Raw genomic sequence first — 111,982 nt, forward strand, 5'->3', positions numbered from 1 at the left:
AGGGTGGGTCAAGATTCGATGGAAATGGTGGGTCAGCTTTGCGTGGAAATCAACAGTCAGGATAACGCCCCGCGTGCCTCCATCACAGCAGGCAAATTGGCCTCAATCCAGTCCGTCAGCCCCTTCACATGAGCGCAGACCTCCCGCCCTATCGGTGTCAACGAATACTCCACATGGGGCGGAACGACGGGCATAGACACCCGGAGCACGAAGCCGTCCCGCTCTAGCGCCTGCAGTGTCTGCGCCAGCATCTTTTCGCTCACGCCACCGATCTTTCTTCGAATCTGGCTGTACCGAAGCGTCCCCTCGCTCAATGAGATCAGCACCAGAACGCCCCAGCGGCTGGTTACGTTGGTCAACACACTTCGTGAAGGACAGGCCTCGGCGAACACGTCCGCCCGCGGGAACTCAACCGACATGACTTCCTGCTCGCACAGGGATGGAGTCAGAACAGCATTCATCACTTACCTTTTAGTACGTACTTGCGAATAGTTAGTTTAAGTGAAAACATTGGCCATCCGCCACCGAACAGGCCCATCGAGTGTCCAACCGCGCAGATCAGATCCGGAAATTTCGACCAGCGCTGGCAATCGCTTGAAGGCCTGTTTTCCTCTACCCGTTTCCTTCCCAAAACCATGAAACGCTTTCAATTTCTTTCCATAGCGATCGCACTGCCGACCCTGCTGGGCTACGCCCACGCACAAGAAGTAGTCACACCATCACCGAACGCAGAAGCGCTTTTCTCCAGCCCCGATCCCCAGTTGCACGCCAACAAGCAGGTCGCCTACCAAATCATCCGGGAGTTGCTGGAGGCCGGCCGGTGGGATCGGGCAGATAGGTATCTGACCGAGCGCTACATCCAGCACAACCCCAATGCGCAGTCAGGGCGAGACGCGGTAGTGCAGTACTTCACCGGTGTTCTGAAGATCAAACCCCGTGCGATTCCTGAGCGAATTAGCACGCCCATCGTGGCCGTAACGGCCGAGGCAGACCTAGTCACAGTGCTCTACCCCAGAACCGTCAATGGCCCGGACGGCCGGTATACGACCACATGGTTCGACACCTGGAGAATTCGCGATGGCAAGGCAGACGAGCATTGGGACCCGGCGCTGAAAGGCGAGTCACCTGATCTGTCCCGTTGAGGCACAGCCACAACTTCACTTCTATGAGCCATTGCTTGCTCTCCCACCTCTAGCTTCGCCATCATGACTCTGAAATATGCCGTTCTTTTCGCTCACCTTATTGCCATGGCCGTGGCCGTGGGAAAGATCTTGGAATTCGACATTCGATTTCTCCTGCACTGCCGGGCACCGATGACGCTCGAAGGTATTGCTTCACTGAAGTTCACCAAGGCCGTTGTAAGTGCTTCACTGGTCGTGCTGTGGGCCACAGGGGCTGGGCTAATCCTGCTAGGCATGCTGGAATCACCGAACTATTTGGACAACGAGAAGCTGTGGGTCAAAGTGGTTATCGTCACCTGCCTCACCATCAACGGCTGGGTGATGCATCGCTGGGCATTTCCGGTGCTGCAAGGTGACACCGCTTTCCTCTTTCTGCCGAAGTGGCAGATGCTGGGTCTGGCGGCTCTGGCCACAACTTCATCGGTGTCGTGGATGTACGCCAGCTTCCTGGGGATTGCGCGGCCATGGAACCATAGCGTCTCCTATTCCTACCCAACTGCAGTTTATGCCAGCCTTCTCCTGGGCGGCTGGGCTGGTGCGAGCGCAGTGCTGCTGTGGCTACGCCGCTCCAGCACACTGCCCACCAAGCAGCGGAAAAGCAATCCATGCCTGCAAGGATGATGGAGGTGGGACCAACTCGACCGCTATTTAGTGCCAACCGTGCAGAAACTGCGCGAAGCGTTTGTGGGCTTGATACGCGGCGCGCAACACCAAAATCCGATACGCGACTGCGCCGTCCATGTCGGTACCCGCGCTCACATGTTCAGCGGGAGTTCAGGTTTACCTGGAAATCTACTTTTGAAACATCGCGTCACGTACGAGCGTTGCGCATTGAGACGTAGTTCGAACTATGAATGCTCGCTTTCATCAGCGCCTACTAGCACTGACTGAAACTTGAAAATATCAACACAACTCGCTGATCTTGAAGATTCCCAATCAGAAATTCCGAAAAAACTTGACCCGACTCTAAGGAAATCCTGCAAAACCTCGCGAGCAGCCTGATAGACACAGCTCAGTCGTGACATCCTAGCAGGCCATGAAGCAAAGCAGCTTTGATTTGAATCTGAGCACCAAGAAGACCCGCAAGCAAGAGCTGCTGGCCCTGATGGATCGGGTGGTTCCTTGGGCCGCCTTGGTCGGACTCATTGCGCCCTATTACCCCGAAGGCAAGAACGGCCGCCCACCCTTTGCACTGGAGGCCATGCTGCGCATTCACTGTATGCATGTTGACCCGACGCCTTTGGCAAGTCCCTCTCGTTTGATGATCAACGGTCTGCACACATGTATTCGGCTTGCTTGATGGGCAATGCTTTCGCTTGCCCGCAGCCTTGATGAGATCCGCGCGTTCCGTCCTTCGCAGCAGTTCGGCCTGATCGCTCGGCCCACATGAAGTACAGGATCACGGAACGCTGGTCTAACCGATTGCGTCATCACATTTGAGAAGCGTCGCAAAAACCACGGCTGGGTGTTGGTCGACTCTTGCCGGCCAGGAATCAGGTTCCAGAGCGATCTGCTATGCCGCCACCATCGACGGGCGGTAGCTCTCAGGACCACTCAGGACGGATTGAATGATCCGCGCATTTTTGTTTGCAAGCGCTACGGTCGCGCGGTTGTATCCACGCCTGGAGATCAGTTCCTGCAGCCACACGCTGCGTGCATCCTTGCGGCACGCAACTCTGACTAAGACAGAGCGCGCCCCGTGGATCAACAGCGTTCGCAAATATGTATCTCCCCGCTTGCTGATGCCGAGCAGGCGAAACTTTCCGCCCGATGAATTTTGTTGGGGAACGAGTCCGATCCAAGCAGCTAGGTGGCGGCCGTTTTTGAATGCCTTAGCATCGCCAATAGCGACCACTATTGCAGTTGCGGTCATCACCCCTATGCCTGGGATGGCTGCGATCTTCTGGCACACCGCGGACTGTTTCATGACTGCTTCAAGCCATTCTTCCGTTTCAGCAATCTGAGCTTCGATTTCGCGGAACCCATCGAGCGCCATGCGCAGCAACGTCTGGCAGCGAATGGTCAGCTCGCCTTGTGTCTACTCGAGGATTTCAGGGACAGACTTCTTGAAAGCTGCTGGAGATCGGTTTACGGTGATGCCTCTTTCGGCGAGCAGACCCCGCACTTGATTGGTGGGTGCGGTGCGCTGCTGCACCAGCAGCTCGCGCGTTCGGTGAATGGCCTGAATGTCTTGCTGCTCAACGGACTTCACCTGCACGAAGTTCATGCTCGGGCGGCAGGCTGCCTCGACGATCGCCTCTGCATCGTTGCGATCGTTCGTATGCGCGCGGTGAACCCATCTTGAGATAGCTCCTTCGAGCAGGCATGGTGTGCACGATGGAGATCATGCACACTATGTCGAGCGAGGCGATCGGCCCCAATCCCAAGCGGCGCTTTTACAGTCCAGAACTCAAGGCCCAGGTCGTGATGCAGTGCCGGGCAAACGGAGCGTCGATCGCGGCTGTGGCCCTGGCCCATGGCATCAACGCCAACATCGTCCATCGCTGGCTGCACGAGCACGCTGCGGCAACCGCTCCCAAACCCATCAATCCGTTCATCCCTCTGAACCTCTCTGCGCCCGAGGTTGAGGACGCTGCACCTGTTCACGCGGCGGGAAGTCCCACTTCGGATATTCGCGTCGAGATCCGGCGCGGCTCATGCGTGATCACGGTGAGCTGGCCCATCGAGGCATCGTCATCCTGCGTGGAATGGCTGAGGGATTGCCTTCGGTGATCCGCATCGACGCCGCCTGGCTGGCAGCCACACCGCAGGACATGCGCGCTGGCACCGATACGACACTCGCCCGGGTCATTGCCGTCTTCGGCGCCGCCCATCCCCACCATGCCTACCTATTCGCGAACAAACGCGCCAATCGCATCAAGATCCTGGTGCACGACGGCATCGGTATCTGGCTGGCAGCGCGTCGGCTGCACCAGGGGAAGTTCATCTGGCCCCTGGCCGGTGGTTCCAACCTGGCGTTGCAGCGCCAGCAGCTCGATGCGCTGGTCATGGGCCTGCCCTGGCAACGCCTGGCCGACGGTGGCGTCATCACCGTGGTCTGACTCTCCGGCAGCGGTGGGCACTTGCCAATTGGTGCATGCGCTGATGGCGCGCGCACGTCGGTATTGGCACAGTGAGGGCCATGGTGGTGGAGCCGCAATCCCTGGAAGGTCTGAGCGCCGATCAGCTGCGCGAGATGGCTGCCCGCCTGATGACTCAGTTGCGCCACCAGGGCGCCTTGCTGGAGAAGCTCACCCACGAAAACGCGCTGCTCAAGCGCATGAAGTTCGCCGCCCAGTCCGAGCGATTCAATACCGAGCAGAAAAGCCTGCTCGAAGACGAGATCGAAGCCGATCTGGCGGCCGTGGCCAGCAAGATCGACGCGCTGCAGCAGGAGGCCGCAGCGACGACCCCGCAGGAGAAGAAGCAACCCAAGCGGCTGCGCCTGCCTGCGAACCTGCCCCGGCGCGAGATCCGCCACGAACCCGAGTCCAGCACCTGCCGCTGCGGTTGTCAGATGAAGCACATCGGCGAAGACGTGGCCGAGAAGCTGGATTACGTACCCGGGGTGTTCAGCGTGGAGCGCCATGTACGTGGCAAATGGGCCTGTGCCCAGTGCGAAACCATCGTTCAGGCACCGGTGGCCGCTCACGTCATCGACAAGGGCGTCCCCACCACCAGGCTGCTGGCCCAGGTGCTGGTGGCTAAGTACGCCGACCACCAGCCGCAGCATCGCCAGGAGGCGATCTTCGGGCGTGCCGGCCTGGCGATCCCGCGCTCGACCCTGGCACAGTGGGTGGGCACATGCGGGGTTCGGCTACAGCCGCTGGTGGATGCGCTCAAAGCTCAAATGCTCCAGCACCGCGTGCTGCATGCCGACAAGACGCCGGTGCAGATGCTCAAGCCCGGCAACGGCAAGACGCACCGGGCCTACCTCTGGGCCTACGCTCCGGGGGCGTTCGAAGATATGAAGGCCGTGGCCTACGACTTCTGCGAATCGCGCGCGGGTGAGCATGCTCGGGCATTCCTGGGCGGCTGGCGGGGCAGTCTGACCTGCGACGACTTCAGCGGCTACAAGGCGCTGATCGCCAGTGGCGTGACCGAGGTGGGCTGCCTGGCGCATGCCCGGCGCAAGTTCTTCGACCTGCATGCGGCCAACAAGAGCCAGATTGCCGAATTCGCGCTGGCGCAGTTTGCCAAGGTCTATGCCGTCGAACGTGAGGCTAAAGAGATCAGCGCCGACGAGCGCAAGGCGATTCGCCAGCACCAAACCCCGCCGACGCTCGATGCGCTGCACGAGTGGATGCTGCTGCAGCGCCAGAAGGTGCCCGAGGGTTCGGCGACGGCCAAGGCGCTGGACTACAGCCTGCGCCGCTGGGTGGCGCTTACCCGGTTCGTCGATGACGGGCGGCTGCCGATTGACAACAACTGGATCGAGAATCAGATCCGGCCCATTGCTCTCGGAAGATCGAACTGGCCTTTTGCCGGGAGCCTGCGCGCTGGTCAGCGGGCGGCAGCTGTCATGAGCCTGTTCCAGTCAGCGCACATGAACGGGCATGATCCGTACGCCTACCTCAGGGACGTCCTCACACGGCTGCCCACGCACAAGGCCAGTCAGATCGAGGAACTGCTGCCGCATCACTGGACAGCGCCTACGATCAGTTGGACTCCTTGCGGCACAGGCAGTAGATGAACTTCTGAACGGTTCCGAAGGGCGTTTGATGCTCTTCGCGCTCCTGCTGCAGGAGCGTGAACGGAGTCCCGAACTCTGCATGTAGGCCATCGCCGCTATAGCGCATGACGGGCAACCCGCTGCACTTCTCCGGTCCATCCTCGGCGAACGTTGCCACAATCACGTGGCCTCCCGGCTTGACTGCACGCAGGACCGCATTGACGTAGGCTTCGCGCTCCTCGCGAGTCGTGAGGAAGTGAAAGACGGCGCGGTCGTGCCAGACATCGTAGGCATGGCGTGCAAGCTCGACCTTCGTGATGTCACCGGCGAGCCAAGATACGCCAGATGCTCGATCGCCGAGCCGAGCCCGTGATGCCGCCAGAGCAGCCTCCGACAGGTCCAGGACAGAGACCCGCTGGTAACCGTTGGCGAGGAGATCGTCAACCAACGTCGAGGCGCCACCGCCAACGTCGATGATGCTCGCCCCCTTGGACACACCTGTGCGCGCAATGAGATCAACCGATTGACGTGCATGCTCCTGGAACCAACTGACATCGTTCTCGGACTTTGTCGTGTAGACCTGTTCCCAATGTTCTTTGGATTGCATCGAAGCCTCCTGAAGTCGATGTGCCGCGAGTCGGCGAGTCGCCTCACTGTAGCGTCGAAATCGATTCGGCGCAGTCAAGAAGGGATGGCCGGACGCTTACGATCGTTCTTGTTTGTCTTGACGAAGGGCTCAACGTAATGTGGGCTGATCAGCTTGACTTCGGTGCCAAGGGCTTGGAACTGTCTTGCCCAGTGATGAGCGGAACTGCAGGCCTCCATCGCGATGGTGTGCGGCTGTAGCTGCCGGACCGCCTCCATCAATTCAGATCGACTGACCTTGGCGCGGTGCAGTGCACGACCGCGACGATCAGTTCCGTGTAGTTGAAACACGCGCTTGGTCAAGTCGATACCCAGAAGGTCAACGTTCATGATGAACTTCCGGTAGCGGCAAGTTGTGAAGGACGACCAGTTTGCGACGAAGATGGCGTCGGGTCCATCTCAGTAGCAGTGTTTCACCTTTTGGGATTTGGCCATGGAAGAAGCCTTCTTTGACACGCCGATCTACCGAGAGTTTGCAGGCCTTGATGCTCACGGTAGGGTGCGCGATCTGAAAACTGCGGCCTTATAGCACTCACGAATTCGAGTTGTTCAGGACATCCCTAAAGTCGAAGGGGCTATGATCATTACCTTAGTTAAGGAAGCATCACAAGCATGCCAAGAGGTAAAAGTCCCGAGACGGCTGTGCTCAAGCGGCGTGGCAAGCGCACTACAACTCCAGAGCTCTCGGCGTTTGACTTTCAGCACGACTCGCTGGGGTACAAGTTGCGCCTAGCGCAAGTGCGAGCGTATGAAATGTTCTACCAGACTCTGACGCCGTTGGATCTCTCCCCCGCCCGGGTCACTGCACTTTCACTGATCGCAATGAATCCGGGGATCAACCAGTCTGCACTAGCCAAGGCGCTGGATGTGGCGGGGCCTAGCGTGTTGAAGGTGGTAGATACACTGGAGCAATCCGGCTGGGTGCAAAGGGTGGATGTGGAGGGTGACAGGCGGCGCTACTCATTAGAGATTACGGCGCAAGGCCATGAATATCTAGAGCAGTTGCGAGAAAAGCTGACTCTCTATGAGAAAAAGCTGTCCCAAAACCTGACAGCGATCGAGCGACGCCAGTTGATTGACATGCTGGAGCGTATTGCGACCTGAGCACCCGTATCTTCTGGCGCACAATCAATTCAGCGGGGCCCCATGCGCAGGGCACCGTCGAGGCGAATCACCTCGCCGTTGAGGTGACCGTTCTGGGCGATGTGCAAGGCCAGTGCCGCGAACTCCTGCGGATCTCCCAGTCGCTTGGGAAACGGAATGGACTGTGCCAGCGACTGCTGCACGGCCTCTGGCAATTCCTTAAGTAGCGGTGTGGCAAAAATTCCAGGAGCGATGGTGCAAACCCTGATTCCCCACTGAGCCAAGTCCCGCGCGAGGGGCAGCGTCATACCAACGATGCCCGCTTTCGACGCGGCATATGCTTCTTGACCCACTTGTCCATCGAAAGCAGCCACCGATGCGGTGTTGACGATAGCGCCCCGCTCGCCATCTACCAAAGGCTCCAGCACAGCCAGGCGAGCCGCCACAAGACGCACCATGTTGTAGGTTCCCAGAAGATTGATGCGCAGGGTGCGTTCGAAATCCGCAAGGGGCGCGGGTGTGCCATCGCGCTGGATGATGCGCTTGGCGCCCCCCACCCCAGCGATGTTCATCAGAATACGCGCCGGACCATGTGCAGTGGTGGCGGCATCCAGAGCCGCCATGGCGGATTCGGCATCGCTGATATCGCAAGGGACGGCCAGCGCCTGACCGTTTTGGCGACGAATGTCACCGGCCACTGCTTCTGCGGCCGTCGCATTGATGTCCAGCAAGGCAACGCGTGCACCGGCACTGGCCAATGCCCTGGCAACGGCTTCGCCCAATCCGGACCCAGCGCCCGTGACGATGGCTGACTGGTTGTTGATGTTCATGGTACGTGTTCCAACTCGTTGAGAAAGTAGGTAATGGAGTGCGGCCGGGCGGGGCTGCGCCACGATGCCCCAGCAAGCCGCGCAAGCAGCGAATGCCGAGCGTCAGGCCATGCCTGTTGGCTGGTTTTCCAGAATCAGGTGGCCCACGGCAGTGTTTGACGCCGGCACGTGGTAGAACCTCTGAACGACCCGGGGGGTGGGGCCACCAGCTGCATCGGCCATGGCACCGCGGGCAACCAGCCACATCACCAACTCGATGCCTTCTGACCCCGCCTCGCGCAGATACTCGATGTGGGGCATATCCGCCAATGCTGCGGGTTCGTGGATGAGTCGATCAAGGAATCGGAGATCCCACTGGCTATTGATCAGCCCTGCACGCGGCCCTTGCAATTGATGGCTCATGCCCCCTGTACCCCAGACCTGTACCTTCAAGTCATCATCGAAACATGCCACGGCGCGTTGGATGGCTCGCCCCAGCTCAAAGCATCTCCTCCCAGACGGAACCGGGTACTGGACCACATTGACCGCGATGGGAATGACCCGGACGGGCCATGCCTTCGTTTGGGGATTCAAACGTCCAAACATGAGTGACAAGGGAACCGACAGGCCGTGATCCACCGGCATCCGATTGACGACCGTCATATCAAAGTCATCTTGAATAAGGCAATGCGCCATATGCGCAGCCAACTCTGGATGCCCAAGGACTGGGGGAACGGGGCGCGGACCGAAGCCTTCGTCAGCAATCTGGTAGTGCGCTGCGGTACCGATGGCGAAGGTGGGAATCATCTCCAGGCTGAAGGCCGTAGCGTGGTCGTTGTAAACCAACACCACGACATCGGGCTGCTGCTCTTGAATCCATTGCTGGCCGTACTCGTACCCCTTGAATACGGGCTGCCAATAGGGTTCTGACTCTTTTCCGAGGTCTAGGGCAACACCGATAGCCGGAACATGCGAGGTGTAGACAGACGCAGTGATGGATGCCATGGCGATCAACCCCCTGCACGCACTGCCGCGCCTTGTGGCTTCCGATGGGGCTGCGCATCACCGTCCTCGCCCAGGAACCGGTTGCCTTCGGGCGAGCGTCCGCCGTTGATCATCATGCTGCGGTACTCCTCGTCGGTCATGCCCGTCATGCTGCCTGCCATTTGCTGAAAGCTGATGCCATCCGTCGATCCAATTTTGGCGAGGAAGTAAATATTCCCCCCCAAGCGGATGCATGCATTCAGGTCGCGTGCAAGGACTGCCGCCTTTTGTGCTTCGCTCATGGGCCATTCGTCCAGATAGGCGAGCTCTCCTGCCTTGAATCGCATGCGATTCTCTGAACTCATCAATGACATGCAGAACTGGTTCAACCAGTAGCCCTGGCGCGACATGTCCATGTCAAAGACTGTGGTGCCGGGAATGCTGAGGTAAGGCTTATCAATTGCCATCAATGGATTCCTTGGATAGAAGCCCGATTAATCATCTGTATAACGCGTACGAGCTTCATTGCTTGTGGGTGGTGCAGAGTCGTGATGGCGCAGACAACAGCGCCATCGCATCAAACAGCGGCCTGCGTTGTTGGGGCACGATCGGCACGCGGTTCCTGGATTTTCGAAGTCGGCTTCAGCAGGTAGCGGGCAAGCGCAGGCAACAAAACGAGCGCACCGACCATGTTCCACAGGAACATGAAAGCCAACAACACACCCATGTCCGCCTGGAACTTGATAGGACTGAAGAACCAGGTGCTAACGGCCAAGGCCAGGGTCAACCCGGTCAGCATGACGACCCGCCCAGTGAACTGCAACGCCGCTCGGTACGCCTGATCTACGGTGTCACCACGCTTGAGGCGCTGCAACATGACGGCCAGCACATAAAGCGCGTAGTCCACACCGATACCAACCCCCAGCGCAATGACGGGCAACGTTGCCACCTTGACGCCCATGCCCAACACAACCATCAATGCCTCGCACAGCATGGAAGTCAACACCAGAGGGAGCACGGCGACCAGCGTGGCACGCCAGGACCTGAAAGTGATCCAGCACAACACAACTACCGCTCCGTATACCCAGAAAAGCATTTCTCGCATGGCCTGGCGAACCACCTGGTTGGTGGCTGCGTCAATGCCTGCCGAGCCACCAGCGAGCAAGAAGCGCAGCTCAGAACGAGGCTGCTCGGCAATGAAGCGCTCAACCTCTGCCACGACACCATCCAGCGTGCGGGCCTTGTGATCTTTGAGAAAGACATGGAGGCTCAGAAAGGAACAAGCCTTGTTGATCAACTCCCGAGGAGCGATGGCTTGGACTCCGCCCAATGCCTGGTCGTTGGCGATGAGCTCGTACCACTTGAAGTTGCCCTCATTGAAGCCCACCATGGCCACCTTCGAAAGGCCCGCTATCGACTGAGTGCCTTCCACGCCTGGTACCTGCTGCAGACGCCAAGCCAGTTCATCGACCTTGCTCAAGGTGGCGTATCGCGTGCATTGGTCATCGGGAGACGTCACCATCACGGTCAGGATGTCTGTGCTGGCAGCATAGTTCTGAACCACGAACGCGACATCGCGGTTGTATCGCGAGTCCGCGCGCAGCTCGGGTGCGCCGGGGTCCAGATCACCCACCTCGATCCGCATCGACAGCGAAACAGCCACCACCAACAAAACCGAGGAGGCAGCTATCGCCCACAAGGCTGGTTTGCGTTGCGTGAACGTGGCGATCCACGCCCAGCCCCACCCCAACTCACCAGACTGCTCCTGGCGCAGGCTGCGCTGCGCTGCGTTCGGGCTCACACCCATGTACGACAACAGCACGGGTAACAACACCAAATTGGTCACTACCAGCACCGCCACACCAATGCTGGCATTGGCCGCGAGCTCCTGGATAACGCGGATGTCAATCAGTACCAGGACGGCAAAACCCACCGCATCACACAACAGGGCGGTCAGGCCCGCCATGAAAAGGCGGCGAAAGGTATAGCGGGCTGCAATCACCCGGTGCGTTCCACGCCCGACATCCTGCAAGATGCCATTCATTTTTTGAGCGCCGTGGCTCATGCCAATGGCGAATACAAGGAAGGGCACCAGCACGGAATACGGGTCCAGCGAGTAGCCCGCAAGCCGCAGTATCCCCAGTTGCCAGAGCACCGCGACCAGGGAGCAGGACACAACGATGAAGGTCGATCGCAGGCAGCGGGTGTATGAGAAGAGGACGCCAGCGCAGATGATGATCGCCAGGACGAAAAACACCGCCACCTGGCGAACACCATCAATGAGATCTCCCATCACCTTCGCAAAGCCGATGATGTGTACATCGATGGTGTCGCTGGAATACTTGGTGCGCAAGGCATCCAGTTGCTGATCCAGTGCCGCGTAGTCCAGGGCTTTGCCCGTCCTCGTATCTTTGTCCAACAGCGGAACATAGACGATGGAACTCTTGAAATCGGCAGCCACGAGTTGGCCGATCTCACCCGACCGCTCGACATTGGCCCGCAACTCCGCCATAGCCGCAGGGCTGCCGTCGTAGCTGTCGGTGATGACGGTATTGCCATCCAGCCCTTCTTCTGTGACAGCCACCCAGCGGGTGTTGCTGGTCCACAGCGACTTCAGGAAGGGTCTGTCCACCCCAGGCATCAGAAACAGCGCGTCACTGATCTCGCGCAGGGTCTCCAGGTATTCCTTGTCAAAGATGGTGCCGTTCTTGGAAGCCACCGCAATGCGCAGCGCATTGCCACTTCCTCCCAGCTGCTCGCGCTGCTCCAGGAAGTTGACGATGTACGGATGTCGAGTGGGGATTGTCTTTTCAAAGCTGGCAGCCAGCTGAATATTCAAGGCTTGCCATCCGAACACCAAGGTTGCAAGCAGACTGATGAGAAGTACCCAGAAGCGGTGATTGAAAATCAGCCGTTCGGCAACAGTGCCGCTGGACGTGTCGAAGTTCTCCAGCCGGCTGATCACCGGCTGGGCAGTATCGTCAGAGACATGGCTCACGGTGCTATTCCATCGTCAGGGGGTAAGGATTGATGCCAGAGTCTGGCGCTTGAGACCGCGCAGGCCTCCGAAGACCAAGTGGTTTCCGTCCGCCGCAGCCACCAAGGCGGCGGCGGGGAAGGGCTCGGTGGCCGGCGTGTGCGCAAAGGTCAGCCCCTCGTCCCGGCTGATCAGGAGATCGCCGTTTTGAGCAAGCAACACCAAGCCGCCATCGTTCAGTCGGGTGGCGGAGCTCAAGTTCACGGGCAAAGGGCTCGGTATCTTTTTCCAGCTCTCGCCATGGTCGGTGGAGCGCCAGATATTGCCTCGCAGCCCGTATGCCAACACCGTGCTGTCGCCCAGCAATTCGAGTCCGAAGAAGCTGCCTTTGTAGGGCGACGGCAATGGTTCAAAACGGTCTGCCCCATCGGTGGATCGCAGCAGCAAGCCTTGCTCGCCTGCGATATAGGCGTGACGACCTCGCGCGCGCACTGCGTACAGGTGCAGCTGCCTGGGGTTGGGCAGCTTGCTGCCGATGGCTTCGAACGATCCATCACCAGCACGGCGATGCAAGGCCATCCCGTAGGCCCCCACGGCCAGCAGCCCTCCTTCGGACAAAGCAATGTCGAAAAGTGGCTTGTCTGCGCCTTGCTCTACCTGGCGCTGCGCTGCCTGCCGCTGAGCATCGGTGGTGGCACTGCGCTGCAGCAGTTGTGCAGCCTGTATCCCATCCATGGCAAACGTCCAGGACTGTCCTCCATCCTGCGTGCGCAGCAACACGCCGAAATGCCCGGCAGCCCAGCCTTCGCGCGCATTGCCAAAAGCCAGCGCAGTGATGCTCATCTGCCCAGGCACACGAGCCTGGGTCCATTGTTCGCCATGATCGTCACTCCACAAAACGGTACCGCGCTCGCCTGCCACCAACAGGCGGCTGTCCGTGCGCGTGGCAGTCAAGAGCGCCGAGTTGCGGGCCAGCCTGGATGCCGTGGCCGCCCGACCAAGCGCCTCAGGCAGAGCCGCCGGTGCGGGCGCCGCACTGCCATGGGCTCCGAACATCGAGGCTCCCAAGCCCATGCCCAAAATCAAGGTTCTGCGCTTCACCGCGTGCCCTCGTTGGCAAGCTCTTCGGGGCTGAAAAAGCTGCGCTGCAGTGTCGGCAGTGTCTTGACCTGCACAGGCAACTCGTTGGTTGCCATGTTCAGATAGTAGGCACCGGTTTGCAGGTCATAGCCGCCCCAGAACACATTGCCCAGGACTGCTGGAATATCAGGGGCCGTCAGCATGAGCGAGAAGTTGGTGCGCCAGAGCTCGCCCTTGGCATCCCAGCCATCAAACAGCACGATCTGCCAGCTGTCCTCGTCCAAGTAGTACTTGCGCTTGGCGGCGACATGGCGCTTGCCAGCGGTAAGGGTGGCCTCCACCTCCCAGACACGATGGAGCTCCCAGCGTACCTGCGACGGATTCAGGGTTGCCGGGGTCACCAAATCGGCGACCTTGGCCAAAGCAGCACGGTTGTTGTTATAGGGGATGTACACCTCCTTCTTGCCCACCAGTTTGAGCTCGTGCTTGTCAATCGGTCCGAACAGATTGAAGGCTTCATCGAACAGGCCAATGCCCGAGGTGACGGCGTCCGGTGTGTCATAGCCCACGGAGGGGGCTTTGCGAACACGGCGCTGCCCCACCAGGTACTGCCACAGACCGCGTGGTGCGGATGCGTTCAATCCGTCGTGCGCCAGGATCGCTTCACCGGCTTTGGAGCCTGGCTCAGTAGCCGAGAACTTGCCCATCTGGTAGTAGCCGTCGAACTTCTCAGCCGTCAAATCAGGATCATAGTAGGCACGACGGAACGTCTGGTTTCCACCCGAGGCCATGCTGCGTCGACCATCGGCTGTCATCACCCACACCCGCAAGGGCGTTTGGGTGTTCACGCCGATCCATGCAAGCCGGTGGTTCCAGATCGCCTCGTAGCCGTCTTTCGGAATCGGAAACGGGACCCCCCCAAACGCGCCCTCCACCCCCTGGCCGTTGTCGGTCAGCTTGGCGCGGGAGGCATTCTTGAAGGTGTTGTCATAGACATACTGCGGTGCGGCAGCGCTGCGGCGCGTGGGATACACGTCGATCCTGAAGTCGGGATACTTCTTCATCAGCGCCTTGACGCCATCGCTCAGCTTGTCCGCGTGCTGATCCATGTTCTTGGCGTTGATTTGCAAGCGGGGCTTGTCTGCAGGATAGGGATCAGGGCGCGGATCGCCATTGCGATATCCCGAGAGGGCCTTCAAGCCACCATCCCATGCCGGGATGGTGCCGTCCTTGTTGCCCGCCCGCTCTGCGCCAAGCGGTGTCAGGGTCGTCTTGAGCTGAGCGGCCTCGTCCGCAGAGACGGCTGCCAATGCCTGGGCAGGCAACAAGGGGAGCAACGAGGCCAAAGCGACGGCGCTCCAGAGGGGGTTCAAGATTTTCATGATGATGGTTCCTGGAATGTCAGCAAATTCAGAAGGTACGGGTCAGGCTGAGTGCCACGTAGTCACGGTCACGCAAACTCTGGCCAAAGCTCAGTTGACGCGGCGAGCCCGTTCCGGCGGTCAAGGTCTCGGTAAAAGTCTTGGGGGTACCGAAATAGCCGGTGTAGGTAAGAGCGAACTTCCAGACGTTTTGATACGTTCCCTTCACGCCGATAGTCCAGTCGCCAGCATTCGATGTGCCGCCCGCAAAGTTACCGATCGCCGAAGAGCGGCCACCAAAGTTGTAGCCCACCCCAATAGGCACCGACACATCCAGCCCTGGAGCAACCTGGAAATAGGTGGGCTCGAAAAGAACCCGCATCGCGAATGCGCCCTTGGTCGTGTTGGGATCCAGCCCGCCCACACCCACCCATGAACCGTTGGGCCCGATGGTGAAGATGTCGCGCGTCACCTTGAGCCGGTGGTTGTAGGCAATCTCGCCCAGCAAAGCACCGCCTTGCCACAGCGCTGACGGCTGCAGCACGTAAATCCCTGACAGTTGCAGATGCGCTGTGCGCCCAACTGGGTAGCACGGCGTTGCGTTGCTGGTATCGCAGCCAACGACGGGGCTAGGCCCCCCCAACACGGCTGGGTCCCCATTGAGCGGCGCATTGCTGCGCAGCGACCCTTCCAAAGCCCAATTCAGCTGTCCGATAGACGATGTGACACTGGCCCCGATGGTGCGAATATTGCTCGCATATGCAACGTGGGTATTGCCGCGCGCAAAGTCAAAGACGAGCGCGCTGGGCGTCTTGTCGTGATACTGCGCAGCATAGAAACCGAACTCGTATTCGCCGCCTTGCGGGCTCCAGCGCAGCTGGATACCGCCCTGGCCGCTGTCCTTGGGGCGCCTGTCGGCCGATTGCAGCACTGGCAATTCAATGGGGGATCCATCGGGGGCGTTGCCAAAGTTGACGCGCCCGCCTCCCACATAGTCCTGGTTTGAAAAGTAGCTGCCAACTCCGGGCAGCTTGCTGGGGCGCCATTTCAGTTGGTAGTAGGCGCCCAGTTGCAAGCCCTCGGCAATGCGTAAAGTACCCGAGATTTGCTCGACCGGAAGCAGGACTTCCTTGAATTGCCATCCAGGAACCGAGGCGATTTTTGCGATGTCCACAGGCCCCTGTGCATTGGCAATGCCGTTCTGTCCAAAGAAAAGGCTCTCCCCCCATTGCAAGCTGTGCTTGCCAACGCGCAAGGTGGCGGGCATGCCGCCGACCTCGCCCTTGACGTAGGCAAAGGCATCGAGGATCTCGCTGTCTCTTCCATGCTGACGACGGGTAGACGGCAAAAAAGCGTTGGGCGCCTGACCCGACAGGTTGCTCGCAGTAGAGACTACAGGCCCCAGAGGCATGCCTCCTGCATACAGCGGACTGCCCTGGTAATCACTGCGGCGGTTGTATGCGTCATCGTACAGAGTGGTGCCACTGAGTCTCAGGCCGAAGTTGCGCCCCGTGACATCCAACTCTGTCAGCAGATCCACCCGCTTTGAAATGACACCCCGCCTGAAGTTGTTGTTTCCATCGTCTTCGTTGACGATTCCAGGATCGCTCGACACATCAAATCGCGAAAGCGCTGGAGACGGGTTTTTCACGCGGTAGGCCGTGCTGACCTTGGGAGTAAAGTCGAGGCGAACCTTCAGGTCAGGATCGGGTGTCTCAATCTCAAAGGCCTGAACGCCAGGAACGCCCATGACGGCCAGTGCTGCGGCCGCAAGAGCGATGGGATGTAAGCGCATTTTTTTTGTCTCCTTATAGTGGTGCAAACTTGGGATGGCTGCCGGCAAAGCAGTCACAGGTAGGTGGCTGCAAACCCGCCATCGACCGGCAGGTTCACTCCGTTAATCCAACGGGCGTCTTCGCTGCACAGAAATGCCAACGCGGGTGCCACCTCGTCGGCAAAAGCAGGCCGCTTCATGCGCAGGGCATCGGCCTGCACTCTCTCGGCCCCCAACTGGGTGACAAAGTCCCCCAGAATCGGCGTGAACACGGGTCCAGGTGCGACGCAATTCATGCGGATATCCCGTTCGCGAAACAGGCTGTACGACCGCTGCATCGTCCATACGATGAGGGCCTCCTTGAAGTATTCGTAGCAGTCCTTGTGCTGTGGCGGGTTGCGCGCAATCCAGGCCAATCCGGCGTCGAAATCGGCCTGCTCAGCCAGCGCCTTGTGAACGTCCAGCCGACCGCCATAGAAGTAGCCCAATATGGAAGTCACTTGAACGATGCTGCCGCCAGCTGGCATACGCTGGGCGACGCGCTCCGTCAAATGCCTCTGCCCCAGGTAATTCACTCGCGCGACCAAATCCAGTGCTGCAGTGCCAGGCACGCCTGCCGCGTTGCAAAGGCCGTGGATGCACTCAGGCAACTGCTGCACGGCTGCATCAATCGCATCCTTGTCGGAAAGGTCAGCCTTGATGAATCCGTCCAGCGTGATCTGTGGATCATTGCGATCCACCCCAATCACCCGTGCCCCCCTGTGGCGCATGAGCCGTGCCGTCTCGGCACCAATTCCAGACGACGCACCTGTGATAACGATGGTTTTTCCTGCGAGATCCATGGAAACGATCCTTTGTGTAGTGGGCTAGCAAGCCCTGCGTTCAACCGTGCCCGACGCCGCTCGGGCAAACTGGCACCCCACACCTCCCGCGCAAGGGCCTGCTTTGCCTTCACGCCAGAGAGGCACACCATCAACCCTTGCTTTACGCACGACTGCGTCAGGGAGCGCATCGACACAGCGCCATGGCAACGGGGATGTACAAAATGGCGATCAGGTGGATGTATCGCCCGTGGAGTTCAGAACGGATACACGGGGGCTGCGTCCTTGACTGTCAGCCATCGCCATGTGGTGAAGGTCTCCCAATCCGCAGGACCGCCGTGCACGCTGCCATTGCCAGCCACGCCGGGACCACCAAACGGATTGGTTGCCTCGTCGTTAATGGTTTGATCGTTTACATGCACCATGCCCGCGCGCAATTGCTGGGCCAGCGCCATTCCACGCTGCAAAGAACGCGTGATCACTCCGGCAGCCAGGCCGCCTGCGTGGGCGTTGGCAAGGGCGACAGCTTCCTCATCGGTCTTGAAGGTGATGAGGTTCAACACGGGACCGAACACCTCTTCGTCATGAACCCTCATGCCCGCGCGCACTCCGCTGAGCACAGTCGGGCGGTAGAACAGACCGTCGTAATTGCCCCCTGCATGCAGCGTTGCGCCTGCAACCAAAGCCTCCTGCACGACGGCGTGCACGCGGTCGCGCTGACAGGCATCGATCAGTGGTCCCAGTGCGACCTGCCCCGTGGCCCCGTTACCCACCGGAAGCCGGTTCGCTTTTTCAACCAGGCGCTGAATCAGCGCTGGGGCGATGGACTCGTGCACCACAATTCGGTTGGATGCCATGCAGATTTGCCCCTGATGGAGCCAGGCACCCCATGCAGCGTTGCTGGCTGCTACATCCAGGTCCGCATCATCCAGAATGATCAATGAGTTGGTGCCACCCAACTCCAGAGAAACCTTCTTCAGGTGCCTGGCAGCCAACTCGCCAACGCGCCGCCCCGCCCCCACCGAGCCCGTGAACGAAACCATGGACACATTGGGTTCTGTGACCAGCGCCTCACCCACATCCGCGCCCCCAGGAAGCACTGCCAGCACCCCCGGAGGCAAGCCAGCTTCTTCCAACAAGCGCGCAATCATCTGACCACCACTCACTGACGTGCGTGGGTCCGGCTTGATCAGCACTGCATTACCGACAGCCAGCGCTGGGGCCACCACCCGCAGCGTCAGAATCAGGGGAAAGTTGAACGGCGAGATGACACCAACCACCCCGTGTGGAACGCGCCGTGCCAGGCTCAGATTGCCGGGCACGCTGGGCAGCACCTGGCCCTGCGGATGCATAGGCATGGAGGCAGCGACCTGGCAGAACGTGATGGCTTCACGCACCTCATGCTCACCCTTGGCCAACGTGCCACCTGTCTCGCGGGTAATCCACAAGGCCAGTTCAACAAAATGCTGTTGCAACAATGCAGCCATCCGATGAAAGACGGCAGCGCGCTCTCGCGGGGGCAATCCAAACCAGGCGGTCTGGCTGTCGCGCGCCAATCGCGCTGCCTCTGAGACATGGGCTACTTCGGCACAACCACTGTGACCCAGAACATCGCCCGTTGCCGGCTCATAAATAGGCATGTTGCGTTGCACGGGCGTCCAGCCCCCCACATAGATGCAACCATCCCAACGTTCCGATTGAAGCCAACCTTTTTCGACTTGCATGCTTTGTCTCCATATCTATAACAAGTAATATGAGTAAATGTTAGCATGGCTAATTAAAACAGTTGACCTGATGATTACCCTAGGTACCTGATGCCTGGATGACATGAAAACCGGCACTTTTCTCTCGCCAGCACTAGGCGCATCACAGCCAACAATGACCGTGCCGAAGCGTCAAGCAACGTACTGCACACCGGTCTCGGAGCCTTCTGCCTGAAGACCTCCGCCCTTTGACTGTGATCTTGTGCCGACACAAAAGCCATGGTCATTGAAGGCAACAGCTGGAGCAGCTGCACCCACGCAGCGATGGCAGCAACCCAGTGGACTAGGGTTTGCACGTAGTCTGAAAAATGGCGCGCGTGATAGCATTTTATTAATTAGCCTAGCTAACAAACAACAAAGATAAGCATCTATCATCAAACACGGCAGGTCACTGCCATTCCTCCAATATGACCAGCAAAATCACCACCCTTGTCAGCGTGAGCATCCACGACACTGTGGCCTGCCTGACCCTGAACCGCCCACACAAACGCAACGCATTGAGCCTTCAGGTCATTGCGGCATTGCGTGCGGCTTTTGAATCACTGCCTACAACCGTGCGTGCGGTGGTTCTTGATGGCGCGGGAGACCACTTCTGCGCCGGGCTGGATCTCAGCGAACTTTCTGAAACTTCGCCCGCGGAAGGTTTGATGCATTCGCGTGTGTGGTATGAAGCCTTTGATCGCATTCAATTCGGACGCTGCCCCGTGGTGTGCGTGATGCATGGAGCCGTAGTGGGCGGGGGGTTGGAGCTGGCATCGGTTGCCCATGTACGAGTGGCAGAGCAAAGCGCTTACTTTGGCCTTCCAGAGGGACAGCGCGGGATCTTCTTGGGCGGTGGCGGCTCAGTGCGGGTTTCCAAGCTGATCGGCGCCTCACGCGTGGCGGAGATGATGCTCACAGGGCGGGTCTATTCCGCACAAGAAGGTCTGCAGGCGGGGCTGACACACTATGTCGTGAACCCGGGGGAAGGCCGCGCCAAGGGGCTCGAGCTTGCACGAAAGATCGCGAGCAATGCGCCTTTATCCAACTTCGCCATCATGCAGGCATTGCCTCTGATCGCCGAGCAGACCATGGCGCATGGACTGATGACAGAAGGCCTCATGGCAACTGTCACTCAGTCCGACGGCGAGGCCAAGGCACGCATGCGCGACTTTCTGGAAAAGCGGGCGGCCAAGGTGGTTTCTAGTGCCAACGCGGCGGTGGGAGCGCAATGATGGCAAGCATTCAGACACAAGATTCCATGAAGGCATTGGTGGCACCGCGCTCTGTGGCGGTGGTCGGACTGTCCACCAAGCCAGGCTCTGCGGGTCTGGTGGTTCTTCGCAACCTGCTGGATGCCGGGTATGACGGCGACATCTACTTGGTAGGGCGCAGCGGCGGCGAGGTGGGTGGGCGCACGGTGCTCACCAGTGTTGAGCAACTGCCCATGGCGGTGGATCTGGCCATCCTGCTGGTGCCCTCCGATGCAGTGCTGGAGACGGTGCAATCCTGCGTGGCCAGGGGCGCCCGTTCAGCCATCTGCTTTGCATCAGGTTTTGCCGAGATGGGCGAAGAGGGACGCCAAAAGCAGCAGGAAATTGCAGACACCGCAGCGCGGGGTGGCATGCGGCTGCTGGGCCCCAACACCATCGGCTTCTTCAACAATGTCGACAACTTCCACGTCTCGATGGTGGAGTTGGACTTGCCTCCACGCCTGAAACCAGAGGATGGACCAGCTGTGGCCGTCGTCGCCCAAAGTGGCGGAATTGGCGTGCATGTAGCTGCGTCGCTACGTGCACGCGCCGTGCCCGTGTCTTATGTGCTCACCACAGGCAATGAGGCGCAACTGGGCCTGGCGGATGTGCTGGATTTCCTGGCGCAGGACCCTCACACATCGACGTTGGTTGTGTACGCCGAGCAAATCCGCCATGCATCCCACGTACTGACGGCACTGCATCAGCTGCGAACCCGCGGCAAGCACGTGGTGTTGCTGCACCCCGGAAAAAGCGAGTCTGCCCAGGAGGCAACGCGCTCACACACGGGGGCACTGGCCGGAAACCACTCGGCGATGCGCTTGGCCATGGAACGCGCTGGCGTGCTGGTGGTCGATAGCCTGGAAGAAGTGATTGATTTGGGGCAACTGTGCCTGCGGTTCCCCCAGGCGCCGCAGGGCGGTCTGGGGCTGATCACCGCATCGGGAGCACTGTGCGGTATTGCGCTGGACTATCTTGAACCTCTGGGCCTGGAGATGCCACCGATGTCCCCGGTGCAGACCGCGGCGTTGCGCGAACATCTGCCCGTGTACACGCCACCGCGCAATCCGCTGGATCTGGGTACTTTGATAGGCCCCAAACCGGAACTCATCGGACGTGGCGTGCAGGCACTGCAACAAGACCCAGGCATCGGCAGCCTGCTGGTGTCCCTACCCATGCCATCGCCTGGCATTGCCCCAGTGTGGCTCAGTTCATTTTTGGAGGGCATGCAGGGTGCTCAGAAGCCCGCCATCTTCGTCATGCAAAACGAAGACATGCCACTGCCCGCAGCGCTACTGGAGAAGGCTGCACGCGCTGGCACCGTCGTAATGCGCTCGCCCGAGCGCGCGCTGCGCGCCCTGGCTACCTTCACCCGCTACGGTCGCACACGCGCAAACTGGGAAAGTGCAGGCAACACCAGCGTACCGGCCGCGCCATCACCACTGGCGTTGGAGGCAGGGATGCTGCCTGAGTGGCGCGGCAAGCAACTGCTGCAGGCCGCAGGCCTGCAGACTCCCCCCGGTGATCTGGCCACGACCGTGCAAGAGGCTGTCGCCGTGGCTGCACGCATTGGCTATCCCGTGGTCCTCAAGGCCCAAGCTGCCAAGCTGGCGCACAAGACCGAAGCCGGTGGCGTGATGCTGGGAATTCAGGACGAAACGCAGTTGCGGGCAGCCTGGCAAAAGTTGCAGGAAAACATCCACCGGCATGACGCCACATTGGTGCTGGATGGGGTGCTGGTGGAATCCATGGGCGCGCGCGGCCTGGAACTTGTGGTCGGTGCCGTGCGGGATGCCCAGTGGGGCCCTGTGTTGATGGTGGGCCTCGGGGGCATCTGGGTCGAAGCTTTGGGCGATGTGCAGCTGCTGGGCCCTGACTTTCCCCATTCTGGGATCGTGGCACGCCTGCAGGCACTTAAAGGTGCACGGCTGTTGCAAGGCTTCCGCGGAGCGCCCGCCGTGGACCTGGACGCGGTGGCCCGCGCGGTTGCTACCGTGGGGGCCCTCATGCTGGCGCGGCCAGACATCGCGGAAATCGATATCAACCCCCTGGTGGCCTACGGCACGGACCGTGGCGTGCTGGCCCTAGATGCTTTGGTGGTGGTGCAATGAGCGCTTTTCTCGACTCCCTGGTTGCGATCGACATGCATACCCATGCCACCAAGTCGACCCGCAATCCTCCCGACGAAGTGGCTATCGCCATGGACGCTGCGATGGATGCCTATTTCAAGCAGCCCTTGCCGCGCCCTACCATTGATGCCACGGCAGCCTACTACCGTGAGCGCAACATGCTGGCGGTGATCTTCCCGGTGGATACCGAGCGCGAAACCGGACAGCTGCGCGTCAGCAACGAGGAAGTGGCCGAAGACGCTGCGCGGCATCCGGATGCACTGATTGCGTTTGCCAGCGTCGACCCGATGCGCGGCAAGATGGGCGCGCGCGAGGTACGCCGCCTGATCAACAGCCACGGGGTCAAGGGCTTCAAGTTCCACCCGTCAGCACAGGGTTTCTACCCCAATGACCGCGATGCCTACACCGTGTACGAGGCCATTTCCGAAGCGGGCGTGCCCGCCATCTTTCACAGTGGACAGACCGGAGTGGGTGCAGGGCTGCGCGGCGGAGGCGGCATCCGCCTGAAGTACTCAGACCCGATGTTTCTGGATGATGTGGCCGTGGACTTCCCATCCATGTCCATCATCATCGCGCACCCCTCCTTTCCTTGGCAGGACAACGCGCTGGCAGTGGCCACACACAAACCGAACGTCTACATCGATTTGTCGGGCTGGTCGCCGCGCTACTTCCCGCCCCAGCTCGTGAAGTATGCAAACACCCTGCTCAAGCACAAGGTGTTGTTTGGGTCAGACTACCCCGTCATCACACCAGAGCGCTGGATCAAGGATTTCGACACGTTGGACATCAAGCCGGAGGTGCGCCCGTTGATCCTCAAGCAGAACGCGATTCAACTGCTCGGGCTGGACAAAGACCCGGTCTTCGGGCGCTATCAGCGGCTGAAACCGCCTGCCGCTGGCGATTGCTGCACGGCGGAGGTGCCTGAATGACCCCCGCTTCCACGATCGTCCTTCTACCCGGCCTGTTGTGCGACGAGGATGTATGGGCTGCCCAGGAAGCGGCGCTGTCCGGTGAGTTCAATGTGGTGGTGGGCAGTTACGGCGTGATTGATCGAATCGAAGAGATGGCAGCGCATGTATTGCGCACAGTCTCTGTGCCTTGCTTCGCCATGGCGGGACACTCCATGGGAGGCAGGGTCGCGCTCGAATTGCTACGCCAGGCCCCAGATCGCGTTCTGGGCTTGGCGTTGCTCGACACTGGTACCGCGGCCCTCGTGCCAGGCCCAACGGGTGATGATGAGCGCAAAGGTCGCAATCAGTTGTTGGACATGGCACGCCGCCAAGGCATGGAAGCGATGGCCAGACAATGGCTGGCCTCCATGGTGCATGCCGACGTGCAGGGAACCCCATTGTTTGAGCGCATGGTAGACATGGTAGGTAGAAGCGATCCAGAGCGATTTGCAGCCCAGATCAACGCGCTGCTACACCGGCCAGACGCTCTGCCTGTGCTCCATGGGCTGAAGGTTCCTCTGCTGCTGGTGTGCGGCCAACAAGACCAGTGGAGCCCCCCTTCCAGACACCAAGCCATGCATGCGCTGGTGCCAGGCTCACAGCTGCAATTGATCGAAAACTGCGGGCACATGAGCCCCATGGAGCAGCCCGGCGCCGTTTCGGCAGCCCTTGTCGAGTGGCTTCGCAGGTGCTTGCATGACCACCATTGAGAGCACGACCAGCATGCTGCATAAGCTCTACGCGGAGCAATGCTGCCGAGAACTGGTGCTGCGGTCAGCAGCGCTGGTGGACGCTGGAGACGCCCAAGGCCTGGCCGACCTCTTCAGTGCGGATGCAGAACTGGTACGCCCGACCGGAGAAGTGCTACGGGGCCGGGACGCCATCGAAGGCGCGTACCGCTCACGATCTGCAGCGCGTATGACCGCCCATTTCGTCGCGGGTACGTTCTTCGAAGAAATGGGGCGCGAATCTGCACGAGCCCAAACACGAGTTCTGCTATGGGCCGGGCAATCAAACTTCGAAGCGGGCACATACAGGCGGGTCGCAGACCCGATACAGATCATGGGCCGCTTCGAAGACCGTTTTGTCAAAACTTCGCAAGGTTGGCGCATTGCACGCCGCCGCTCGGTTTTTGATCTACATCTTGCATAAGCCTGTTGAAGGAGGGTTTTTTGCGCACACCCGGCTACACGTACTGGTAGTCTCAGCGCACGAGCGAACCCAACGTGCGAAAGAACCGCTACAAGACCAGCAAGCAACCATCCCCCGGCAAAAGCTGAATCGCCGTAGGTTTCGCGGAAGCTCAACACTCTGAGAGGATTGACCATGAAGAAGACAAACAAGTTCTCGCCCGAGGTGCGCGAGCGTGCAGTGAGGATGGTGCAGTGCAGTGCAGCGCGGGGAGTACCCATCAGCGAGCGTCAGTGAAGTGGATCTGCTCATTACCTGCAGCTAAAAATGGTTAAAGACCGCTGGTACAACGAGAAGCGGATCAAGATCTCCCTGGGGGCCCTCAGCCCGATTGAATACCGGGTGGGCCTTGGACTAGCGGCATATAACTAGTCCAAGTCTATATCCGCACCCCTGTGGGTCAGGTTTGCATGGAAATTTAGATTCGTTTCCCTTTGAGCCATGTTCACAATTGCGCAGCCACATCTGCAACGTTGCGGAGTGCCCCGCCAACGCCCGAACCATCATTGAAAGGCTGAACTGCAAGACAGTCCTACCGAGTAGAGTGGCGGCTCTTCGAGGCTCAAGTATTCCAAGATTGAGCCATCCCTCATCGGACGGGTATGGTCTGCCCAAGGAGATAGAAGATGCAGCTGTCCAGCAAGCCTTGCGCCGGTTGGCTTCGAGACGCCAAATGGATGCAACTACTTTCGGCCGAAGTCCAAGAGAGAGTGATCGCAGATGCATATGAGGAAACGCATCCTGCGAGATCGTTTGTAGCCCACAAAGGTCATCCTGCTACCTCATGGATTGGCGTCGCCGAAGGCTTGCTCAAAGCGAGCGACAACTTTCGCAGTGGAAAGTCATTTATCTATAGCGGCGTACCCGCCGACAGCTGGATCGGCGAAGGCTCACTTCTCAAGGATGAACCTCGGCACTACGACATCGTCGCCATCAAACCAAGCCGTACGGTTCATATCCCCAGAACGACGTTCCGCTGGTTACTCGCCACAAGCCTCAACTTTAACCACTTCCTCTTGATTCATCTCAATGAGCGGCTGGGCCAGTTCATGGGCATGGTGGAAACAGATCGGATTGATGATCCTCCAGTGAAGTTATCGCGTGCACTCTTGAGCTTGTTCAATCCGGTCCTGTATCCGGGGATGGGCTCTGCACTCTCAATCTCCCAAGAAGAACTCGGTGAGTTGGCAGGCCTGTCACGTCAGCGCGCAAACGCCGCAATCAGAGTTCTTGAGGCTGCTGGACTGGTCCGAGCGAACTATGGAAACCTTCAGATCGTAGACCTGCAATCCCTGCGAGAGTATGCGCAGTCAGGTTACTAGGCAGGCGCATGAACAGCCTTCATTGGAGCGATAGCTGATGCGGCAGCAGATAGCGTTGCTTGCAAGAGTGCAACTAACCGTCTCCCGAGAATAACGGCATTGCCGCCATCCAGCTCATCTACTCGGAAAAAACAGCCCGATGGCGATTGCCAGGCTTTGCAACATTCCCCATACTCGCGTAATCCCTTATCGCAAATGTACGCAGCAGGACGGTCTTTATAAGCGCGTGGGAATCAAATCCCCTTCTTCGCTCCATCAAAGAAGGGAAATCATGAACTCAACAACTCCCCGCGCTTTTCGCGCGCAACACGTGCTGGCAGCCACATCGTTGTTGTGGCTGGCTGGATGCGGTGGCGGCAACGATGCAGGCACCGCGATGCAAGCGTCCACCGCAGCTCAAGCGTGTTCAACGCTGTCCGGAAAGACGGTTGGTGGAGCAACGCTTACCACCGTAGTGGTCCCTGCCAACGGCGCCGCTCCTACCTATTGCAAGGTCAACGGCACGGTCGCTCCGAAGCTCAACTTCGAGATCAGGTTGCCCAACGCATGGAACGGCAAGCTGCACTATGCGGGCGGTGGCGGCTACAACGGCTCCATTCCAGATGTTGCATTTTCAATCAATGCCCTACGGCAGGGGTATGCAACAGCATCGAGCGACTCTGGCCACCAGGGCAATATGTTAGACGCGTCCTTCGCACTAGACGACGCCAACGCGGCCAGACTCTTCGGGCACCTCTCGGTGCCGACGGTAATGTCAACCTCAATCGAGACAGTAAAGGCAGCCTACGGCCAATTGCCTACCAAGTCCTACTACGAAGGTTGTTCCAACGGGGGGCGTGAGGGACTGATGGCTGTGCAGCGCAACCCGACGCTCTTTGATGGCGTGATTGCGCGTGCTCCTGCCTACAACTGGGTTGGGTTCATGGGAGCATTCAATCGGAATGCAAAAGCGCTCGCAGCACCAGGCGGGGCGCTCAGCCCCGCAAAAACGGCGCTTTTGGCCAAATCGGTTCGGGATGCATGCGATGGACTTGACGGCATCGTTGATGGACTCGTCTCTAACCAGGCGGCATGCACGCCCGCAGCTTTCAATCCAGCAAGTCTGCGCTGCGCTGGGGGAGCCGACCTCGGCGACAGTTGCCTCTCCGACGCACAATTGAACTTTGTATCGGCTTGGACGAGCGATGCTGCTTTCGATGGCAGCGCTACTTATCGCAACGCTGGCTGGAGTCTCACGGGGAATGAGGACAGCCCCACCGGACTTGCACTATGGGTGACGGGGGCAGGGACGGTTACCAACAGCTTGCAGTTCCTTTTCCAGGACACAACGGTCAAGAACTACCTGGCTCGAAACCCTCGCGCTGACTCACTGGCTTACACCCCCTGGGATCAGAATGTTCAAGCGCTCAACAATATGGCGGTATTGAACGACGCCACCAATGCAGACATTCGTTCGTTCGCTAACCGTGGTGCAAAGCTGATTCTTTGGCACGGGAGCAATGATGCGGCGCTGAGCAAAAACAGCACTGTTGAGTACTACAACAAGGTGGTCACTACCTTGGGAGGGCAGGCTGCGGCAGAGGCATTTATGCGCTTTTATGTAGCACCTGGTGTTGATCACTGCGCTGGTGGGCCTGGTGCGGACACGGCAGATCTTCTGACCGCGCTTGATAACTGGGTAATGCGGGAAGCACCACCCGGAAATCTGACAGCTCAAAAGCTGGATTCGACCACCGGCGCAGTTCAGTTCGAGCGACCACTGTGTCAACATCCGAAATATCCACATTACACGGGACCAGCCAACGATAGTCAGGCCGCCAAACTGGCCGTCAACTACGCGTGTCGTTGACAATTCCGCCGCCTAGATCCAGCAGGCTCTCGCGTGGTGATTTACAAGTCCAACGCAGACCGTGCTGCTGAGATAGCCCCTGATTCCCCGGTCCCGTCCCGTCGCTTACGTGGACCTGGTGAACGAGGGCACTGAACGCCCATTCGCCATCTGGAAGACAGTGCATTGAGCGATCGCCCCATCAATCACTGACGCCAGAAAATATCTTGCACCCATCCCACACTACTGACTCCACAGTGTCAGTAGTGGGCGCATAGCCTTGCTCATGTCATCCTCGACATATCAACCAGAATTTAGCTAAACCATGAAACTCAAGACACTTGCAGACATTCCTAAATTTAGCGGCATGGAATTTTCGGCGTTCAAGCTCACAGCTGGCGTTTCGGAGGTTGATCTGTTTGCTGCTGTAGACGAGATGGTCGAGGGCCTGTATGCGACGGAAGAGGGGTTTCTCGGCCATGCGTTGCTCAAGGACGCAGACGGTGGCTATGTCGATGTTGTTTTTGCGACCAGCCAGACTCGCGCGGCTGAGTTGTGCGCCAAATGGGGCGCAGGGCCATTTGCGTCGGCTTGCCTTTCTTACCTTGAGAAAATCGAACCAGGTTCTGTCAAACTGGCTTTTTTTCAGCCCGTCAAGTAACGCGGCTGTTGTGGCGTTTGATGGAAGCTCTCTCATGGAACTTCAACTTCATTCAACCGCTTTGATGGGCTTGGTGGCTGGTACCCTGGCTTGGGGCTATGCGCGCGCGGTTCACGCTGATCGGAGACACCTTGTACGTTGGGCCTTCACCGCCGCCGTCAGTTGCTTTCTCTTGGGCGTGCTGTTTTCGGTGGTCGTGGAGCGCCCCTTGGTCCAAGAGCTTCTTGCTCGCAAGAGCTTGCTGGGGCTGGCGCTGTTTCTCATGGCCGGAGCCAGCATCGCAGGGCTTTTGAATGTTCTTTGTCGATGGTTCGGCGCTGACGATGCCTGACGTGATGAATGGGCACAACCAAGACGCTGCATAGTTCAACATAGCACGCTCCATCCAGTCAACATGGAGTTCAGACTATTTTGGGCCTTATCAATATCGTCAGAAGTCTAGCTCGTGCCCGCCCGCGCCGAGGACCGAAACTGGCTCGGATTGGCACCCGTAGCCTTTAGGACCAAGCGCCTTAGGGCCGTGGCATCCTCGTAGCCGACCTCTGCAGCGATCTGCTCCATGGTCATCCTGCTGCTCTCGATCAGCATTCGCGCCCGATTCAACCGCACGCCCTGCACCAGCGCCAAAGGGCTTTGACCGGTGGCTGTCCGCACATGGCGAGCCAGTGTGCGTGATGACATGCCGAACTCGTTCGCCAGTGCCTCCATGCTCGGAGGGGAAGGTAGAGCTGACTCTATATGCTGCATGAGGCGGCCGACCAATGCGTCGCCGTCGGCCAGCATCGATGGCACGACGTAGGGCGACTGTGCTTGGCGGCCATCCACGAGAAGCACCTTGCCCACCGCGTTGGCCAGTGCAGGGCCAAATCGCTTCTTCAAGATGCACAGCATCAGGTCCGTCTGCCCGAAAGCAGCGCCGGCTGTGATGACTCGTCCATCAGCGTTGGTGACGACCATGCGATCTGAGTCGACGACGCACCCGGGTTCGATCCGTCGTAGCTCTGCGGCCAGCCACCATGAGGTAGTGGCTCGACGTCCCGACAGCAGTCCCGCGGCTTGCAGCAAAAAGACGGCGGAGCACGACGCTGCGACGCTGCCGCCCGAGGCCACATGGCGCTTCAATGCGGTGATGGCGCGCATTGAGGCGTCATCGCCAAGGCGGTGAGACACCTCCGACGTACTTGTCACGCCAAGACCCGGAACGACCCACATCGATGCATCGGCTCTGGGATGGGTTCGCATTCGTTGCGCTTCGATTTGCAAACCACCGCTGAGCGGCGTTGGTCCTCCATCCGGAGACACCACCCGCCAAGTAGGTCGGGGCAGCTTCAAACGTGGCGCTAGAGCCTGTGTGGCCAGCAGCATGTCTATGCTGGCCGCGACGCTTGCGGCGTATGCACCTGGGAGGACAAGAATCGTGAAATCGGGCATGGCAAAAAAAGCATAAAACATGTCTAAACAGACGCTCGAAGTCTAGTCGGAAAAAGGTTGCAATAGAGCCATCAGCAACATACAGGTACTGCCATGCCCAACATCCTTGTTCACATCCCACAGGGTTCGTTCCCTGGAGACGCTCGCGCTGCTCTCGTTCGCCGCATCAACGACGCCGCGGCGAAGGCCGAGCAGATTCCACCCGACCCCCGCAAACGCGCGCTGTGCTGGGTGCTTATCGAAGAGGTTGGCGCAGGGGCCTGGACTTGCGGCGGCGTTGATATGACTGTGCAGATGCTGCCCTGTGTGGCGAGGGTCTATCTGCCCGCTGGCGTACTCGACGACGGATCGCGCGCCGAGTACGTGCAGGCGATGCATGAGGCGTTCACGCAGTCCCTGCCGGCCGACGATAAACGCCCACTCGCCACGTCGATCGTGTTGCACGAGGTGTCAGACGGAAACTGGGGCGCCAATGGCGCGATCTGGCGGTTGCCGCAATTTGCCAAAGCTGCCGGCTTTGCCCATTTGCAGCACTTGGTGGCTGCATGACTTCGGTGCAGGGCTGGTGCGTCGTCGGAGCCGGGCCGTCCGGACTGGCTACCTCGCGTGCGTTGGCGCGCCTGGGCGTGGAGCACGTCGTGTACGAAAAGCACAGTGACGTCGGAGGTATCTGGGACATCGAGAACGAAGGTACGCCACTGTACGACTCGGCGCATTTCATCTCGTCAAAGTGGACCTCGGGATTTGAGGGCTTCCCAATGCGCGACTCGCTCGCCGACTATCCGCACCACAGCCAGATCCTGCGCTACCTGCGCGAGTTTGCCGATACCTATGGACTGCGGCGTCACATCCGTTTTGGCAAGAGGGTCGAGCACGCTGAGCCGAAAGACGGCGGTTGGGAGGTCCGATTCTCCGACGGTAGTCGCTCGTTACATCGCGGCGTGATCTGTGCGAACGGGGTCACTTGGCTACCATCGATGCCGAGCTGGCCGGGACACTTCGATGGCGATTTGCGTCATTCGGCCACCTATCGCAATCCTCGCGAGTTCGAAGGCAGACGTGTTCTGATCGTCGGGCTCGGCAACTCCGGCGCCGACATCGCCTGTGATGCAGCACGCCATGCCGAGTCTGCGACACTCAGTGTTAGGCGCGGGTATCACTTCCTTCCGAAGCATGTCTATGGGTGGCCGATCGATGTGCACTTCCGTCGACCGGACCTGCTTGCGCCCGATGTGAAGGCGATGGACCTGCGTGCGGGCGTGTTTGCCGTCACGGGCGACGTGACCAGGCTAGGGTTGCCAAAGCCCGACCACGACTTCGGTCAGGCGCACCCATTGCTCAACACGCAGTTGTTGCATCACCTTGCACATGGCGATGTTGAAGTGCGGCCCGATATCCAGCGACTCGACGGCAGCACGGTCCATTTCATTGACGGGACGATGTGTGACGTTGACCTGATCCTCTCCGCTACGGGATACCGTGTCACCGCACCGTACCTCGACGAGTCGGTCTTCGAGATGCGCGGGCAGCGAGTGGTGCACTATCTGAATGTTTTCAATAGGCACCACCACAACTTGATAACGGTGGGATTTGCCGAGGTCGCCGCCGGCATCTACCCACTGATCGACCGCATGGCACATATGGTCGCGCACCATCTTCACGATCGCGAGCACCGACCCAGTGTGGCGCGCGCATTCGAGGCGCTGAAAACCTCCGACGATTTCGACGTCCGTGGCGGTAAACGCTTTTTGTCCAGCGATCGACACGCCAACTACGTCGACTTGGTGAGTTATGCGACCCATGTCGACGAGTTGTGCCGCCAGTTCGGCTGGCCGCTGATTACTGAGCTGGATCCGGGCCAGAGCCTGACATCCGCGAACGCTGCGTCGCGCTATGAATAAGGTCAAATAGCGTCTGAACTTGTTTCAGATTTTTCGTTCAGAGATACATGAAAAAGAAAGCGTAAGAAAGCAAACACTGGAACATGGCCGCACTCTTTCGCTTCATCCCGATCACTGTGCTGTGCATGCTGCTGGCCGCGTGCTACGAGACATTTCCGCCGGTCTCGTCGGCCGTCGTGACCCATTGGCAGGCCGGAAAACCACAAGATGCAGCTCAGCAACTCTCGCCGGAGCAGATCGATTCGGTGTCCGCATGGCTGCAGGATCATCGCTGGGGTTGGCATCCCGTCACAGCAACCTATAGTCCTGGAACTCTGATTGTGGCGATGCATGCCGACGGCACGTCTTCCCGCATGAACCTCATGCAGAAGGTGCTGATCGTGGGACAGCATCAGCGCAACCTCTCCGAGGAAGAAAGTCGGGCGTTGCATTCGATGATCGGTACGAAAAATGCTCGATAGAGCCTGCAAGACAAGCTCAGACCAACCCGATGGCGCGCTGAAGCTTCCATTGCCGTTGTTCGCGGTGTTTGCGGTCTTGCCGATGTTGACCGCTTGTGGCGGGTCTGCGGTGTCCGACCACATCGGGCAGCAGGCACGCAGCACGGGGGTGGTGGACATGAGCAAAGCGGCGGACTTCGCCTGGACACAGGTGCGCGTCTACACGCCCTACACCACGGAGAAAGCCGTGTGCACGGACCTGGGAGAACTGGCGCCGGACTGCAGGGAGAGGGTCACAACGGTTGTGCCCGAAAGCGAATATCTCCTGGTATTCATCGACGAAGGCAAGAAGAGCGCGCAGTATGTGCCGCATGCCCGTCGCAACGGTCACTTCCTGGCCAGCACGGGGGTGCAGAGCCTGCCGCGAGACGCGGCCGTGCTGGAGGTCCGCCCCGCTTCACCAGCCCAAGGCAACGCCATCTACCTGCAACCCCGCGCCCAAGTTCAACCCTGACGTCACACAGGAGCAGGAAGTGGCATGGCTCGTCCGCTTCAACGGCGCCATCTTCGCTGCCTCGAAGATGGCGCCGTTCTGATGCTGCTATTGGCCTTCGACACCGGGCGTGGCCACTGCCGCGCCCAGAAATAGTGAATCGGAATTAGCAGGTGCGGGCGCGACTGCGTCGATGTGGTTGCTTTCGCCATGCCGCACAAGCGCGTCCAAGCTGTGGGATTCGTTGTACGCACTGTTCCATCTAGTCATAGGATGCGTCGTTGACCAGTGGTGTTCTTTTTTCACGGGGGTACTCGAGGAGCGGGGCTGCCAGCGCGGTTCGCGCATGGCACGCACACGCACCGCGCGGAATGCCCTCCGTGGGAGGGCATGGGTGCGCAATCAGTCGGCCGTCTCGCCCGAGTCCTTGATGATCTTCCCCCAGCGATTCATCTCAGTTTCCACGTACTTTTTATGCTCTGCGGGCTCAAGACGCGAGTCGGTGACCATGCGTAGCCCCAGGGCCTCCTGACGCTTGACGAGTTCGGGGTCCTTGAGTGCGGCGCGGATGGCCGCATTCAACCTGGTCAGTACCGCTGGCGGTGTACCCTTCGGCGCGTATACGCCGTGCCACACCGACATCTCGAAGCCGGCGAGTCCAGCCTCGGCCAGGGTGGGGGTTTGCGCCAACGCCGGCAGTGCCATGCGCTGTTTGCTGGTCACGCCAAAGACCTTGACCTTCTTCGCTTCGATCTGGGGAACGGCGTTGGTTGCCTGCTCGCACATCAGGTCCACTTGTCCGCCCATCAGATCGGTCATGGCGGGCGCCGTTCCCTTGTAGGGAACGAAGGCCATTTTCGATTGCAGGGTGGCCTGCAGCACCAGTCCGCAGAGGTGGGATGCCGAGCCCACGCCCGCATTCGCGAGGTTGACTTTGCCGTCGTTGGAAATGATCCATTTGCGAAGGTCGGCAAAGTTGTTGGCCGCCAGGTCTGACTTGCCGATCAGGGTGGAAGGCGCTTCGTTGATGAGTCCGAGGAACTCGAAATCCTCCAGCGTTTTGTAGGGCAACTTCTTGTAGAGCGCGGGTGCGGTCGATATGCCAATGTGGTGCACCAGCAGGGTGTATCCATCTGGCGCGGCGCGCGCGACGCGTGCTGCGCCAATCGTGCCACCCGCTCCAGCCGTGTTGTCCACGATCACTGTCTGGTTCAAAGGCTTGCGCAGGGCTTCTGCCAGATCACGGGCAATTTTGTCGCTGGGGCCGCCAGCGGAAAAGGGGACGACCAAGGTAATTGGCTTGTCCGGAAATTCCGCCCATGCGGTAGTGCTGCTGCTGATCGCAATCAGTCCGATGGCTGCAGCTGCAGCCCCTTGCTTCAAAATGCTCATGACTTGTCTCCTTCAGGTTGTGTTTTTGTGGGGTGCTCAGGCGGACAGCGCCTGCATTTGCGCGTACAGGTCGGCCTTGCCTTCAAAGCCAATGCCAGGCAGGTCGGGCAGCGTGACGTGGCCGTCGATCACCTTCACGCCATCCGGGAAGCCGCCAAAGGGCTGGAACAGGTCGGGGTAGGACTCGTTGCCGCCCAGGCCCAGGCCAGCGGCGATGTTCAGCGACATCTGGTGGCCGCCGTGCGGGATGCAGCGGCTGGCTGACCAGCCGTGTTCCTTTAGCATGTCCAGTGTGCGCAGGTACTCGACCAGCCCGTAGCTCAGCGCGCAGTCAAACTGCAGCCAGTCGCGATCAGGGCGCATGCCGCCATAGCGGATCAGGTTGCGCGCGTCCTGCATGGAGAACAGGTCTTCACCCGTGGCCATGGGGTTCTTGTAGTAGTTGCGCAGCGCGGCTTGCAGCTCGAAGTCGAGTGGGTCACCTGGCTCCTCGTACCAGAACAGGTCGTACTGCGACAGCGCCTTGGCATACTGAATCGCCGTGTCCAGATCGAAGCGACCGTTGGCGTCAACGCAGAGCTTTTGGCCGTCTTGCAGCACGCTCAGGATGGAGTCGATGCGGCGCAGGTCTTCGTCCAGCGACGCGCCACCGATCTTCTTCTTGACGACGGTGTAGCCACGGTCGATGTAGCTGCGCATTTCGTCCTTGAGCTTGTTGTGGTCCTGACCTGGGTAGTAGTACCCGCCAGCGGCGTAGACGAAGATCTTGCGGTTGGGTGTGCCGTTGCCATAGCGGTCGGCCAACAGCTGGAACAGTGGCTTGCCTTCAATCTTGGCCACCGCGTCCCACACGGCCATGTCGATGGTGCCGATAGCGACCGAGCGCTCGCCATGGCCGCCAGGCTTTTCGTTGGTGAACATAGCGTTCCAGATCTTGTGCGGATCAAGGTTCTCGCCGCTGTCATCGATCAGGGAATCAGGGTTGGCTTCGAGCACACGGGGGATGAAGCGCTCGCGCATCAGCTTGCCTTGGCCATAGCGACCGTTGGAGTTGAAGCCGTAGCCCACCACCGGCTTGCCATCGCGGATCACGTCGGTTACTACCGCCACCAAGCTCAGCGTCATCTTGCTGAAGTCGATGTAGGCATTGCGAATGGGGGAACTGATGGGTATGGTCTTCTCTCTGATCTCAACGATTTTCATGCGGTGCTCCGGGTATCAAAACGGGTGTCGGGATGGGTATGATCCGCAACCGAGCAGCGTTTGACCAATGCCATTTTTCTTCTCTTCAATGCTTTCAAGGCACCGGCTATGCACATCTCCTGGCTCGAGGACTTTCTGGTTTTGGCAGCGGTAGGCAATTTCTCGCGCGCGGCAGAAGATCGTCACATGACCCAGCCCGCCTTCGGCCGCCGCGTGCGGGCGCTGGAGGAGTGGCTAGGGACCGAACTGTTCGACAGAAGCACGCAGCCAGTCAGGCTCACGGAGGCAGGCCAGTGGTTTCAGGGCGTTGCGCCCGAGTTGCTCGCCGAAGTGGCGCGCCTGCCCGGCACGGCTCGAGCGGTGGCCGAGGCGAATTCAAAGAGCCTGCGCTTTGCTGCAACCCATGCCTTGTCGCTGACCTTCATGCCGGGGTGGCTGCGCAGCTTTGGCGCGCATACCATGGCAGGCACCCTGCAGCTGGAATCCGACATGCTGTACCGATGCGAAGCACTTCTCGCCCAAAGAAAAGTTCAGTTTGTGCTGTGCCACGCTCATGAACAGGCGCCGACGCAGTTGCAAATGCAAGGCTATCCGTCCATTTGCGTGGGTACTGACGTTTTGCGCCCTGTGTGTGCGGCCGGCCTGGATGGGCTTGCGACGCATTCCCTGCACCGCCGCGCAAGTCCCGCTTTCTTGCTTAACTACAGTTCCGAATCCGGGTTGGGAACGATTCTGGGTAAGACCATTGAAGGCCTCCTCGCGGAAATACCCACACAAACGGTCTTCACGGCGCATCTGGCTTCCGTTCTGCGCACGATGGCACTTGAAGGGCGTGGTATCGCATGGTTGCCGCAGAGCCTCATCACGGATGACCTTAGCGAAAGGAAACTTGTGCCCGCTGGCTCAGAAGAATGGGACGTGAAGCTTGAGATCCGGGTGTACAGATCTCATTCTCCGCTGGGAAATGCTGCCGAATCTCTGTGGGAAGCCGTAGTCCAATCTGTCCAGGTTACACCTGATCAACAGACCTGAGGGCCCAACCCGTAGGCTTGGCCTCTCTGTGACCCACACTGTTGCATCCGCCGCGCGCACGCATGGGTATGCGTCGCGACGACAAACATTCAACACCAAGCCGGTGTTGTGGCTCCATCCCTGCGGGAAATAGCTGCCCAGGCCGCTATTGCAGAAACTTCTCACCAACCCAGCGGCGGTTATCGTGGTGCGATAAGCACCCTTTTCGAAGTCTCAGTCTGGAGCCTTCCAAGCGGCAAGCATTCCCAAGGCATTGTCGTAATTGCCAGTCGCTTGGGCTGTGCGGAAGAACTTTGCTCGTTCCACGATGATTTCCTTAGCCGCCGGGTCCCCATGCAAGAGGGCAAGCGTCTCATCAAGAAAGTCTTCCAGGGGCATGGCGTGTTCATCGCTGCTTTGACCGAACAACGTGGTGCGCACGCCAGGGGGCGCCATCTCAATCACGCGCACGGAAGTCTCAGCGAGTTGAATGCGCAAGGCTTCCGTGAACGCATGAATGGCCGCCTTGGTGGCGCTATAGGTCATCGCGATGGGGAATGGAACAAACGCCAATGAGGAGCTTACATTGATGAGGACACTATCGTTTTTCCGAACAAGTTGCGGCAAGAACGCATAGGTCATACGAATGGTACCCAGTAGGTTGATCGCTACGGACTCTTCCGCACCCTTCAGCGCCCCAGGCTCCAAAACACTTTCGCTCAACATGATGCCAGCGTTGTTGATGACGACATTCAAGTCGGGGTAGCGCTTGGCCGCCAACTCGCTCGCTTGGACGATGGACTTGGCGTCGGCCACGTCAAGTTCGATGGCCTCAATACCCGGATGATCGGTTGTGATTTGCTCAAGCAGCGCCTTGCGTCGGCCAGCGACGATGACCTTGTTGCCCGCCTTGTGAAACCGCAGCGCCAGACCAAGGCCTATGCCAGAGGTAGAACCAGTGATGAGAATCGTATTGCCAGAGGTCTTCATGGGTTTCTCCTAAGGGATAAAGAGGTTAAAATTCAAAACGGACAATCATCCGCTTTCATGAAGGTTATCGGACAATTGTCCGTTTGTCAATTTGCTTCGATGAAAAGGAGAAGGTGTGGATAGCCCAAAGCGCGCTGACGCATTGCAGAACCGCGAACGCATCCTGACCGTGGCACTCGATGAGTTGATCCGCTCCGCAGATGTCCCGCTGAGCGCCATTGCCAAGAAGGCCGGTGTTGGACAGGGAACCTTCTATCGGCACTTCCCGACACGGGAGGCGTTGGTCATGGAGGTATATCGCTTCGAGATGCTGCAAGTCGCAGAGTTTGCCGAGCATCTGCTTGAGACTCGCACTCCCGACCAAGCGTTGCGGGAGTGGATGAATCGACTTGCCGAGTACTCCATGACAAAGGCTGGCTTGGCCAACGCAATCCGCGAGGTTTCGTTCATGCGGGACTGTCAGGCGAAGACGGGTTATGCCCCTGTGGTCGCGGCGGCCCAGTTGTTGCTCGATGCAAACCAGAAAGCTGGAACCATCCATGCCAGCGTCACCACAGATGATTTCTTCCTGGCAACTGCTGGTATTTGGCAGATCGATTTCGATAAAGAATGGCAGCCGCGACTTGCTTGGCTCATAGACTTCGTTATGGCGGGGCTGGGCGCGGGTTGTTGCCCGATAGGCCGCCAATAGCCGAGCGCATTCTCGGCGCTTAGCTACCTACCGCACGAGCGACCTGCACTCGGCCCGTGCATGTGGGCCATGCGTGGTTCTGCGCGAATGGCTCTTGGTCAGCAGCGCGGACAGCAGCACACCTTTCCTTTCATAGTCTTTGGTGCGTGCAGCAGGCGTACCCACTTGCGCCCTCCGCCATGCCATGAAATATTCGTTGAAAGTAACCGTGCAGTCACGGCCCCCAAATGAACACCCTTTTGAAAGGAATAGCGGTATGAACATAGGAATTATTGGATCGGGCAATATTGGTAGCACACTCGCCCGGAAGCTACAAGCACTGGGCCATAAGGTGCTGATCGCCAATTCACGCGGGCCTTCGACGCTTGTTGAGTTCGCTGCTGAAACCGGTGTCGTGGCAGCGACAGCCGAACAGGCGGCCCAGGCAAAGGACCTGATCATCCTCGCCATTCCGCAACTGGCCGTTGCCGACCTGCCGCTTAAAGTGCTCCGGGCGAACTCGGCAGTAGTGGTCGATGCCGGAAACTACTATCCCACGCGCGATGGCGTTGTGACGCAGGTTGCGTCAGGAGCTACCGATAGCGAGTGGATTGCGTCAGTGCTCGGCAGGCCGGTCATCAAAGCCTTCAACAACATCCTCGCCGCGAGCCTTGCGAAGGTCGGGACCGCTGATGTGACTAGAGAACGCATTGCTCTTTCGGTTGCAGGCGATGATGCTGCGGCGAAGCAACTTGTTCAAAGCGTGGTTCAAGAGCTGGGGTTCGATGCCATCGATGGTGGAACCCTTTCAGAATCGTGGAGGCAACAGCCTGGAACCCCAGCCTACTGCAAAGACTTGAGCGCCACACAACTCAAGGCGGCTTTGGCTAGTGCTGACAAAGCGGAGATCGTGCGCTACAGAAAGGAAGCCGACGAAGTTGCTGCTCCATACCTCACACCGTACAAGGAGTGAGTCGATTTAGGCAGCGCAACGGGCCCTTGAACGTCACCTACAGGGACATCCGCAATGGCGATGAGCGCAAACCTGCTTCGTGTCGTCAGGCGCATGCATTGCCCCCTTCATGGTGCTGGTTCACGGTATCGGTCCGGTCGTTGTCTAGTACCAATTCACGCATCAGCCCCCCCCTTCTCTAGCATTCGCAGAATACCCGCCATCCCGATGGCCTTTGCCCATTCTTGAGCTGCCAGAATCGTGGTTTCGCCCTGGGTGGCTGGGCGGGCGGGCTTGACTTCTACATCAAGCGTCTCGTCCGTCTTGTTCGTTGCAACCTTGACGCTTGCACCAAGAAGCGGGGTGTCGATGGCCGAACGCGGGCCCTCAGCACCATCGACATCGATGCGCAAAACACAACCGGGTAAGAGGTCGTAGCTCCACTGGCGTTCGGGGTGGGATTCTTCGCCAATCGCGTTCATGGAGGCAAGGCGCTGGTCTTGGGTCAAGTCCAGCGGGTCCATGGCAGGTATGTCGTGCTGCGGGCGGAACAATCTACGGATCTGAGAAGGTCATTGATTTCTCTACGCAAACACCACACCGGTTTTGGCCCGGGTCTTGGGTGCGACGTGCACCGTCCGACCAACGATCCGCCATCGGGAGTGATGGCTTGAGCCGCTGAGGTATTGTGCGGCTTTGCTGGCCAGTAGCCGCACCACCGGAGCTATGCCTTCCTCAGGCGTTCCACAGCCCGCACGCGCGTTGTCTGGGCGGGCACGTCGGCTGTCCTAGCCACAGGTTTCGGCGAGGAACAAAACAGGGCAGTCAACGTACCACGCGCGTGATCAATAACGTGCGCGTGTTAGTCTCAACTTCGGGCGCAAGGTACATCTGGCTCACCAAAGACCTCTCTTGTTCACTTGGGCGAGTACGGTGGACAGGGCTGCCAACCTTTGTGCCTCTGCCAGAGCGTCGGTCGCAGCGAGCGCTGGCGGCATCGGAAACCCTGCGACTTCATGGTTAGCCGCAGCGTCATCCTGCCGGGGATGGTCATCGTCGGCCAAGTCATACCTGGGCGGAACGCTCTCGACGTCACGAAACAGTCGGGGAAAGCGTCCGATCTCGCTGGCCTTGTCCTGCTCGCCTCGCGCGACAATAAGGTCGTAGGTATCCTGAATCCTGAATAGCGAGAATCTGCTGAGGTTGGTACGCCGACGCCCCGAGAACTCGCACGGCCGTGGTATTGGGTTAGCACGACGTATTTGATTGACTTATCCGTCACATCGCGGATGCGGCGGATCACATCCTCTGCCATTGCCGGGGTAGCCTGGGCGTCGGCGACCAATACGGCGTCGTCGCCAATGACGATGCCGGTGTTCGGGTCGCCCTCCGCCGTGTAGACCCAGGTGTGCTCTGACTGTTGAGTGAAGCTAACCTGCCTCTCTTCGACGTCGGCGTGCGATGCGAACTTCTTGGGGGTCATGACGTCGCCCTTTAGCTTGCGGAACAGGTGTAGCTGTCCGCGCTCTTGACGTCGCCCGTGCCCTTGTATTTCGGGAACTGGGGATGGATGCAAAGCGGCCGAGTGAACAGGGTCGTGCCGGTGCTGTCGACCTTCGACGCGACGGGAACGTCAGGCGCCTTTCCCTCTTCCACCCACGCGACCAACGGCGTCAGGAGGTCGAAGCGGTCCGCACCCGGACCTCCACCGCAATGGTTCACGCCAGATGCAACATAGAGCCGGGAATTCGCTTGGGCAACGGCGTCGCCAGTAACGTCGGTCACCTGCTTCCAGGTTCGGATGGTGTCCTTGTGCGAAAGCAGCGCGTCGTCAGAGCCGTGCCAGACCATGACCTTCTTTCCTGCCTTCAGGAACTGCGACAGACCGCTCACTGAAGCGCTGAACTGGTAGGTACCGTCGATGACATTCGAGATGGTCGGGAAGAACGTATTGACATCGAAGGACGCGGGTGACCAAGCCGCATCGTTCAGGACGATGTTGCGCATGTGTCCGACTCCCAGGGCGCCGTACCGGCCACCCCAGTTCGACATGTCGCCAACACCGAAGCCGGAGTAGGCGATCGTGCCGTCGACAAGCTGAACGTCGGTCATGAGCGTCTTGACGGCAGTTGCTTCATCCGCAGTGAGTCCGACCGTTGCCGGCACGTCAGTCGTTGGATCGAAGGTGCACGCCCCCCAGTTCGAGACGATCCCGTCGGTGGCGCCATCAAGCGCGTCGCACTTGGCCACAGCCGCCGCTGCAATGCCTTGCAACTTGGCCGACGACGGAAGTGTCAGTGCAGCCGCGCGGGTCCATTGTTCGATCTGGCCGACGAGGTTACGGGTGGGCGCCCCGGCAATCACGCCATCGAAGTCGACCCCGTACTTTGCTGCGGCGTTGAGCGCGCCGCGTCCGCCGTTTGAGCAGCCTTGGTAGTACGTGCGCGCGGGCGCCTCACCATAGTAGGCAGCAGTGACCTGCTTGCTGAACCGGTTGGCGGTGATGATGGCCGTGTGCGCATACCGCTGCACGACCAAGGGGTTGTTCAGGAGCACGGCCCCTGATGGATCCCGATGGCCGCCGTTGTTGAGGACTTGCACCGCGCCCAGCAACAGCGGAACGCTGCCCTGCGGGCTGATGGCGGCGATTCTCCCGTCGAAGCCTCCGCCCCCTTCCTGCACCATTCGGCGCTGCCACTCGCTCGGAAGCCGCAACTCGATATCGTGCTGAGTTCCCGCTTCGGTGCCGTTGACCTGGCAGTAGCCGGGATTGGGGCCGCTTGCCGCGACAGCGACAGCAGACACGACGCTGACGTTCGAGTAGGTCTGGCCCTGCAGCGACGCGCAAGACACCTTGGGTGCCACGGCAGTCGAGACGGGGGCCGGATCGTCACCACCGCCGCAGGCGACTAGGAGCACAGCGGTTGGCACAACACATAAGGTTGGCACGAATGAGCGTGAGAGCAAATGGAACATGACGTCTCCAAGTTGAAGGAAGCGGCGGCGCACGACGGAAGCCAAGCAGAAAACTCCACTCAGCCGACAAGTCGCCGCTCTGCAGGCATCGACCAAACAAGCTGGCTGTTTGAGCGACAGCGCGATCATAGGTATGACATTCGCAAATAGCAAATAGATTTCACCCAGGGAAATCCATGGTGACTTCACTCCGATTTCCGCCCTGCGCATGGACTGACGGAGAAAGTGCTGCGCATATACTGGGTACCTTCTCTGCTTGACCTTTTCCTCTATGGACACACGTCGCGGGATCGGCACTGTTGAAACGGGCGGCCGGCTTCTGGAAGCGCTTTGCACGGTCCGGGAGCCAGCCGACCTTAAGGTGCTGGCTGCGACAGCAGACTTGACGGCCAGCGTCACGCACGCTTACCTCACGAGCTTCATTCGCATGGGTCTCGTCGTGCAGGACGTGGCAACAAAGCGCTACTGTCTCGGTTCGTTCGCACTGGAACTCGGATTGAGTGAGCTGCAAAGTCTTGACCCCATTGCGCTGGCGCTTGATGCTCTGCGTGAGTTAAGGTTCGAGCTGGGTCAGACAGTCGCCCTGTCCGTGTGGGGAAGCCGGGGCCCCACTGTGATCCGTGTGCTTCGCACCGATGTGCCTTTGCACGCAACACTTTTCGAGGGAGTGACGCTGCCCGTTCGCACCACGGCCACGGGCCGCGTCTTCGCCGCGTTCATGCCACAACAAGTGGTGGAGCAGGCATTGACGCTGGAAGGCCAGGAGCCAGGCGCCGGCGGCAAGTTTGTTCGCGCCGTGGAAGAGGTTCGGAGGAACTTCATCGCACGTATTTGCGACAGCCCCATCCCCGGACTCGTCTCTCTGAGCGCACCAGTGTTCAACCACTCGGGGGGGCTGGTTTGCGCCCTGACCGTCACCGGTAAGAAGGGCGACTACGACGATGCAGCCGATGGAACAGCCGTGAAGGCGCTTGTTAACAAGGTGCGCGCTCTTTCGAAGCGGCTCGGCATGCCAAGCCGCTCCGAGATTCAAACATCGTCCGCAACCCAGGCCCCTGGCGCCAAGCGCACACGGCAACCCCGCCTCGGGTGACTTAAGAGGATGACCATGAACCTGCGCGCCAAAAGTTCAAATTGTGCCGGACCGTTGGGTCCGGAAGCTCGACAAGCCGATGCCTCCCGCAAAGGTGTCCAGTCCATCGAAGTGGGTGGAGAAGTTCTGAGAGTCCTCTGCCGACACGCCGAGTCCTTGTCGCTTAAGGACATTGCGACCGAAGCGGGCATGACCCCGGCAAAGGTCCATCCCTACCTGGTCAGCTTCTGCAAGATAAAGTTGACGGAGCAAGACCCGTCATCGGGGCACTATCGACTGGGTGCGCTGGCCTTGAGTGTGGGGCTGGCAGCACTTGATCAGTCTGAAGCCGTCCAGCAAGCGATCCTCATAATGGAGCGGCTGAGGGAACGCGTACGTCACACCGCTTTTCTCACGGTCTGGAGCCAGCACGGGCCGACCATCGTTCACATGGCGGAGGTGGACTTTCCCCTCGAGACCAATTTGCGAGTGGGCTCGACCATGTCGATCTTGTCCACGGCGACTGGGCAGGTGTTCGCGGCCTTCCTGCCCGCTTCAGTCACAAGAGGGCTTGTCCACGCTGAACTGGCGCGAGTAACAAGGTCGAGCCATGAACGCGCCGAGCTGGAGTCGAAGTTCCTTGTAGATGTCGAGCAGGTTCGAACGCGCAGGATGGCTCGCACATTGGGTCATCCATTGCCTAGTATCAACGCAATGAGTGCACCAGTGTTTCACGATGAAGGCGGTTTGGCGCTGGCGATCACCGTGTACGGTCCGGAAAGGACGTTTGATACAAGCTGGCTCGGGCCCATCGCTAAGGAACTGAAGCGCTTTTTGAATTGAATCGTAAGCGTCCGGCCAAGTCATCTTGAACTTGACCGCTGAGGCAGCAAGGATCATGTCCACGATCAATTCAATGGTGGACACGATGGCAAGCGACAAATCCGCAAAGCGACGGAACTACAGCGAGGCGCTGAAGGCGCAGGTGATGGCCGAATGCGAAGCGCCCAGCACCTCGGTGGCAAAGGTGGCACTGGCCCACGGCATCAATGCCAATGTCGTGCACCGCTGGAGGCAACTCGCCCGCGAAAGCCGGCCATCAGTGCCCGCGATCTCCAGCGGCTTTGTACCGGTGGCGCTGGCGCCGTCACCCGTTCAGTCAGGGTCGGCTCCCACCACTGACATTCAGGTCCAGTTGCGCCGCGGTGCGACTTTGATGACGGTCACCTGGCCGGTGTCAGCCGCTTCGGACTTCGCTGCCTGGACCCGTGAGTTGCTTCGATGATTCGGGTGGACGCCGTGTGGCTGGCGGTCGAGCCGCTGGATATGCGCGCGGGAACCGAAGCGGCGATGACGCGCGTCGTCAACGTCTTTGGTGCAGTCAGGCCCCACCATGCCTACCTGTTCGCCAACCGGCGCGCCAATCGCATGAAGGTATTGGTGCACGATGGCATTGGGGTCTGGTTGGCTGCGAGGCGACTGAATCAGGGCAAGTTCGTCTGGCCCCGAGATACCGACCAGACCCTGGCGCTGACTCAGCAACAGCTCGGCGCCCTGGTGCTGGGCCTACCCTGGCAGCGCATCGGCGAGGCCGGCATCATCAGCATGCTGTAGATGCCCTAACGCAGTCCTCCAGCGCAATTGCCGGATGTGCTGATGTGGCGTGGCCAAGTCACAGGCACGATCACTCTCCGTGATCGCCACCGACTTCATCGACACGCTTAGCGACCTGCGCGCGGTGATCTTCGACTTCGCGGACAGCCGAGGTGGCCAGCATGTCCGGGCCTTCCTTGGATTGGATGAGGGAAGGAAACCAGCCTGGCAAGGCAAGCTCGTCTGCGACGACTTCTCCGGCTACAAGGCCTGCTTCGAGCTGGGCGTGACCGAGGCGGGGTGCCTGGCCCACGCCAGACGTAAGTTCCATGAGCTGTGGGCCAACCATGGCAGCCAGGTCGGCGAGCAGGCGCTGAAGTTCTTCGGCGAGCTCTACGAGATCGAGCGCGAGATCCGTGAACTTGATCCCGAGGGTCGCAAGCGCCTGCGGCAACTGCGCTCAAGACCCGTGGCTGACGCCTTGCAGCAATGGTTGAGTGGGCAACGTCAAAGGGTGCCCGAAGGTTCTGCCACGGCCAGGGCCATCGACTACAGCCTCAAGCGTTGGCAGGCGTTGACGCGCTTCATCGACGATGGCGACTTGCCTGCTGACAACAACTGGGTCGAAAACCAGATCAGGCCCATTGCCATCGGCAGGTCGAACTGGCTATTCGCGGGCTCGCTTCGCGCCGGCCAGCGTGCAGCCGCCGTCATGAGCCTGCTGCATTCGGCAAAACTCAATGGACTTGAGCCATACGCATATCTCAAGGACATACTGACTAGACTACCAACGCAGCCTGCCGTCCGGATCGCTGAACTTCTGCCACATCACTGGCTGCCCGCAGAGACAGCAAGTTGACTCTCCGCATCCGCCGAAGCCGGTCAGCGGTGACGCTTCCGGTCCTTGTGTGCGCCCGCGCACAGACGGCGAGTTCTGAGAGTGCCAACATCGCTGCATGGGGAAAAAAACATCTTCCAATGGAATACCGATCCAACAGGCCATGGCGAATTGGGCCGCAGCTATTGAAGCAGTCCTGCAAGACATTGACCGCATTGCAAAGGGGGGTCAGCCGAACCCGACAGCGACCAGTGATTTGATCGCCGCGGCTGAAGCTGCTCGGCTTCAATGTGAGGAGGCTCACTTGCTGTGAACCTCACACAAGATGTGTTTGCCGGACGCATACATTGAATCGCCACGGCATTCCTAGACACCGTTGAGCCGTTGGGAATGTCGCTGTTCGAACTCTACAGGGGATAGTCCTGCCGCCGATGAATGACGGCGCTGTGAGTTGTAGAACATTTCGATGTAGTTGAAGACGTCCGCTTTCGCATCATCACGGGTTGCATAGACCCGCCTGCGGATGCGTTCGCGCTTGAGCAGTTGGAAGAAGCTCTCGGCCACAGCGTTGTCGTGGCAGTTGCCACGCCGGCTCATGCTGCTGACTAGGTTGTGGTCGCGCAGAAAGGTCTGCCACTCGTGGCCGGTGAACTGACAGCCTTGATCGGAATGAACTATGACAGGTGCACGCGGCTGGCGGCGCCATAGCGCCATTAGCAGTGCATCGAGGACCAGGCGATTCATACCTGTTCGACAAGCTCTGAAGAGTTTGTAGATGTTGCTAAGGTTCTGGTCGGGACGCAAACCACCAGCCTGTCCCGTGCCGTCGGAGAAAATCACGATGTTCTTGGCCATGTAACTTCTCTACAGTTCAATCAGCGAGCACAGACTTTTCTCAGGTCCAACGAAAATTCGCAACTGGACTTCGGCGTATCACGCCAGCGATGGACATCCAGCTGAGGAGTGCACCCCGCATCCTCTAGCAGAGCATCCCCCGAATTTGCGTCGCACACCAAGACGGCGGAGTCCCGCCCATCCCGCAAGACGCGAACACGCCGTCCTTGTAATGGCTGTAGCAAGCCCGGGTCGTGCGTAGTAGAAGCCTTAAGTAGCTGCGCATCTTCCAAAGCGTCGGTGGAGCGCTTGTAACGCACTGTGACATCCACGGCTGCCGAGACTTTTGTCAAGGCGGATGCCAAAGTGTTCATTTCTCTCTCATTGCGCGGAGTTGCGCAAGCGGTCAGGATGAGGATGGAAAGGGACAGCGCAAATCGAGAGTACTTTTTCATGCTCACCCCCAAAAAACGAGTTTGCCTGTCTGAACGCTTCGGCCAGTATCCAAATTCCAGTCCTCCAGTTGATCCAGCTCGTCTGATCGGCCATGGATCAAAGCGTCATCAAGCCCCTTCCACACAGCCAGAACGTTTGACCGGGCACGAGCGTAAATTGAAGCGTAGTCCATCGGCCCTTCCGGCGTTTGAAGTTGCTCCAAAAAGGTTCTGTCGATGCCCTTAGCCCGGGGGTACGCAAGATTCAACCCGGTGCATACGTGGCGGGCCAAAGGAACAAAATGGTTAGCCTTTGCCATTGCTGCCAAAACGCCAGTAAACCCACCATGCCAAGCATGAAAGTCCGGAATTTCATCTTCATCCGGATTGGCCTCTCTCAGCATAGCAAGCCAAATTGCACAGATCTCGGGATCCAGTGCATCTTCATCATTGGGGTCCGTGCAGGTCGCGATGCCCGATCTCAGATGCTGTGATAGCCCGGTATCTCCTACATCCAAAACACGGGGAAAAATGAAGGCATCCTGATGCATTTCACAGCGACGATGTTCCCCCTTGTTTTGGGCGTAGGGGCCCACGCGTAACTCCACGACGGGATGGATGGTCATATCCGTGGTCATATGAGCAGCGAAGCCGAGAAGCCAAGCGGTTGCTTTGGGCCGGCCTTCCGCAGGAAGCTTGGAAACCTGGGCGACCCCGGTCCTCAGCAATGTTGCGTTGCTCGTGTAGTGCATCGCATCTGCCCATTTCGCCTGGTCCCCCCCGAGCGCCAAATACGGATAGTCCGGGCTTACCGCTCCAAGTTCCACGTACTTCAGATACAGGCCTAGTGCCATGAGTGTTTCATCTCTCAGCCCTACTGTGTGCGCCGCTTTTTGCGCGTCGTTGACTATCGCGATGTGGGCATAAGCACCGGGCATTTGGGTCGTCCTTTTAAGAGTCTAGGCAATCGTCTTGTGGCCATTGGGTACTGGTTCCCTATCTAAGATTCAGGCCGCAACCGCCTCAGTGAGGCCCCAGTTCTTCAACTCATAGTTCCGACCACGAAACATAGCGGATCCTGAAGCGAGCGTGGACTTTCGACCCAACACGTCTTGGCGCCACTCCGAAGAGGAAAAATCTGCGATGCGCCTTGCCCAACGCATGCGCATTTCAGCCTCGGGGATAGTGCCGGCAATAGGTACAAGCTCCTCCACCGAAGTGATTCGCGACTGTCCATTTTGGACATGACAGTCAAACGAAAGCGCGACGCCAAGCTCGCTGACCAGTTGGAGTTTGCGAGCCGTAGCAGCTGCAGGGATAAAGTAGGAGTCGTAGGCACGTTGCAGCTGCAGGCGTTTAACTATCGGTTCGTCGCCGAGCCGAGCAAACGCAGACTTCCAATCCGGCGGTACATCGGCTTTACTGGGGCCACTGCTAATGCTGTTTGCCCAGGCAACTTGTTCCAAGCGAGGCAGCTTCATCTTCGCACGCCAAGTTTCGGCCAGATCTCCCATGACTCGGTCGATGGTCCCCGGCGCAGCACTATCAACCTCTTGAAGTAGATTTTGTACCTCACCATTGGAGAGAGTGAATCCGATGACGCCCCAGGTCAATCCCGCTCCGTCGAAGTTTCCCTGTAGAAGTCCAAAACCATGCCCCTCAAACTCTGCAGTGATGCTCAGACACCGCTCGAAAAGCGTTGGAAGTGGATCGACCGTCAGTTGCTTCCATGTGAAGTCATCTATCGAGCCAGTGGTGCTCAATCCGCGCGAGGCCTGGAGGGTTCTCAACGCAGACTCCGTGTCTCCCCCGAACACTCCATCCGCAAATTTGTCCGCAGCACCAACGAAGAAGCCTTGACGCAGCAGGTCAACCTGGATTCGCTTTGCGATCATGCCCCGCAACCCCTTGGCAAACCAAATTCTGTTCATGATCGCTCTCCAATATCGATGAAAGTGCGGCGGTACCTCTATTGAGGGGCCCTCGCCGACTCCTCTGCTTTGCGCGTCTTTGCGAACGAGATGTCGCTCTCCAGCTTGTCCTTGGTTAGTTGTACGGCACTGAGGAGTTCTGGCTTATTTAGCAGATCTTCCCAAGCCGCGATCGCGGTGTCGTGTTGGTTTTCTCGAAAGGCACGCAAGCCCTTCTCATACTGTGCTTTCGTAGCTTTAGCAGAGAGATCAAGCTGCGCCCTTTTCACCATGTCATGAGTGACTCTTCTCGCGCGATATCTACGCGCATTCACTTCATTCTCGAAATCACTGTCAACAATTGCGAGACGCTCCGCAGCCGTGTTGCAGGTGTCATGGCCCAACACTAGGCAAGCTTGCTGAAGACCGCGAGCGTAGTTCCAACGAAGCAGCACGTCATAGTCAGAGACCTCTTCCAGTTGGGGTCTGTGACTACCTGACAAGGCAGCGGCTTCAAATAGAGCAAAGCCACCATCGATTTCGCCTCGTTCGAACCGCTGTGCGCCGCTCAGAAGATACGGCAGGTTGAATCTCACGGGACGCCTCTCAATCGCTACGGCTTTGACGCGCCCGGTAGCTATGCCGTCTGGGGTCAGTACCACGGTTCTCGGGATGTATTCCCCTTCTGGACGGGCTAAAATTTTGACGCGTCTAGCCATTGGCGCTGCAAGTGAAATGCTGGCAATTCGTCCTTCTCGCGTCATCGTTTGCTCTTCATCGTCCACCTCGATCTGTACCGTCTCTGGTGAAATTGCTTTTCCAGTCTCTGCATCGACCAAGGCGACTCGATACTGAAAAGTTTTCGGTTGAGCGAGCGTGTGCAGAGAAATCGCTACGCAACCACAAGCCAACAGGGTTGAAATTAGCTTTCTCATTTCTGTACATCCACTTTGGCTGAAGCGTCTCGGATTGCTGGTCGCATCGCGATTCCAAGTACCAAGGCGACAAAAGTCAACGACTCTTTCGCATACGCAATCGATATGTCTCTATAGACTTCGTACATCGTGAGCGTTACCTTGGAGGGGCTGCCTTCAGCAGCGCTAGTAGCTTCTGCGGCAGGGTGGTCTCCAAGCGTCACCTGATGAGCTTCCACTATTCCATAGAGCACACCAGAGGCGACCAGGAAGACTAAGAAGACGTACAAAATTCCAAGGGTAGGCAATGGGATTGACTGATTCAGCGATCGATTCTTGACGGCGTAGGCCATCACGAAGGGGACGAATACCGCAGACAGAGTTGCTCGAAGAGTGTCGAATAGTGGGCCGGCGATGGCGCGCCCCACTCCAATACGACCGGATGGATCCGATGCAAAAAACTCCGTGGTTAGCGCGGCCCAATAGAGCGCTAATACGGGTGCGAAATACAGCAGCAGAAGGGGTGCCGTTATGGCGTGCAAGGTCCAATGAAGACCGTGGCTATTTTCCTGGTGGTTAGCGATCTGCACACTGTTGTCATCTGGCATGGCACCCTCTCAACGCTTGTTGTGAGCCTATTCTGTTCAGCGATGGCTGAGATGTAAAGAAATGGAATGCACAGGAGGTCTCACCCAGAATCACCTGACCTTCTCCGCGTTTGAGCATCCGCCAACACCAACATGGCGGTGCTCTTTCTTCGAGGGGTCGAGTTGTTGCACGAAAGCCCCCGACTCTTGCTGAAGTCAACGCCTGGAATCCATGCGTCAACGCGAATCGTTAGTCGAACCCAATCAGCAGTCTATTCGCCGCCAAGTTGTGTTCTCCAATCCGTCGCATGGCCCGCATAGTGGTATGAGCAGTTCAAGTCTGAACGCCTGAAGCCCAAAGGGCTTGAAAAAGCGTCCTTTCCGTGAGAACCTCCTCTTGAAACACATTGCAACGCGCCACATGTCTGGTCGACAACGAAAACACAGGGAGCACACGTGGAGGAAACGAAGCCCTTTAGGGTCCTGTGCCTGGATGGCGGCGGAATGCGCGGCGCTTACCAGACCGCCTACTTGGCCACCTTTGCCGAGCGCATCACTGAGAAGTTGAAACTGCAAGGCCCTCTTGACGTTGGATCCGCCTTCGACCTCGTCGTTGGCACGAGCACGGGTGGAATCGTGGCCTGCGGGCTTGCAGCTGGCGTGCCATTGACGCAGATGCAAGAGCTCTATGCCAATGCGGGGAAGAAGATCTTCCCGCTGCAATGGGTTCGAGCGCTGCCCATCCTCGGCAAGCTCGTTCGCGCGTTTGGTATCGGCACTATCTGCGGAGACCGGGCCCTGCGTAAGACGCTGAACGACACGCTGGGCGACCGTACCATCGGGTCGGTCTACGACGAACGCAAGATTGCATTGGCCGTGCCGACGCTCGATCTGGCCCGCCATGCGGCGGTCGTTTTCAAGTCTCAACACCTGAAGCGCCTGAATGGACGAGACAACAAGCGCACCCTCGTTGATGTGTGCATGGCCACCAGCGCGGCACCCATCCTGCGCTCAATGGCTCGTCTGCCGGAGCCAGGTGGCTCCGGTGCAACCGCAACTTATGTCGATGGCGGCCTCTGGGCGAATAACCCCGGTCTGATTGGCATGATGGAGGCGACCGAGATACTGAAGGATCGCGGCGAGAGCCGCCCCATCCACCTCTTCATGCTGGGCACTTTGCCTTCCCAGGGGGGCGAGGAGATCCACTGGTGGCGGCATCGCGCCGCCTGGGGCTGGGGCTTCGGCCTCAAGGCCATCTCGGCAAGCTTGAACGCGCAAGCCGTCGGTTATGACTACCTCACCAGCAAGATGGCAGAGATGCGTGGCGATGGCAGTTTCGCCTATCGACTTCCGGCCCAATGCCCGTCCAACGAGTTGCGTGACTACCTGATCAACATGGACGACGCCAGGAAAAAGGTACTCAACGCGCTCGCCCGCCAGGCGATCTCGGACGTCGATTTCGCGTTCGCCTCGACGGCAAAAGAGATGCAGGATTTCCGCTCCACCCTGGCCACTGCCAGATCTCACCCACCTGCCACTAATCAGGAGCAGAACACCAATGGCTGACATCGACTGCAATAGCGAAATGACGAACTTCCATCGGGACAACGTCACCCTGGGACTCAAACAACAACAACAGATGCGGGTGAACCGCAACGCGGGTCGCACACGCTTGGAAAACGGCCTGACCGAGGCCGGGAAGCCTCAGCCCAAGGAGGTGCATTCGCAGGGGTCGTACCAAATGCGCACCATGGTGCAGGACGACAAAAACGACTACGACATCGATGACGGTGCCTATTTCGCGTCCGCCGGCCTCAAAGATGACAACGGGAATGCCCTCACGCCACTGGCAGCCCGCGAACGCGTTTGCGACGCACTCAAGTGGGATGGCCGACTCAAGAAGGAGGCTGAGGTCAAGCGAAACTGCGTGCGTCAGGAGTACGCCGAGGGGCACCACATCGACGTTCCTGTCTATCGCATCGTCACCACGAAGAACGATGACGACGAGGTCGTGGAGCACTACGAACTCGCCAGTGGCGACGACTGGGTGAAGTCCGATGCGCGTGCCGTCACCAGCTGGTTCAACGGCAAGGTGGGTACGCTCAACGAAGGGGAAGCCGACGGTAGCCAAATGCGCCGCGTTACCAAGCTGACCAAGAAGTTCGCCCGACGCCAGAACTGGAAGAAAAAGACAACGAGCGGCATCTGCATCACCAAGCTTGTCGTCGACCATTTCAAAGCGAGCACCAATCGTGATGACAAAGCTCTGCGTGAGACCTGGAAGGCAATTGACTCGACGCTGCAGGTATCCACCGCAATCGAGCACCCTGTGTTGGACTCGACGCTTGCCTCAAGCAGTGATTCGCAAGTCAGCTTCTTCCGCGATTGCCTACAAGATGCGTTGAAAGACCTCGAGGTGCTGGACAATGACGATTGCACACGCACGCAAGCGCGCGAGGCGTGGGACAAGGTGTTCGACACGGACTTCTTCACAGAGCAGCCAGACAACAGCGGCGACGCCGGCGGCGGGAGTAAGGGAGCCGCAATGGCGGTCACATCGGTGGAAACGGCACGGCGCAACGACGGTGGTGGGAGGTTCGGCTGAGGACCGAGGCAGAACGCGCCCTGACCGCAGGTGAGATCGAAGCTGGCCTTGAGCAGCAACGCCCGGGCCAGTGGCAGCGTCTAACGGCGGCCGAACTGGACAAGCTCCAAAAGGGGTTCGAAGCTGGCTGGCGGGTGAACATCCCCGCTGGATCGCTCGAACTGAAATCGGTCGACCACCTGGTGCTTGCCGTCGACGCCGCGTTCCCCAACTCGCAGCCCCGGATCTTCGCGCCAGAGGCGGGCAGCGACTACAGCTGGCCGCACGTCGAACAGGCCGGACTGCTGTGCTTGCGGTCAACCAGAAACTCCGCGCCGATTGCGGACCGCGTGCAGACGCATCTTCGCGATGCGGAGGAACTCCTCAACTTTCCGGAACCCAAGCGCCGCGAAGAGTTCGAGCGAGAGTTCATGGCCTATTGGTCGCTTCGAGTCACGAACGGTGCTGACCGAGCACGGGTATGGAGCCTCGTCACCCCGAATCAGGAGACGCGCGAAGTAGCGTACTTCTTCGATGTCAGATCGAATCGCCACGTGATTGCCGACGACAAGGATGCACTCAAGCGTTGGTTGCGTAACACCGGCGTCAATCCGGGTGACAATCAGATCCACCCAACGTGGCTGTTCCGTCTTTCGCAGCCATGGACACCGCGCGAGTTTCCGGAAACCGGCGACGAAATCACCAAGCTGCTTCCGCAAGACATCGCCAGAAAGTGCCTGGAGCCCGGGCTGCTGTCGCCGTTTCTATTCGAGGTAGGCACCAAGACCGGTACCGCCTTTGCAGCGGTGGTGCTGCGGGGTGCCGAGCGGCGTGATGTGATCAAGGGGTTTCGGCACATGTCGAGGGTGCCTGCCTCACGCATCGTCGGCTCCTACTCCAAGCGGCCGGTCGAGCGCTGCAAGGTCGCGCGGGTCGACGGGGCATGGGTTCACGGTCGCGATCACCCTTCGAGCTATGCGTCGGTTAAAAGCCGCAAGGTGGCCATCGTCGGCTGCGGCGCCATCGGTGCTGCGGTTGCACGCCTTCTCGCCCAGGCAGGAGTGGGCGAACAGATCTTCGTCGATGCCGACAGCTTGTCGACGGCCAACGTTTCTCGGCATCCGCTGGGCATGTTCCACGTCGGACTCAACAAAGCCTCGGCGCTGAAGGAGCACCTGCGACGTGAATTTCCTCATCTGACGTTTGAACACGCCTTTCGCAACCGCGTCGAGTCGCTCGGCTACAAGAGCCTTGACCTTTTGGCCAGCGCCGACTTGATCATCTCGGCCGGCGTCGACTTCGACGGCGAGGCTGCGCTGGACCATTGGCGACGAACCCTCGCGCGTCCCCCGGCTCACCTCAGCACCTGGACTGAGGCCTATGCGGCCGCAGGGCATGCCGTCTTGCTCTACGGCCGGGCGTCGATCCTGGCGGGGTTCGACGGCGAGGAGCGGCCGAACTTCAGGTTGACAGATTGGCCGAGTGAATCCGGAGCACTCATCGTGGAGGCTGGGTGCGGCAACAGCTTCCAACCGCACGGCGTGATCGATTTGCACCCCACGGTAGGGATGGCGGCCGGGTTAGCACTCGATACGCTGCTGGACAAGGTGCCTGCCTCGTGCCGCCGCGTGTGGATGGGCGATCCCACAGTGGTAACGGCCAACGGCGGCATACTACGAGAAACCTTCACCGACCGGCTGACGACGCGCGAGTTTGTCTGGTCATGATCTGTTTGTTTGCAAAGCCAATGCCTAAGCACTCAATCGTCGGGCATCTCGCCGACACCTCGCAATCTATTTCGATTGCACGACTGGCCTTGCAACACGTCAGCCGACACCGCCAGACCACCCCTTGGGCGACCGAGGCTGGAGGCCAGTTGTTCGGCACGCTCAATGCCGCACAGGTCTGCGTGATCGAGGCCTCCGGCCCGTATGCTGGCGACGAGCGCTCCAGATATCGCTACCGTTCCAACCCTGGTGCAGCCCAGCGCGCGATCGAAGACCGACACAAACGGGGGCTACTGTACCTTGGCGAGTGGCACACACATGCCGAAGACTACCCCAGGGCTTCGGGACTCGACGACGATGCCATGCGCTGTCTGATCGCCAGTTCGCAGCTGAACAGCAACTCGCTGCTAATGATGATCGTGGGTCGAGCACAAAGCGCCGCAGGTCTCGCGGTGTGGAGCGTGTCCAGTACGGCTGCTCGCCGTTGGATTCTCAGTGGGTGCCAGAAGAAAACCTGACATGAGCATAGTCGACGCGCTTCTCAACGCCGCGCTTTGCAGATTGCTGGCGGAAGTGCTGTTTAGACTGGGTTGCCCGGGCATAGTCGCGCGACTATCAACCAAGCCAGGAGCGACTGCTCGCGCGCGCTCCAGTCACTCACAGATCAAGCGCGAACGGCCGCAATCAGCCTAGAGTGGCCGAATCAGAGGGCTCAAGGAATGAGTCAAACCGAAAAATCTCCGCGATTCTTGCCTTCCATCCATTTGGGTGCCCGGCCCCTACCGCTCCAGGTTAAGCCCGTCTTGGGATCTCGGTATTTAGCTTCCACTTTTTTGACAGCAGGCCTCCACGGAAAGACCTGTTGCGCAGTGAACCCAAAGTCCGCAATTAACTTGTGGACCTCATCCAGTGCCTGCTTGGCTTCTGCCTTACGCACCATAGCAATCTGTTGATCTAGGGCTTTTTTCTTTTCGAGGAGCTCTTTGTAGGTACTCATGCTTTTTCAGATGTAGAGGGGATCAACTTAGTAAAGATAGCGCTGAGCGATTTGACTTGTCCCCGCTGAAATTAACATTTTTTAGCCTCATAGCCGCCCACAGCGACGGGTACTCCCCGCGCTGTTCCTGCACCGTCCTAACCACACGCTCACGGACCTCGGGCGAGAACTTGTCCGACTTCTTCGCGGCTCAATCCTCTCAGAGTGTTGAGCCTCCTCAAAAACCGGGTCGATTCAGGGCCTCGCTAGTCGCTTCCTTCACCAGCCCTACGAATGGACAGGAGTGCCGCCGAATTGCAGTGGTCCTTTAGATGAAGAAGACCTTTCACATCCTTCAGGCCCGCGAACTTGACCACCCGGCAGGCCGGGTACTTCGCGTCGTTGAGTAGTCGCACCAGAACGGAGTTTCTAATGATTTGAGGCCCGGCTTGGATGGGCGGCGGACAACCTGCCGCTGCACTGGCCTCTTTAAGGAACCCTTGAACCAGGAGGAACAGACTCACAGGACTCACCCCGCCCCTTGGAGTGCAAAACAGCAATTCACCCGATGCCTCGGTAGCAATGAGCGGGCGCACCTTCAACCAGTCCGTTACCAATTCCGCTTCGAAGGCACCGAGAGGGAACCTGCGTGGCCGGAGGGTGCCCGGCCCGCCAATTTGAACAGCGGAGATCCGCCGACCTTTCCCGCTCTCGCCTTCATGCACCAGTGATGACAACTGCATGCCTCTTACTTCGAGCGGTGCAAGACCCAGTGCGAAGAGCAGTTGCAGGATAGCTCGATTGCGCACGGCCACAGCGTCATACTTCGCTGGTGTCAACAGCAGGAGCTCTGCTACTTTCCAGACCGATGGATCCAGAACGCTGCCTTGCTGCTTTTCACTTTTTGGTATGTTCCCTGCCGCCATGGCATCGACTGGATTACTACTGATCCAACCCTTCATCATTGCGAAGTTGTAGATGCGTTCGAGCAGCCGCCAGTAGCGGTACTTAGTAGTTGCGCTTCGTGTCGACTCGGTCCTAACTTTCCGGTTTACTGGTCCGTTGTTGAGGAAGCCTACCAATATTTCGGGCGTCACATCAAACCAACGAATAGCCTGAGACTGCAATCCGTTCCGACCGCTCTGCAAATATGCGCACCACGTGCTCCACATGTGGTCGTAGGTGTTTCTGTCCCTGATCACATACATGTCAGCGTCTGCGCGCGCCGCAAGCCAAGAATCCAGCAGCCCGCGCTCCTCAGGTCGTGACTCCTGATATTGGGGATAAATGGGATAACGCATCGGGTGTTGCACTTCAAATTTGAGCCTGCCAATCTCTAGCGCGGCAGAGAGGGATATATTTGCGCCTCTTAGCGCTGTTCACACAACGTAAAGTGAAATTCGCGCTGCACACAAACGGCAGTCAAGCATGTGAAACCACCGAGGACTACCGCTGCATCTCAAGAAGACCTACGGCTTTGGTAATAGCTCGTCAACCAATGGCCAACCCATTTTCTGGACGGTCTGTCGCATCACCCATTTCGACTGTTCAGCCGTACACCAGCGTTTATTGAGCAGTCCTTGATAGACCGCTCTCAGAGTAGCAGCGCGGTCCCCTCCAAATACCTCCAACTTCCGCTCGCAATAAGCAGCCATCTGAGGTACCAAGTCGTCGCACAAATCAAAGGCTCGCGCTACTTCTGACGGGGAAGTTCCGGGAGCGTAGAACATTCCATTCTCTTGTATCAAGCTCAATTTCGGCTGTGCACCGCCAATTGCTGTAAGCACTGGCGCAATAGGGAAGTCGCCGGGAACGCCAGGGTAGTTTTCACGGTCAATCGCCATTTTTTACTCCAGTTCAATAAACTTCAAAGAAAGATGAGCCGACAAAACAGCACTGCGTGAGTGCAATTTCGAATAATTCAAGAGAGAACTCAGTCACGCAACCCTCCGATCTAACTATAGTAAGCGAGCTCATCTCGCACTAGCATTGGCCATTGCCCCCGCGAAGCGACGGTCTCCGGCCTATAGATTAGGCCCGATGGAATACCACCAAACTCCCGCAAGACCCAATCAAGAAATAGCGCGTGGTAAATGTATTTGAGAACGACATTTTCATCATATTGATTTATTGAAACACCATATCGTATATATGATCGAGCGGTAAAATGCATTTCCCCAAGCATTTCACCCAATGACTCGTCACCAACAAACTCATCGTATCTCTTCATCAAAACATGGCCGCGAGAAAAGAGCTGACGAGCATCGGTCCAACGCTCAAGCAATCTCCGCACGTCATAATCCACCACATCACCATGATACGCCGCACGAAGTAGCGCCACATATTTTTTATAACTCGGCGTAACCACAACGTTTATCGCTCGACCTGCGGCAGAGCCGCAATATGCACACCTATCAATGTATCTTTCGGCCGCCGAGTAGCCATCTCCAATCTGGGGATACATTCTTGAACATCGCGCACATGCATCCTCCAGCGCACACCCGTGATCAGCACACAGATAAACTGGTGGTAGCTGATGCCAGATTCTTATAAATGCGAACCCGTATTTTTCAAGATCGCTTTTCACACACAAAGGACATCGACGAAATGCGCTAGGCCTCCTGTTATGTTTTAGGCGTTTGGTTATGTTGTACCAACGTCTCAATGAACCCCACTCCGCAGGCATCGTGACAAAAGATTCATGCGCGTGCGCCGTGATTGAGTTCCGATAAGCCGCCATATCCATCGCGATGGCGCAATTGGTATGCTTTCGTAGAAAATCGTATTCATTCAAGTACTGTATTGCACCCCAGTTTTCTAAAGCCTCAAAACATCCTCGCTTCGCGCGCCCTACATAGCCACCTTTTAGGATCTCTAGCGCCGCGTTCAAAGAAGCACTATCTGCCCCTTCAGGAAATATTGGTATCATTTTTTCTCAGCCAAGACTTGGCAATATTTTTAATACTTGAATATTCCCGAATCCATTTGGCAATGGTCTTATCATGGACGTTTAGAATCATTGCTACTTCAGTGACGTTTGAAGAGCGCTTAAATGCATCGACGACGGCCAACGGAATCAGCTCGCTTTCTTTCCAAAGTTTTTCCTGAGCGTCGTTCGTTTTTGCGAGGCTATCGAAAAATGCTTCTGGAGTGACCCAGCCGCGCTCACAAAGATAGCCAACTAACATAGCCCATCTTGCCGGGTTCCGCTCGGATCTGCGACCTCTCAATACATCGCCTATCCATGGTCCAACTCCTAGAGAATTTCCACCGCTTCTTCCGATACACGCAGCGATTGCTGACTGCGACCAATCCAAATGAATCTTCGTGAAATCGAGACGTTTGGCATCAAGAGCACGATGCGCTTCACACAGTATCTTGGTTGCACTAGCGCGCATTTGGGCAACATCGAGCGTCCTCGCCCTAAAAATCATCTCGGCAGTTAGACTCACAAGGCGTCCGCCCTCCAATTCTTTAGCGTTATTAAATAGTAGGGTGTTGGTGTTGGCGCAATCAGGTACTGCCCAGAGCTGCTGTTTTTCCCGCTTCTGCCTTAGAGGTTCCACATGCTGCAGACAGATTGATGCGCCTGGCAGCTGGTGTGGCATCCGCCAGAGCCCAGTCCCATGAATGTTGGTGTGCTCGACCAAGCAACTCGCGCAGTACCGCAAGCCCAGCTGCACGCGCTTTGCACCTAGCAGCGCCGAAGGTGGACTCACCCCTTCGGTCACCCGTCGAGCATGCTCCGCACTAGCCAGAACAAGAAAGGATCCAAAGATGGTCCTTTCGTACAGCACAGTTTTTGCATCTCCTAGTCGTTCTCCCGTCATCAAACAAAATCTTGATAAAGAGCCTCCGAACTGCCAAGTTTTAGGTGCGCTCGCAATTCCAAACAATTTGCGACCGGTGGTCTTCGTGCTCGGGCTAAATGCAAGGTGCCAACGGGCGCACCACGAATAGAGCGTTTCGTCTTCCACCCAAGACGGGATGTATGCGAGCATCTCGCCTCAGCCCTCCAACCGTTTCCCTGCCAAACTGCGTCGCAACTTCTCTCGTGCCCAAACTTGCGAAAGGAATTCAATTGGAGCGTCCGAAGCCTCCTCATAGAGCGCTTCCAAATTCTTGTCTCGGTACGCCGCTATCAAGCTATGCATTGGTTCCATCGCATTGGAGAAATATGCCTCATCCATAATATCTCGCGTGACATGTTGATACCCATGTCTCATTGCCAGCACCAAGCATTCACGCCGATAACGGCTCAGCAACCCAGGAATGCCACCCGTTCTTTCGTGCAACAGCGCCGGCAATCCTTCGATCTGCTCATCTGGCTCTCCCAAACTGAGCCAACTCCATACTTCTCGAACCAGCCCCTCGCACCAGTCTTCATCTTTCTCGTCATATGCGGGATAGAAATCGTGGCGACCAGCATCTGTAAACCTGCGCCTGTCTTGACTAAAACGCATAATTTTTGAGAATGCATTTGGATTTCCGACCAAAAACAACGGAATTCCTCTGTTCATTATCGCAAGAAAAACGTTTGCAAATTCTGAGGATAGAACTTCGCCTGCGAGATTTCTTTCTTGCGTCTCCTCAATTACGAGAACACCGCAGCTGTGAGCTATCAACTTCTGAATTACATAAAGCAATTGCTGATCGAGGGTGAACATGCGGGGCATTTCACGCAGATAGTTGGTTCCGAGCACTGCATCTAGTTCGTAGAGGATGCTTGCATATAAACCCTTCCTTGAATTATCGGCCGGCATATAGGCTTTGAGATACACCACTTGCTGGCAGAAAAGCCATCCTGCTTCCTCATTAACAGTGTGATCATAGACTTGTGTGAATTGACGTAACACCGCATTTAGCGAATGACTTTTTCCCGAGCCGGTGGGCCCTTGCACTATTCCGCCTGCAGCCTCCCGGCCTGGTAGGTTATCTAAATCCGCTATCGGACTGCCTTGAATGATCCGACCTAGCAGAATTAGCTCTTTGACGTTTGCCATCTTCCGTGGATCACGTTTTCGATAAGAGTTGATCATTGCGCTATGCAATGCCAATGCCATGGATACCATTCGCCCAGTTGGCGCTACCAACTGGTCTATCAGATGGAGGCTACTCTCTGTCAACCCAGCTTTCTCTAAGTTCGGCATGTACCTCAGGCGATCCGCCCACTCGTTGAAACTCATTTCCTCTGGGAGAGCGGCCAAGAGAATATTCCCTGCATCATCCCACGGCAACGGCTCTTGATTCACAAACTCTCCTGCATTCCGCATATCAGCCTCCCGCATAAATATTTGGTTTTTCAATTTTCTCTTTGTCGGCGATAAGCACTCATAAGGCTTTTTAGCGGCGTTGGCTTCATCTCGATCAAATCTACTCGCGTCGTTTCCGCTTCGACGTAAGTTGCGGAAGGTGCAACTCTCTCAAGTAGGGGTGCAGAATCGATAACCTTTTCACTTTCTTCACGCTCATTGTGTTGCCGAAAGTCTGCTGGGAGACCAAGCTTCCTGGCTCGCTCCAGTTCGAGCTCGTCTCTTCTGTTCTTCCGCTTTTCTTGTCCGCGCACATTGCCCTTCGCTGTGACGCCAGCGGCCTTTGCCGCTTGCTGCTTCTGCTTCCTTGCCTCTTGATTCACCTTTTCGTTTGAATGCAATGCGAATGCTCTCGCACTCTCAAATATATCTGCTTGAATTCCGGCCACTCTCTGATCTTCATCCGTCATTTCCAAGTAATCGCACAGTGAGAGCGTTTCAATAAGTGGGTCCGGATCCTTCAGGTGAAGTATTTGCAGACTGTTTTCACCTTTTATCTTCACGGACAAGCGCACTTCCTTAAGATTGTTTGGATCGATGAGTACGTCCATATCTTCGGACATTCGGCGCTGATTTCCTGTGCGCCTGGAGGCCAGCCACTCGCTTCGATAGATAAGCCCCGGAATGATTCTTGGCTGTTTGGAGCGCGGATCAAGCAAGTAAACTCCATTCTTCCTAAGCTTGGCTTTCATGCGAGGCAAGCACTGAGCCTGCAAGGATGATGTATCTATCGGCTGGCTCACCACATAACCCTTTTGAACGTACCACTCATATATCGCTCGACGAGTTGGCTTAACCCCATCCCGTCGCATCTCTACAGTTAATAGCTCCGGCACCGGTTCGTGGTTATTGTGATGCAGTATTGCTTCGAGAATTGGCTTCATGTTTTGGCGCATCGTTCTGCAAGCATCGGCTTCTGGCCGAGCCTCTCCCCGCGCTCTTCTACGACCTCGGGTTGTGCCGGCATTCTCGTGGTCTGCAGCAGTATGCAGCGTGAGGTGCGATCCTTCTACCGGTTGCTTCAACTCAGGTGTATACGCTCGTGTAATCTCAATAGAAATTTCTGCAGAATTGAGCGATTTAATGCCCATATCGCTTTTGACTTCTCCGCCATCTGCTCTTACAGTTTTACAGTGACAACGTTTCCAATCATCTTCCTCAATATCAATTCCGAATTGCTTGCAGAACTCCACTTTTGAGGAACCAGCGCTGAGGATCGCAAGCAGCGACGTCATCGTGCTTGGCGGCTCATGCCCCACATAAACGCCTAAAATATAAGTGGTAAGAACCTCAACCACCACCGTGCGCCACGTTGAGGGAAGAATTTTTAATATATTCACCTCAGAAACTGGGCTCTGGTCTTCACACGTGCTATCAATTGCGCCAACCTGCCCAAGTGCAACGATGCGATGAAGTACTGAGCCCATACGGCCATTTTTGATAGCTCGCTGGACCGATTCACCTAGATCGGGGCCCGATTCACAAAGCCCTGCTTTTCTAGCGACCCGTTTGAATTGAGCGAATGATGGGCGTTGCGATGCCGGCAAGAGCGATTTCTCTGATAAGGCGTAGTACTCGGCGCAAGTCTTACGAAAAGCCGATTTCTCACTGGTGCCGGCGGTCTTATACTTTTTATAGCCTTTCTCCAATTTGGACACATCTGAGTCAGTCAAAAGGTACCCCCCGCCTTTACCAGGCTGGTGCTTTTTTGGTCGTCCCGTTGGCCGCTTAGTTCGCTTACTCGTTCCCTTGCCCCCTATTCGCCAGAAGTTCGGAAGCAGCGCATTCTGATGACCGCAACCGAGGAAGTACCTTCGCATTATTTGCCGTAAAGTCTGTATAGAACTTCCCGACTCTAAGGCCCGTTCAGCGATCAACAAGTTGAGCAATCCGAGTTCGAAAAAGTCGTGGTAATTGCGCCCGTTAAGTATTGGCGCAATCAGTGCGGCATCCGCATCCCTTTTCGCCATCCAGAGGTGTCTTTTTCCCCGATCATCTGCACCACGCGGGAAATTTTCCCCCATCTCTTCATCTGTTTTGATCCACTCCTCAGGTACATCAAATTCGACAAGTGAGAATTGAAAATTCTCGAGCCTACTTTTAAGCTGTGCAACTTCCAGTCTTCGGATAGAGGGTATCTTTGCATTACTTCCCTTCGGGAACGGGCAATAGGCCACCGTCTCTCGGTTTGTGTATATATAGATTATTCTCCCGATATCTATATAGCCAACCTCTAAATGCTGTCGGATTACCCTCCCCACCCAATCCTGCATAGATCAGATTCCGAGAAATTTCTGACCAAGGGCTGCTTTTATCCCTTGATCTCGTCGTAAGGGCTGAGACATAACCACGGGCCTAGAAAAATCCAGCGGAATTTCGCCAAGCCATGCAGCCATTTTGAAAACGGCCTCCGAGAGTTCTTTCTGAATTCCTGTTTTACGAGCCGCTTCGGACTTGGCCACATCTATTGAAGCGTCGGCGTGGTCCATGAAAGTTGCGCTGTAGTCGCAGATACGCGACTGGATTTCAGCATTTTTCATCTGGTACCGGTATGGCCGCATCCAAGCCAGGTTTGCAATGAGTTGATCGCTATAGCCCTCACCATCAAAGACGATGTGCTGTGCGTTTACTGCTTCGCTGTAGAGTGACTCAAGTTTTATTCGCTCCCGCATCCGGGTTCGATTTCGTGCGCTCTCAAGTAGTTTTCTAGGTTTACAACTAATGTTCACTAAACGCTCGCCCGCGTGATTACGGACAGTGACAGAAAAATCTATCGTGGCGACGAAGGGCAGCTTGGTTCCTATATAGAAGCCATGTTTGATCCCAGCTTCGTGTGCAATAGCCAGTAGTCCGGGCACTCGGGGGGCCTGAATCGAAAGCAGCGATGGGCGCGAGAGCGGATGGACGTGTTCGCCGGGCCATGCAGGATGTTGCTCCCGCACCTCGCCACTTTTCCCAAGCAGCCAAAGCACTATCTGTGCTGCGTCAAACTCCAGCCCGCTGAGCAATTGAAGCGATCGGTTGTCATATAGCGGTGTGTTCATTGAGTGCAGATTGGAGAGCCGAGCGCTCGTCCGTCGCCGCACACGGATCCATGATCTGTATCCGTCGTCCCGCCCTTGGCCGAGTCCAATAGCCATCATGTCGAGCAACCGCTGCGCCGTCATTGCGCTTGTCATCGTGCCCCCTGCTCCACGGAACTTGGACCCAATTCTTCCCTTCGGCCACGATCACTGATGACCTTAAGCATCTGATTCAATGAAGCCTGAAGTTCATTGAATGGATCAACAATGGGCGCTATAGGAGGCCCGTAGGTTTGATGAGCTGCGAGAGCCATGGGCTCATGCACTTCCTCCATAGACACTGATTCAATCGACGATTGATTCGATTCATTCATGCTTTGCCCCTCTCCGTCCTGAGTACCTGTAGATTGACCATGCAATGGACACCTGCATCGCTTCGGCCGCCAACCGGTGTCGTGAGCCGGTGGCGGCTTGCCGAGCGAACGTTCGGTCTAAAATTGCTATGGCGTCCATTCATGAAGTTGTGCAGTCAGCGTGTCTTTGTGAAGCGTTTCTGCTGCTGTTTCACCGCTAGAAATTGCTTGTCCAATCACAATTCGCTAGAATGATTCGGCGGTTTCCATCACTTCCAAGTACAAGTCGCATGGGCAAAGCTCCGCCCGCCGGCCAGATTCAGACAAGCTACTAGCAAGAGTCAGCGCAGTTACATCGTTAGAAATGTGGCTTTTGGCAGAATATTTTTCCGATTTTTCCAGAATTTGAAGACCGGCGTATTAGATACGCTGGCCGGCCGTTCTGTCAACTCGCTCGCCAGGGCCTGCACATGGACGATGACTATTTGTACAAGGTGATGGGCGAACGGATAAGAACCCTCCGCAAAGCGGGGACTCGTAACCGCCCTCGCATGACCCAAGCAGAACTCGCCGAGCTCGCTGGGTTGGAGCGATCAGCACTTACCTATATCGAAAAAGGGCAGCAGAAGCTGCCCGTGCACAGCCTGCTACGCATAGCGGAGGTGTTTTCAGTGAGCCCTTGGGACTTGGTCCCTCTCCGGCCCCCCGTAGGTGTGAACCCCGGGGTTGGGACGGTGGTTGAGACTTTACGCAGGGACGGCCGACCTCTAGTTGCTGCCGCCTACATCGATTGCGTAGCCGGAGAAGAAACTGGTGCTACAAACAAGTCTTGAGAGTCTGGTTCAACAAATTCTCGATAGCTGCAGTCTCGTCTCGCCGCCTATTGACCTTGATGCAGTTGCACACCACCTGGAAGTCAACATTAAGTCTGTAGAACTCGAGGATGACGTTAGTGGGTTTCTTGTCGCGGGCCAAGGCAGAACAGCAGCCCGCGTCAACGCTCGTCATCAAGCCACCCACCAGCGTTGGGCAAAGGCGCAACTCCTAGGTTACCGTGCTCTGTTTTCCCACGCCCCGACCGAGCATCGATTCATTCTGGATACGAATCTCGCGCTTCTGCGAAGAACAGACGCTTTAGAGACGGGTTCTTGGAAAGCTGCAGAGTACTCGGCCACCCCAGTTGAGAGGTCTGACGCACGACAGCTGGCCTTGGCACTTTTGATGCCCTCCAAGCTCTTGATGGCAGAAACAGTCCGCCATGACCCTACCAGTGAGTTCGCGCTTGCCGAATTGGCACGAAAGTTCGATGTGAGTTGTGTTGCCCTCATGCTGAGGCTCTTGCAACTCGGCATTGTGCAACCCGCTGCCTGAGTTTTGACCGGGAGGAGGGCCGTCGTCTGCTTTCTGTATCTCTGGTCTCCTCCTCCCAAGTAGCTGTTACCCCCTAAGACAGTTTCGGAAACCCTCACTCATCGATTGCTGTCCATCGGCAGCATGATCCAGCTTTGTTAGCCAATGATCCAGCTTTGTATTGCCGTGATCCAGCTCTGTTATTCAATCGTCCATCTTTGATTCGGATACCTACAAGTGGGCAAGTGGGCAAGTGGGCAAGATTCTCCGTCACCCGCTTCCGACAAAACCGCTCTATGCTTGCTGCAAAGAAGATCCTCAACGGTGCCGACTGCAGCAGCGTCGACTTTCCAATCACTTGGTCACAATCCAGCCGCATCGTAAGTACAAATGCTTGGCGATTCATGGGGTTTTAAAACAATGTATTTCGACAGGCCCGACGCACCAACCCTGCTTTTCAAACATTGTTTTGACTTTTAAAACTTTGTTTTCCGTTCCCTCCTCCATCCCATGCTCCGCTACCTCACCGTCCCCGTCACTCCTTTCCAGCAGAACGCTTCCATCGTCTGGTGCGACGCCACCCGGCAGGCCGCCGTGATCGACCCGGGGGGCGACCTGGACACCTTGCTGGCCGCAGTGGAAGAACACGGGCTGACGCTGTCGCAGATCTGGCTCACCCACGCGCACATCGACCACGCGGGCGGCACGGGCGAGCTGGCCCAGCGCCTGTCGCTTCCCATCGTCGGCCCCCACCCGGGCGACCAGTTCTGGATCGACGGGCTGCCGCAGCAAAGCGCGATGTTCGGCTTTCCGCCCGCGCAGCACTTCACCCCCACACGCTGGCTGCAAGACGGCGACACGGTGCAGATCGGCAACGAGACCTTGAACGTGCGCCACTGCCCCGGCCACACGCCCGGCCACGTGGTGTTCCACGCGCCGCAGATCGACCGCGCGTTTGTGGGCGACGTGCTGTTTGCGGGCAGCATCGGCCGCACGGACTTCCCCCAGGGCAACCACCAGCAGCTCATCGACAGCATCACGCAGCGGCTGTGGCCCATGGGCAACCAGACGGTGTTCATTCCCGGCCACGGACCGGAGAGCACCTTCGGGCGCGAACGGCAAAGCAATCCCTACGTGGGCGGGACCTGAGCGCCAATCGCCAATGCTCCTGTATTCATAGCATTTCAGGCATATTGCACTAGCGCATCCGGCTGATTGGGCTTGAAATGGGTTGCAGGAGGCCGTCGCAGGCCTCTGGGGCGTGCTCCGCGCCGCTGGGGGCGCAGCGGCGATCAGGCCCCGGGATACCGGCCAGTTCGCCGCACCTCCGACACTGCCGGGGGCTACGATGGTGTGGTTTGCCACCCCTGCGGGCCGCCCGTGCCCCTGTGCCATGACCCCATCCAACGCATCGCGTCCCCCGCTTGAACCCCAGCGTGGCTCCAGCCTCGCGGGCAAGGCTTACTGGGCGATGGTGCAGCGGGTGGCGCTGACAGCAGCCACCATCGACGCGGGCTACATCCTGCTGTTTCTCTGGCTGGGCTCGATGCCGCTGGCGGCCATCAATGTGCTGAGCATCTCCATGTATCTGGGCGCCTACCGGCTCATCCAGAAGCGCTACAACACCGCCGCGCTGGCCCTGATCTGGCTGGAGGTGATCGGGCACTCGGCCTTCGGCTCGCTGCTCATCGGCTGGGAAAGCGGCTTTCACTACTACCTGCTGATGTTCATCCCCGCCATCGTGATCGCCAACACGCGCGGCTATGCCACGCCCATGGTGCTGGCCCTGCTGGCCTACTACCTCGGCCTGCACATGCTGAGCGACGCCGTGGGGCCGCTAGACCCGCTGCCCGCGCAGAGCGTAAAGATCGTGAACTGGGTGCACATCTGCGTGGTGTTTGCCATGTCGGCAGCGCTGTCGGCGTTCTACCGCCGCACCATCCTCATCGCCGAGGCGCGCCTGCGCAAGCAGGCCACGCGCGACCCGCTGACCGGCTTGGCCAACCGCAGCCATTTTGACGCCCAGGCCACCGAGGCACTGGAGCGCAGCCAGCGCAGCGGCGTGCCCGTGACGCTGCTGCTGTGCGACGTGGACCACTTCAAGCGCGTGAACGACCAGTACGGCCACGCCGTGGGCGACCAGGTGCTCGTGGCCATGGGCCAGGTGCTGGCCGACAACCTGCGCGAAGGCGATGTGCTGGCGCGTTGGGGCGGCGAAGAATTTCTGGCGCTGATGCCCGCCAGCCCGCTGGACGCCGCCCGCGCCACGGCCGAACGCATCCGCGCCGCCGTGGCTCAGGCGCCGCTGTCCGTGGGGCCTGCGCCCATTGCGCTGACGTTGTCGTTTGGTGTGGCCCAGGTGCACGGGCCGGACGATCTGCAGGCAGCCATTGCTCGTGCGGACCAGGCGCTGTATGCCGCCAAACACGCAGGGCGCAACCGGGTACAGCTGGCGGGGGAAGACGCCAGCAGCACCCTGGCGGCTCAGTCTTAGAGGCTGAGGGCCTGCGGAATCTCGCAGGTCAACCGTTGCGGCGCGCGGCCTCGTACAGGCCTTGCACCTTGGGCACGTTCTGCTCCAGCTCGCGAATGCGCGCGGGGCCCGAAGGGTGGGTGGACAAAAACGCCAGCCCGCCTTGCTTGCTGCCACTGGCGTTGCCCATCTTCTGCCACAGGCTCACGGCGGCGGATGGCTGGTAGCCCGCGCGCGCAGCCAGCTCCAGCCCCACTAAGTCGGCCTCGCTTTCGTCCGAGCGGCTGAACTGCAGCGTGAGCAACTGCCCGCCCAAGCCCGCTGCCGCCTGCCCCAGGTCGCCCAGCCCCAGCAGCTGCGAGCCCAGGCGCAGCGCCAGGTTGGTGCCCTGCGTCTTGGCGATGCGCTCGCGCGCATGTTCACGCAGCGCATGGGCCATCTCGTGGCCCATGACCATCGCAGTCTCGTCGTCGGTGAGCTTGAGCTGGTCGAGGATGCCGGTGTAGAACGCAATCTTGCCGCCGGGCATGCAAAACGCGTTGATCTGCGAGCTGCCGATCAGGTTGACCTCCCAGCGCCACTGGCGGGCGCGGTCGTTCCAGGGCGTGGCGTGCGGGATCAGCCGCTTGGCGATGGCGTGCAGGCGCTGCAGCTGGGGGTGGTTGTCGGGCGCCAGCGCGCGCTTGGCGCGGGCCTGCTCCAACATCTGGCGGTACTGCTGCGCGGCAGACTGCTCCAGCGTCTCGGCGGGCACGAGCTTGCGCAGGCTGGATGCCGAACCCACGTCCACCTGCGCCAGCACCGGCGTGGCCGCAGCGGCGCCCGCTGCCAGCAGGAACGCGCGGCGTGCGGACCATGGGGACGACGGCGCGACGGAAGGAGCGGGGCAGAAAAGACACATACAAGGCAATCCCAGAAGGAATAATGAGCAGCGCTGGCACACAACACACCAGAGCCTGCCGCGCAGATGGAGGCTGACAGGATGGCTACAAGGGTGCGTCGGCGATGATAGACAAAACCCCCGCTCGCCCATGTCAGACACCTCCACATCTTCCACCCCCAGCCTCGCTCCCGCCACCGCCGCGGACAAGCCCCCGCGCACCCCCTGGCTGCAAACCCTGCGCGTGTACCTGGAGCCCGCCAGCCTGCGCATGCTGACGCTGGGTTTTTCGGCCGGGCTGCCGCTGCTGCTGGTGCTGGGCACGCTGAGCTTTCGCCTGCGCGAGGCGGGCATCGACCGCAGCACCATCGGCTACTTGAGCTGGGTGGGCCTGGCCTACGGCTTCAAGTGGGTGTGGGCGCCGCTGGTGGACCGCATGCCCATCCCGGGGCTCACACGGCTGCTGGGGCGGCGGCGCAGCTGGCTGCTGCTGGCGCAGCTGGTGGTGGTGACGGGCCTGGTGGGCATGGCCCTGGCCGACCCGCGCCTGACCCTGGGGCCCATCGTGTGGTGCGCGCTGGCCGTGGCATTTGGGTCGGCCACGCAAGACATTGCGCTCGACGCCTTCCGCATCGAATCCGCCGATGCCAACCACCAGGCTGCGCTGGCGGCGTCGTATCAGACGGGTTACCGGCTGGCGATGATCTGGGCCGGAGCTGGCGTGCTGTGGATTGCCGCGCGCTCCGAGGTCGCGCCCGCTTTTGGCCAAGCCATCGCACAAGGTGCCGCCGCGTACCAGAACGGCGCCTGGCAGGCCGCGTACCTGGCCATGGCCGCGTCGATGGTGGTGGGCGTGGTCACCGTGCTGTTCTCGCGCGAGCCCGCGCCCGTGGCGCTGCCTCCCGCCAAGAACGCTGCCGAGTGGATCCAGGGCGCGCTGGTGGCCCCGTTTGCCGACTTTCTGCGCCGCTATGGCTGGCATGCGGCGCTGATTCTGGCGCTGATTGCCGTGTACCGCATCAGCGATGTGGTGATGGGCATCATGGCCAATCCGTTCTACGTGGACATGGGCTACACCAAGGACGAAGTGGCCGCCGTGACCAAGATTTACGGTGTGATCATGACGCTGGCGGGCGCCTTTGTGGGCGGCGTGTTGTCCATGCGGTTTGGCGTGATGCGCATCCTGATGCTGGGCGCCATCCTCAGCGCGGCCAGCAACCTGCTGTTCGCCTGGCTGGCCGGCCACGGGCACGACGTGACGGCGTTGATCGCCGTGGTCTCGGCCGACAACCTGGCCAGCGGCATCGCCTCGGCCGCGTTCATCGCCTACCTGTCGAGCCTGACCAACGTGAGCTACTCGGCCACGCAGTACGCGCTGTTCAGCTCGATGATGTTGCTGCTGCCGAAGTTTGTGGCGGGCTTCTCGGGCGACTATGTGGATGCGTTTGGCTACGCCCAGTTCTTCACCTCCACGGCGCTGCTGGGGCTGCCGGTGCTGGTGCTGGTGTGGCTGGCATCGCGCATCCAGAAGGTCGGTGGCGCCTGATTCATATGCCCAGACAGCTACCAAATCAATAGCAAGTCCTGAAGCCTCTCGCCACCCGGTTTACCGGAACTTTACGGGGGCTTCAACACGGGGAGACGGCTCTACCGGACCATGAAGACCGTTTCAAAGCCTCGCCACTACACTGCCGCCATGAGCTCCCAACTGCTGATGATCGAAGACGACGCCCGCCTTGCGCAGATGGTGGGCGAGTACCTGGGCCAGTCGGGCCTGCAGGTCACGCACCGCGCCGATGGCAAAAGTGGCCTGGCGCAGCTGCAGGGCCCCGATGCCGGGCCGCTGCCCGATTTGGTGATCCTGGACCTGATGCTGCCCGACATGGATGGGCTGGAGGTGTGCCGCCGCATCCGCTCGCTGCAGGGCAACGCGGCGCAGGTGCCGGTGCTCATGCTCACCGCCAAGGGCGACCCCATGGACCGCATTATCGGGCTGGAGCTGGGCGCTGACGACTACCTGCCCAAGCCCTTTGAGCCCCGCGAGCTGCTGGCCCGTATCCGCGCCATCCTGCGCCGGCGCACGGACGGCGGCGGTGCGGCCGCTGCCACCCAGGTGCTGCGCTTTGGCACGCTGGAGATCGACCGCGACGCGCGCACTGTGACCGTGGCGGGGCAGTCGGCGGACCTCACCTCGTACCAGTTCGACCTGCTGGTGGCATTGGCCGAGCGCGCGGGCCGGGTGCTCACCCGCGACCAGATCATGGAAGCCGTACGCGGCCGCGAGCTGGAGGCGTTTGACCGCTCCATCGACGTGCACATGGGCCGTATTCGCGCGGCCATCGAGCAGGACGCCAAGAACCCGCGCCGCATCCTCACGGTGCGCGGCGTGGGCTATGTGTTTGCCAAACAGCAGGATTGATCGCTGACGCAGGCACCCGCTGCCTGCGCTGCCGCCCCACGCATGTCCCTGTCCAACCCCTTCTCCCGCCGCCTTTATCTGCGCATCTGGCTCGCCGTGGTCGGCGGCATGGCGGTGCTAACGCTCACCGTGGGCTGGGCCTGGCGCATCGCGGAGGAGCAAAAGGCCCAGAACAACCAGCCGTTTGTGCCGCCCTCGCGCGAGATGGCGGTGCGCGACCCGTCGGGCAACCTGGTGCTGCGCGGTATGGCCACGCGCCAGCCGTCCGAGCCGGGCGAGGTGGTGGAATTCCACATCGAGGCAGAAAACGGCCAGATCTTCACCCTGCAGATGGCACCGCGCCAGCCCCGCATGGGCCGCAACGGCGGCCGACCCGGTGGCCCCGGCCAGGACGAGGCCGCTTTCTGGACCCGGCCGCCCTTCGGCTTCTTGTGGCTGCTGGGCATCGTGGGCCTGGCAGTGGCGGTGGGGGTGTACCCCATCATCCGCCGCCTCACGCAGCGGCTGGAGGCCTTGCAGCGCAGCGTGAAGAAGTTTGGCGAGGGCGACCTGTCGGTGCGCGTGCCCGAGCAAGGCCAGGACGAGGTCGCCGACCTTGCACGCCAGTTCAATGCGGCGGCCGAGCGTGTGGAAACCCTGGTCAAGTCGCACAAGTCGCTGCTGGCCAATGCCTCGCACGAGCTGCGCTCGCCCCTGACCCGCATCCGCATGGGGCTGGAGCTGATGGGTGGCCAGCAGCCTTCGCCCGCGTTCCGCGAAGAGATCCTGCGCAACATCGCCGAGCTGGACCAGCTGGTGGACGAAATCCTGCTGGCCAGCCGGCTCGACGCGCGCGAGGCCGACGTGGGCACGGTGGAACTGGTGGACCTGATTGGCCTGGCTGCCGAGGAATGTGCGCGCGTGGACGCCGACCTGGACGTGAGCGCCAGCCCTGATTCGCTGGAAGTTCGCGGCGTGGCCAAGCTGCTGCGCCGGGCCATCCGCAATCTGCTGGAGAACGCACGCCGCTACAGCACGGGCGAGATCACCGTGGTGGTACACCGCCGCCAGGGCCGCGCCGAGGTGCATGTGTGTGACCACGGCCCGGGCGTGCCGCCCAGCCAGCGCGAGCGCATCTTCGAGCCCTTCTACCGCCTGCCGGGCGCCAGCGAGCGCGCGGGCGGCGTGGGCCTGGGACTGGCGCTGGTGCGGTCGATTGCCGGGCGCCACAACGGCACCGTGCACTGCCAGGACCGGGCTGACGGCGATAGCGGCGCGTGTTTTGTGCTGGCGCTGCCGCTGGCACCGTCCACGCACTGAGCGGCGCGGAAATCTGCGCAGGAATCAGCGCGCTACCGAGCGGTGCGCCAGGGGCCAGCGCCAGGCCATGGCGGCAAACAGCACTGCCCCCACCCCTAGCGCTGCGGCCGCCACGGCCAGCCCGTAGACAAAACCCTGCCCCTGCGTGGCAGCGTGGTGCAGCATCCACGCCACCATGGGCGGGCCTACGATCTGGCCGATGCCGTAGGCGGCCGTGAGCAGCCCCGGAAAGCTGTCGCCCGCCGCAGGCCACACCCGCCGCGCCTCTTGCAGCGCATAGAAGGTGATGGCAGTGAAAGGCAAGCCCAGCAGCAGGCTGCCCAGCGCAAACCCCGCAGGCCCCGGCCACACCAGACTGAGCGCAATGGCCCCGGCCTGCACCACGTAGGCCGCCATCAGCAGCCAGCGCCGGTCCCACGCGGCTGGGGTGCGGGTGGACAACGCTGCGCCCAGCGCCACCCCGGCACCAAACAGCGGCCAGAACAGGTCGGGCCAGGGCGACCCGGCAGGCAGCGCCGCGCGCGCAATCACCGGCAAAAAGGTGGCGGTGACGATGTACCCCAGCCCCGCAAGCCCATAGGCGAGTGTGAGCCCTGCGCGCGCCCAGAATCCGTGGCCGGGGGTGGCGCCGTCCACCACCGGGCCGGAGGTCGCAGCCGACGCGGGCATGGCCACACCTCGCAGCACGGGCCAGATGGCGGCGCACAGCCCCACACTCAGCAGCCCGAACACCGCCCAGCCCGCTGCGGCAGGCCACTGCAGCGCCACCATGGCGCTGGCCGACAGCCCGGTGAGCACGATGCCCAGCCCAGGGCCACAAAAGATCAGCCCACCGAGCGCAGCCTGGCCCAGCGCCACCAGCCGCAGCATGCACCACACCGAAACATTCAAAAACACCAGCGCACTCGCCACGCCTGCCGCAAACCTTAGCGCGGGCCAGGCGCCCGGCAGTGGCAGCGCCATGCCCAGCGTGAGCAGCACCGTGGCCGCGAGCCCCCAGCGCGCCAGCCGCGCCGCATGCCACCGCTGCCGTGCACGCGGCGCCACCCAGGGCAGCGCCATGCAGGCCAGCGCCCCAATCAAGTACCCAAGGTAATTGGCCGTAGCCAGCCAGCTGCCGCCCGCCAGCGTGACCACGCCGTCGTGCAGCATCATCGGTAGCAGCGGGGTAAAGGCAAACCGGCCCACACCCATCGCCACCGCCAACGCGGCCATGCCCGCCAGCGCTACGGACAGGGGGCGGTCTTGGGGGGCGATGCGCGGTTTCATGCAGGCGGTTTCCAGTCTATGATTCTGTTTTGAGATTTATTTTCTATTAATCATCTCATAACAAGAATATTTATGGATCTGGCAGCGCTCGAAATATTCCGCGCCGTCGCGCTGGAAGGCAGCGTGACCCGCGCGGCCGAACGGCTGGGCCGCGTCCAGTCCAACGTGACCACACGCGTGCAGCAGCTGGAGGAGCAACTCGGCGCCACGCTGTTCCTGCGCGAGGGCAAACGCATGGTGCTGACCCCTGCCGGGGAGGCGCTGCGCGGCTATGCCGACCGCCTGCTGGCGCTGGCCGAAGAAGCGCGCCAATCGGTGCACCCCCGCGAGCCCGGCGGCCGGCTGCGCCTGGGCGCCATGGAAAGCACGGCCGCGGCACGCCTGCCGCAGCCGCTGGCCCGGCTGCATGCGCAGTGGCCCGGGCTGGTGCTGGAACTGTCCACCGCCCCCTCGCGCCAGCTGGTGGAGCAGGTGCTGGCCCACACCATCGACTGCGCACTGGTGGCCTGGCCGCCGCCGGGCATTGACGCCGACGCGCCGGTGGAGCGCACCGCCGTGTTTGCCGAGGCCCTGCTGCTGGCCCTGCCCGCCGACCACCCGCCCGTGGACACGCCCCAGGACCTGCAGCTGGGCACCCTGGCCGCCTTCAGCCCCGGCTGCACCTACCGCCGTATGGGCGAGGCTTTCCTGCAGCAAAAGGACGGCAGCCCGCCGCGCGTGCTGGAGCTGGCCTCGTACCACGCCATCCTGGCCTGCGTGGCTGCCGGGCGCTGTGCGGGGGTGGTGCCCCAGGCCGTGATCGACCTGATGCGCGAACCGCCTGCCCTGCGCCTGGTGCCCCTGACCACCTGCGACACGGTGCTGGTGCGCCGGCGCGGCTACCAGTCGCCCGCGCTGGACGCGCTGCACGCCGCGCTGACCGCCAGCGAAGCGCCCCTCCCCACTGCATCCACCTGACCCCTTTTCCACAGATCGCACAAGGAGCCCCCATGCCCAACGCCTTCACCACCCACCTGGGCCTTGCGTTGCCCATCATCCAGGGCCCGATGACCGGGTCGGACACGCCCGCCCTGGCCGCCGCCGTGTCCGAGGCCGGTGGCCTGGGCATGCTGGGCTGCGGCATGCGCTCGCCCGCCGCCATGGCCGAGGCCGCCGCCGAAGTGCGCCGCCGCACCGAACGGCCCTTTGGCATGAACCTGTTTGTGCAGGCCACGCCCACGCCCGACGACGCCACGGTGCAGGCCGCGCTGCAGCGTCTGGCGCCGTTCTATGCCGAGTTCGGCCTGGTGCCCGAGCGGCCTGCCCAGTGGTGCGAAGACTTTGCCGCACAGTTCGACGCCCTCGTCGCCGCACGCCCCGCCGTGGCCAGCTTCACCTTCGGCATCCTCACGGCGGCGCAGGTGGCCAGGCTGCAGGCCGTAGGCAGCTACGTGATCGGCACCGCCACCACGCTGGCCGAGGCGCAGGCCTGGGCCGCTGTGGGCGCGAATGCGGTTAGCGCCTCCGGCATGGAAGCCGGGGGGCACCGGGGCACGTTCCTCACGCCCACGCAGCCCGGTGCCACCGGCGCGGCGCCGTCATTGGCCGACTTTGCGGCCAGCATGGTGGGCACGCTGTCGCTGGTGGCGCAGTGCGTACAGGCGCTCTCCATTCCGGTGATCGCTGCGGGCGGCATCATGGACGGGCGCGGCATTGCGGGCGCCCTGGCGCTGGGCGCCCAGGCGGTGCAGATGGGCACGGCCTTCCTGACCTGCCCCGAGTCGGCCATTGGCACCGCCTACCGCGAGGCCCTGGCCCACGCCCAGGCCACCGACACGCGCACCACCCGCATCTTCTCGGGCCGGCCGGCGCGCGGCATCGTCAACCGCATGATGCAGGCGCTGCAGGCGGACGAGGCCACCGTGCCGCCCTACCCCGTGCAGAACGCGCTGACGGGCGCGCTGCGCCGCGCGGCCGCCCAGGCGGGCCAGGCGGACTGCCTGTCGCTGTGGGCGGGCCAGGGGGTGGCCCAGGTGCGGCCCATGCCAGCGGCGCAGCTGGTGGCGTTGCTGGCCCAGGAGTGGCAGCAGGCCACCGCGCCGGGTGGAAACTCCAGTGTCGGCCACCAATAACTATTATTTCTATAGCACCAGAGGCATATTGGACAAGCGCTTGCGGCCAAAAACGCCCCAAAACCCGCGCAGCAGCCTCCCCGATATGAACAGGACGCCAAAAACCGGCGCGCTGTCAAACCCGTGCCACCGTGGAGCGGGCTTTGCCAAGCCACGGGGGGCTTCCCCTAGGGGCGAGGCGCCGCAGGCGACTCAGGTGGGCTTCACTGCCTCCAGGGCAGTTCGCGCGCCGGGCCCTGGATCATGGGTGGCTGGGCATTGAGGGTTTCGCCCGCCAGCACCCGTTCGTACATGCGCAGGTAGTTGCGTGCCATGCGCTCGGCGCCAAAGTGCTCCACCACATGCTGGTGGCAGGCGCGCGGGTCAAAGCGGTTGCCCCGCACCGCCTCGGCCAGCACCGACGCCTGGTCTGACAGTACGCCGCAATGCACGGGCACCAGCTCGGGCAAGGCGCCGTAGGGGGTGGAAAACACGGGGCAGCCGAAGTACAGGCTCTCGATCACTGCCAGCCCGAACGGCTCGTGCCAGCGCACCGGAAAGATCAGCCCGCGCGAGGCGTTGAGCAGGCCCGTCTTCTGCGTGCCACCCACCATGCCGTGGAAGTGGATCTTGCGCGACAGCGTCCAGCGAAAGCCGCGCTTGAAGTTGATGCGGTTGCCGCCCAGCACATCCAGCTCCACCCCGGCCATCTTGGCCACCTTGATGGCGCCGCGCACGTTCTTTACGCCCCAGGCCGCCTTGCCCAGGAAGTGGTAGTGCGAGCGCGGGCGGTCAAAGTCCACCGGGCCATAACCGGCCCAGTCCAGCCCGTTGTAGACGAACTCGCTGGAGCCATAGCGCGCCGCGTGGTCACGCGACAGGAACACCGTGTTGCGCGGCAGCGGCTTGGGCTTGCGGGCGTTGCCGTGCTCGGTCACCAGGTAGGGCTTGGACAGCTCGGAGCGCGGGTTGAACTGGAAATGCGTGATGTCCACGTCGGCCGGGATCTGCCCCTCCCACGGCTCGTCCGGCCGGATGGGCAGCACCTGGCCGAAGTCGCAGGTCGAGCCCTCGGGCACCAGATAGCTCACGCGGTGGCCCTGCTGCACCAGCGTCTTGCCCAGGTCCCAGATCACGCGCTCGGTACCGCCGTAGCCATACACCGGAATGGGGGAGTTGTTGACCAGCAGGATGTGCATGGCAGAGGTCCTTCAGGAAAGGGAGGCGGCTTGCCCGGGCGTTTGCAGCCGCAGGCGCTCGCGGCCTTGCAGGATGGCCAGCACCAGCATGCCCATGAACAGGTAGAACATGGTGCCGCTGTTGTGCCCCAAAAACACCTGGGTGGTGCCAAAGCCCATATACGACACGGGCAGCAGCACCCCGATCATGCGCAGGCACAGCCCTTCAGCATCGAGCACGCCCGCAGCCCCCGGGAACACGCGGCGCCGCGTGGGCCAGAACAGCACCAGGGGCACGCCATAAAAAACCAGCAAGACCACCACCCCAGGGATGCCGCGCTTGGCAAAGATGTCCAGCAGCTCGTTGTGGGCGTGGCTGAACTGCAAAACAATCGGGTGCGCCTCACCGGCAGCCACGCGGCGCTGCTTCTCGGCCTCGTAGCCGTAGCGGCCCCAGCCGGTCAGGGGGCGGTCCAGGCCCATGCGCCAGGCCAGCCCCCAGTGCGCCAGACGCTGGCCGACCGAACTGGCCGCATCGCCCCGCGACTCGTACTGCGTGATCTCCTGCCGCGCCTCATCCACGCGCAGGCGCACCTCGTTGGCCTTGAAGGCCATCAGGCCCACAGCCCCCACCACGACCAGCACGGCGCCGATGATGGCCTTGCGGGGTTGGCCGGAGCGCCCCTGGAGCCACACGCACAACAGCAGCGCCATGGGCAACACCACCCAGCCCCCGCGCGACTCGGACAGCAGCGATCCTTCCAGCCCCAGCAGAATGCCCACCGCCCAGCCCGCGCGTTGCCAGGGCGTCCAGCGGTCCCACAGCACCAGCAGCGCCACCGAGCACATCAACCCCAGCAGCAGGCTGAGCCCGCCGTACTGGATCGCATTGGTAAAGCCATTGGCGCGTGGCAGGTGCAGCACCAGAGCCTGGTACATGCCGATCAGGCCCGCCCCGCAGGCGCCCACCGCGATACCGGCCCAGAGCCAGCGCACCCGCGGGGGATAGGCCAGCACGTACAGCAGGCACGGCAGCGCCAACAGGTATTTGGCGGGCCGGTCCAGGTTGGACCAACTGCCCTGGGCCGGGTCAAAGTCCAGCGCCCAGACCGTGCCCATCGCCACGATGGAACCAAAAAGCAGCCAGGCATCGCGCCCAGGCTCGCGCCGCAGCCACACCCCGGCGGTGGCCAGGCTGCACAACAGCAGCACCACCGCCCCCCACGAATAGCCCGAGCGCACCCACAGCGCCAGGCCCGGCACCATCAACGCCGCCACGCCCGATAGGCGCACGAAAATTTCGTCAGTTTTGGTCAACGGCGCACGCTCTCACTCAGTTGCTGGTGGTCGTACTCCAGGGCGGCATACCGGAAGAACGCCTCCAGCGCCACAAACAGGCAATACAAAAAACCAGCCCCGCCACACAGAAAGCCCAGGCGGAACACATACAGGCGCAGGAACATGCTGGTGCCCGAGGCCAGGCCGCGCACTACGCCGCCCTTTTTGCCCGCCGCAGCGCGCTTGGCAGCGCCGAGCATCGCGTACTGCGTGAGCTTTTCCAGGCTGCCCCGCACCGTGGTGCGCGAGTAGTGCAACAGCCGCGCTTCGATCAGGCGGCGCGGCACGGTGCCACCGCCCGGTGGTGGCAACAGCTCGGCCTGCTCGTGCACCACGCCCGTGAACTCGCGGACCATGGCGCGCACGAACAGGCGCTCGATCTGCGATTGCGAGCGAAAGTACTTGAGTTCGTGCCCATAGGCCACCATGCGCCAGCGAATGGTCCACACGGCCTGCGCGCCCGAGCGCACGATGGCCTGCAGCTCCTGGGCGAACGCCGGAGTCATCACCTCGTCGGCATCCAGGAAGAAGATGTAGTCACCCCGCGCATGGGCCAGCAGCCGGTTGCGCTGCACGGCAAAGCCCTTCCAGTCGGGGTAGCTGTGGACTTCCGCGCCCAGGCGCTGGGCGATGGCCACGGTGTCGTCGGTGCTGCCGCTGTCCACCACCAGCAACTGGTCGGCAAACGCGGCGCTTTGCAGGCAGGCTTCGATGCGGTGCGCCTCGTTGAGGGTCAGCACCGCCACGGTCAACGTGGGCGGCGCCGATGCGCCACCGGTTGCAACTGGCATCAACCCATCAACCGGTCAGTGGCCAGCGTGCACATGCTCTCCGGCCTTCAGCCGGTACACCGTGCCGCAGTACGGGCACTTGGCTTCACCCGTGCGCGCCACGTCCAGGTACACCTTGGGGTGGCTGTTCCACAGCTTCATGTCGGCCTTGGGGCTGGGGCAAAAGACGCCGCCTTGGGCATTCAGGTCTTTGGCCAGGAGTTCTACGGTAGCTTGTGACATAGGGTTGGGTTCTCTTTGGCGCACTCTGGGGTGCGGTGCTTGAAACTGGCCGCGTCCTCGGCCAGCGGACGCCGTGGAACGGGCTTTGCCCGGCCACTGGCGTCGTCTCCCTTCCCGGCGCAGCCGAGAGAAGGGGGACGCCGCGCAGCGGCTCAGGGGGTTGTCACACTTTCGTCAGCCAGTGGGCGTATTTGGGATTGCGGCCGTTCACGATGTCGAAAAAGGCGCTCTGGATTTTTTCGGTGATCGGGCCGCGCGAGCCCACATAGTCCTCTTTACCCAGTTCGATCCGGTCGAGTTCGCGGATGGGCGTGACTTCAGCGGCCGTGCCAGTGAAGAAGGCCTCGTCGGCGATGTACACCTCGTCGCGCGTGATGCGCTTTTGCACGATCTCCAGGCCCAGGTCCTTGGCGATGTGGAACACCGTGTTGCGGGTGATGCCGTTCAGGGCACCGGCCGACAGGTCGGGCGTGTAGATCACGCCGTTCTTGACCACAAAGATGTTTTCGCCAGCGCCTTCGGACACAAAGCCCGAGCTGTCCAGCAGCAGGGCCTCGTCGTAGCCGTCGTCCGTGGCTTCCATGTTGGCCAGGATGGAGTTGGTGTAGTTGCTCACCGCCTTGGCCTGCGTCATCGTGATGTTGACATGGTGGCGGGTGTAGCTGCTGGTCTTGACGCGGATGCCGCGCTTGAGGCCTTCTTCGCCCAAATAGGCGCCCCAGGCCCAGGCGGCGACCATCAGGTGAATCTGGTTGCCCTTGGGCGAGACACCCAGCTTTTGCGAGCCAATCCAGGTCAATGGGCGCAAATAGCAGGATTCGAGCTTGTTTTCGCGCACCACGGCCTTTTGGGCCTCGTTCACTTCTTCCTTGGTGAACGGGATCTTCATGCGCAGGATCTTGGCGCTGTTGAAGAGGCGGTCGGTGTGCTCTTCCAGGCGGAAGATCGCCGTGCCGTTGGCTGTGTTGTAGGCGCGCACGCCTTCGAAGGCGCCGCAGCCGTAGTGCAGGGTGTGGGTCAGCACATGGATCTTGGCATCGCGCCAATCGACCATCTGGCCGTCCATCCAGATCTTGCCGTCACGGTCGGCCATCGAGGGAACTACGGGGCTCATGGGTGTCCTTTGGTTGCTGTGGGTCGCAAAAGCAGGATTTTACGGGCCCCCAGCCCGCCAGGAACGGCCTGCCGCCCGTGCAGCGCAGCAAACCCGCCGGAACCCGGTCGAGGCCTAAGCCCCCTGGGCGGGGGTGTCAGCGTCTGCCGGTGGGCGCTCCAGCGTCCACTTCACCAGCTTGCCCTGGCGAAATTCACAGGTCACGTGCGAACGGGTGCCGTCGGTCCAGCGGTAGATCTCCGGGTCGGCCCCTTCGGCCGACAGCAGCTCGCCCAGCGCCTGCGTCATGGCCACCACATGCATCAGGTTCACGCCCTCGGCCAGCCGCGCATTGAGCATCACGGCGCTGCCTACGTAGCCGATGGGGCGCTTGGCGGCCTTCTTCATCACATTGACCAGCCGCGTGAAGTGCAGCAGCGCCCACATGACCAGCCCGCCCACGACCGCCGCTACGCCCGCCCAGCCATAGGCCGAGAAACCAAAAACGATCAGGGCCACCGCCCCCAGGGGCACCAGGATGTTGCGCAAATTCATGGGCCCGATTGTCATACGGCGGCGCACCGGCGGCGCTGTGGGCATTGCGTAGAGAGGGTTACAAGCCGCGGACCACGTCCATGGCCTCCTCCACACGCTCCACAGCGTGGATGGTCAGGCCCTCGATGGGCTTTTTGGGCGCGTTGGCCTTGGGCACCACGGCCACGCTGAAGCCCAGCTTGGCAGCCTCCTTCAATCGCTCCTGCCCCCGGGGCGCAGGCCGCACCTCGCCCGCCAGGCCTACCTCACCAAACGCCAGGAAGCCCCGGGGCAGCGCCTTGCCGCGCAGGCTGGACGTGATGGACAACATCACCGCCAAATCGGCCGCAGGCTCGCTGATGCGCACACCGCCCACCGCGTTCACAAACACGTCCTGGTCCATGCAGGCCACGCCCGCGTGGCGGTGCAGCACGGCCAGCAGCATGGCCAGGCGGTCCTTGTCCAGGCCCACACTCAGGCGCCGGGGGCTGGGGCCGCCGCTGTCCACCAGGGCCTGGATCTCGACCAGCAGCGGGCGTGTGCCCTCCAGCGTCACCATCACGCAGCTGCCGGGCACGGGCTCGGAGTGCTGACTCAAGAAGATGGCGCTGGGGTTGCTCACGCCCTTGAGGCCCTTTTCGGTCATGGCGAACACGCCAATCTCGTTGACGGCGCCAAAGCGGTTCTTGATGGCGCGCACCAGGCGGAACTGGCTGTGGGTATCGCCTTCGAAGTACAGCACCGTATCCACCATGTGCTCCAGCACGCGCGGCCCGGCCAGAGCGCCCTCTTTGGTCACATGGCCCACCAGAATCACGGCGATGCCCGTGCCCTTGGCCATGCGCGTGAGGTGCGCTGCGCATTCGCGCACCTGGGCGACCGAACCCGGTGCGCTGGTGAGCTGGTCGGAATAGGTGGTCTGGATGGAATCGATGACGACCACGGCCGGTTGCGTGGCGTCCACCGTGGCCAATATTTTTTCGAGCTGGATCTCGGCCAGCAACTGCACCTGACTGCCCTCGATGCCCAGGCGGCGTGAGCGAAGCGCCACCTGCGCGCCGCTTTCCTCGCCCGTCACGTACAGCGTGGGCAAGCCCGCGCGCTGCAGCGCGTCCATGGCCTGCAGCAGCAGGGTGGATTTGCCAATGCCCGGGTCGCCGCCAATCAGCACCACGCCGCCCTCCACAATGCCGCCGCCCAGCACGCGGTCCAGCTCGTCGATGCCGCTGGGGGTGCGGGCCACGTCCTGGGCCTCAATGGCCGCCAGCGGCAGCACGGGTTGCGCGTTGGCCAGGCCCGCGTAGCCTTGCGGCGCACTCAGGCGGTTCTTGCCCGGCCCGGCCTCGGCCACCTGCTCGATCAGCGTGTTCCAGGCGCCGCAGGACGGGCATTTGCCCAGCCAGCGCGGGCTGGTGCCGCCGCATTCGGTACAGGTGAACGTGGTTTTTTCTTTGGCCATGGCAGGTGTCGGTGGGCGAACGCAAAAGCAGGGGCAGCCGACTATAGCGACCCGCCCCGCACACAAAGACAACAGCCCGTACGATGGCGGGCTTGGCACCGCACGGAGTTGACATTGCAGACACCCACCAACCGCTTCAAACAGGCCATGGCCCAGGGCCAGGCGCAAATCGGCCTCTGGCTCGGACTGGCCAACGGCTACAGCGCCGAAATCCTCGCGGGCACCGGCTACGACTGGCTGCTGGTCGATGGCGAGCACGCGCCCAACGACCTGCGCTCCATCCTGCACCAGCTGCAGGCCATCGCCAGCGCCACCAGCGCCCTGCCCCCCGGAATGCAGGCGCCCCACCCCATCGCCCGGGTGCCGGTGGGCGACACGGCACTGATCAAGCAGTACCTGGACATCGGCGCACAGACCCTCCTGGTGCCCATGGTCGATACGCCCGAGCAGGCCCAGCAACTGGTGCGCGCCACACGCTACGCGCCCGAAGGCGTGCGCGGCATGGGCAGTGCGCTGGCGCGCTCGTCGCGCTGGCAGGCCTACCCGCAGTACGTGCACGAGGCCAACCAGCAGATCTGCCTGCTGGTGCAGGCCGAGACGGTGGAGGCCATGGCCAACCTCGATGCGATTGCCGCCACGCCCGGTGTGGACGGCGTGTTCATCGGCCCGGCCGACCTGTCGGCCTCGATGGGCCACCCCGGCAACCCAGGGCACCCGGATGTGCAGGCCGCCATCCACGACGGCATCGCGCGCATCCTGCGCGCGGGCAAGGCGCCGGGCATCCTGGCCACCACCGAATCGCAGGCGCGCCAATGGCTGGCGGCTGGAGCGCTGTTTGTGGCCGTGGGCGTGGACACCATGCTGCTGGTGAGCGCTGCGCAGGAGCTGCTGGCCCGCTACCGCAGCGCGGCCGACGCCGCCCCCAACCGGCCCGCAGGCTACTGAACTTTTCTTCTTCCAGACCCAAGGACAGACATCCATGAAAGCATGTATTTACGGCGCGGGCGCCATCGGCGGGTGGCTGGGCGTGGCCCTGGCGCAGGCGGGCCACACCCTCAGCATGGTGGCGCGGGGCGACACGCTGCGCGCACTGCAGGCCGATGGCTTGCGCCTGCGCCGCCCCGACGGCACGCTGGCGCAGGTGGCCGTCACGGCCCACAACGACCCTGCAGCCCTGGGCGTGCAAGACCTGGTGGTTGTCGCCGTCAAGGCGCCGGGCCTGCCTGACGTGGCGCGTGCCATGGCCCCGCTGATCGGGCCCGACACCATCGTGCTTACTGCCATGAACGGTGTGCCGTGGTGGTTCCTTGACGGCTTTGGCGGCGCGGCGCAGGGGCGTGCCCTTGAATCCGTGGACGCGGGCGGCGTGATCGCCAGCGCTATCCCGACGAGCCATGTGCTGGGCAGCGTGGTGCACACCAGCTGTTCGCTGGAGGCGCCGGGCTTCGTCAAACAACATTTCGGCAACCGTCTCATCGTGGGCGAGCCCGACGGCAGCCGCGGCGAGCGCCTGCATGCCCTGGCCGACGCGCTGCAGCACGGCGGCATCGATGTGGAGGTGAGCACCACCATCCAGAAAGACATCTGGTTCAAGCTGTGGGGCAACCTCACGGTCAACCCCATCAGTGCCCTGACGGGTGCCACCACCGACCGCATCCTGGACGACGACCTGGTGCGCGGCTTTGTGAGCGCCGTGATGCTGGAAGCCAAGGCCATTGGCGAAAAGCTGGGCCTGCCGATCGACCAGCAGCCCGAAGACCGCCACGCCGTCACGCGCAAGCTGGGCGCGTTCAAGACCTCGATGCTGCAGGACGTGGAAGCGAACAAGCCCCTGGAGATCGACGCCCTGGTGGGCGCCGTGCGCGAGCTGGGGCAGATCACCCACACGCCCACGCCCCACACCGACGCCTTGCTGGGCCTGGTGCGGCTGATGGCGCGCACACGCGGCCTGTACTGAGAGCGGCTAACAAAACTCTTCTGGCGTCGTTGCTGTGTCTTGTCGTACTGCTCGTACTGCCTGCGACACAGCGCCTAGCCAGAACCGCTTCGCTGAGTTTTGTTAGCCGCTCTGAGTCATCTCAAGCAATATCGGCTGCAGGCGCTAATGGAATATGCGCAGGCAGCTATTCAATTAATAGCATATTAACCATGACCCAACTCACGCTGTACTACACCCCCGGCACCTGCGCGCAGGCCGTTCGCATCGCTCTGGAAGAAGCGGGCGCCCCCTACGACCTGGTGCGCGTGGACTTCGCGGCCGGCCAGCAACGCACACCCGAATACCTGGCGGTGAACCCCAAGGGCCGCGTGCCCGCACTGGCCACGCCGCAAGGCACGCTGACGGAGACCCCTGCATTGCTGGCCTATGTGGCGCAGAGCTTTCCCGCAGCGCGCCTGGCGCCCGCCGACGCCTACGGCTTTGCGCGTCTGCAGGAGTTCCACAGCTACCTCGCGTCCACCGTGCACATTGCCCACGCCCACCGCCCCCGCGCCAGCCGCTGGGCCGACGAGCCCGAGGCCCAGGCCGCGATGCAGCGCAAGGTGCCGCAGAACATGACCGACTGTTTCAACCTCATCGAAAGCCACTACCTGCCGAACGCGGACCAGGGTCCGTGGGTGATGGGCGAGCAATACACGGTGGCCGACGGCTACCTGTTCACCATTGGCACTTGGCTGCACAGCGACGGTGTGGACATAACCCAGTTTCCGAAGGTGTTTGCACACACGCAGCGCATGCTGCAGCGCCCGGCGGTGCAGCGCGCAATGGCCTGATACGCCCCTTCAGCAGGCGCAAAAAAGCCCCGGTGCTTCGGGTCAGAAGCACCGGGGCTTTTTGTTTGCGACGGGGATCAGTTCACCTTCAAATACCGCCAGTCGATGCGGTTGTCCGCGCGATGGATGATCTCCACCTTCTTGGTACCCGCCCACGGAATCACCTGGTTGTACAGCGGGATGTGCGACACCAGCTCATGCTCCTTGATCAACGCCTGCTCGATCAGGCCGTTGCGCGTCGCAGTGTCCGTCTCCTTCTTCACACGCTCGATCAGCGCGTCCATCTGCGGGTCAGAGAAGCGGCCCAGGTTGAAGTTGCCATCGCCGCCCGCACCGGGCGAGCGCACCAGCGACTGCAGGCTGTAGAACGCGTCAAACGTGGGCACGCCCCAGCCCAGCAGGTAGATGCTGGCCTCGTTGCGCTGAATCATGGGGAAGTAGGTCGCAAATGGCAGCGAGCGCAGCTTGGCCTTCACGCCCACCTTGGCCCAGTGTGAGGTGATGGCCTGGCACAGCTGCTCGTCGTTGATGTAGCGGCCCGCGCTGCACGCAAAGTCCACCTCAAACCCGTTGGGGTAGCCCGCATCGGCCAGCAGTTTCTGCGCTGCCTTGGGGTCGTAGGGGTAGCGCACGTCGGCCTTCTTGGTCCAGCCGTTGACCTGGTTCGCGATCAGCGTGCCGGTGGGCTGGGCCAGGCCACGCAGCACCACGCGCTGGATGGACTGGATGTCGATGGCCTGGTACAGCGCCTTGCGCACGCGCAGGTCCTTCAGCGGGTTCTTGCCCTTCACGTCCGAGCCGGGCAGCTCGTCGCGGAACTGATCCAGGCCCAGGAAGATGGTGCGGTACTCCGGCCCCTCCAGCACCTGCAGGTTGGGCGTCTGCTTGATGCGCGCCAGGTCTTGCAGGCTGGGGTCGATCACAAAGTCCACCTCACCCGACAGCAGCGCCGCTGTGCGCGTGGCGTCGGCCTTGATGGGGGTGTAGATGATCTCGGTCAGGTTGGTGGGGTACTTGCCCTTGCCCCACCAGTGCGGGTTGGGCTCCAGCACCACGCGCTGGTCGGGCGTCCACTGCTTGAGCTGGTAGGGGCCGGTGCCCAGCGCGTTGCGGTGGGCAAAGTTCTCGTCCTTGGTCTTGATGTCCTTGGGCTCGACCGACTTGTTCTTTTCGGCCCAGGCCTTGCTCATGATGCGCAGCTCGGTGAGCTGGTTCACCAGCACGGGGTTGGGCAGGTCGGAGTGGATGTCGATGGTGTAGGCATCGACCTTTTCCACACGGTCGATGCCCTGGGTGTAGACCGCGAAGTTGGAGCTTTTGGCCTTGGCCCGCTCCAGCGAGAACTTGGCGTCGTCGGCGGTGAACTCGCTACCGTCGCTGAACTTCACGCCCTTGCGCAAGGTCAGGCGCAGCTGCGTGGGCTTGATGAGCTTCCACTCGGTGGCCAGCGACGGCTCGGGCTTGAAGGTCTTGCTGTTGTATTCCACCAGCGTGTCGTACACCGCGCCGTGCATGGTGTTGTTCACGCCCACGTTCTGGGTGTGGATGTCCCAGGTGGAAATGTCCACCGAGCGGGACCAGCGGAAGGTGGCGGACTGTGCGGCCAGGGGCAGGGCCGCAACAACGGCGGCGGCCAGGAGAAGGTGTTTGAAGCGCATGGGCGGGAGGATAGGCAAAAACGCCAAAAAATGCTGAATGGCCAGACTATCCCCCAAGCGGCGCTTTTAGAAAACGAACTTATTCTTCTTAGCTTAGAGCCATCACCCCTGCCAGCGCCAGCATGGTGGTGGCCGTCACCCCGTCCAGCACCCGCCACGCCGCCGGGGTGGCAAACAATGGCGCCAGCCAGCGGGCGCCCAGGCCGATCAACAAGAACCACAGCGCGCTGGCCAGCGAGCCACCCGCCGCAAACAGTGCACGCCCCCAGGCCGGGTACGGCGTGGCCATGGTGCCCAGCAGCACCACGGTGTCCAGGTAGACATGCGGGTTGAGCCAGGTGAGCGCCACCACCGTGGCCAGCGTGGTGCGCAGGCTGGTGCCGGGGCCGCTGGTGGCCACCAGCAACTGGCCGGGGCGCAAGGCGCGCGCGGCGGTCTGTGCGGCGTAGACCAGCAAAAACAACGCGCCCGCCCAGCGCATAAGCTGCGCCCATTCGGGCCGGGCCAGCAACACGCCGCCCATGCCCCACACGCCCACCTGCAGCAGCACCGCGTCCGACAACGCGCACACCAGCACCACGGGCATCACATGCTCGCGCCGCAGGCCCTGGCGCAGCACAAACGCGTTTTGCGCGCCAATGGCCATGATGAGCATGGCGGTGGATGTGAAACCGTGAGCGAAGGCAGTGGAGACCATGGGCACAGATTCTGGCCAAGGGCCTGCGTTGACGCCAGCTATACTTTTTAACGATCCGTCAGAATAGCTAACCATCCATGCAACTCGACTCCGCCCAGCTCAACGCGTTTGCCACGGTGATCGATGAGGGCAGCTTCGAGCGCGCGGCGGCGGTGCTGCATGTCACGCGCTCGGCGGTGTCGCAGCGCATCAAGCTGCTGGAAGAGCGCGTGGGCCAGGTGCTGGTGCGCCGCGCCACCCCCTGCACGCCCACCGAGGCGGGCCAGGCGCTGTACCGCCATGCGCGCGAGGTGGCGCTGAGCGAGGCCGATGCGCTGGCCACCATTGGCGGCGGGCAGCACAGCACCACGCGGCTGGCGATTGGCGTGAATGCCGACTCGCTGGCCACCTGGTTCCCCCACGCCATGGCGCAGGCGGCCGAGGGGCAGGCCATCACCTTCGACATCCATGTGGAAGACCAGGACCATTCGGCCAACCTGCTGCGCGAGGGCCGCGTGATGGCCGCCGTGACGGCCGACCCGCAGCCCGTGCAGGGCTGCCAGGTGCTGCCGCTGGGCACGCTGCGCTACCGCGCGCTCGCAAGCCCTGCGTTCATGGAGCGCCACTTTGCCCAAGGGGTGAACGCCACCACGCTGGCGCAAGCGCCCATGCTGGTGTTCAACCGCAAGGATGCGCTGCAGGCGCGTTTTGTGGGCCGCATCACGCGCCGCAAGCTCGCACCACCCGTGCACTGGCTGCCCGAGGCCCACGCCTTCGTCAAAGCCACCCGCGCCAGCCTGGGCTGGGGCATGACGCCCGACCCGCTGGTGGAGGACGACCTGAAGAGCGGCGCCCTGGTCGAGCTGATTGCGAACAAGCCCGTGGATGTACCGCTGTACTGGCAGTGCTGGCGCCTGAATGTGCAGGCGCTGCAGCACGTCACACAGGCGGTACAGCGGGCGGCGGCGCTTACCCTGCTGCGCTGACCAGGTCCTCGTGGTGGTCCGCCGCGCCACGCTTCCAGTAGGCAGAGATGCGCATGCGTTTCGGGTCCACGCCCGGCTTGGCGAGCACGGCGCGGCGCACGGCGGCCATGTCGCTGTGTTCGCCCGCAGCCCAGACAAAGCCCGCGCCGGGTGGCAGCGCCAGGGCTTCGACGGCAGCAGGCAATGCGTTCACCCACTGCAGGTCCACCTGCGCCGCACTCGCCAACACCCGCTGGTCGGCCGGGTTGTTCAGCTGGATGCGCACCGTGGCCACCGCGCTGGCGGGCAGCTCGGCAAGGCGGCGGGCGATGGCGGGCAGCGCGGTTTCGTCGCCCAGCAGCCAGTGCCAGTCAAAGCCCATGGGCACCACCATGCTGCCGCGCGGCCCGGCAATCCCCACCCACTGGCCGACGGCGGCGCTGGCGGCCCAGTCGGTGGCGGGGCCCGCGTCGTGCAGGGCGACTTCAATGTCCAGCTCGCCCGCAGCGGCGTCAAAACGCGCGGGGGTGTAGTCACGCAGCACGGGGCGGGGGCCGTCGAACACGGGGCGGCCGTCCTGCAGCGTGGGCAAGGTGGGGCGGTCCTGCCCGGGCGCAGGAAGGATGAGCTTGAGGTGGTCGTCAAACCCGGCGCTCGCAAACCCTGCCAGTTCGGGGCCGGCCAGGGTCAGCCGTACAAAGCCAGGGCTGACCTGGGTGCGGCGCACCACCTGGAGGTGGCGGCCCTGCAAAGGGTGGCGAATGCGCTCGATGGCGAGGGAGGGGGCCGTGGCGGCCAGGGGCAGAGGTGCGTTCATGGCGTAAAATGTTGATTTAATCAACCAAATCATCCGCCATTCAGTTGACTTTGTCAACCGATAGCCACGCCATGCCCCCACGCGCCCGCCCCGATGTGTTTGAAGCTCTGCACGACCTGATGCACGCCTACCGGGCGCGCATGGTGCGCGCCATGACCTCCGTGCACCCGGACCTGACCTTCAACGAGGTGCGCGCGCTGAACTTCATTGGCCGCCACCCCGGCGCCACGCAGAAAGAGCTGGTGCGCCACAGCGGCGCCGACAAGGCCCAGGTGGCACGCATGCTGGGCCTGTTGCAGGACAAGGGCTGGCTGGAGCGCCAGCCACACGTCGAGGACCGGCGCAGCCTGTGCCTCACGTTGAGCGCCGAGGGCCAGGCGCTGTACCAGGCCCTGCAGGCCGCGCGGCAAACCCTGTCGGCCCAGGTGCTGGCGGGCTGCGACGACGACACCCAGGCGCAGTTGCTGGCCCTGCTGGCGCGGGTGCGGACCAACCTGGACGCGCTGCCGCCCCTGGAGACTGGCGAGGACTGCGGCCACGGCAAGGGCCGGTCCTCCCGGTAGGGGCCCCTCGGAGGCGCTTCCGACGCTTTTTCAAGGGATTTTTGCCCCAAGCGCTAGTGCAATATGCCCTAGCAGCTATCAAATAGAGAGCAAATCACCGCCCCTGGATCACCCGCAACGCCTCGGGCAGCGAATGCACATGGGGCAGGAAGTGGTCGATGGTGGCGCCCAGCAGCACGGCGCAGACCAGCGCGCCCAGCAGGGGCTTCCAGGTCAGCCGCACGGCGGCGCTGAGCCAGCCCTCGCGCTCCACCCCCACGGCGGCGCGGGCCGTGGCCACCGAGAAGGCGATCTCCACCGCCACCGTGAGCAGCACATCCCAGCCAAAGAACAGCATGGCAAGCGAGCCCGCGCCCAGAATGAGCGCCGCGCCAATGAGAAAGATGGCCACCACGGGCACGACCACCACCGCGCCCTCATCGGCGCTGCCCAGTGCATCGGCCGCGCCCCCGGCAATGTCGCCCAGCACGCTGGAGTCGCTGCTGGAGCCCCCGCTGGACAGGCCTTGCGTCCACCCGCCCCCAAAGTCCCCCGATGCGCCACCGCCGCCAAAGTCGCCCCCGCCGGTGCGCGGCACAGGCACCTGGCCGCCCCCCGAGGGACCGTTGCCACTGGGCCAGGAGATGTCGGGCAGGTCCACACTGCCATCGCCCGACGGCCCATCCCGTCGCACCAGCCGCGCTGCCCACGCGCGCAGCACCAGCAGATAGCCGATGTAGCCCACCGACAGCGTGATCAAGTACCGCAGCGCCAGCGAATCCACGCCCAGCACCATCTGCAGGTGCGAGGTGGCCCACATCAGCAGCAGCGTGAAGCTGCCGATCAGCAACCCATGCCAGCGCAGGCTGTAGCGCTGCTGCAGGGTGCGCGCCACCGCGCCGTGGTGCGGCATGCGCACTGAGCGCCACGTGGAGCTGCTTTTCTTCTTGGAAGCTGAGGGGTTGCTGCGGGGTGTGGCCATGGAAGGATCGCGCTGCGCGCGGTGGCAAACAGACGGCGCCATTTCACACCAGTTTGCGGCCGCTCCGCGCGCAGCCGATACCCACTGCGTGAACTGTTACCCGAACCGCAGGGTAGAGATAGAGAGAAGGTGGACGTCAGGCCCCGCCGTCCACCGCCACCGGAACGCGCTGCGCCAGGGCACACATCAGCTCATAGCCCACGGTGCCCGCCGCCTGCGCCACCTCGTCGATGGACAACACCACGCCATTGCTGGCGCGGCCCCACAGCGTGACCTCGCTGCCAAAGCCTGCTTCCACACCCGCTTGCTGCAGGGGCGTGAGGTCCACGGTCACCATGTCCATGCTCACCCGCCCCACCAGGCGCGTGCGCACGCCGTTCACCAGCACCGGCGTGCCGGTGTCGCAGTGGCGCGGGTAGCCGTCCGCGTAGCCACAGGCGGCGATGCCGATGGTGAGCGGGCCGTCGGCCGTGAAGCGCGAGCCATAGCCCACGGTGTCGCCCGCCTGCAGCTGCTGCGTGGCGATGAGGCGGGTGGACAGCGTCATGGTGGGTTGCAACCCCCAGTGGCTGGCGTTGTGCTCGGGGAAGTCCGGCGCGCTGCCATACACCACGATGCCCGCGCGCACCCAGTCGGCACGCACGCCCGCATCCTGCGCGTGGCGCAGCGTCGCGGCGCTGTTACTCAGGCTGCGCTCGCCGGGCAGGTCCTGCGCCGCGGCGTTGAAGGCCGCCATCTGGTGCGCAATGCCACGCGGGCCGTCGGCGTCGCTGAAGTGGGTCATGAACGAAATCTCGTCCACCTGCGGCAGCGCGTTGAGCCGGGCCCACGCGGCGCGGTAGCGCTCGGGCGTGAAGCCCAGGCGGTTCATGCCCGAGTTCATCTTGAGGAACACCCGGTGCGGCACCTGCGTCTTGTGGGCGGCCAGCATGTCGATCTGCTCGTCGCAATGCACGGCATGCCACAGCCCCAGGCGCGAGCACAGTTCCAGGTCGCGCGGCTCGAACACGCCTTCGAGCAGCAGGATGGGCCCGCGCCAGCCCAGGTGGCGCACGCGCTCGGCCTCGGCCAGGTCCAGCAGCGCAAAGCCGTCGGCGCCGCGCAGGCCTTCGTACACCCGCTCGATGCCATGGCCGTAGGCATTGGCCTTGACCACCGCCCAGACCTTGGCGTCGGGCACCGACCGGCGCACGCGCTCGAGGTTGTGGTGCAGGGCCGTGGTGTGGATGGTGGCAGCAATGGGACGGGGCATGGGACAGACCTGATGAAGCGAGGGATTTACCGGGGGACCAGCGCCGGATTCTGGCACTGTGGCCGTTTATCCGCGTGATATAACCGCCTGTCCCTCGCTACGATTCCTCACATTTACCAGGGCATCAGCCCAACTGATGCTCTCACCAGCTATTCGATGAAGCGCGGTTTTTACACCATCATGTCGGCGCAGTTTTTCAGCTCGCTGGCCGACAACGCACTCTTCGTAGCCGCTGTGGAACTCCTGCGCACCGGAGGCGCCCCCGAGTGGCAGCGCGCGGCCCTGGTGCCCATGTTCGCATTGTTCTATGTGGTGCTGGCCCCCTTCGTCGGCGCCTTTGCCGATGCGCTGCCCAAGGGCAAGGTCATGTTTGTCAGCAACGCCATCAAGGTGGCGGGCTGCCTGATGATGCTGTTTGGCTCCCACCCGCTGATCGCCTACGCCGTCGTCGGCCTGGGGGCTGCGGCCTACTCGCCCGCCAAATACGGCATCCTGACCGAGCTGCTGCCCGCGTCGCAACTCGTTAAGGCCAACGGCTGGATCGAGGGCCTGACGATTGCATCGATCATCCTGGGCGTGCTGTTTGGCGGCCAGCTGGTGGGGCAGCAGTTGTCGGGCATGCTGCTGGGCTTTGACTTTCCGCTGATCGACACCGGTGTGGACACGCCCGCCGAGGCCGCCATTGCCGCGCTGATCGCCGTGTACGCGCTGGCCGCATGGTTCAACACCCGCATCCCGCACACGGGCGTCGAGATGCGCCCCCTGCGCGCCGACCCCTCGCGCAGCGTGCTGGCCAACACCCTCAACCTGCTGCCCGACTTCTGGGCCTGCAACAGCCGCTTGTGGCGCGACAAGCTGGGCCAGATCTCGCTGGCCACCACCACCCTGTTCTGGGGCGCCGGTGGCAACCTCAAGTTCATCGTGCTGGCCTGGGCCGCCGTGGCCCTGGGCTACAACACCACGCAGGCCTCGGCCCTCACGGGTGTGGTGGCCATCGGCACCGCCGTGGGTGCCGTGGTGGCCTCGATGCGCATGCGCCTGGACATGGCCACCCGCGTGATCCCGCTGGGCATTGCGATGGGGCTGCTGCTGATCCTGATGGTGTTCATCAGCAACATCTGGCTGGCCATCCCCTTCCTCATCGTGCTGGGCGGCCTGGGCGGCTACCTGGTGGTGCCCATGAACGCACTGCTGCAGCACCGGGGCCACAACCTGATGGGCGCGGGCCGGTCGATTGCCGTGCAGAACTTCAACGAGCAGGCCTGCATCCTGGGGCTGGGGGCGTTCTACAGCCTGTCGCTCAAACTGGGCCTGTCGGTGTTTGGCGCCATCACCACCTTCGGGCTGGTGGTGGCGGGCATCATGTGGATCATCCGCCGCTGGCACCAGCGCAACTGCGTGAACCACCGCGACGAAGTGAACCACCTGCTGGACATCGCGCGGCACGATACGCACCATTGACTCCTGATTGCGAAGCCCCCCTGTGCGGCTTCGCCGCTTCCCCCGAGGGGGACGCACCCAGTGGCCTGGCAGAGCCAGTTCCACGGGTGCACTGGCGAGGAGCCGCCCCGGTTTTGAGTGCTATGCCATGGCGCCAATTGCTACATAATTTATAGCTATCAGCGCATATTCAACTAGCGCTACCGCCTGTTTTTGCCTTCAATGCACTCTCCACTGCCCTTCGCCGCCCTGCTGTTCAACGCCTTTGTCTGGGGGCTGGCGTGGTGGCCGTTCCAGCACATGCACCAGGCGGGGCTGCACCCCTTGTGGGCCACGGCCTGCATGTATGCGGTGGTGCTGCTGGCGCTGCTGGCCTGGCGCCCCGGCATCTTGCAGCAGGTGCGCGCGCATCCGCAGCTGTGGCTGCTGGCGCTGGCCTCGGGCCTGAACAACGTGGCCTTCAACTGGGCCGTGACCATTGGCGACGTGGTGCGCGTGATCCTGCTGTTCTATCTGATGCCCGCCTGGGCCGTGCTGCTGGCCTGGAAGGTGCTGGGCGAGCGCCCAACCCCTGCGGCGCTGCTGCGCCTGGCGCTGGCTTTCTGCGGCGTGGTGCTGGTGCTGCTGCCCGAGGGCGCGCCTGCATCGCGCCTGCTGCAGAACCTGTCGCTGGCCGACGCTCTGGCGCTGTTGGGCGGCTTCATGTTCGCGCTCACCAACGTCACGCTGCGCCGCCTGCACACCGTGCCGGGGCCCGCGCGCATGTTCTCGATGTTTGGCGGCTGCATGCTCATGGCGCTGGCCGTAGCCAGCATTGGCCTGCAAGTGGGCGTGGTGGAACCCTTCCCCACCGTCAACAGCACCTGGGTCGTCACCGGCCTGCTGCTGGCCGGGGTGCTGATGCTGGGCAATTGGGCGCTGCAATTTGGCGCCGCCCGCCTTGCGGCGGGCACCACGGCGCTGGTGATGCTGTCGGAGGTGATGTTTGCCAGCGTGTCGTCGGCCCTGCTGGGCGCGGCCACGCTGAACACGCGCACCGTGCTGGGCGGGGCGCTGATCCTGCTGGCATCGCTGCTGGCCGCGCTGCAGTTCCGCCGACCGGGCGCTGCGGGCCCTCATTGATGGATTGACCCGGCTGCGTACAGGCCTCTGCAGCTGGGGCTACGATGGCCCGTCATCCCCACCCGGAGAACCCGCATGTCCACCAGCATCTACGACTTTGAAGCCCTGCAGATGAACGGCCAGGCCGTGCCCCTGTCGCAATACCGCGGCAAGGTATTGCTCATCGTGAACACCGCCAGCGCCTGCGGCTTCACGCCCCAGTTCGGCGGGCTGGAAGAACTGCACAAGGAATACGCAGACAAAGGCCTCGTCGTGCTGGGCTTCCCCTGCAACCAGTTCGGCGCCCAGGACCCCGGCAGCAACGACGAGATCGCCAGCTTCTGCCAGCTCAACTACGGCGTGAGCTTTCCGATGATGGCCAAGATCGACGTGAACGGCGCCAACGCCTCGCCCCTGTACCAGTGGCTCACCGCCGAAGCCCCGGGCCTGCTGGGCAGCAAGGCCATCAAGTGGAACTTCACCAAGTTCCTGGTCGGCAAGGACGGCCAGGTGATCCGCCGCTATGCGCCGCAGGATACGCCGAAGAAGCTGGCGGGGGATATTGAGGCGGCGTTGGCCGCCTGAATCACTGACCTGTTCAGTCTGCGGCAGCCGCCAGGGTAGGCAGCCACCGGCAGGACACCCGCTCTCGGCCCGTCACCGGATGGGCGTCCACCAGCCCTTCCACCAGGCCGTGGCGGGCATAAAAGCGCCTCGCACCGCTGTTGGCGGTTGCCACATGCAAGGTCCAGCCACCCGGGCACAGGCGATGCGCCTGTTGCAGCAGTTCGGCCCCCACGCCCTGGCCCTGCCAGTCGGGGTCCACAAACAGCTGGTGCACATGGGCCTGGGCAGGGTCCAGCACCAGGAACGCCGTGACCTCGGGGCCTTCGGCACGCACCAGCGTTACACACGGCGGGCCGAACTCCGCGCGGACCCGCGCCTCCCAATGGGCGAGCGGGGCCACCAACGCCACGGAAGGATTGGCGGAGCACCAGGCCCGGCGCCAGACGCGGGCCAGGGGCGTGCAGTCCGCGTCGGTGGCGGGCCGCAGAAGCGGCAACAGGGATACCGGGGCGCGAACGGGCATGCCAGGATTGTGTCAGCCCATCGGGGGCTGGGCCTGTGCCCGCAGGGCGACTCCCGCACGGGGCGCAGACGGCCCTCTCACACCCGGCAAACCGAACAGCGGCCGCAACCACCGTACGCGCCACACCACCGCCGTCAGCGCCCAGCACAGCACCACCGTCCCAGCCACCAGGGCCAGTGGCTCTGCCACCGGCCCCAGTTGCGCTGGCGCCAGCCACACCGCCAGCACGATGATGGCCGTCTGGTGCAGCAGGTACCAGGGGTAGACCGACTCGTTGGCCCAGCGCAGCCAGGGCCAGGGCCGGTTGAGGCGGTGATGCGCCCAGCCCAGGATGGCCAGCAGCGTCGTCCACAGGTAGCCGTCTGCCAGCACGCGCAGGGGCAGACGCGCAGCGCGCAAACCGTGTTGCTGCGCCGCTCCCAGCAGCCCCAGGTAACAAACCAGCAGCACCACCGCCAAAACGAAGGCGCGCCAGCGCAGGCGCACGAATTCCGCCCATAGACCGGTATCCAGTCCGATCCAGTAGCCGTAGACGAACACCGTGAAGTACACCGCGTGCAACCAGGCATCGTGGATCAAATCGTGCGTGGGCGGGAAATGCGGCCACAACAGTACCGAATACAGCGCCAGCGGCAGCACGGGCACCCCGACCAGCGCCGCGCCCCGCAGACCGGTGAACGCCCGGCGCACACGCTGCCCGGCGGTGGATTCGGCCAGGGGCAGCAGCACGGCCAGCACCACGGTATAGACCCACAGGTAGGCCAGGTACCACAGGTGGTTCCAGGTGACGCCCGCATGCCAGCCATCGAACGCGCCCGGCGGCCAGGTGCTGCCGCTGTAGTAGCGCAGCAGAAACGCACCGAAGCCCGGTGCGATGAGCCCGTTGGCCACGCCCTGCGCGTACGGCTGGTAGGGCACGATGACCGCCATGCCAAAGGCCAGCGGGATCAGCAGGCGCAGGGTGCGCAGCCGCACCAGCCCAGGCACCGTCTGTCCCCGCCGCACGAACCCGAAGGCGAGGCCGGAAATCAGGAATACCAAGTCCATGCGCCAGAGATTGAGTGCCCGCATGGGCGCCTGCAGCCATTCCGCAGCGTGCGGGCTTTTGAGGTGCCAGTGCCATTCGGCCACGTAGTACATGGCCACGTGGTACAGGATGACCAGGGCAAAGGCCAGCGCCCGCAGCGCGTCGATGTCATGGCGGCGGACGGGGGTGGAGGCACAGGAGGACATAGGCATGGCATCACAAATGCAAAAGGAACACAGGGGCTGATGCTGCGTCCCCGCCCCTGCGCCCACCACGACCAGGGGACGAGTTGGGGGGCCTTTGGGACCAGCGGGGGTCGGCAGGGACGAATCGCAGCTGTCCCGGAGCCACAGCGGCCCAGCCCTGCCTACACTTGCCCCCATGACCGCCCCCGCCGCGCCCGCCTGGATCGACCGCCACCCCCACGACCGCGCCCTGCGGCGCCGTGCTGAGGTCTGTTTTTGGGCCGTGGTGCTGCTGGTGCAGGCGGCCTTCAACACCGTGGTGACCCGGATCGAACTGCGCAGCGCTGGGCAGGCCGTGGCCGCATGGGAGCCCCTGCTGTGGGAGCTGACGAGCGCGCTGGTGGTGGCGGCGCTGATCCCGGCCGTGGTGGCTTTCGAGCAGCGCTTTGTGCTGCGCTGGGGCACGCTGCGGCGGCACCTGCCTTGGCATGTGCTGGCCAGCGCGGTGTATTGCACCATGCACCTGGCAGGCATGTGGGCGCTGCGCTACGCGGGCTATGCAGCGCTGGGCGAGCACTACCAGCCGCCCGGCTGGTGGGCGCAGTGGGGGTACGAATACCTGAAGGATGTGCGCAGTTACACACTCACGGTGTGTGCGCTGGTGAGTTACCGCTTTTTGCTGCTGCGCCTGCAGGGCGAGGCCCGCGTGCTGGATGCGCCCGAGCCCCCCTCCCCGCCTGCACTCCAGGAGCACGCCCCGGCCCCGGATGCCACCGCGCCGGACGATCCGCTCGCCCCCCCATCACCGCCCGCGCAGCGCCCCGAGCGCTTCCTGGTGCGCAAGCTGCGCCGCGAGTTCCTGATCGCTGCGGGCGATATCGCCTGGCTGCAGGCCCAAGCCAACTATGTGGGCCTGCATGTGAACGGGCACGACTACCTGCTGCGCTCCACGCTCACCGACTTCCTCACGCAGTTGGACCCTGCGCGTTTTGTGCGCGTGCACCGCAGCTACGCCGTCAACCTGGATGCCATTGCCGTCATCGAACCGCTGGACAGCGGCGACGCGCGTTTGGTGATGAAGGATGGGAGCAGCGTGCCGTGCAGCCGCCGGTACCGCGACGGGCTGGCGCCCTCCCGCATGGATTGAGCGCGCCCAGCTCAGGCATTGAGCCCCGGCGTTTTCGCGCCCCCCCATTCGGGTGGGCCCTCGGCCATCTCGGCCTCGACCTTGCGCAGCAGGTCGGCCAGGGTCTTCCCGGGCTCCTGACGGAACTGCTCTTCGAGCACCACCAGATCCACGATGCGGTCGATGCGAAAGCCCCGGAAATCATTGCGCAGCTCGCACCAGGCCGACAGCGTCCAGACCTTGCCCCAGTAAAAGCAGCCCAGCGGCCGCAGGCGGCGCAGACTGGGGCGGCCATGCACGTCGGCGTAGTCGATCTGCACCATGTGGCGGCTGTGCACCGCCTCGCGCAGTGCCTGCAGGTGGGACTGCACGCGGGGGTCGAGCCCCACCGAGGGCGCATACAGCGCCTGCGCCTCGGCCGCGACACGCGCCGCCGGGGGCAGCACGGACAGGATCTTGCCCAGCGCCATCTCCACCTCGCGGGCCAGGCCGGCGTCCAGCCAGGCTTGGGCCAGGCGGGCCGCCGCCACCAGGGCATTGGCTTCGCCCTGGCTGAACATCAGCGGCGGCAGGTCAAAGCCCGCGCCCAGGCGGTAGCCCACACCGGCTTCGCCCTCAATGGGCACGCCCTGGTGCTGGAGGTCCGCCACGTCGCGGTAGATGGTGCGGGCCGAGACTTCGAGCCGCTCGGCCAGGAAGGCGGCGGTGGACAGGCGCCGCCCCCGGATGAGCTGGACGATCTGGAACAGGCGGTCAGCGCGACGCATGAACGTAGCCCCGGGGGCGAACTGCCGCCGACCGCTTGGGCCGTATCAGGTCGCAAAACTCAGCCATGGCCTTTGCTCTGCTGCACCAGTGCGTCGTCGATCTGAGCTGCGCACACGAATGCGGGGCGCTGCATGAACGGCTGCGCATACCGCTCGAACGCCGGGCGACGTTCGATGGTGCCGAACTGCATGCCCCAGATCAGGTGCGCGCCCACATATAGGTCCACTGCGGTGAAATGGTCGCCGCAGAGGTACGGCCCCTGGCTCACGGCTTGCTCCAGGGTGTTCATCACATCGGCGTAACTGCCGTAGCCCACCATGGCCGCGCGTTCGGCGGGTGCCAGCAGGTTCAGCGCCTTGGCGGTGGCGGCGCTTTCCAGAGGGCCGGCGCAAAAGAACAGCCAGCGATAGTAGGCCGCGCGGGCTGGTGTTCCCACGGCCGGCGCCAGCGATTTGTCGGGGAACAGGTCGGCCAGATAGGCGCAGATGGCCGCCACCTCGGTGACCACCGCCTGCCCGTGCCGCAGTGCAGGCACCTTGCCCATGGGGTTGATGGCCAGGTAGTCGGGGGCCTTCATGGTGGTGCCGTATTCGAGCAGCACGGTGTCGTAGGGCACACCACACTCTTCCAGCATCCAGCGCGCGGTGCGGCCTCGGGACATGGGATGGGTGTAGAACGTCAGGGCAGCGGCAGATGTGTTCATGGGTGAGGCTCCTGGTTCGGTGAGGTCATGCGCGCGGCGCACCGGGGGCGATGCCGATATGGATGGCTACGCGGTCCGGGCCTTCGTACAGCTCGAAATCGGTGCCAAATCGCCGGGGCACCTGCGGGTGGGCCGCAAAGTAGCGCCAGACCTCGCCCCAGGCATCGATCACCATCTGCGGCATTGTGCCGTGGCCGTGGAACACCAGATAGTCGCCCGCCTGCACCGCGATCTGCACGGCCCCCGGCACCGGGGCAACGGGTGGCGGCACGGCCACGCCGGCGGTGACGTCAAAGGCGCCGTGTTCGTCAGATTCGTAGCCGCTGTAGACGCCGAAGATGCGGCCCTCTTCGCCACGGCCGGGCAGGGTGCGCTCCCAGCTTTGGCTGAAAAAGCGGTCCCACAGGGCGCCGATGCGGGCGGTGGCGGGGTCCATCTCGTCGCGGTTGCAGGTGCGCACCGTCAGTCCTACAACGTGGAACGCAGCCACCGCAGTGCGGGTGGGGGTGGTTGTCATGGTCGACCTCCTCTCTCTGTGTTGGGCCCGGCATGTTGCAGCCCGGCTGCTGACAACATGGTGTCAGTAGCCTGTCGGCAGCGCTGTCACGGAACGTGACACACGCTGGCGCAGACAAGGGCGCGCTTCAGATCCATGTCAGGACTCACGACAAGGTGACGGAAGCAGCGCCAGGGGGTGGTGGCGAGAGAAGGCCTGGGGAGCATTGCGCAGCCCCCACAGGGCACAGCCGGTCAGGCTGCGGTAGAGGCGCTGTCCGCCTGCACAGCGGCCGCAGCCGAAGCCGCTGCAGCAGCCGCCCGCCGGCGGGCGCGTTCCAGCTGCTGACCCACGGTGCGGGGCACCATTCCGTACATGTCGGCAAAGGCCTCCAGCGTCTGGCCGCTGGCCTCAAAGGCACGCAGCAGGGCTTCGTCCTTGGCGTTGCGGGCCGACCATTCGGCAAAGGCCTCTTCCAGGATGGCGTTGGCGGCATCGTCGCGGCTCAACACCAGCCCGGTGTAGGCCTCGCGCGTGAGGCCCGAGGCCTCAAACGCGGCCATCATGCGGTTGCGCAGCTTGGGCAGCAGGTCTTCGGTGGCGCGTGCCTTCTTGCGGCGGTACACCTCCAGCAGCGCATGGTGCACATGCTCGGGGGCCATGTCTTCCACGGGGTGCCCCTGCAGGTCGTGCCGCTTGTCACCCGCCGCCACGCTTTGCAGATAGCGGGTGGAGCGGGTGTGCAGGCCTAGCGCCACCTTGAGCGCCTCGCGCTCGAACAGCTCAGGGTGGGCGGCCAGGATGTCCTGGAAGATGCCGCGCTTGAGCGGGCGGAACACCGCGCCAAACAGGTGGGGGTACAGCGCTGCGAGCTGCTCCAGCGCAGGGTGCACGCGCTGGGGGGCGCGCGAAGCCGCACCGAGTGCGGCGGCTTGGGGGCTGCCTTCGGCGGTCCCTTCGGGCGCCTGGCGCCCCTCGGGCTTGCGGCGGTTGCGGCCACCACGGCGGGACCCGCCCTTGCGCTGCGGCTGGGGCGCACCGGCTTCGGCAGCAGGCGCTGCCGGGGACTCGGGGGTTGCCACGGCAACGGCAGCCTCGGCCACCACCGGTGCGGTCGGGGCGCTGGCAGGGGCTGCGTGGGGTTGTTCTTGTGTGGACGCGGAGTCGGTCATGGCAATGCGGTTCGGGGGCAAATCGAGGGCGACAAAACCCTCGATCATGCCAGTGTTGGCGTTGCGGGCGCCAAACAGCCCTGGGGACACGCTACTTTGCCAGTGGATGGGTGCACCACTGCTGCTCGCACGGAACCCCGTCGCCGTTCCCGTCCATCTTGGTCCCAGGGCAGTTCTGCAGGAAGAACTTGGCTTCGGAGCACGATGTCATCTGTGAGCAGTGTTGGCGACCGTCACAGCGATACGAGGTGGCGAATGCTTGCGTCGGAGCAGCGGGGGCGTGCTGCTGCGGTGTCTCCAGCGCCTGCGCCACCGCTTCAGCACGGACCGCTGCAGCCCGCTGCGTACGCCGGTCAAAATGCCAGTAGGCCGCCGCCAACAGCGCGCAGGCCACCACAAAGACAACGATGCGCATGGGCAGCCCCCGGGGCTCAGAGGGTTCGCGGCCGATGTCGCGGCGCGCCCGGGACAGGGCCGCAGTGGGCGAAGCGGCAGCGGACCGGTCTCGGCGCACTCGAACCGCCTGCTTCTTGCCGTCTTGGTTCAGGGAGATTTCAAAACTCAGCGTTTCATTCAGCTGCGGCCGCAGGCCGTCGCGCGCAAATGCCGAGATGTGCACGAACACATCCTGGCCTGCCGGGATGGGCGTGATGAAGCCAAAACCCCGGTCGTCGTTCCACCGAGTGAGCGTCCCCTCGAAGCGCATGGCCTCCCCTTTCTAAGCTGTTTGGGGCGCCATGGTAGCGGCTGGTCACACAGCCAACCGCGAGGCTGCGAGGTCACGGCCCCAATAGCGCCTCGTCCAGCACCTCCACCCAGTGCCGCACGGGCGTTCCCGTGCCACTTTGCAGGTGGGTGATGCAGCCGATATTGGCCGACAGGATCATGTCGGGCGGCTGGTTGCCGAAGGCCTCGCCGAGCACGCCGAGCTTGCGGTCGCGCAGCTGGTGCGACAGGTCGGGGTTGAGCACCGAGTATGTGCCGGCCGAGCCGCAGCACAGGTGGGCATCGTTGCGCGCGGTGCGCAGCTTGAAGCCCAGCTGGTTCAGGTGCGCCTCCACCCCGCCGCGCAGCTTCTGCCCGTGCTGGAGCGTGCAAGGGGGGTGGTAGGCGTACAGGGTGTCTGGCTGGTTGACCCTGCCCTGCAGCTTGGTGGCCAGCTCGGGCAGCAGGGCGGGCAGCAACTCCGACAGGTCGCGCGTGAGAGCGCTGATGCGTTCGGCCTTGGCTGCGTACTGTGGGTCGTCCTTCAGGATGTGGCCGTATTCCTTGACGGTGACGCCGCAGCCCGAGGCGTTCATGACGATGGCCTCGACCCCACCCGCTTCGACCAGCGGCCACCAGGCATCGATGTTGGCGCGCATCTCGGCCATGCCGCCGGCCTGGTCGTTGAGGTGGAACTTGACGGCGCCGCAGCAGCCCGCCTTGGGCGCGATCACGGTCTGGATGCCCACGGCGTCGAGCACGCGGGCGGTGGCCGTGTTGATGTTGGGCATCATGGCCGGTTGTACGCAGCCCGCCAGCATGAGCACCTTGCGCGCATGTCCGCGCGTGGGCCAGGCGCCGGCGTCCTGCGGTGCGGGCACCTTGGCCTTGAGCGACTCGGGCAGCAGGCCGCGCACCATTTGCCCGGCCTTCATGGCGGGGGCGAACAGGGGCGAGGGCAGGCCCTCCTTCAACGCCCAGCGCAGGGCTTTTTCGCCCACGGGGCGGGGCACTTTTTCATCGACGATCTTGCGGCCAATATCGACCAGGTGGCCGTATTGCACGCCGCTGGGGCAGGTGCTTTCGCAGTTGCGGCAGGTGAGGCACCGGTCCAGGTGCATCTGGGTCTTGCGCGTGGGCTCGGCGCCTTCAAGCACTTGCTTGATGAGGTAGATGCGGCCGCGCGGGCCGTCCAGCTCGTCGCCCAGCAGCTGGTAGGTGGGGCAGGTGGCAGTGCAAAAGCCGCAGTGCACACATTTGCGCAGGATGGATTCGGCCTCCAGGCCATCGGCGCGGGCACGGTATTCAGGGGAGAGCTGGGTTTGCATGGGGCATGCCTGGGCGAAGGAACAAAAAAGAGGGGGCTGGTTCAGCGCGCTGTCGGTGGGTCCTGCGGCACATCGTGCGGCGTCTGCAGCGCCAGCACCTTGCGCCAGGGCTGGCGCAGCCGGGCGCGGTCGGCCCACAGCGGGGGCAGCGACAGGGCCAGCAGCACCAGCGCCAGCGGCACCACAAACACAAAGCCCACATGCTTGAAGCCCGCCGCACCCGCAATGCCGCCCACCAGGAACATCCCCACCAGCCCGGCAAACAGCCGCAGCCGCGCCTGGTTGGCGCGCACCTGCGATTCGGGCGCGGTGCCGGTGCGGTTCCAGTAGAGCGCCTTGCCCATCTCGATGCCCAGGTCGGTCACCACGCCGGTCATGTGGGTGGTGCGGATCTGGGACGAGGACATCTTGGTCACCGTGGCGTTCTGCAGCCCCATGATGAAGGACAGCAGCAGCACCGTGAGCGGCACCGCAAACGGCGTGGGCCAGCTGAGGGTGATGGCGCCCACCAGGCCGAACAGCAGCATCAGCACGGACTCCAGCAGCAGCGGCAGCGCGTAGGTGCTGCGCAGCTTGCGCTGGCGCGCCCAGTTGACCATGATGGCCGTGGTGCCCGCCCCCGACATGAAGGCCCACAGCGCGCCCACGGCGCCCAGCACGAGCTTCATCTGCCCCAGCACCAGGTTGTCGGCCAGCGACGACAGGAAACCCGTCATGTGCGAGGTGTAGAGGTGCACCACCAGAAAGCCGCCCGCGTTCACCGCTCCGGCATTGAACGCCAGCAGCAGGCCCAGCATCCGGTTGCTTGCAACCGTCCGGTGGTGTCCGGTGAGGTGAAAAAGGCGTCGCATGGGCAAGGAAGCGTGGATGGCAAGGATGGATGGCTGTTGCCCTGCCTACCAGGCCCGCGCCATGCGGCCGGGGTTGAAGATGCCTGCGGGGTCGAAGCTGTGCTTGAGGCGGGTGTGAATTTGCTCCAGTGCCTTGGATTGCAGGTCAAAAGCACCGCTAGCGCCGGTTTTATTTGCCTCGGGAGCTATAAAAACAGAAGCACTACCACCCACTGCGCGGGCGGCTTCGCGCAGGGCGTCGCCTGCCGACTCGGGGGCCTGCACCCAGCGCAGCGCCCCGTGCCACTCCACCAACGGCTGCGCACCGCCCGGCAAAGCCAGCACCGGCGCGGTAGCGGGTACGGACAGGCGCCACAGGGCATGGTCGGGGCGCGTGGCCCGGTCGGTGAACCACGGCAAGGTTTGCTCGCGGCAGGCGGTCCAGTCGGCGGCCACTGTGGCGTTGTCCATGCGCGTGCCACCCATGGTCTTACACGCGGCCTCCACCGCCGCCACGGCGCCGCGCAGGCGCACATACAGGGTGCCTGCGCCTTCGTCGTGCACCCAGCAGCTGGCGTTGAGCGGCAGCGGCTGGCCGCCCCAGGCGTGCAGCTTGCGCAGAGCGTCGGCCTGGTTGATGCCCTCAAACAGGAGCGTGGCCTCGCCGGGCGCCACGGGCAGCACCTTGAGGCTCACCTCCGTCAGCAGGCCCAGCGTGCCCCAGGCCCCGGCCATCAGGCGCGCAACGTCATAGCCCGCCACGTTCTTCATCACCTGGCCGCCAAAGGTCAGCAGCTCGGCCTTGCCATTGAGCAGGGTCACGCCCAGCAGGTAATCCCGCACGGCGCCCACGCTGGCGCGGGCCGGGCCCGACAGGCCGGCCGCCACCATGCCGCCCACGGTGGCGGCGTCTGCAGGGGTCTTGGCGAAATGCGGGGGTTCAAAGGGCAGGCACTGGCCTTGTTCGGTCAGCACGGCCTCCAGCTCAGCCAGCGGGGTGCCAGCGCGCACGGTGACGACCAGCTCGCTGGGCTCGTAGCTCACGATGCCGCGCAGCACCCGGGTGTCGAGCACCTCGCCGTGCAGCGCCAGGCCATGGAAGTCCTTGGTGCCCCCGCCACGGATGCGCAACGGGGTCTGGTCGGCGGCGGCAGCGCGCACGCGCTCAGTGATCGGGGCGAGGGAGAAGTCCATCCGTGCATCGTAGCGGCAGCGGTCGGCCACACGGCAGGGGAGGAGCGTGAATTTTTTGAACAGCGGGTGTGCAAAGGACTGGCGGATGCCACGGGGCGCGTTTGTCCCCGCCAGTCCCACACCCCCACGCACTCGCTACCCACCGGTACGAAAAAAGCCCGCCGGTGGTCGGCGGGCTGAAATAACCAGAGGAGTAACTCGCTTGTTCTTATTGCGACGCCACGGTGCCACCAGACACCGCAGCGCGTGGGGCGCAGAGCGATCAGCGGTTGTACGCCGTTTCGCCGTGCGAGGTGATGTCCAGACCTTCGCGTTCGGCTTCTTCCGAAACACGCAGGCCCACGAGCAGGTCGGCGATCTTGTAGGCGATGAACGCCACCACACCAGACCAGACGATGGTGAACAGCACGCTCTTGACCTGCACCCAGACTTGAGCGCCCATGGCGAAGGTGTCAGGCGTCAGGCCGCCCGTGCCACCCAGGCTTTGCGAAGCGAACACACCGGTCAGGATGGCACCCAGGATACCGCCCACGCCGTGCACGCCGAACACGTCAAACGCGTCGTCCACGTTCAGCATGCGCTTGAGGCCACCCACACCCCACAGGCAGACCACACCAGCGATCAGGCCCATCACGATGGAACCCATGGGGCCCACGAAGCCTGCAGCAGGCGTTACGGCCACCAGGCCAGCCACCGCACCGGAGGCAGCACCCAGCATCGAAGCCTTGCCCTTGTGCAGTGCTTCACCAGCGATCCACGACAGCGTGGCGGCGGCAGTGGCCAGCACGGTGTTCACAAAAGCCAGGCCAGCGTTGGCATTAGCAGCACCGGCAGAGCCAGCGTTGAAGCCGAACCAACCCACCCACAGCAGCGAGGCGCCGACCATGGTCAGTGTCAGGCTGTGGGGCGTCATGGCTTCCTTGCCGAAGCCGATGCGCTTGCCCACCATGTAAGCGCCCACCAGGCCAGCGATACCGGCATTGATGTGCACCACGGTGCCACCCGCAAAGTCCAGAGCACCGTCAGCACCCAGCAGGCCGCCGCCCCACACGATGTGGGCCATGGGCACGTAGCTGAAGGTGAACCACAGCACCGAGAAGATCAGCACGGCAGCGAACTTGATGCGCTCGGCGAACGAGCCCACGATCAGCGCCACAGTGATGGCGGCAAACGTGCCCTGGAACGCGAAGAACACGTACTCGGGAATCGTGGTCAGCGCGCCAAAGGTCTCCTGGGTCACGCCCTTGAGGAAGATCTTGTCGAAGCCGCCGAAGAACTTGCCCTCGCCCGAGAACGCCAGGCTGTAGCCATAGATGGCCCACAGCAGCGAGATCAGCGAGAACACCACGAAGACCTGCATCAGCACCGACAGCATGTTCTTGCTGCGGCCCAGGCCGCCGTAGAACAGTGCCAGGCCAGGGATGGTCATCAGGATCACGAGCAGCGTGGAGGTCAGCATCCAGGCGGTGTCGCCGGAATCGACCTTGGGCGCCGGGGCCGCAGGGGCTGCCGGTGCGGCGGCCGCTTCTGCGGCAGGCGCGGCAGCGGCTGCGGGAGCTGCAGGAGCCGCTGCAGCATCAGCAGCCGGTGCGGCAGCCGCAGGGGCTGCGGCGGCTGGCTCGGTGGCGGCAGGCGCCTGGGCCATGGACAGGTTGCCCATGGTCAGCAGACCGAGCCCCAGAATGAAGGAAGCAAGCAGTTTTTTCATGGCGTTTCTCTTCTTGGATGGGATGCGGCCTCGCCCTTACAGGGCTTCCTTGCCGGTTTCGCCAGTGCGGATGCGCACCACCTGCTCCAGGTGGGTCACGAAAATCTTGCCGTCACCGATCTTGCCGGTGCGCGCTGCGGTCTCGATGGACTCGATCACGCGGTCCACCAGGTCGTCGGCCACAGCGGCCTCGATCTTGACCTTGGGGAGAAAGTCCACCACGTACTCTGCACCGCGGTACAGCTCGGTGTGGCCCTTTTGGCGGCCAAAGCCTTTGACTTCGGTCACCGTGATGCCTTGCACGCCGATGTCGGAGAGCGCTTCGCGCACTTCGTCGAGCTTGAAGGGCTTGATGATGGCTGTCACCATTTTCATTTTCAGATCCTCCGGAATGGGCGCCACCGGCGCCCATTGAGACTTACAGGGTTTTGGTGAGCGTGACGATCACGCGCGACTTGTTGACCGGGCCGTAGAAGGCCTTCTTGGTGGCGCCGACCACGGCAGCGCCGAGAGACACGCCGCCGCCGAAGTCGTACGAGCCGCCCAGGCTGTAATCCATGAAGTTGGGGGCGGTGATGTCACCACCAAAGCGGGTGAAGCCGACCGATGCCTTCAGCGTGGTGCTGGGGGCCACTTCCTGGGCAAACGCCAGGTTCAGGTAGCCGGTGTTGCGGCCCTTGAGGCCAGGGCCTGCGTAGGCAAAGTAGTCCTTGGACAGGGTGTGCGAGTACTTGGCCGTCACGGGGCCGAAGGTGGCGGCGCCATAGACTTCGGTGGTGTTGCCCGCGCTGTTGCCGGGGTAGATGTAGGTCAGCAGGCCCACGTCCAGGTCCACATCACCGGCCTTGAACTTGTAACCGCCGTAGATGTCGGATTCGAGCGAGTTGCCGGACAGCCAGTTGACGCTGGAGTTCCAGTTGCCCACGTAGAAACCGGTCTCGCCGAAGGTGTAGTCAAAGCCGCCTTGCAGTGCGGGCTTGACGGCCTTGACCTTGGACGTGTCCTGGTCCTGGCCACGGAACTTGTAGTTCGTGGTCAGGCTGACGTTGGCGGTGAGCTGGGCGCTGGCCAGCATGGGAAGGGTTGCAACAAGGGCAACGCCCAGGGTCTTGATGATGGCGCGGGTCATGTTTCCTCCGGTTGGACAAAGTAGGGACAAGCGCTTTAAGCACGGACCGTGCCACGCCAAGGTGCACAGGGCGCCGCACGGTTGCGTTGCGTTACAACAATCCCCAGTACAGTGGCGGTGACCGCGCTCGGGGCACCGCACTCAACTGGTGCAGGCGCCCCGCAGGCCGCGCTAAAAACCTACAAAACGCACCCATCTGGGGAGAAATCGCTTCATGAGTCTTGCTTTGGTGCAAAGCCGCGCCCTTCTGGGGCTGCAGGCGCCTGCAGTCACCGTCGAAGTGCATCTGGCCAACGGTTTGCCCAGCTTCACCCTGGTCGGGCTGGCCGAGGTGGAGGTGAAAGAAGCCCGCGAGCGTGTGCGCTCTGCACTGCAGAACGCGGGGCTGGAGTTCCCGACCAATAAGCGCATCACCGTCAACTTGGCACCCGCGGATTTGCCCAAGGATTCGGGCCGCTTTGACCTGCCCATCGCCTTGGGCATCCTGGCCGCCAGCGGGCAGGTGGACGCCAGTCGCCTGGCGGGGTACGAGTTTGCGGGCGAGCTGTCGCTGTCGGGCGAGCTGCGCCCCGTGCGCGGCGCGCTGGCCACCAGCCTGGCCCTGCAGACGCAGCAGATCGACGCTCAGCTGGTGCTGCCCCCCGGCAGCGCCGAAGAAGCCGCCCTGGTGCCCGCCGCACGCGTGGTGCGCGCCCGCCACCTGCTGGACGTGGTACGGGCGTTCCTGCCACCCGGCAGCACGGCCGGTGGCGATGCCGACGTGGCCAACGACGGCTGGACGCGCCTGCAGGCCACCGCGCTCGCCACCAGCACCACCGGGCCCGACATGGCCGACGTGAAGGGCCAGGCCGGTGCCAAGCGCGCGCTGGAGATTGCAGCGGCCGGGGGTCACAGTGTTCTGATGGCCGGGCCACCCGGCTCGGGCAAGTCGATGCTGGCGCAGCGTTTTGCCGGGCTGCTGCCCGCGATGACGGTGGACGAAGCGCTGGAGAGCGCTGCCATTGCCAGCCTGGCGGGCCGCTTCAGGCCCGAGACCTTTGGCGTGCGCCCCACGGGCCAGCCCCACCACACGGCCAGCGCGGTGGCGCTGGTGGGCGGTGGCTCGCCACCCCGGCCGGGTGGGCATCATCAAAGTTGCGTACAACGGACCGGCTATATGAATCAATGACTTGCGATTCCTCCAATCACAGTTGGGGCCAAAGACCAATCGAAGTTAAAGACCAAAATGTTTGGAAGAGCCCGTGGAGCATCAACAGCAGGCTGGCTTGCTGGCGAAAGAGCAGACTACCGGTCATCCCAAAAACCGGGATGATCGTCGCCACTTCTGGGACGAGTTTGGCTGCCAGCTTCAGGAGCGAAAAAGGCGCAGAATGAATCCATGCCGCGCTTCTGGCTCTCTGAACTCTTCGACCCAGCTGATTCCGAGCTGGCAACGTTCTCCCTCTCTCTGGAAGAATTTGTGGCGCGTACCGGAGGAATGCCCTCGGACGTGGACAAGAGGGAACAGGATCGAAGGGCAAGAATTCAGAGCATTGAGGAAGACGATGCTGTCTTTTGATGCTGCCGCCTTCATTGAGCTTGTGGTTTGATCGTTCGCTGACCATGCCCAGCCCCTCCAAATTCCCTTCGCCTCCTGATGAGCGATCGATCCCAAGCGAGCGCACCCCATCGGATGAAAATCTTCGGCCCACTCAGTTGAACACCGAGCTACACGCTCGCATCGCCAAGACTGGTAGCGCTCGCCCCTCCACCTACGAGAGCGCGATGAAGGCTCTTCAACGGGTTCGCGAACAACGCGGAGCGGCGGGCTCCTAACGCAGCGCCGTCTCGAATCTCGAAGGTCAGCAACGGTTGAGCCCGTTGTCGCCTCTCCCTTTCAAATCCATCAGTTCGTCGTGTCGCCAGACAGCGCTTGCTCGGCCGCGAGTCTGCGAAGCTCCTCAACCTCTTTCAACGTCGGCATCCCCACCGCGCCCAGATCACCCTGGTTGCAGCACACCTTGGCCAGCAGATGCGCGTGAAAGAGCGTGGCTCGCTCATGAGGAGCACCGCACTCTGCCGCGAACAGGCCGCGCCGACCGGAAAGCAGCTGCAGAGCCGTCACCAGCGACCAGTTTGATCCGTGCGCGGCTTTCAATCCAGCGATCGCCGCCTCCTGTTCACCACTTTCTGTCGCCCATGCGAGCACCACTTGCGCGCATTGCCGCACAAGAGGCAGTTCAGAAGGTGCGGCAGCACGGGCCTTAGCGATCTTGTGAAGTAGTGCGGGGCTTGGCTTTGACATAGGTGTGTGAGCCTAGATAGTCAGTAGAACCCGGATCATCCTCTCCCCGCGGCTACGGCCCTCGCGGCCCTTGCAAGGGAGCATTTTGCGGTGAATTGCGGTAGTTTCCCGCAATTGCGGATCGCGCAAGTCATTGATTCTATTGAGTAGCTCAGTGTCTGCAGGGAGCCGTTCCACCTGACCTCGCAGAGACGCACGCCAAGTGCCCGGCTCGCCGCGTGCTCATTCATGGGGCTACTTCTCACTCGTAGAGAGCACATCTACCATCGAGGACATGAGATCGGCGGCAGAACTCGATGAGCGCAGCTTGCTGCCCTGCATCGTCTTGTCGTACTGAAAATCTCAAGCGATAGACCTCGGCATCGATGCAGTCTGATCGCCGCACTGGATCCTTCCGAACGGGGAAACGCGTTGCGCTCGGCATCACCCTTTGCGGGAGTTCTTGCTGAGTCTAAAGGTCTCTCGTTCCTCGAGGCATGGAGCGCAGATCACCAGACACCGCGCTCAGCCGCGACTGCTTTGAAAGTAGAGCAGGATGCGAAACACAGTTGACCTGAGTCGTTGATTTGATTCAATCAAGACATGGACTACGACAAAAGTCAAAAAATCAAATCCCAATCAGAGACGCCACAGGGTCCACTTTCGCGCGAACACATCTACGATCTGGTTTGGGAGGAGCCCATGCTGCGTGTCGCAGAACAACTGGGTGTTTCCTCCAGCTATATGGCCAGGGTATGCACCGAACTCCGCATCCCGCGGCCTCCGCGTGGCTACTGGGCTCAACTTGAGTTTGGAAAGGCGCCTGCCCGACCGTCCTTGCCGGCCTCACGCGTGGGCGACATCACTGAGTGGAGTGCCGGTGACTTCATTGGTACAACGGAGCGCTCGGCCCAGAAGCAAGTCCGAGCGACTGAGATTTCTCGTGAGCAGCCGGACGAAAAAGGCGCTGTCACACAAAAAGCACGAAGTGCTAGCGCGCCTGAGATCGAGAAGATTCACCCCCTGCTGGTAGGCATCAAACCCTTATTCCTGAAGACACGAAACAGTGACTCAGGCGTGCTCCGGCCATACAAGCGGCTCATGCCAGACATTCTTTCCTCCAAGGAAGCATTGGATACCGCGATCGCCTTCGCCGATCGGCTATTCCGGGCGCTCACGAAGCAAGGGCACCGTGTGGCCATAGCGCCAACAAGCGTTCAAATGCGACGCACAGACGTCGATCTACGCGAAGTCCCCAGAAAGAACCATTATCAGCAGGCCTCCTGGAATCCTGAGCGCCCCACAGTCGTGTACATCAGCGAGGTGCCTATCGGTCTGACACTGTTCGAGATGACGGAACAGATCGAGATGCTTTACCTCGGGGATAGCAAATACATTCCTGTTCGGGATCTTGCACCGAACCAACAACGCAAGCTCTCTGACCCCCGATATTGGACAACCAAGAAAGACCTCGCTTCAGGCCGTTTCTGCTTACAGGCATATTGCACGTCATGGCGGGTCAACTGGGTCAAACGATGGACCGAGGTCAAGCCAGGTCAGCTGTCATCACTCGTATCGA

General features: G+C 61.8%; 107 protein-coding genes and 9 pseudogenes (1 of these 116 cut by a window edge). 54 read left to right on the plus strand and 62 right to left on the minus strand.

All coding sequences use genetic code 11. The features are described from left to right. Positions 1-56: 56 nt before the first annotated feature. A complete protein-coding gene (locus tag ACODSM_RS12815; RefSeq protein WP_488805508.1) occupies positions 57-461 on the minus strand; it encodes a winged helix-turn-helix transcriptional regulator in 405 nt (134 codons plus the stop codon). 174 nt (positions 462-635) lie between these two features. On the opposite strand from ACODSM_RS12815, the gene ACODSM_RS12820 reads away from it, so the two are divergent. The 3 genes and pseudogenes from ACODSM_RS12820 to ACODSM_RS12830 all read left to right on the plus strand — a co-directional run. Continuing rightward, positions 636-1,142, plus strand: a complete 507-nt coding sequence (locus ACODSM_RS12820) for a nuclear transport factor 2 family protein (protein ID WP_488805509.1) — start codon at positions 636-638, stop codon at positions 1,140-1,142. Between the two features lie 63 nt (positions 1,143-1,205). Further along, a complete protein-coding gene (locus tag ACODSM_RS12825; RefSeq protein ID WP_488805510.1) occupies positions 1,206-1,802 on the plus strand; it encodes a hypothetical protein in 597 nt (198 codons plus the stop codon). Between the two features lie 415 nt (positions 1,803-2,217). Further along, positions 2,218-2,403 (plus strand): annotated as a pseudogene (locus tag ACODSM_RS12830) (transposase); the annotation flags it as partial. Positions 2,404-2,694: 291 nt separating this feature from the next. Here ACODSM_RS12830 and ACODSM_RS12835 read toward each other — a convergent pair. Further along, a pseudogene (locus tag ACODSM_RS12835) lies at positions 2,695-3,471 on the minus strand (IS110 family RNA-guided transposase); the annotation flags it as partial. Between the two features lie 47 nt (positions 3,472-3,518). Between ACODSM_RS12835 and tnpA (ACODSM_RS12840) the strand changes: the two are divergent. From tnpA (ACODSM_RS12840) to tnpC (ACODSM_RS12850), 3 genes are all read left to right on the plus strand, one after another. Further along, on the plus strand, positions 3,519-3,914 hold the full coding sequence (gene tnpA / locus ACODSM_RS12840; protein ID WP_488805511.1) for an IS66-like element accessory protein TnpA: 396 nt from the start codon (positions 3,519-3,521) through the stop codon (positions 3,912-3,914). Further along, complete coding sequence (tnpB, locus tag ACODSM_RS12845) at positions 3,890-4,243, plus strand: IS66 family insertion sequence element accessory protein TnpB (RefSeq protein ID WP_488805512.1); 354 nt, start codon at positions 3,890-3,892, stop codon at positions 4,241-4,243. Before tnpA (ACODSM_RS12840) ends, tnpB (ACODSM_RS12845) begins: the two co-directional genes overlap by 25 nt. Positions 4,244-4,323: 80 nt before the next feature. After that, positions 4,324-5,874 (plus strand): IS66 family transposase, encoded by a 1,551-nt coding sequence (tnpC, locus tag ACODSM_RS12850; RefSeq protein ID WP_488805513.1) that lies wholly within the window; start codon positions 4,324-4,326, stop codon positions 5,872-5,874. On the opposite strand, the gene ACODSM_RS12855 is transcribed toward tnpC (ACODSM_RS12850), so the two are convergent. After that, positions 5,840-6,460 (minus strand): class I SAM-dependent methyltransferase, encoded by a 621-nt coding sequence (locus ACODSM_RS12855; RefSeq protein ID WP_488805514.1) that lies wholly within the window; start codon positions 6,458-6,460, stop codon positions 5,840-5,842. The two genes, tnpC (ACODSM_RS12850) and ACODSM_RS12855, sit on opposite strands and share 35 nt — an antisense overlap. A 101-nt stretch (positions 6,461-6,561) precedes the next feature. Continuing rightward, positions 6,562-6,828, minus strand: a pseudogene (locus tag ACODSM_RS12860) (IS110 family transposase); the annotation flags it as partial. Between the two features lie 76 nt (positions 6,829-6,904). Between ACODSM_RS12860 and ACODSM_RS12865 the strand changes: the two are divergent. Both ACODSM_RS12865 and ACODSM_RS12870 read left to right on the plus strand, forming a co-directional pair. After that, positions 6,905-7,015: pseudogene (locus ACODSM_RS12865) on the plus strand (IS5/IS1182 family transposase); the annotation flags it as partial. A 236-nt stretch (positions 7,016-7,251) separates the two neighbouring features. Continuing rightward, positions 7,252-7,602, plus strand: coding sequence for a MarR family winged helix-turn-helix transcriptional regulator (locus ACODSM_RS12870; protein WP_488805515.1), 351 nt, complete (start codon positions 7,252-7,254; stop codon positions 7,600-7,602). Positions 7,603-7,631: 29 nt separating this feature from the next. Here ACODSM_RS12870 and ACODSM_RS12875 read toward each other — a convergent pair whose 3' ends face one another. The 9 genes from ACODSM_RS12875 to ACODSM_RS12915 form a co-directional block, all read right to left on the minus strand. Then, complete coding sequence (locus ACODSM_RS12875) at positions 7,632-8,411, minus strand: SDR family NAD(P)-dependent oxidoreductase (RefSeq protein ID WP_488805516.1); 780 nt, start codon at positions 8,409-8,411, stop codon at positions 7,632-7,634. Positions 8,412-8,513: 102 nt separating this feature from the next. Beyond that, the gene (locus tag ACODSM_RS12880; RefSeq protein WP_488805517.1) at positions 8,514-9,395 is read right to left on the minus strand and encodes a class III extradiol dioxygenase subunit beta; all 882 of its coding nucleotides are present in this window, start codon (positions 9,393-9,395) and stop codon (positions 8,514-8,516) included. A gap of 5 nt (positions 9,396-9,400) precedes the next feature. Beyond that, positions 9,401-9,841: a protocatechuate 4,5-dioxygenase subunit alpha gene (gene ligA / locus ACODSM_RS12885; RefSeq protein ID WP_488805518.1), complete on the minus strand. Its 441-nt coding sequence runs from the start codon at positions 9,839-9,841 to the stop codon at positions 9,401-9,403. 110 nt (positions 9,842-9,951) lie between these two features. Then, positions 9,952-12,372, minus strand: coding sequence for an efflux RND transporter permease subunit (locus tag ACODSM_RS12890; protein ID WP_488805519.1), 2,421 nt, complete (start codon positions 12,370-12,372; stop codon positions 9,952-9,954). Between the two features lie 15 nt (positions 12,373-12,387). After that, a complete protein-coding gene (locus tag ACODSM_RS12895) occupies positions 12,388-13,425 on the minus strand; it encodes a WD40/YVTN/BNR-like repeat-containing protein (protein WP_488805520.1) in 1,038 nt (345 codons plus the stop codon). Positions 13,426-13,448: 23 nt separating this feature from the next. Continuing rightward, positions 13,449-14,813: a DUF1329 domain-containing protein gene (locus ACODSM_RS12900; protein ID WP_488805521.1), complete on the minus strand. Its 1,365-nt coding sequence runs from the start codon at positions 14,811-14,813 to the stop codon at positions 13,449-13,451. Between the two features lie 28 nt (positions 14,814-14,841). Further along, positions 14,842-16,587, minus strand: a complete 1,746-nt coding sequence (locus tag ACODSM_RS12905) for a DUF1302 domain-containing protein (protein ID WP_488805522.1) — start codon at positions 16,585-16,587, stop codon at positions 14,842-14,844. A 53-nt stretch (positions 16,588-16,640) separates the two neighbouring features. Continuing rightward, positions 16,641-17,408, minus strand: a complete 768-nt coding sequence (locus ACODSM_RS12910) for a coniferyl-alcohol dehydrogenase (RefSeq protein WP_488805523.1) — start codon at positions 17,406-17,408, stop codon at positions 16,641-16,643. 236 nt (positions 17,409-17,644) lie between these two features. Further along, entirely contained in the window at positions 17,645-19,111 is a 1,467-nt protein-coding gene (locus tag ACODSM_RS12915) for a benzaldehyde dehydrogenase (RefSeq protein ID WP_488805524.1), read from the minus strand. A gap of 446 nt (positions 19,112-19,557) precedes the next feature. On the opposite strand from ACODSM_RS12915, the gene ACODSM_RS12920 reads away from it, so the two are divergent. From ACODSM_RS12920 to ACODSM_RS12960, 9 genes are all read left to right on the plus strand, one after another. Further along, a complete protein-coding gene (locus tag ACODSM_RS12920; protein ID WP_488805525.1) occupies positions 19,558-20,364 on the plus strand; it encodes a crotonase/enoyl-CoA hydratase family protein in 807 nt (268 codons plus the stop codon). A 26-nt stretch (positions 20,365-20,390) separates the two neighbouring features. Further along, on the plus strand, positions 20,391-22,493 hold the full coding sequence (locus ACODSM_RS12925; RefSeq protein ID WP_488805526.1) for an acetate--CoA ligase family protein: 2,103 nt from the start codon (positions 20,391-20,393) through the stop codon (positions 22,491-22,493). Next, positions 22,490-23,440: an amidohydrolase family protein gene (locus ACODSM_RS12930; RefSeq protein WP_488805527.1), complete on the plus strand. Its 951-nt coding sequence runs from the start codon at positions 22,490-22,492 to the stop codon at positions 23,438-23,440. Before ACODSM_RS12925 ends, ACODSM_RS12930 begins: the two co-directional genes overlap by 4 nt. Continuing rightward, on the plus strand, positions 23,437-24,171 hold the full coding sequence (locus tag ACODSM_RS12935; RefSeq protein ID WP_488805528.1) for an alpha/beta fold hydrolase: 735 nt from the start codon (positions 23,437-23,439) through the stop codon (positions 24,169-24,171). Before ACODSM_RS12930 ends, ACODSM_RS12935 begins: the two co-directional genes overlap by 4 nt. Further along, positions 24,158-24,613 carry a nuclear transport factor 2 family protein gene (locus ACODSM_RS12940; protein WP_488805529.1) on the plus strand — a complete coding sequence of 152 codons (456 nt, stop codon included), beginning with the start codon at positions 24,158-24,160 and terminating at the stop codon, positions 24,611-24,613. Before ACODSM_RS12935 ends, ACODSM_RS12940 begins: the two co-directional genes overlap by 14 nt. A 665-nt stretch (positions 24,614-25,278) precedes the next feature. After that, positions 25,279-25,974, plus strand: coding sequence for a Crp/Fnr family transcriptional regulator (locus tag ACODSM_RS12945; protein ID WP_488805530.1), 696 nt, complete (start codon positions 25,279-25,281; stop codon positions 25,972-25,974). A 271-nt stretch (positions 25,975-26,245) separates the two neighbouring features. Further along, complete coding sequence (locus ACODSM_RS12950) at positions 26,246-27,823, plus strand: tannase/feruloyl esterase family alpha/beta hydrolase (RefSeq protein WP_488805531.1); 1,578 nt, start codon at positions 26,246-26,248, stop codon at positions 27,821-27,823. 304 nt (positions 27,824-28,127) lie between these two features. Then, complete coding sequence (locus ACODSM_RS12955; protein ID WP_488805532.1) at positions 28,128-28,463, plus strand: hypothetical protein; 336 nt, start codon at positions 28,128-28,130, stop codon at positions 28,461-28,463. 34 nt (positions 28,464-28,497) lie between these two features. Then, positions 28,498-28,794 (plus strand): hypothetical protein, encoded by a 297-nt coding sequence (locus ACODSM_RS12960; protein ID WP_487255526.1) that lies wholly within the window; start codon positions 28,498-28,500, stop codon positions 28,792-28,794. A 107-nt stretch (positions 28,795-28,901) separates the two neighbouring features. On the opposite strand, the gene ACODSM_RS12965 is transcribed toward ACODSM_RS12960, so the two are convergent. Next, complete coding sequence (locus ACODSM_RS12965; protein WP_488805533.1) at positions 28,902-29,915, minus strand: GlxA family transcriptional regulator; 1,014 nt, start codon at positions 29,913-29,915, stop codon at positions 28,902-28,904. Between the two features lie 72 nt (positions 29,916-29,987). Between ACODSM_RS12965 and ACODSM_RS12970 the strand changes: the two genes are divergently transcribed. The 4 genes from ACODSM_RS12970 (at position 29,988) to ACODSM_RS12985 (ending at position 32,749) form a co-directional block, all read left to right on the plus strand. Next, positions 29,988-30,443: a tautomerase family protein gene (locus ACODSM_RS12970; RefSeq protein ID WP_488805534.1), complete on the plus strand. Its 456-nt coding sequence runs from the start codon at positions 29,988-29,990 to the stop codon at positions 30,441-30,443. Then, positions 30,440-31,795, plus strand: coding sequence for a flavin-containing monooxygenase (locus tag ACODSM_RS12975; RefSeq protein ID WP_488805535.1), 1,356 nt, complete (start codon positions 30,440-30,442; stop codon positions 31,793-31,795). Before ACODSM_RS12970 ends, ACODSM_RS12975 begins: the two co-directional genes overlap by 4 nt. Positions 31,796-31,878: 83 nt before the next feature. Beyond that, positions 31,879-32,256, plus strand: a complete 378-nt coding sequence (locus ACODSM_RS12980; RefSeq protein WP_488805536.1) for a hypothetical protein — start codon at positions 31,879-31,881, stop codon at positions 32,254-32,256. An 82-nt stretch (positions 32,257-32,338) separates the two neighbouring features. Then, positions 32,339-32,749 (plus strand): hypothetical protein, encoded by a 411-nt coding sequence (locus ACODSM_RS12985; protein ID WP_488805537.1) that lies wholly within the window; start codon positions 32,339-32,341, stop codon positions 32,747-32,749. A 381-nt stretch (positions 32,750-33,130) separates the two neighbouring features. Here the strand turns inward: ACODSM_RS12985 and ACODSM_RS12990 are convergent, their stop codons facing one another. Further along, a complete protein-coding gene (locus ACODSM_RS12990) occupies positions 33,131-34,120 on the minus strand; it encodes a tripartite tricarboxylate transporter substrate-binding protein (protein WP_488805538.1) in 990 nt (329 codons plus the stop codon). 36 nt (positions 34,121-34,156) lie between these two features. Further along, positions 34,157-35,323: a mandelate racemase/muconate lactonizing enzyme family protein gene (locus tag ACODSM_RS12995; RefSeq protein ID WP_488805539.1), complete on the minus strand. Its 1,167-nt coding sequence runs from the start codon at positions 35,321-35,323 to the stop codon at positions 34,157-34,159. Between the two features lie 108 nt (positions 35,324-35,431). On the opposite strand from ACODSM_RS12995, the gene ACODSM_RS13000 reads away from it, so the two are divergent. Next, entirely contained in the window at positions 35,432-36,355 is a 924-nt protein-coding gene (locus ACODSM_RS13000) for a LysR family transcriptional regulator (protein ID WP_488805618.1), read from the plus strand. Positions 36,356-36,568: 213 nt separating this feature from the next. On the opposite strand, the gene ACODSM_RS13005 is transcribed toward ACODSM_RS13000, so the two are convergent. Continuing rightward, positions 36,569-37,324: an SDR family oxidoreductase gene (locus ACODSM_RS13005; RefSeq protein ID WP_488805540.1), complete on the minus strand. Its 756-nt coding sequence runs from the start codon at positions 37,322-37,324 to the stop codon at positions 36,569-36,571. 115 nt (positions 37,325-37,439) lie between these two features. On the opposite strand from ACODSM_RS13005, the gene ACODSM_RS13010 reads away from it, so the two are divergent. Both ACODSM_RS13010 and ACODSM_RS13015 read left to right on the plus strand, forming a co-directional pair. Further along, complete coding sequence (locus tag ACODSM_RS13010; RefSeq protein ID WP_488805541.1) at positions 37,440-38,015, plus strand: TetR/AcrR family transcriptional regulator; 576 nt, start codon at positions 37,440-37,442, stop codon at positions 38,013-38,015. A gap of 184 nt (positions 38,016-38,199) precedes the next feature. Continuing rightward, complete coding sequence (locus ACODSM_RS13015) at positions 38,200-38,967, plus strand: NADPH-dependent F420 reductase (protein ID WP_488805542.1); 768 nt, start codon at positions 38,200-38,202, stop codon at positions 38,965-38,967. Positions 38,968-39,122: 155 nt separating this feature from the next. On the opposite strand, the gene ACODSM_RS13020 is transcribed toward ACODSM_RS13015, so the two are convergent. The 3 genes and pseudogenes from ACODSM_RS13020 to ACODSM_RS13030 form a co-directional block, all read right to left on the minus strand. Next, positions 39,123-39,470: a hypothetical protein gene (locus tag ACODSM_RS13020; RefSeq protein ID WP_488805543.1), complete on the minus strand. Its 348-nt coding sequence runs from the start codon at positions 39,468-39,470 to the stop codon at positions 39,123-39,125. 497 nt (positions 39,471-39,967) lie between these two features. Beyond that, positions 39,968-40,429 (minus strand): annotated as a pseudogene (locus tag ACODSM_RS13025) (MBL fold metallo-hydrolase); the annotation flags it as partial. Between the two features lie 11 nt (positions 40,430-40,440). Continuing rightward, positions 40,441-41,967 (minus strand): tannase/feruloyl esterase family alpha/beta hydrolase, encoded by a 1,527-nt coding sequence (locus ACODSM_RS13030; RefSeq protein ID WP_488805544.1) that lies wholly within the window; start codon positions 41,965-41,967, stop codon positions 40,441-40,443. A gap of 226 nt (positions 41,968-42,193) precedes the next feature. On the opposite strand from ACODSM_RS13030, the gene ACODSM_RS13035 reads away from it, so the two are divergent. The 5 genes and pseudogenes from ACODSM_RS13035 to tnpC (ACODSM_RS13055) form a co-directional block, all read left to right on the plus strand. Then, positions 42,194-43,015, plus strand: a complete 822-nt coding sequence (locus tag ACODSM_RS13035; RefSeq protein ID WP_488805545.1) for an IclR family transcriptional regulator — start codon at positions 42,194-42,196, stop codon at positions 43,013-43,015. Positions 43,016-43,030: 15 nt separating this feature from the next. Then, positions 43,031-43,837, plus strand: coding sequence for an IclR family transcriptional regulator (locus ACODSM_RS13040; protein WP_488805546.1), 807 nt, complete (start codon positions 43,031-43,033; stop codon positions 43,835-43,837). 55 nt (positions 43,838-43,892) lie between these two features. Then, positions 43,893-44,279 (plus strand): IS66-like element accessory protein TnpA, encoded by a 387-nt coding sequence (tnpA, locus tag ACODSM_RS13045; RefSeq protein WP_488805547.1) that lies wholly within the window; start codon positions 43,893-43,895, stop codon positions 44,277-44,279. Beyond that, the gene (tnpB, locus tag ACODSM_RS13050) at positions 44,276-44,608 is read left to right on the plus strand and encodes an IS66 family insertion sequence element accessory protein TnpB (protein ID WP_488805548.1); all 333 of its coding nucleotides are present in this window, start codon (positions 44,276-44,278) and stop codon (positions 44,606-44,608) included. The genes tnpA (ACODSM_RS13045) and tnpB (ACODSM_RS13050) overlap by 4 nt, the downstream gene beginning before the upstream one ends. A gap of 109 nt (positions 44,609-44,717) precedes the next feature. Continuing rightward, positions 44,718-45,446: pseudogene (tnpC, locus tag ACODSM_RS13055) on the plus strand (IS66 family transposase); the annotation flags it as partial. Positions 45,447-45,791: 345 nt separating this feature from the next. On the opposite strand, the pseudogene ACODSM_RS13060 reads toward tnpC (ACODSM_RS13055), so the two are convergent. From ACODSM_RS13060 to ACODSM_RS13080, 5 genes and pseudogenes are all read right to left on the minus strand, one after another. Continuing rightward, positions 45,792-46,160: pseudogene (locus ACODSM_RS13060) on the minus strand (IS3 family transposase); the annotation flags it as partial. A gap of 556 nt (positions 46,161-46,716) precedes the next feature. Continuing rightward, positions 46,717-47,631 carry a zinc dependent phospholipase C family protein gene (locus tag ACODSM_RS13065; RefSeq protein WP_488805549.1) on the minus strand — a complete coding sequence of 305 codons (915 nt, stop codon included), beginning with the start codon at positions 47,629-47,631 and terminating at the stop codon, positions 46,717-46,719. Positions 47,632-47,700: 69 nt separating this feature from the next. Further along, complete coding sequence (locus ACODSM_RS13070) at positions 47,701-48,624, minus strand: peptidoglycan-binding protein (protein WP_488805550.1); 924 nt, start codon at positions 48,622-48,624, stop codon at positions 47,701-47,703. A gap of 38 nt (positions 48,625-48,662) precedes the next feature. After that, the gene (locus ACODSM_RS13075) at positions 48,663-49,538 is read right to left on the minus strand and encodes a hypothetical protein (protein ID WP_488805551.1); all 876 of its coding nucleotides are present in this window, start codon (positions 49,536-49,538) and stop codon (positions 48,663-48,665) included. Further along, the gene (locus ACODSM_RS13080) at positions 49,535-50,125 is read right to left on the minus strand and encodes a hypothetical protein (RefSeq protein WP_488805552.1); all 591 of its coding nucleotides are present in this window, start codon (positions 50,123-50,125) and stop codon (positions 49,535-49,537) included. The genes ACODSM_RS13075 and ACODSM_RS13080 overlap by 4 nt, the downstream gene beginning before the upstream one ends. Before the next feature lie 435 nt (positions 50,126-50,560). Between ACODSM_RS13080 and ACODSM_RS13085 the strand changes: the two genes are divergently transcribed. From ACODSM_RS13085 to ACODSM_RS13100, 4 genes are all read left to right on the plus strand, one after another. Then, positions 50,561-51,670: a CBASS cGAMP-activated phospholipase gene (locus ACODSM_RS13085; RefSeq protein ID WP_488805553.1), complete on the plus strand. Its 1,110-nt coding sequence runs from the start codon at positions 50,561-50,563 to the stop codon at positions 51,668-51,670. Continuing rightward, entirely contained in the window at positions 51,663-52,709 is a 1,047-nt protein-coding gene (locus ACODSM_RS13090) for a cyclic GMP-AMP synthase DncV-like nucleotidyltransferase (RefSeq protein ID WP_488805554.1), read from the plus strand. Before ACODSM_RS13085 ends, ACODSM_RS13090 begins: the two co-directional genes overlap by 8 nt. A 134-nt stretch (positions 52,710-52,843) precedes the next feature. Further along, a complete protein-coding gene (locus ACODSM_RS13095) occupies positions 52,844-54,415 on the plus strand; it encodes a ThiF family adenylyltransferase (RefSeq protein ID WP_488805555.1) in 1,572 nt (523 codons plus the stop codon). Next, a complete protein-coding gene (locus tag ACODSM_RS13100) occupies positions 54,412-54,933 on the plus strand; it encodes a Mov34/MPN/PAD-1 family protein (protein WP_488805556.1) in 522 nt (173 codons plus the stop codon). The genes ACODSM_RS13095 and ACODSM_RS13100 overlap by 4 nt, the downstream gene beginning before the upstream one ends. Positions 54,934-55,139: 206 nt before the next feature. Here ACODSM_RS13100 and ACODSM_RS13105 read toward each other — a convergent pair whose 3' ends face one another. The 9 genes and pseudogenes from ACODSM_RS13105 to ACODSM_RS13145 form a co-directional block, all read right to left on the minus strand. Beyond that, positions 55,140-55,412, minus strand: a complete 273-nt coding sequence (locus ACODSM_RS13105) for an H-NS histone family protein (RefSeq protein WP_488805557.1) — start codon at positions 55,410-55,412, stop codon at positions 55,140-55,142. A gap of 245 nt (positions 55,413-55,657) precedes the next feature. Further along, complete coding sequence (locus ACODSM_RS13110; protein WP_488805558.1) at positions 55,658-56,692, minus strand: tyrosine-type recombinase/integrase; 1,035 nt, start codon at positions 56,690-56,692, stop codon at positions 55,658-55,660. Between the two features lie 168 nt (positions 56,693-56,860). After that, entirely contained in the window at positions 56,861-57,235 is a 375-nt protein-coding gene (locus ACODSM_RS13115; protein WP_488805559.1) for a hypothetical protein, read from the minus strand. A 110-nt stretch (positions 57,236-57,345) separates the two neighbouring features. Continuing rightward, a complete protein-coding gene (locus ACODSM_RS13120; protein WP_488805621.1) occupies positions 57,346-57,855 on the minus strand; it encodes a hypothetical protein in 510 nt (169 codons plus the stop codon). Between the two features lie 39 nt (positions 57,856-57,894). Next, positions 57,895-58,320: pseudogene (locus ACODSM_RS13125) on the minus strand (TniQ family protein); the annotation flags it as partial. Then, on the minus strand, positions 58,301-59,392 hold the full coding sequence (locus ACODSM_RS13130) for a TniQ family protein (RefSeq protein WP_488805560.1): 1,092 nt from the start codon (positions 59,390-59,392) through the stop codon (positions 58,301-58,303). The gene ACODSM_RS13130 and the pseudogene ACODSM_RS13125, both read right to left, overlap by 20 nt. Before the next feature lie 6 nt (positions 59,393-59,398). Continuing rightward, complete coding sequence (locus ACODSM_RS13135; RefSeq protein WP_488805561.1) at positions 59,399-60,697, minus strand: ATP-binding protein; 1,299 nt, start codon at positions 60,695-60,697, stop codon at positions 59,399-59,401. Continuing rightward, the gene (locus ACODSM_RS13140; protein WP_488805562.1) at positions 60,694-62,976 is read right to left on the minus strand and encodes a hypothetical protein; all 2,283 of its coding nucleotides are present in this window, start codon (positions 62,974-62,976) and stop codon (positions 60,694-60,696) included. Before ACODSM_RS13140 ends, ACODSM_RS13135 begins: the two co-directional genes overlap by 4 nt. A gap of 3 nt (positions 62,977-62,979) precedes the next feature. Then, the gene (locus ACODSM_RS13145) at positions 62,980-63,747 is read right to left on the minus strand and encodes a PDDEXK family nuclease (RefSeq protein WP_488805563.1); all 768 of its coding nucleotides are present in this window, start codon (positions 63,745-63,747) and stop codon (positions 62,980-62,982) included. A gap of 829 nt (positions 63,748-64,576) precedes the next feature. Between ACODSM_RS13145 and ACODSM_RS13150 the strand changes: the two genes are divergently transcribed. The 4 genes from ACODSM_RS13150 (at position 64,577) to ACODSM_RS13165 (ending at position 67,923) form a co-directional block, all read left to right on the plus strand. Next, positions 64,577-64,912 carry a helix-turn-helix domain-containing protein gene (locus tag ACODSM_RS13150; protein WP_488805619.1) on the plus strand — a complete coding sequence of 112 codons (336 nt, stop codon included), beginning with the start codon at positions 64,577-64,579 and terminating at the stop codon, positions 64,910-64,912. Continuing rightward, positions 64,893-65,450 carry an ImmA/IrrE family metallo-endopeptidase gene (locus ACODSM_RS13155; RefSeq protein ID WP_488805564.1) on the plus strand — a complete coding sequence of 186 codons (558 nt, stop codon included), beginning with the start codon at positions 64,893-64,895 and terminating at the stop codon, positions 65,448-65,450. The genes ACODSM_RS13150 and ACODSM_RS13155 overlap by 20 nt, the downstream gene beginning before the upstream one ends. Before the next feature lie 489 nt (positions 65,451-65,939). Then, the gene (locus tag ACODSM_RS13160; RefSeq protein ID WP_110960447.1) at positions 65,940-66,578 is read left to right on the plus strand and encodes an MBL fold metallo-hydrolase; all 639 of its coding nucleotides are present in this window, start codon (positions 65,940-65,942) and stop codon (positions 66,576-66,578) included. 244 nt (positions 66,579-66,822) lie between these two features. Continuing rightward, the gene (locus tag ACODSM_RS13165) at positions 66,823-67,923 is read left to right on the plus strand and encodes a GGDEF domain-containing protein (RefSeq protein ID WP_488805565.1); all 1,101 of its coding nucleotides are present in this window, start codon (positions 66,823-66,825) and stop codon (positions 67,921-67,923) included. A 28-nt stretch (positions 67,924-67,951) separates the two neighbouring features. Here ACODSM_RS13165 and ACODSM_RS13170 read toward each other — a convergent pair whose 3' ends face one another. Next, positions 67,952-68,803, minus strand: a complete 852-nt coding sequence (locus ACODSM_RS13170) for a M48 family metallopeptidase (RefSeq protein ID WP_488805566.1) — start codon at positions 68,801-68,803, stop codon at positions 67,952-67,954. 130 nt (positions 68,804-68,933) lie between these two features. Between ACODSM_RS13170 and ACODSM_RS13175 the strand changes: the two genes are divergently transcribed. The 3 genes from ACODSM_RS13175 (at position 68,934) to ACODSM_RS13185 (ending at position 72,500) form a co-directional block, all read left to right on the plus strand. Then, complete coding sequence (locus tag ACODSM_RS13175; protein WP_488805567.1) at positions 68,934-70,328, plus strand: AmpG family muropeptide MFS transporter; 1,395 nt, start codon at positions 68,934-68,936, stop codon at positions 70,326-70,328. Positions 70,329-70,478: 150 nt separating this feature from the next. Further along, the gene (locus tag ACODSM_RS13180) at positions 70,479-71,201 is read left to right on the plus strand and encodes a response regulator (RefSeq protein ID WP_110960450.1); all 723 of its coding nucleotides are present in this window, start codon (positions 70,479-70,481) and stop codon (positions 71,199-71,201) included. Positions 71,202-71,243: 42 nt separating this feature from the next. Further along, positions 71,244-72,500 (plus strand): HAMP domain-containing sensor histidine kinase, encoded by a 1,257-nt coding sequence (locus ACODSM_RS13185; RefSeq protein WP_015012130.1) that lies wholly within the window; start codon positions 71,244-71,246, stop codon positions 72,498-72,500. A gap of 24 nt (positions 72,501-72,524) precedes the next feature. On the opposite strand, the gene ACODSM_RS13190 is transcribed toward ACODSM_RS13185, so the two are convergent. Continuing rightward, positions 72,525-73,769 (minus strand): YbfB/YjiJ family MFS transporter, encoded by a 1,245-nt coding sequence (locus tag ACODSM_RS13190; RefSeq protein WP_488805568.1) that lies wholly within the window; start codon positions 73,767-73,769, stop codon positions 72,525-72,527. 72 nt (positions 73,770-73,841) lie between these two features. Between ACODSM_RS13190 and ACODSM_RS13195 the strand changes: the two genes are divergently transcribed. Next, entirely contained in the window at positions 73,842-74,726 is an 885-nt protein-coding gene (locus ACODSM_RS13195) for a LysR substrate-binding domain-containing protein (protein WP_488805569.1), read from the plus strand. A 32-nt stretch (positions 74,727-74,758) separates the two neighbouring features. After that, a complete protein-coding gene (locus ACODSM_RS13200) occupies positions 74,759-75,880 on the plus strand; it encodes an NAD(P)H-dependent flavin oxidoreductase (protein ID WP_488805570.1) in 1,122 nt (373 codons plus the stop codon). A gap of 203 nt (positions 75,881-76,083) precedes the next feature. On the opposite strand, the gene ACODSM_RS13205 is transcribed toward ACODSM_RS13200, so the two are convergent. The 7 genes from ACODSM_RS13205 to radA all read right to left on the minus strand — a co-directional run bounded on the left by ACODSM_RS13205 (position 76,084) and on the right by radA (position 82,474). Continuing rightward, complete coding sequence (locus ACODSM_RS13205; protein ID WP_060985910.1) at positions 76,084-77,058, minus strand: glycosyltransferase; 975 nt, start codon at positions 77,056-77,058, stop codon at positions 76,084-76,086. Between the two features lie 12 nt (positions 77,059-77,070). Next, positions 77,071-78,354, minus strand: coding sequence for an O-antigen ligase family protein (locus ACODSM_RS13210; RefSeq protein ID WP_488805571.1), 1,284 nt, complete (start codon positions 78,352-78,354; stop codon positions 77,071-77,073). Then, entirely contained in the window at positions 78,351-79,166 is an 816-nt protein-coding gene (locus tag ACODSM_RS13215) for a glycosyltransferase family 2 protein (protein WP_488805572.1), read from the minus strand. The genes ACODSM_RS13210 and ACODSM_RS13215 overlap by 4 nt, the downstream gene beginning before the upstream one ends. 15 nt (positions 79,167-79,181) lie before the next feature. After that, entirely contained in the window at positions 79,182-79,388 is a 207-nt protein-coding gene (locus ACODSM_RS13220) for a zinc-finger domain-containing protein (RefSeq protein WP_056057299.1), read from the minus strand. 163 nt (positions 79,389-79,551) lie between these two features. Beyond that, positions 79,552-80,502: a branched-chain amino acid transaminase gene (locus ACODSM_RS13225; RefSeq protein WP_295942608.1), complete on the minus strand. Its 951-nt coding sequence runs from the start codon at positions 80,500-80,502 to the stop codon at positions 79,552-79,554. A 114-nt stretch (positions 80,503-80,616) separates the two neighbouring features. Next, a complete protein-coding gene (locus tag ACODSM_RS13230) occupies positions 80,617-81,036 on the minus strand; it encodes a hypothetical protein (RefSeq protein WP_015012121.1) in 420 nt (139 codons plus the stop codon). Between the two features lie 58 nt (positions 81,037-81,094). Further along, positions 81,095-82,474, minus strand: coding sequence for a DNA repair protein RadA (gene radA, locus ACODSM_RS13235; protein WP_015012120.1), 1,380 nt, complete (start codon positions 82,472-82,474; stop codon positions 81,095-81,097). 114 nt (positions 82,475-82,588) lie between these two features. On the opposite strand from radA, the gene hpaI reads away from it, so the two are divergent. The 3 genes from hpaI to ACODSM_RS13250 all read left to right on the plus strand — a co-directional run bounded on the left by hpaI (position 82,589) and on the right by ACODSM_RS13250 (position 85,246). Next, the gene (gene hpaI / locus ACODSM_RS13240; RefSeq protein ID WP_488805573.1) at positions 82,589-83,419 is read left to right on the plus strand and encodes a 4-hydroxy-2-oxoheptanedioate aldolase; all 831 of its coding nucleotides are present in this window, start codon (positions 82,589-82,591) and stop codon (positions 83,417-83,419) included. Between the two features lie 34 nt (positions 83,420-83,453). After that, complete coding sequence (locus ACODSM_RS13245) at positions 83,454-84,431, plus strand: 2-dehydropantoate 2-reductase (protein ID WP_488805574.1); 978 nt, start codon at positions 83,454-83,456, stop codon at positions 84,429-84,431. 191 nt (positions 84,432-84,622) lie between these two features. Further along, positions 84,623-85,246, plus strand: a complete 624-nt coding sequence (locus tag ACODSM_RS13250; protein ID WP_476016398.1) for a glutathione S-transferase family protein — start codon at positions 84,623-84,625, stop codon at positions 85,244-85,246. A 77-nt stretch (positions 85,247-85,323) separates the two neighbouring features. Here ACODSM_RS13250 and ACODSM_RS13255 read toward each other — a convergent pair whose 3' ends face one another. Together ACODSM_RS13255 and ACODSM_RS13260 are read right to left on the minus strand one after the other, a co-directional pair. Further along, entirely contained in the window at positions 85,324-86,904 is a 1,581-nt protein-coding gene (locus tag ACODSM_RS13255) for an ABC transporter substrate-binding protein (RefSeq protein ID WP_488805575.1), read from the minus strand. Positions 86,905-86,992: 88 nt separating this feature from the next. Next, entirely contained in the window at positions 86,993-87,601 is a 609-nt protein-coding gene (locus tag ACODSM_RS13260) for a LysE/ArgO family amino acid transporter (protein WP_488805576.1), read from the minus strand. Positions 87,602-87,678: 77 nt separating this feature from the next. Between ACODSM_RS13260 and ACODSM_RS13265 the strand changes: the two genes are divergently transcribed. Continuing rightward, complete coding sequence (locus ACODSM_RS13265; RefSeq protein WP_015012114.1) at positions 87,679-88,566, plus strand: LysR family transcriptional regulator ArgP; 888 nt, start codon at positions 87,679-87,681, stop codon at positions 88,564-88,566. Here the strand turns inward: ACODSM_RS13265 and ACODSM_RS13270 are convergent. Then, positions 88,550-89,362 (minus strand): siderophore-interacting protein, encoded by an 813-nt coding sequence (locus ACODSM_RS13270; protein ID WP_488805577.1) that lies wholly within the window; start codon positions 89,360-89,362, stop codon positions 88,550-88,552. The genes ACODSM_RS13265 and ACODSM_RS13270 overlap by 17 nt on opposite strands. 71 nt (positions 89,363-89,433) lie before the next feature. On the opposite strand from ACODSM_RS13270, the gene ACODSM_RS13275 reads away from it, so the two are divergent. After that, a complete protein-coding gene (locus tag ACODSM_RS13275; protein WP_488805578.1) occupies positions 89,434-89,925 on the plus strand; it encodes a MarR family winged helix-turn-helix transcriptional regulator in 492 nt (163 codons plus the stop codon). A 94-nt stretch (positions 89,926-90,019) separates the two neighbouring features. Here ACODSM_RS13275 and ACODSM_RS13280 read toward each other — a convergent pair whose 3' ends face one another. Together ACODSM_RS13280 and alr are read right to left on the minus strand one after the other, a co-directional pair. Then, a complete protein-coding gene (locus tag ACODSM_RS13280; RefSeq protein WP_488805579.1) occupies positions 90,020-90,886 on the minus strand; it encodes a hypothetical protein in 867 nt (288 codons plus the stop codon). A gap of 136 nt (positions 90,887-91,022) precedes the next feature. Continuing rightward, positions 91,023-92,138: an alanine racemase gene (gene alr / locus ACODSM_RS13285; protein WP_488805580.1), complete on the minus strand. Its 1,116-nt coding sequence runs from the start codon at positions 92,136-92,138 to the stop codon at positions 91,023-91,025. Between the two features lie 156 nt (positions 92,139-92,294). Between alr and lplT the strand changes: the two genes are divergently transcribed. From lplT to ACODSM_RS13300, 3 genes are all read left to right on the plus strand, one after another. After that, positions 92,295-93,599, plus strand: a complete 1,305-nt coding sequence (lplT, locus tag ACODSM_RS13290; RefSeq protein WP_488805581.1) for a lysophospholipid transporter LplT — start codon at positions 92,295-92,297, stop codon at positions 93,597-93,599. A 201-nt stretch (positions 93,600-93,800) separates the two neighbouring features. Beyond that, positions 93,801-94,700: a DMT family transporter gene (locus tag ACODSM_RS13295; RefSeq protein WP_488805582.1), complete on the plus strand. Its 900-nt coding sequence runs from the start codon at positions 93,801-93,803 to the stop codon at positions 94,698-94,700. Between the two features lie 75 nt (positions 94,701-94,775). Beyond that, complete coding sequence (locus tag ACODSM_RS13300) at positions 94,776-95,264, plus strand: glutathione peroxidase (RefSeq protein ID WP_488805583.1); 489 nt, start codon at positions 94,776-94,778, stop codon at positions 95,262-95,264. Positions 95,265-95,277: 13 nt separating this feature from the next. Here the strand turns inward: ACODSM_RS13300 and ACODSM_RS13305 are convergent, their stop codons facing one another. Both ACODSM_RS13305 and ACODSM_RS13310 read right to left on the minus strand, forming a co-directional pair. Further along, complete coding sequence (locus ACODSM_RS13305; RefSeq protein WP_488805584.1) at positions 95,278-95,769, minus strand: GNAT family N-acetyltransferase; 492 nt, start codon at positions 95,767-95,769, stop codon at positions 95,278-95,280. Positions 95,770-95,781: 12 nt separating this feature from the next. Next, on the minus strand, positions 95,782-97,002 hold the full coding sequence (locus ACODSM_RS13310; RefSeq protein ID WP_488805585.1) for an acyltransferase family protein: 1,221 nt from the start codon (positions 97,000-97,002) through the stop codon (positions 95,782-95,784). Positions 97,003-97,177: 175 nt separating this feature from the next. Here ACODSM_RS13310 and ACODSM_RS13315 point away from each other — a divergent pair, with 175 nt between their 5' ends. Then, the gene (locus ACODSM_RS13315; RefSeq protein ID WP_488805586.1) at positions 97,178-98,128 is read left to right on the plus strand and encodes a LytTR family DNA-binding domain-containing protein; all 951 of its coding nucleotides are present in this window, start codon (positions 97,178-97,180) and stop codon (positions 98,126-98,128) included. An 11-nt stretch (positions 98,129-98,139) separates the two neighbouring features. Here the strand turns inward: ACODSM_RS13315 and ACODSM_RS13320 are convergent, their stop codons facing one another. The 11 genes from ACODSM_RS13320 to ACODSM_RS13370 form a co-directional block, all read right to left on the minus strand. Further along, positions 98,140-98,874 (minus strand): helix-turn-helix transcriptional regulator, encoded by a 735-nt coding sequence (locus ACODSM_RS13320; RefSeq protein ID WP_309827427.1) that lies wholly within the window; start codon positions 98,872-98,874, stop codon positions 98,140-98,142. Positions 98,875-98,933: 59 nt separating this feature from the next. Continuing rightward, entirely contained in the window at positions 98,934-99,578 is a 645-nt protein-coding gene (locus ACODSM_RS13325; RefSeq protein WP_488805587.1) for a glutathione S-transferase family protein, read from the minus strand. Between the two features lie 25 nt (positions 99,579-99,603). Then, positions 99,604-100,095: a GyrI-like domain-containing protein gene (locus tag ACODSM_RS13330; protein WP_110960482.1), complete on the minus strand. Its 492-nt coding sequence runs from the start codon at positions 100,093-100,095 to the stop codon at positions 99,604-99,606. Between the two features lie 233 nt (positions 100,096-100,328). Then, positions 100,329-101,246, minus strand: a complete 918-nt coding sequence (locus ACODSM_RS13335; RefSeq protein ID WP_488805620.1) for a ProQ/FINO family protein — start codon at positions 101,244-101,246, stop codon at positions 100,329-100,331. 91 nt (positions 101,247-101,337) lie between these two features. Continuing rightward, a complete protein-coding gene (locus ACODSM_RS13340) occupies positions 101,338-101,952 on the minus strand; it encodes a cold shock domain-containing protein (RefSeq protein WP_488805588.1) in 615 nt (204 codons plus the stop codon). Between the two features lie 73 nt (positions 101,953-102,025). After that, positions 102,026-103,279: a glycolate oxidase subunit GlcF gene (gene glcF, locus ACODSM_RS13345; protein ID WP_488805589.1), complete on the minus strand. Its 1,254-nt coding sequence runs from the start codon at positions 103,277-103,279 to the stop codon at positions 102,026-102,028. 41 nt (positions 103,280-103,320) lie between these two features. Further along, positions 103,321-104,130, minus strand: coding sequence for a YoaK family protein (locus ACODSM_RS13350; protein WP_488805590.1), 810 nt, complete (start codon positions 104,128-104,130; stop codon positions 103,321-103,323). A 45-nt stretch (positions 104,131-104,175) separates the two neighbouring features. Next, positions 104,176-105,303 (minus strand): glycolate oxidase subunit GlcE, encoded by a 1,128-nt coding sequence (glcE, locus tag ACODSM_RS13355; RefSeq protein WP_488805591.1) that lies wholly within the window; start codon positions 105,301-105,303, stop codon positions 104,176-104,178. Positions 105,304-105,565: 262 nt separating this feature from the next. Further along, positions 105,566-107,011: an ammonium transporter gene (locus ACODSM_RS13360; RefSeq protein WP_060984557.1), complete on the minus strand. Its 1,446-nt coding sequence runs from the start codon at positions 107,009-107,011 to the stop codon at positions 105,566-105,568. Positions 107,012-107,047: 36 nt separating this feature from the next. After that, positions 107,048-107,386 (minus strand): P-II family nitrogen regulator, encoded by a 339-nt coding sequence (gene glnK, locus ACODSM_RS13365; RefSeq protein WP_015012094.1) that lies wholly within the window; start codon positions 107,384-107,386, stop codon positions 107,048-107,050. Positions 107,387-107,429: 43 nt separating this feature from the next. Beyond that, positions 107,430-108,140: a TorF family putative porin gene (locus ACODSM_RS13370; RefSeq protein ID WP_488805592.1), complete on the minus strand. Its 711-nt coding sequence runs from the start codon at positions 108,138-108,140 to the stop codon at positions 107,430-107,432. Between the two features lie 214 nt (positions 108,141-108,354). Between ACODSM_RS13370 and ACODSM_RS13375 the strand changes: the two are divergent. Then, positions 108,355-109,269 (plus strand): annotated as a pseudogene (locus ACODSM_RS13375) (YifB family Mg chelatase-like AAA ATPase); the annotation flags it as partial. Positions 109,270-109,518: 249 nt separating this feature from the next. Beyond that, entirely contained in the window at positions 109,519-109,698 is a 180-nt protein-coding gene (locus ACODSM_RS13380; RefSeq protein ID WP_422832650.1) for a hypothetical protein, read from the plus strand. Positions 109,699-110,025: 327 nt separating this feature from the next. On the opposite strand, the gene ACODSM_RS13385 is transcribed toward ACODSM_RS13380, so the two are convergent. Further along, on the minus strand, positions 110,026-110,424 hold the full coding sequence (locus ACODSM_RS13385) for a hypothetical protein (protein ID WP_422832648.1): 399 nt from the start codon (positions 110,422-110,424) through the stop codon (positions 110,026-110,028). A 582-nt stretch (positions 110,425-111,006) separates the two neighbouring features. Here ACODSM_RS13385 and ACODSM_RS13390 point away from each other — a divergent pair. After that, positions 111,007-111,982, plus strand: partial view of a hypothetical protein gene (locus tag ACODSM_RS13390; protein WP_488805593.1) — the 5' portion only. Its footprint extends 368 nt past the window's final position; only the first 976 of its 1,344 coding nucleotides appear in the window; it begins with the start codon at positions 111,007-111,009; the stop codon falls past the right edge of the window.

This window comes from Acidovorax sp. FG42 (assembly GCF_057809195.1).

Excerpts from the sequence above, each read along its gene's own strand:
- ACODSM_RS12815 (WP_488805508.1), bottom strand. The coding sequence starts at position 461 with ATGAATGCTGTTCTGACTCCATCCCTGTGCGAGCAGGAAGTCATGTCG.
- ACODSM_RS12820 (WP_488805509.1), top strand. The coding sequence starts at position 636 with ATGAAACGCTTTCAATTTCTTTCCATAGCGATCGCACTGCCGACCCTG.
- ACODSM_RS12825 (WP_488805510.1), top strand. The coding sequence starts at position 1,206 with ATGACTCTGAAATATGCCGTTCTTTTCGCTCACCTTATTGCCATGGCC.
- tnpA (WP_488805511.1), top strand. The coding sequence starts at position 3,519 with ATGGAGATCATGCACACTATGTCGAGCGAGGCGATCGGCCCCAATCCC.
- tnpB (WP_488805512.1), top strand. The coding sequence starts at position 3,890 with ATGGCTGAGGGATTGCCTTCGGTGATCCGCATCGACGCCGCCTGGCTG.
- tnpC (WP_488805513.1), top strand. The coding sequence starts at position 4,324 with ATGGTGGTGGAGCCGCAATCCCTGGAAGGTCTGAGCGCCGATCAGCTG.
- ACODSM_RS12855 (WP_488805514.1), bottom strand. The coding sequence starts at position 6,460 with ATGCAATCCAAAGAACATTGGGAACAGGTCTACACGACAAAGTCCGAG.
- ACODSM_RS12870 (WP_488805515.1), top strand. The coding sequence starts at position 7,252 with ATGTTCTACCAGACTCTGACGCCGTTGGATCTCTCCCCCGCCCGGGTC.
- ACODSM_RS12875 (WP_488805516.1), bottom strand. The coding sequence starts at position 8,411 with ATGAACATCAACAACCAGTCAGCCATCGTCACGGGCGCTGGGTCCGGA.
- ACODSM_RS12880 (WP_488805517.1), bottom strand. The coding sequence starts at position 9,395 with ATGGCATCCATCACTGCGTCTGTCTACACCTCGCATGTTCCGGCTATC.
- ligA (WP_488805518.1), bottom strand. The coding sequence starts at position 9,841 with ATGGCAATTGATAAGCCTTACCTCAGCATTCCCGGCACCACAGTCTTT.
- ACODSM_RS12895 (WP_488805520.1), bottom strand. The coding sequence starts at position 13,425 with ATGGGCTTGGGAGCCTCGATGTTCGGAGCCCATGGCAGTGCGGCGCCC.
- ACODSM_RS12900 (WP_488805521.1), bottom strand. The coding sequence starts at position 14,813 with ATGAAAATCTTGAACCCCCTCTGGAGCGCCGTCGCTTTGGCCTCGTTG.
- ACODSM_RS12905 (WP_488805522.1), bottom strand. The coding sequence starts at position 16,587 with ATGCGCTTACATCCCATCGCTCTTGCGGCCGCAGCACTGGCCGTCATG.
- ACODSM_RS12910 (WP_488805523.1), bottom strand. The coding sequence starts at position 17,408 with ATGGATCTCGCAGGAAAAACCATCGTTATCACAGGTGCGTCGTCTGGA.
- ACODSM_RS12915 (WP_488805524.1), bottom strand. The coding sequence starts at position 19,111 with ATGCAAGTCGAAAAAGGTTGGCTTCAATCGGAACGTTGGGATGGTTGC.
- ACODSM_RS12920 (WP_488805525.1), top strand. The coding sequence starts at position 19,558 with ATGACCAGCAAAATCACCACCCTTGTCAGCGTGAGCATCCACGACACT.
- ACODSM_RS12925 (WP_488805526.1), top strand. The coding sequence starts at position 20,391 with ATGAAGGCATTGGTGGCACCGCGCTCTGTGGCGGTGGTCGGACTGTCC.
- ACODSM_RS12930 (WP_488805527.1), top strand. The coding sequence starts at position 22,490 with ATGAGCGCTTTTCTCGACTCCCTGGTTGCGATCGACATGCATACCCAT.
- ACODSM_RS12935 (WP_488805528.1), top strand. The coding sequence starts at position 23,437 with ATGACCCCCGCTTCCACGATCGTCCTTCTACCCGGCCTGTTGTGCGAC.
- ACODSM_RS12940 (WP_488805529.1), top strand. The coding sequence starts at position 24,158 with ATGACCACCATTGAGAGCACGACCAGCATGCTGCATAAGCTCTACGCG.
- ACODSM_RS12945 (WP_488805530.1), top strand. The coding sequence starts at position 25,279 with ATGCAGCTGTCCAGCAAGCCTTGCGCCGGTTGGCTTCGAGACGCCAAA.
- ACODSM_RS12950 (WP_488805531.1), top strand. The coding sequence starts at position 26,246 with ATGAACTCAACAACTCCCCGCGCTTTTCGCGCGCAACACGTGCTGGCA.
- ACODSM_RS12955 (WP_488805532.1), top strand. The coding sequence starts at position 28,128 with ATGAAACTCAAGACACTTGCAGACATTCCTAAATTTAGCGGCATGGAA.
- ACODSM_RS12960 (WP_487255526.1), top strand. The coding sequence starts at position 28,498 with ATGGAACTTCAACTTCATTCAACCGCTTTGATGGGCTTGGTGGCTGGT.
- ACODSM_RS12965 (WP_488805533.1), bottom strand. The coding sequence starts at position 29,915 with ATGTTTTATGCTTTTTTTGCCATGCCCGATTTCACGATTCTTGTCCTC.
- ACODSM_RS12970 (WP_488805534.1), top strand. The coding sequence starts at position 29,988 with ATGCCCAACATCCTTGTTCACATCCCACAGGGTTCGTTCCCTGGAGAC.
- ACODSM_RS12975 (WP_488805535.1), top strand. The coding sequence starts at position 30,440 with ATGACTTCGGTGCAGGGCTGGTGCGTCGTCGGAGCCGGGCCGTCCGGA.
- ACODSM_RS12980 (WP_488805536.1), top strand. The coding sequence starts at position 31,879 with ATGGCCGCACTCTTTCGCTTCATCCCGATCACTGTGCTGTGCATGCTG.
- ACODSM_RS12985 (WP_488805537.1), top strand. The coding sequence starts at position 32,339 with ATGTTGACCGCTTGTGGCGGGTCTGCGGTGTCCGACCACATCGGGCAG.
- ACODSM_RS12990 (WP_488805538.1), bottom strand. The coding sequence starts at position 34,120 with ATGAGCATTTTGAAGCAAGGGGCTGCAGCTGCAGCCATCGGACTGATT.
- ACODSM_RS12995 (WP_488805539.1), bottom strand. The coding sequence starts at position 35,323 with ATGAAAATCGTTGAGATCAGAGAGAAGACCATACCCATCAGTTCCCCC.
- ACODSM_RS13000 (WP_488805618.1), top strand. The coding sequence starts at position 35,432 with ATGCACATCTCCTGGCTCGAGGACTTTCTGGTTTTGGCAGCGGTAGGC.
- ACODSM_RS13005 (WP_488805540.1), bottom strand. The coding sequence starts at position 37,324 with ATGAAGACCTCTGGCAATACGATTCTCATCACTGGTTCTACCTCTGGC.
- ACODSM_RS13015 (WP_488805542.1), top strand. The coding sequence starts at position 38,200 with ATGAAATATTCGTTGAAAGTAACCGTGCAGTCACGGCCCCCAAATGAA.
- ACODSM_RS13020 (WP_488805543.1), bottom strand. The coding sequence starts at position 39,470 with ATGGACCCGCTGGACTTGACCCAAGACCAGCGCCTTGCCTCCATGAAC.
- ACODSM_RS13035 (WP_488805545.1), top strand. The coding sequence starts at position 42,194 with ATGGACACACGTCGCGGGATCGGCACTGTTGAAACGGGCGGCCGGCTT.
- ACODSM_RS13040 (WP_488805546.1), top strand. The coding sequence starts at position 43,031 with ATGAACCTGCGCGCCAAAAGTTCAAATTGTGCCGGACCGTTGGGTCCG.
- tnpA (WP_488805547.1), top strand. The coding sequence starts at position 43,893 with ATGTCCACGATCAATTCAATGGTGGACACGATGGCAAGCGACAAATCC.
- tnpB (WP_488805548.1), top strand. The coding sequence starts at position 44,276 with ATGATTCGGGTGGACGCCGTGTGGCTGGCGGTCGAGCCGCTGGATATG.
- ACODSM_RS13065 (WP_488805549.1), bottom strand. The coding sequence starts at position 47,631 with ATGCCCGGTGCTTATGCCCACATCGCGATAGTCAACGACGCGCAAAAA.
- ACODSM_RS13070 (WP_488805550.1), bottom strand. The coding sequence starts at position 48,624 with ATGAACAGAATTTGGTTTGCCAAGGGGTTGCGGGGCATGATCGCAAAG.
- ACODSM_RS13075 (WP_488805551.1), bottom strand. The coding sequence starts at position 49,538 with ATGAGAAAGCTAATTTCAACCCTGTTGGCTTGTGGTTGCGTAGCGATT.
- ACODSM_RS13080 (WP_488805552.1), bottom strand. The coding sequence starts at position 50,125 with ATGCCAGATGACAACAGTGTGCAGATCGCTAACCACCAGGAAAATAGC.
- ACODSM_RS13090 (WP_488805554.1), top strand. The coding sequence starts at position 51,663 with ATGGCTGACATCGACTGCAATAGCGAAATGACGAACTTCCATCGGGAC.
- ACODSM_RS13100 (WP_488805556.1), top strand. The coding sequence starts at position 54,412 with ATGATCTGTTTGTTTGCAAAGCCAATGCCTAAGCACTCAATCGTCGGG.
- ACODSM_RS13105 (WP_488805557.1), bottom strand. The coding sequence starts at position 55,412 with ATGAGTACCTACAAAGAGCTCCTCGAAAAGAAAAAAGCCCTAGATCAA.
- ACODSM_RS13110 (WP_488805558.1), bottom strand. The coding sequence starts at position 56,692 with ATGCGTTATCCCATTTATCCCCAATATCAGGAGTCACGACCTGAGGAG.
- ACODSM_RS13115 (WP_488805559.1), bottom strand. The coding sequence starts at position 57,235 with ATGGCGATTGACCGTGAAAACTACCCTGGCGTTCCCGGCGACTTCCCT.
- ACODSM_RS13120 (WP_488805621.1), bottom strand. The coding sequence starts at position 57,855 with ATGTATCCCCAGATTGGAGATGGCTACTCGGCGGCCGAAAGATACATT.
- ACODSM_RS13130 (WP_488805560.1), bottom strand. The coding sequence starts at position 59,392 with ATGCTCGCATACATCCCGTCTTGGGTGGAAGACGAAACGCTCTATTCG.
- ACODSM_RS13140 (WP_488805562.1), bottom strand. The coding sequence starts at position 62,976 with ATGCAGGATTGGGTGGGGAGGGTAATCCGACAGCATTTAGAGGTTGGC.
- ACODSM_RS13145 (WP_488805563.1), bottom strand. The coding sequence starts at position 63,747 with ATGAACACACCGCTATATGACAACCGATCGCTTCAATTGCTCAGCGGG.
- ACODSM_RS13150 (WP_488805619.1), top strand. The coding sequence starts at position 64,577 with ATGGGCGAACGGATAAGAACCCTCCGCAAAGCGGGGACTCGTAACCGC.
- ACODSM_RS13160 (WP_110960447.1), top strand. The coding sequence starts at position 65,940 with ATGCTCCGCTACCTCACCGTCCCCGTCACTCCTTTCCAGCAGAACGCT.
- ACODSM_RS13165 (WP_488805565.1), top strand. The coding sequence starts at position 66,823 with ATGACCCCATCCAACGCATCGCGTCCCCCGCTTGAACCCCAGCGTGGC.
- ACODSM_RS13170 (WP_488805566.1), bottom strand. The coding sequence starts at position 68,803 with ATGTGTCTTTTCTGCCCCGCTCCTTCCGTCGCGCCGTCGTCCCCATGG.
- ACODSM_RS13175 (WP_488805567.1), top strand. The coding sequence starts at position 68,934 with ATGTCAGACACCTCCACATCTTCCACCCCCAGCCTCGCTCCCGCCACC.
- ACODSM_RS13180 (WP_110960450.1), top strand. The coding sequence starts at position 70,479 with ATGAGCTCCCAACTGCTGATGATCGAAGACGACGCCCGCCTTGCGCAG.
- ACODSM_RS13185 (WP_015012130.1), top strand. The coding sequence starts at position 71,244 with ATGTCCCTGTCCAACCCCTTCTCCCGCCGCCTTTATCTGCGCATCTGG.
- ACODSM_RS13190 (WP_488805568.1), bottom strand. The coding sequence starts at position 73,769 with ATGAAACCGCGCATCGCCCCCCAAGACCGCCCCCTGTCCGTAGCGCTG.
- ACODSM_RS13195 (WP_488805569.1), top strand. The coding sequence starts at position 73,842 with ATGGATCTGGCAGCGCTCGAAATATTCCGCGCCGTCGCGCTGGAAGGC.
- ACODSM_RS13200 (WP_488805570.1), top strand. The coding sequence starts at position 74,759 with ATGCCCAACGCCTTCACCACCCACCTGGGCCTTGCGTTGCCCATCATC.
- ACODSM_RS13205 (WP_060985910.1), bottom strand. The coding sequence starts at position 77,058 with ATGCACATCCTGCTGGTCAACAACTCCCCCATTCCGGTGTATGGCTAC.
- ACODSM_RS13215 (WP_488805572.1), bottom strand. The coding sequence starts at position 79,166 with ATGCCAGTTGCAACCGGTGGCGCATCGGCGCCGCCCACGTTGACCGTG.
- ACODSM_RS13220 (WP_056057299.1), bottom strand. The coding sequence starts at position 79,388 with ATGTCACAAGCTACCGTAGAACTCCTGGCCAAAGACCTGAATGCCCAA.
- ACODSM_RS13225 (WP_295942608.1), bottom strand. The coding sequence starts at position 80,502 with ATGAGCCCCGTAGTTCCCTCGATGGCCGACCGTGACGGCAAGATCTGG.
- ACODSM_RS13230 (WP_015012121.1), bottom strand. The coding sequence starts at position 81,036 with ATGAATTTGCGCAACATCCTGGTGCCCCTGGGGGCGGTGGCCCTGATC.
- radA (WP_015012120.1), bottom strand. The coding sequence starts at position 82,474 with ATGGCCAAAGAAAAAACCACGTTCACCTGTACCGAATGCGGCGGCACC.
- ACODSM_RS13245 (WP_488805574.1), top strand. The coding sequence starts at position 83,454 with ATGAAAGCATGTATTTACGGCGCGGGCGCCATCGGCGGGTGGCTGGGC.
- ACODSM_RS13250 (WP_476016398.1), top strand. The coding sequence starts at position 84,623 with ATGACCCAACTCACGCTGTACTACACCCCCGGCACCTGCGCGCAGGCC.
- ACODSM_RS13255 (WP_488805575.1), bottom strand. The coding sequence starts at position 86,904 with ATGCGCTTCAAACACCTTCTCCTGGCCGCCGCCGTTGTTGCGGCCCTG.
- ACODSM_RS13260 (WP_488805576.1), bottom strand. The coding sequence starts at position 87,601 with ATGGTCTCCACTGCCTTCGCTCACGGTTTCACATCCACCGCCATGCTC.
- ACODSM_RS13265 (WP_015012114.1), top strand. The coding sequence starts at position 87,679 with ATGCAACTCGACTCCGCCCAGCTCAACGCGTTTGCCACGGTGATCGAT.
- ACODSM_RS13270 (WP_488805577.1), bottom strand. The coding sequence starts at position 89,362 with ATGAACGCACCTCTGCCCCTGGCCGCCACGGCCCCCTCCCTCGCCATC.
- ACODSM_RS13275 (WP_488805578.1), top strand. The coding sequence starts at position 89,434 with ATGCCCCCACGCGCCCGCCCCGATGTGTTTGAAGCTCTGCACGACCTG.
- ACODSM_RS13280 (WP_488805579.1), bottom strand. The coding sequence starts at position 90,886 with ATGGCCACACCCCGCAGCAACCCCTCAGCTTCCAAGAAGAAAAGCAGC.
- alr (WP_488805580.1), bottom strand. The coding sequence starts at position 92,138 with ATGCCCCGTCCCATTGCTGCCACCATCCACACCACGGCCCTGCACCAC.
- lplT (WP_488805581.1), top strand. The coding sequence starts at position 92,295 with ATGAAGCGCGGTTTTTACACCATCATGTCGGCGCAGTTTTTCAGCTCG.
- ACODSM_RS13295 (WP_488805582.1), top strand. The coding sequence starts at position 93,801 with ATGCACTCTCCACTGCCCTTCGCCGCCCTGCTGTTCAACGCCTTTGTC.
- ACODSM_RS13300 (WP_488805583.1), top strand. The coding sequence starts at position 94,776 with ATGTCCACCAGCATCTACGACTTTGAAGCCCTGCAGATGAACGGCCAG.
- ACODSM_RS13305 (WP_488805584.1), bottom strand. The coding sequence starts at position 95,769 with ATGCCCGTTCGCGCCCCGGTATCCCTGTTGCCGCTTCTGCGGCCCGCC.
- ACODSM_RS13310 (WP_488805585.1), bottom strand. The coding sequence starts at position 97,002 with ATGTCCTCCTGTGCCTCCACCCCCGTCCGCCGCCATGACATCGACGCG.
- ACODSM_RS13315 (WP_488805586.1), top strand. The coding sequence starts at position 97,178 with ATGACCGCCCCCGCCGCGCCCGCCTGGATCGACCGCCACCCCCACGAC.
- ACODSM_RS13320 (WP_309827427.1), bottom strand. The coding sequence starts at position 98,874 with ATGCGTCGCGCTGACCGCCTGTTCCAGATCGTCCAGCTCATCCGGGGG.
- ACODSM_RS13325 (WP_488805587.1), bottom strand. The coding sequence starts at position 99,578 with ATGAACACATCTGCCGCTGCCCTGACGTTCTACACCCATCCCATGTCC.
- ACODSM_RS13330 (WP_110960482.1), bottom strand. The coding sequence starts at position 100,095 with ATGACAACCACCCCCACCCGCACTGCGGTGGCTGCGTTCCACGTTGTA.
- ACODSM_RS13335 (WP_488805620.1), bottom strand. The coding sequence starts at position 101,246 with ATGACCGACTCCGCGTCCACACAAGAACAACCCCACGCAGCCCCTGCC.
- ACODSM_RS13340 (WP_488805588.1), bottom strand. The coding sequence starts at position 101,952 with ATGCGCTTCGAGGGGACGCTCACTCGGTGGAACGACGACCGGGGTTTT.
- glcF (WP_488805589.1), bottom strand. The coding sequence starts at position 103,279 with ATGCAAACCCAGCTCTCCCCTGAATACCGTGCCCGCGCCGATGGCCTG.
- ACODSM_RS13350 (WP_488805590.1), bottom strand. The coding sequence starts at position 104,130 with ATGCGACGCCTTTTTCACCTCACCGGACACCACCGGACGGTTGCAAGC.
- glcE (WP_488805591.1), bottom strand. The coding sequence starts at position 105,303 with ATGGACTTCTCCCTCGCCCCGATCACTGAGCGCGTGCGCGCTGCCGCC.
- ACODSM_RS13360 (WP_060984557.1), bottom strand. The coding sequence starts at position 107,011 with ATGAAAAAACTGCTTGCTTCCTTCATTCTGGGGCTCGGTCTGCTGACC.
- glnK (WP_015012094.1), bottom strand. The coding sequence starts at position 107,386 with ATGAAAATGGTGACAGCCATCATCAAGCCCTTCAAGCTCGACGAAGTG.
- ACODSM_RS13370 (WP_488805592.1), bottom strand. The coding sequence starts at position 108,140 with ATGACCCGCGCCATCATCAAGACCCTGGGCGTTGCCCTTGTTGCAACC.
- ACODSM_RS13380 (WP_422832650.1), top strand. The coding sequence starts at position 109,519 with ATGCCGCGCTTCTGGCTCTCTGAACTCTTCGACCCAGCTGATTCCGAG.
- ACODSM_RS13385 (WP_422832648.1), bottom strand. The coding sequence starts at position 110,424 with ATGTCAAAGCCAAGCCCCGCACTACTTCACAAGATCGCTAAGGCCCGT.